The 115,343-nt window shown below is 57.9% G+C and carries 98 protein-coding genes and 1 other RNA gene (1 of these 99 running past the window's edge); 51 read left to right on the top strand and 48 right to left on the bottom strand.

What is annotated here, in order from left to right; all coding sequences use genetic code 11:
• The 6 genes from CKW31_RS05360 to dapA all read right to left on the bottom strand — a co-directional run.
• A protein-coding gene (locus CKW31_RS05360; protein WP_095093371.1) for an exo-alpha-sialidase crosses the window boundary here: on the bottom strand, positions 1-51 show its 5' end (the start). It extends 1,074 nt beyond the left edge of the window; only the first 51 of its 1,125 coding nucleotides appear in the window; its start codon is at positions 49-51; the stop codon falls past the left edge of the window.
• A complete protein-coding gene (locus CKW31_RS05355; protein ID WP_095093370.1) occupies positions 38-1,468 on the bottom strand; it encodes a sodium:solute symporter family protein in 1,431 nt (476 codons plus the stop codon). The genes CKW31_RS05360 and CKW31_RS05355 overlap by 14 nt, the downstream gene beginning before the upstream one ends.
• Before the next feature lie 63 nt (positions 1,469-1,531).
• Complete coding sequence (gene pdxA / locus CKW31_RS05350) at positions 1,532-2,554, bottom strand: 4-hydroxythreonine-4-phosphate dehydrogenase PdxA (protein WP_095093369.1); 1,023 nt, start codon at positions 2,552-2,554, stop codon at positions 1,532-1,534.
• Positions 2,547-3,809, bottom strand: a complete 1,263-nt coding sequence (locus CKW31_RS05345) for a four-carbon acid sugar kinase family protein (protein ID WP_095093368.1) — start codon at positions 3,807-3,809, stop codon at positions 2,547-2,549. Before CKW31_RS05345 ends, pdxA begins: the two co-directional genes overlap by 8 nt.
• Positions 3,806-4,975 (bottom strand): iron-containing alcohol dehydrogenase, encoded by a 1,170-nt coding sequence (locus tag CKW31_RS05340; RefSeq protein WP_095093618.1) that lies wholly within the window; start codon positions 4,973-4,975, stop codon positions 3,806-3,808. The genes CKW31_RS05345 and CKW31_RS05340 overlap by 4 nt, the downstream gene beginning before the upstream one ends.
• A gap of 16 nt (positions 4,976-4,991) precedes the next feature.
• Positions 4,992-5,864 (bottom strand): 4-hydroxy-tetrahydrodipicolinate synthase, encoded by an 873-nt coding sequence (dapA, locus tag CKW31_RS05335; protein WP_095093367.1) that lies wholly within the window; start codon positions 5,862-5,864, stop codon positions 4,992-4,994.
• 261 nt (positions 5,865-6,125) lie between these two features.
• Here dapA and CKW31_RS05330 point away from each other — a divergent pair, with 261 nt between their 5' ends.
• A complete protein-coding gene (locus tag CKW31_RS05330; RefSeq protein WP_095093366.1) occupies positions 6,126-6,911 on the top strand; it encodes a DUF2242 domain-containing protein in 786 nt (261 codons plus the stop codon).
• Positions 6,912-7,545: 634 nt separating this feature from the next.
• Here the strand turns inward: CKW31_RS05330 and ilvA are convergent.
• The 3 genes from ilvA to CKW31_RS05310 form a co-directional block, all read right to left on the bottom strand.
• On the bottom strand, positions 7,546-9,069 hold the full coding sequence (ilvA, locus tag CKW31_RS05320; RefSeq protein WP_095093364.1) for a threonine ammonia-lyase, biosynthetic: 1,524 nt from the start codon (positions 9,067-9,069) through the stop codon (positions 7,546-7,548).
• A gap of 725 nt (positions 9,070-9,794) precedes the next feature.
• Positions 9,795-10,835, bottom strand: a complete 1,041-nt coding sequence (locus CKW31_RS05315) for an AraC family transcriptional regulator (RefSeq protein ID WP_095093363.1) — start codon at positions 10,833-10,835, stop codon at positions 9,795-9,797.
• A gap of 2 nt (positions 10,836-10,837) precedes the next feature.
• Positions 10,838-11,977 (bottom strand): carbon-nitrogen hydrolase family protein, encoded by a 1,140-nt coding sequence (locus CKW31_RS05310; RefSeq protein WP_095093362.1) that lies wholly within the window; start codon positions 11,975-11,977, stop codon positions 10,838-10,840.
• A gap of 249 nt (positions 11,978-12,226) precedes the next feature.
• Between CKW31_RS05310 and CKW31_RS05305 the strand changes: the two genes are divergently transcribed.
• Entirely contained in the window at positions 12,227-13,099 is an 873-nt protein-coding gene (locus CKW31_RS05305) for an HDOD domain-containing protein (RefSeq protein WP_095093361.1), read from the top strand.
• A gap of 134 nt (positions 13,100-13,233) precedes the next feature.
• On the opposite strand, the gene dctA is transcribed toward CKW31_RS05305, so the two are convergent.
• Together dctA and CKW31_RS05295 are read right to left on the bottom strand one after the other, a co-directional pair.
• Positions 13,234-14,535, bottom strand: a complete 1,302-nt coding sequence (gene dctA, locus CKW31_RS05300) for a C4-dicarboxylate transporter DctA (protein WP_095093360.1) — start codon at positions 14,533-14,535, stop codon at positions 13,234-13,236.
• A gap of 78 nt (positions 14,536-14,613) precedes the next feature.
• On the bottom strand, positions 14,614-15,969 hold the full coding sequence (locus CKW31_RS05295) for an adenylosuccinate lyase family protein (RefSeq protein WP_095093359.1): 1,356 nt from the start codon (positions 15,967-15,969) through the stop codon (positions 14,614-14,616).
• 116 nt (positions 15,970-16,085) lie between these two features.
• On the opposite strand from CKW31_RS05295, the gene CKW31_RS05290 reads away from it, so the two are divergent.
• On the top strand, positions 16,086-16,823 hold the full coding sequence (locus CKW31_RS05290) for a GntR family transcriptional regulator (protein ID WP_095093358.1): 738 nt from the start codon (positions 16,086-16,088) through the stop codon (positions 16,821-16,823).
• A 326-nt stretch (positions 16,824-17,149) separates the two neighbouring features.
• On the opposite strand, the gene CKW31_RS05285 is transcribed toward CKW31_RS05290, so the two are convergent.
• From CKW31_RS05285 to xylA, 4 genes are all read right to left on the bottom strand, one after another.
• Positions 17,150-18,286 (bottom strand): sugar ABC transporter permease, encoded by a 1,137-nt coding sequence (locus CKW31_RS05285; RefSeq protein WP_095093357.1) that lies wholly within the window; start codon positions 18,284-18,286, stop codon positions 17,150-17,152.
• Positions 18,287-19,846, bottom strand: a complete 1,560-nt coding sequence (gene xylG / locus CKW31_RS05280) for a D-xylose ABC transporter ATP-binding protein (protein ID WP_095093356.1) — start codon at positions 19,844-19,846, stop codon at positions 18,287-18,289.
• 178 nt (positions 19,847-20,024) lie between these two features.
• The gene (gene xylF / locus CKW31_RS05275) at positions 20,025-21,026 is read right to left on the bottom strand and encodes a D-xylose ABC transporter substrate-binding protein (protein WP_095093355.1); all 1,002 of its coding nucleotides are present in this window, start codon (positions 21,024-21,026) and stop codon (positions 20,025-20,027) included.
• Between the two features lie 162 nt (positions 21,027-21,188).
• A complete protein-coding gene (gene xylA / locus CKW31_RS05270) occupies positions 21,189-22,505 on the bottom strand; it encodes a xylose isomerase (RefSeq protein ID WP_095093354.1) in 1,317 nt (438 codons plus the stop codon).
• Positions 22,506-22,695: 190 nt separating this feature from the next.
• Between xylA and CKW31_RS05265 the strand changes: the two genes are divergently transcribed.
• Entirely contained in the window at positions 22,696-23,874 is a 1,179-nt protein-coding gene (locus tag CKW31_RS05265) for a XylR family transcriptional regulator (RefSeq protein ID WP_095093353.1), read from the top strand.
• 263 nt (positions 23,875-24,137) lie between these two features.
• Here CKW31_RS05265 and CKW31_RS05260 read toward each other — a convergent pair whose 3' ends face one another.
• Entirely contained in the window at positions 24,138-25,079 is a 942-nt protein-coding gene (locus CKW31_RS05260; protein WP_095093352.1) for an ADP-ribose pyrophosphatase, read from the bottom strand.
• Positions 25,080-25,350: 271 nt separating this feature from the next.
• Between CKW31_RS05260 and CKW31_RS05255 the strand changes: the two genes are divergently transcribed.
• On the top strand, positions 25,351-26,001 hold the full coding sequence (locus tag CKW31_RS05255) for a TetR/AcrR family transcriptional regulator (protein WP_095093351.1): 651 nt from the start codon (positions 25,351-25,353) through the stop codon (positions 25,999-26,001).
• A 57-nt stretch (positions 26,002-26,058) separates the two neighbouring features.
• Here CKW31_RS05255 and CKW31_RS05250 read toward each other — a convergent pair whose 3' ends face one another.
• Together CKW31_RS05250 and CKW31_RS05245 are read right to left on the bottom strand one after the other, a co-directional pair.
• The gene (locus CKW31_RS05250) at positions 26,059-28,761 is read right to left on the bottom strand and encodes a glycoside hydrolase family 3 protein (protein WP_095093617.1); all 2,703 of its coding nucleotides are present in this window, start codon (positions 28,759-28,761) and stop codon (positions 26,059-26,061) included.
• Positions 28,762-28,821: 60 nt separating this feature from the next.
• Positions 28,822-29,058, bottom strand: a complete 237-nt coding sequence (locus tag CKW31_RS05245) for a hypothetical protein (RefSeq protein WP_371856689.1) — start codon at positions 29,056-29,058, stop codon at positions 28,822-28,824.
• 610 nt (positions 29,059-29,668) lie between these two features.
• Between CKW31_RS05245 and CKW31_RS05240 the strand changes: the two genes are divergently transcribed.
• The gene (locus CKW31_RS05240) at positions 29,669-29,893 is read left to right on the top strand and encodes a hypothetical protein (RefSeq protein WP_246475612.1); all 225 of its coding nucleotides are present in this window, start codon (positions 29,669-29,671) and stop codon (positions 29,891-29,893) included.
• A gap of 32 nt (positions 29,894-29,925) precedes the next feature.
• On the opposite strand, the gene CKW31_RS05235 is transcribed toward CKW31_RS05240, so the two are convergent.
• Positions 29,926-30,798 carry a glycoside hydrolase family protein gene (locus tag CKW31_RS05235; protein ID WP_095093349.1) on the bottom strand — a complete coding sequence of 291 codons (873 nt, stop codon included), beginning with the start codon at positions 30,796-30,798 and terminating at the stop codon, positions 29,926-29,928.
• 298 nt (positions 30,799-31,096) lie between these two features.
• On the opposite strand from CKW31_RS05235, the gene CKW31_RS05230 reads away from it, so the two are divergent.
• The 4 genes from CKW31_RS05230 to CKW31_RS05215 all read left to right on the top strand — a co-directional run bounded on the left by CKW31_RS05230 (position 31,097) and on the right by CKW31_RS05215 (position 37,355).
• Positions 31,097-33,133 carry an NADPH-dependent 2,4-dienoyl-CoA reductase gene (locus tag CKW31_RS05230; RefSeq protein ID WP_095093348.1) on the top strand — a complete coding sequence of 679 codons (2,037 nt, stop codon included), beginning with the start codon at positions 31,097-31,099 and terminating at the stop codon, positions 33,131-33,133.
• A gap of 219 nt (positions 33,134-33,352) precedes the next feature.
• Positions 33,353-34,375 carry a 1-aminocyclopropane-1-carboxylate deaminase/D-cysteine desulfhydrase gene (locus tag CKW31_RS05225; RefSeq protein WP_176469789.1) on the top strand — a complete coding sequence of 341 codons (1,023 nt, stop codon included), beginning with the start codon at positions 33,353-33,355 and terminating at the stop codon, positions 34,373-34,375.
• Between the two features lie 148 nt (positions 34,376-34,523).
• Entirely contained in the window at positions 34,524-35,861 is a 1,338-nt protein-coding gene (locus tag CKW31_RS05220; RefSeq protein ID WP_095093347.1) for an MFS transporter, read from the top strand.
• Positions 35,862-36,125: 264 nt separating this feature from the next.
• Positions 36,126-37,355, top strand: a complete 1,230-nt coding sequence (locus CKW31_RS05215; protein WP_095093346.1) for an MFS transporter — start codon at positions 36,126-36,128, stop codon at positions 37,353-37,355.
• Between the two features lie 3 nt (positions 37,356-37,358).
• Here CKW31_RS05215 and CKW31_RS05210 read toward each other — a convergent pair whose 3' ends face one another.
• Positions 37,359-38,354 carry a DUF1853 family protein gene (locus tag CKW31_RS05210; protein ID WP_095093345.1) on the bottom strand — a complete coding sequence of 332 codons (996 nt, stop codon included), beginning with the start codon at positions 38,352-38,354 and terminating at the stop codon, positions 37,359-37,361.
• 326 nt (positions 38,355-38,680) lie between these two features.
• On the opposite strand from CKW31_RS05210, the gene CKW31_RS05200 reads away from it, so the two are divergent.
• From CKW31_RS05200 to CKW31_RS05165, 8 genes are all read left to right on the top strand, one after another.
• Entirely contained in the window at positions 38,681-39,571 is an 891-nt protein-coding gene (locus CKW31_RS05200) for an NAD(+) kinase (RefSeq protein ID WP_095093343.1), read from the top strand.
• A complete protein-coding gene (locus CKW31_RS05195; RefSeq protein ID WP_095093342.1) occupies positions 39,571-40,539 on the top strand; it encodes a metallophosphoesterase in 969 nt (322 codons plus the stop codon). Before CKW31_RS05200 ends, CKW31_RS05195 begins: the two co-directional genes overlap by 1 nt.
• Positions 40,539-41,411 (top strand): rhomboid family intramembrane serine protease, encoded by an 873-nt coding sequence (locus tag CKW31_RS05190; protein ID WP_095093341.1) that lies wholly within the window; start codon positions 40,539-40,541, stop codon positions 41,409-41,411. The genes CKW31_RS05195 and CKW31_RS05190 overlap by 1 nt, the downstream gene beginning before the upstream one ends.
• A 37-nt stretch (positions 41,412-41,448) precedes the next feature.
• Positions 41,449-41,709, top strand: coding sequence for a YeaC family protein (locus CKW31_RS05185; protein WP_095093340.1), 261 nt, complete (start codon positions 41,449-41,451; stop codon positions 41,707-41,709).
• On the top strand, positions 41,706-42,536 hold the full coding sequence (locus CKW31_RS05180; RefSeq protein ID WP_176469788.1) for a DUF2797 domain-containing protein: 831 nt from the start codon (positions 41,706-41,708) through the stop codon (positions 42,534-42,536). The genes CKW31_RS05185 and CKW31_RS05180 overlap by 4 nt, the downstream gene beginning before the upstream one ends.
• 11 nt (positions 42,537-42,547) lie before the next feature.
• Positions 42,548-45,214, top strand: a complete 2,667-nt coding sequence (pepN, locus tag CKW31_RS05175) for an aminopeptidase N (RefSeq protein WP_095093339.1) — start codon at positions 42,548-42,550, stop codon at positions 45,212-45,214.
• 690 nt (positions 45,215-45,904) lie between these two features.
• Positions 45,905-47,011 (top strand): YCF48-related protein, encoded by a 1,107-nt coding sequence (locus CKW31_RS05170; protein WP_256582487.1) that lies wholly within the window; start codon positions 45,905-45,907, stop codon positions 47,009-47,011.
• Positions 47,012-47,047: 36 nt separating this feature from the next.
• Positions 47,048-49,432, top strand: coding sequence for an RND family transporter (locus CKW31_RS05165; protein WP_371856699.1), 2,385 nt, complete (start codon positions 47,048-47,050; stop codon positions 49,430-49,432).
• Positions 49,433-49,613: 181 nt separating this feature from the next.
• On the opposite strand, the gene CKW31_RS05160 is transcribed toward CKW31_RS05165, so the two are convergent.
• Positions 49,614-50,336, bottom strand: a complete 723-nt coding sequence (locus CKW31_RS05160; protein WP_095093336.1) for a FadR/GntR family transcriptional regulator — start codon at positions 50,334-50,336, stop codon at positions 49,614-49,616.
• Between the two features lie 190 nt (positions 50,337-50,526).
• Entirely contained in the window at positions 50,527-52,272 is a 1,746-nt protein-coding gene (locus CKW31_RS05155; protein WP_095093335.1) for an IlvD/Edd family dehydratase, read from the bottom strand.
• A 202-nt stretch (positions 52,273-52,474) separates the two neighbouring features.
• Here CKW31_RS05155 and CKW31_RS05150 point away from each other — a divergent pair, with 202 nt between their 5' ends.
• From CKW31_RS05150 to CKW31_RS05120, 8 genes are all read left to right on the top strand, one after another.
• On the top strand, positions 52,475-53,794 hold the full coding sequence (locus CKW31_RS05150; RefSeq protein ID WP_095093334.1) for an MFS transporter: 1,320 nt from the start codon (positions 52,475-52,477) through the stop codon (positions 53,792-53,794).
• A 149-nt stretch (positions 53,795-53,943) separates the two neighbouring features.
• Positions 53,944-54,936 (top strand): AraD1 family protein, encoded by a 993-nt coding sequence (araD1, locus tag CKW31_RS05145; RefSeq protein WP_095093333.1) that lies wholly within the window; start codon positions 53,944-53,946, stop codon positions 54,934-54,936.
• 187 nt (positions 54,937-55,123) lie between these two features.
• A complete protein-coding gene (locus CKW31_RS05140; RefSeq protein ID WP_095093332.1) occupies positions 55,124-56,482 on the top strand; it encodes an MFS transporter in 1,359 nt (452 codons plus the stop codon).
• Between the two features lie 69 nt (positions 56,483-56,551).
• Positions 56,552-56,842, top strand: a complete 291-nt coding sequence (locus tag CKW31_RS05135; protein ID WP_095093331.1) for a DUF5629 family protein — start codon at positions 56,552-56,554, stop codon at positions 56,840-56,842.
• Between the two features lie 94 nt (positions 56,843-56,936).
• The gene (locus CKW31_RS05130) at positions 56,937-58,106 is read left to right on the top strand and encodes a lactonase family protein (protein ID WP_095093330.1); all 1,170 of its coding nucleotides are present in this window, start codon (positions 56,937-56,939) and stop codon (positions 58,104-58,106) included.
• 178 nt (positions 58,107-58,284) lie between these two features.
• The gene (locus tag CKW31_RS05125; protein WP_095093329.1) at positions 58,285-58,467 is read left to right on the top strand and encodes a hypothetical protein; all 183 of its coding nucleotides are present in this window, start codon (positions 58,285-58,287) and stop codon (positions 58,465-58,467) included.
• Between the two features lie 506 nt (positions 58,468-58,973).
• A complete protein-coding gene (locus CKW31_RS29755) occupies positions 58,974-59,147 on the top strand; it encodes a hypothetical protein (protein WP_176469787.1) in 174 nt (57 codons plus the stop codon).
• Positions 59,144-59,347, top strand: coding sequence for a hypothetical protein (locus CKW31_RS05120; protein WP_049826970.1), 204 nt, complete (start codon positions 59,144-59,146; stop codon positions 59,345-59,347). The genes CKW31_RS29755 and CKW31_RS05120 overlap by 4 nt, the downstream gene beginning before the upstream one ends.
• A gap of 139 nt (positions 59,348-59,486) precedes the next feature.
• Here the strand turns inward: CKW31_RS05120 and CKW31_RS05115 are convergent, their stop codons facing one another.
• The 10 genes from CKW31_RS05115 to CKW31_RS05070 all read right to left on the bottom strand — a co-directional run bounded on the left by CKW31_RS05115 (position 59,487) and on the right by CKW31_RS05070 (position 73,389).
• Positions 59,487-60,089 carry a glutathione S-transferase gene (locus CKW31_RS05115; protein ID WP_176469801.1) on the bottom strand — a complete coding sequence of 201 codons (603 nt, stop codon included), beginning with the start codon at positions 60,087-60,089 and terminating at the stop codon, positions 59,487-59,489.
• Entirely contained in the window at positions 60,086-63,730 is a 3,645-nt protein-coding gene (locus CKW31_RS05110) for an AAA family ATPase (protein WP_095093327.1), read from the bottom strand. The genes CKW31_RS05115 and CKW31_RS05110 overlap by 4 nt, the downstream gene beginning before the upstream one ends.
• Positions 63,727-64,971 (bottom strand): exonuclease SbcCD subunit D C-terminal domain-containing protein, encoded by a 1,245-nt coding sequence (locus tag CKW31_RS05105; protein ID WP_095093326.1) that lies wholly within the window; start codon positions 64,969-64,971, stop codon positions 63,727-63,729. Before CKW31_RS05105 ends, CKW31_RS05110 begins: the two co-directional genes overlap by 4 nt.
• Positions 64,972-65,190: 219 nt before the next feature.
• Positions 65,191-66,852: a BatD family protein gene (locus CKW31_RS05100; RefSeq protein ID WP_095093325.1), complete on the bottom strand. Its 1,662-nt coding sequence runs from the start codon at positions 66,850-66,852 to the stop codon at positions 65,191-65,193.
• Positions 66,849-68,588: a VWA domain-containing protein gene (locus CKW31_RS05095; RefSeq protein WP_095093324.1), complete on the bottom strand. Its 1,740-nt coding sequence runs from the start codon at positions 68,586-68,588 to the stop codon at positions 66,849-66,851. The genes CKW31_RS05100 and CKW31_RS05095 overlap by 4 nt, the downstream gene beginning before the upstream one ends.
• Positions 68,585-69,655: a VWA domain-containing protein gene (locus CKW31_RS05090; protein ID WP_095093323.1), complete on the bottom strand. Its 1,071-nt coding sequence runs from the start codon at positions 69,653-69,655 to the stop codon at positions 68,585-68,587. Before CKW31_RS05090 ends, CKW31_RS05095 begins: the two co-directional genes overlap by 4 nt.
• Positions 69,648-70,142, bottom strand: coding sequence for a DUF4381 domain-containing protein (locus tag CKW31_RS05085; RefSeq protein ID WP_095093322.1), 495 nt, complete (start codon positions 70,140-70,142; stop codon positions 69,648-69,650). The genes CKW31_RS05090 and CKW31_RS05085 overlap by 8 nt, the downstream gene beginning before the upstream one ends.
• Positions 70,139-71,083, bottom strand: a complete 945-nt coding sequence (locus CKW31_RS05080) for a DUF58 domain-containing protein (protein WP_095093613.1) — start codon at positions 71,081-71,083, stop codon at positions 70,139-70,141. Before CKW31_RS05080 ends, CKW31_RS05085 begins: the two co-directional genes overlap by 4 nt.
• 4 nt (positions 71,084-71,087) lie before the next feature.
• Complete coding sequence (locus CKW31_RS05075) at positions 71,088-72,047, bottom strand: MoxR family ATPase (RefSeq protein WP_095093321.1); 960 nt, start codon at positions 72,045-72,047, stop codon at positions 71,088-71,090.
• Between the two features lie 976 nt (positions 72,048-73,023).
• The gene (locus CKW31_RS05070; protein WP_095093320.1) at positions 73,024-73,389 is read right to left on the bottom strand and encodes a hypothetical protein; all 366 of its coding nucleotides are present in this window, start codon (positions 73,387-73,389) and stop codon (positions 73,024-73,026) included.
• A gap of 345 nt (positions 73,390-73,734) precedes the next feature.
• On the opposite strand from CKW31_RS05070, the gene CKW31_RS05065 reads away from it, so the two are divergent.
• A complete protein-coding gene (locus tag CKW31_RS05065; protein ID WP_095093319.1) occupies positions 73,735-78,591 on the top strand; it encodes an NAD-glutamate dehydrogenase in 4,857 nt (1,618 codons plus the stop codon).
• 267 nt (positions 78,592-78,858) lie between these two features.
• On the opposite strand, the gene acnB is transcribed toward CKW31_RS05065, so the two are convergent.
• Positions 78,859-81,468, bottom strand: coding sequence for a bifunctional aconitate hydratase 2/2-methylisocitrate dehydratase (gene acnB / locus CKW31_RS05060; RefSeq protein ID WP_095093318.1), 2,610 nt, complete (start codon positions 81,466-81,468; stop codon positions 78,859-78,861).
• Positions 81,469-81,863: 395 nt separating this feature from the next.
• Here acnB and CKW31_RS05055 point away from each other — a divergent pair, with 395 nt between their 5' ends.
• From CKW31_RS05055 to pdxB, 3 genes are all read left to right on the top strand, one after another.
• Positions 81,864-82,334, top strand: coding sequence for a DUF1289 domain-containing protein (locus CKW31_RS05055; RefSeq protein WP_095093317.1), 471 nt, complete (start codon positions 81,864-81,866; stop codon positions 82,332-82,334).
• A gap of 49 nt (positions 82,335-82,383) precedes the next feature.
• A complete protein-coding gene (gene tusA / locus CKW31_RS05050) occupies positions 82,384-82,638 on the top strand; it encodes a sulfurtransferase TusA (protein WP_027898617.1) in 255 nt (84 codons plus the stop codon).
• A gap of 239 nt (positions 82,639-82,877) precedes the next feature.
• Positions 82,878-84,026, top strand: coding sequence for a 4-phosphoerythronate dehydrogenase PdxB (gene pdxB / locus CKW31_RS05045; RefSeq protein WP_095093316.1), 1,149 nt, complete (start codon positions 82,878-82,880; stop codon positions 84,024-84,026).
• Between the two features lie 70 nt (positions 84,027-84,096).
• Here pdxB and CKW31_RS29750 read toward each other — a convergent pair whose 3' ends face one another.
• Positions 84,097-84,273 (bottom strand): PA1571 family protein, encoded by a 177-nt coding sequence (locus CKW31_RS29750; protein WP_164581703.1) that lies wholly within the window; start codon positions 84,271-84,273, stop codon positions 84,097-84,099.
• 286 nt (positions 84,274-84,559) lie between these two features.
• Between CKW31_RS29750 and CKW31_RS05040 the strand changes: the two genes are divergently transcribed.
• Entirely contained in the window at positions 84,560-86,338 is a 1,779-nt protein-coding gene (locus CKW31_RS05040; protein WP_095093315.1) for an ABC transporter transmembrane domain-containing protein, read from the top strand.
• A gap of 551 nt (positions 86,339-86,889) precedes the next feature.
• On the opposite strand, the gene CKW31_RS05035 is transcribed toward CKW31_RS05040, so the two are convergent.
• Together CKW31_RS05035 and CKW31_RS05030 are read right to left on the bottom strand one after the other, a co-directional pair.
• Positions 86,890-87,171 carry a pyrimidine/purine nucleoside phosphorylase gene (locus CKW31_RS05035; protein ID WP_095093314.1) on the bottom strand — a complete coding sequence of 94 codons (282 nt, stop codon included), beginning with the start codon at positions 87,169-87,171 and terminating at the stop codon, positions 86,890-86,892.
• Between the two features lie 89 nt (positions 87,172-87,260).
• Complete coding sequence (locus CKW31_RS05030; protein WP_095093612.1) at positions 87,261-87,803, bottom strand: exonuclease domain-containing protein; 543 nt, start codon at positions 87,801-87,803, stop codon at positions 87,261-87,263.
• A 467-nt stretch (positions 87,804-88,270) separates the two neighbouring features.
• Here CKW31_RS05030 and CKW31_RS05025 point away from each other — a divergent pair, with 467 nt between their 5' ends.
• Together CKW31_RS05025 and CKW31_RS05020 are read left to right on the top strand one after the other, a co-directional pair.
• The gene (locus CKW31_RS05025; protein WP_095093313.1) at positions 88,271-88,894 is read left to right on the top strand and encodes a TetR/AcrR family transcriptional regulator; all 624 of its coding nucleotides are present in this window, start codon (positions 88,271-88,273) and stop codon (positions 88,892-88,894) included.
• 77 nt (positions 88,895-88,971) lie between these two features.
• Positions 88,972-89,805 carry an ABC transporter substrate-binding protein gene (locus tag CKW31_RS05020; protein WP_256582486.1) on the top strand — a complete coding sequence of 278 codons (834 nt, stop codon included), beginning with the start codon at positions 88,972-88,974 and terminating at the stop codon, positions 89,803-89,805.
• Positions 89,806-89,840: 35 nt separating this feature from the next.
• Here CKW31_RS05020 and CKW31_RS05015 read toward each other — a convergent pair whose 3' ends face one another.
• A complete protein-coding gene (locus CKW31_RS05015) occupies positions 89,841-90,008 on the bottom strand; it encodes a DUF2897 family protein (protein ID WP_095093312.1) in 168 nt (55 codons plus the stop codon).
• An 86-nt stretch (positions 90,009-90,094) separates the two neighbouring features.
• The gene (eat, locus tag CKW31_RS05010) at positions 90,095-91,459 is read right to left on the bottom strand and encodes an ethanolamine permease (protein WP_095093311.1); all 1,365 of its coding nucleotides are present in this window, start codon (positions 91,457-91,459) and stop codon (positions 90,095-90,097) included.
• A 281-nt stretch (positions 91,460-91,740) separates the two neighbouring features.
• On the opposite strand from eat, the gene pyrF reads away from it, so the two are divergent.
• Entirely contained in the window at positions 91,741-92,442 is a 702-nt protein-coding gene (pyrF, locus tag CKW31_RS05005; protein WP_176469786.1) for an orotidine-5'-phosphate decarboxylase, read from the top strand.
• A gap of 457 nt (positions 92,443-92,899) precedes the next feature.
• Here the strand turns inward: pyrF and CKW31_RS05000 are convergent, their stop codons facing one another.
• A complete protein-coding gene (locus CKW31_RS05000; protein ID WP_095093309.1) occupies positions 92,900-93,385 on the bottom strand; it encodes a GNAT family N-acetyltransferase in 486 nt (161 codons plus the stop codon).
• 52 nt (positions 93,386-93,437) lie between these two features.
• Positions 93,438-93,713 (bottom strand): hypothetical protein, encoded by a 276-nt coding sequence (locus CKW31_RS04995; RefSeq protein WP_095093308.1) that lies wholly within the window; start codon positions 93,711-93,713, stop codon positions 93,438-93,440.
• Positions 93,714-94,167: 454 nt separating this feature from the next.
• On the opposite strand from CKW31_RS04995, the gene ffs reads away from it, so the two are divergent.
• Positions 94,168-94,264: signal recognition particle sRNA small type (gene ffs, locus CKW31_RS04990), an RNA gene on the top strand.
• A 129-nt stretch (positions 94,265-94,393) separates the two neighbouring features.
• Here the strand turns inward: ffs and CKW31_RS04985 are convergent.
• Positions 94,394-95,185, bottom strand: coding sequence for an N-acetylmuramoyl-L-alanine amidase (locus CKW31_RS04985; protein ID WP_095093307.1), 792 nt, complete (start codon positions 95,183-95,185; stop codon positions 94,394-94,396).
• 320 nt (positions 95,186-95,505) lie between these two features.
• Between CKW31_RS04985 and CKW31_RS04980 the strand changes: the two genes are divergently transcribed.
• Positions 95,506-95,802: a type II toxin-antitoxin system Phd/YefM family antitoxin gene (locus CKW31_RS04980; protein ID WP_371856688.1), complete on the top strand. Its 297-nt coding sequence runs from the start codon at positions 95,506-95,508 to the stop codon at positions 95,800-95,802.
• A 46-nt stretch (positions 95,803-95,848) separates the two neighbouring features.
• Here the strand turns inward: CKW31_RS04980 and CKW31_RS04975 are convergent, their stop codons facing one another.
• Entirely contained in the window at positions 95,849-96,439 is a 591-nt protein-coding gene (locus CKW31_RS04975; protein ID WP_095093306.1) for an NADPH-dependent FMN reductase, read from the bottom strand.
• A 401-nt stretch (positions 96,440-96,840) separates the two neighbouring features.
• On the bottom strand, positions 96,841-97,752 hold the full coding sequence (locus tag CKW31_RS04970) for a LysR substrate-binding domain-containing protein (RefSeq protein WP_095093305.1): 912 nt from the start codon (positions 97,750-97,752) through the stop codon (positions 96,841-96,843).
• A 306-nt stretch (positions 97,753-98,058) separates the two neighbouring features.
• Between CKW31_RS04970 and CKW31_RS04965 the strand changes: the two genes are divergently transcribed.
• The 9 genes from CKW31_RS04965 (at position 98,059) to CKW31_RS04925 (ending at position 107,943) form a co-directional block, all read left to right on the top strand.
• Entirely contained in the window at positions 98,059-98,940 is an 882-nt protein-coding gene (locus CKW31_RS04965; protein WP_095093609.1) for an alpha/beta fold hydrolase, read from the top strand.
• Between the two features lie 605 nt (positions 98,941-99,545).
• The gene (locus CKW31_RS04960; RefSeq protein ID WP_095093304.1) at positions 99,546-99,974 is read left to right on the top strand and encodes a response regulator; all 429 of its coding nucleotides are present in this window, start codon (positions 99,546-99,548) and stop codon (positions 99,972-99,974) included.
• Positions 99,975-99,976: 2 nt separating this feature from the next.
• Entirely contained in the window at positions 99,977-100,969 is a 993-nt protein-coding gene (locus tag CKW31_RS04955) for a sensor histidine kinase (RefSeq protein ID WP_095093303.1), read from the top strand.
• 175 nt (positions 100,970-101,144) lie between these two features.
• Positions 101,145-102,062, top strand: coding sequence for a LysR family transcriptional regulator (locus CKW31_RS04950; protein WP_095093302.1), 918 nt, complete (start codon positions 101,145-101,147; stop codon positions 102,060-102,062).
• Between the two features lie 604 nt (positions 102,063-102,666).
• Positions 102,667-103,641: a hydroxyacid dehydrogenase gene (locus CKW31_RS04945; protein ID WP_095093301.1), complete on the top strand. Its 975-nt coding sequence runs from the start codon at positions 102,667-102,669 to the stop codon at positions 103,639-103,641.
• 13 nt (positions 103,642-103,654) lie between these two features.
• Complete coding sequence (locus CKW31_RS04940) at positions 103,655-104,353, top strand: RraA family protein (RefSeq protein WP_095093300.1); 699 nt, start codon at positions 103,655-103,657, stop codon at positions 104,351-104,353.
• A 112-nt stretch (positions 104,354-104,465) separates the two neighbouring features.
• Entirely contained in the window at positions 104,466-105,752 is a 1,287-nt protein-coding gene (locus tag CKW31_RS04935; RefSeq protein WP_095093299.1) for a CitMHS family transporter, read from the top strand.
• A 50-nt stretch (positions 105,753-105,802) separates the two neighbouring features.
• Positions 105,803-106,744: a hydroxymethylglutaryl-CoA lyase gene (locus CKW31_RS04930; protein WP_095093298.1), complete on the top strand. Its 942-nt coding sequence runs from the start codon at positions 105,803-105,805 to the stop codon at positions 106,742-106,744.
• A gap of 2 nt (positions 106,745-106,746) precedes the next feature.
• Complete coding sequence (locus tag CKW31_RS04925; protein WP_095093608.1) at positions 106,747-107,943, top strand: CaiB/BaiF CoA-transferase family protein; 1,197 nt, start codon at positions 106,747-106,749, stop codon at positions 107,941-107,943.
• Between the two features lie 334 nt (positions 107,944-108,277).
• Here the strand turns inward: CKW31_RS04925 and CKW31_RS04920 are convergent, their stop codons facing one another.
• Entirely contained in the window at positions 108,278-108,661 is a 384-nt protein-coding gene (locus CKW31_RS04920; protein ID WP_095093297.1) for a hypothetical protein, read from the bottom strand.
• Between the two features lie 74 nt (positions 108,662-108,735).
• Here CKW31_RS04920 and CKW31_RS04915 point away from each other — a divergent pair, with 74 nt between their 5' ends.
• The 4 genes from CKW31_RS04915 (at position 108,736) to CKW31_RS04900 (ending at position 110,827) form a co-directional block, all read left to right on the top strand.
• Positions 108,736-109,380: a hypothetical protein gene (locus tag CKW31_RS04915; protein WP_095093296.1), complete on the top strand. Its 645-nt coding sequence runs from the start codon at positions 108,736-108,738 to the stop codon at positions 109,378-109,380.
• 115 nt (positions 109,381-109,495) lie between these two features.
• The gene (locus CKW31_RS04910) at positions 109,496-110,041 is read left to right on the top strand and encodes a hypothetical protein (RefSeq protein WP_095093295.1); all 546 of its coding nucleotides are present in this window, start codon (positions 109,496-109,498) and stop codon (positions 110,039-110,041) included.
• 69 nt (positions 110,042-110,110) lie between these two features.
• Entirely contained in the window at positions 110,111-110,317 is a 207-nt protein-coding gene (locus CKW31_RS04905) for a hypothetical protein (protein ID WP_095093607.1), read from the top strand.
• Between the two features lie 39 nt (positions 110,318-110,356).
• Positions 110,357-110,827 (top strand): N-acetyltransferase family protein, encoded by a 471-nt coding sequence (locus CKW31_RS04900; protein WP_371856687.1) that lies wholly within the window; start codon positions 110,357-110,359, stop codon positions 110,825-110,827.
• A gap of 28 nt (positions 110,828-110,855) precedes the next feature.
• On the opposite strand, the gene CKW31_RS04895 is transcribed toward CKW31_RS04900, so the two are convergent.
• From CKW31_RS04895 to CKW31_RS04885, 3 genes are read right to left on the bottom strand one after another with little or no spacing between them, the layout of a single operon-like run.
• Positions 110,856-111,614, bottom strand: a complete 759-nt coding sequence (locus tag CKW31_RS04895; protein WP_095093294.1) for a carbon-nitrogen hydrolase family protein — start codon at positions 111,612-111,614, stop codon at positions 110,856-110,858.
• 25 nt (positions 111,615-111,639) lie between these two features.
• Positions 111,640-112,074 carry a GFA family protein gene (locus CKW31_RS04890; RefSeq protein WP_095093293.1) on the bottom strand — a complete coding sequence of 145 codons (435 nt, stop codon included), beginning with the start codon at positions 112,072-112,074 and terminating at the stop codon, positions 111,640-111,642.
• Between the two features lie 29 nt (positions 112,075-112,103).
• Positions 112,104-112,631 (bottom strand): AAA family ATPase, encoded by a 528-nt coding sequence (locus CKW31_RS04885; protein WP_095093292.1) that lies wholly within the window; start codon positions 112,629-112,631, stop codon positions 112,104-112,106.
• A 163-nt stretch (positions 112,632-112,794) separates the two neighbouring features.
• Here CKW31_RS04885 and CKW31_RS04880 point away from each other — a divergent pair, with 163 nt between their 5' ends.
• On the top strand, positions 112,795-113,430 hold the full coding sequence (locus CKW31_RS04880; protein ID WP_095093291.1) for a LysE family translocator: 636 nt from the start codon (positions 112,795-112,797) through the stop codon (positions 113,428-113,430).
• A 321-nt stretch (positions 113,431-113,751) separates the two neighbouring features.
• On the opposite strand, the gene CKW31_RS04875 is transcribed toward CKW31_RS04880, so the two are convergent.
• Positions 113,752-114,015 (bottom strand): DUF2798 domain-containing protein, encoded by a 264-nt coding sequence (locus tag CKW31_RS04875; RefSeq protein ID WP_095093290.1) that lies wholly within the window; start codon positions 114,013-114,015, stop codon positions 113,752-113,754.
• A gap of 127 nt (positions 114,016-114,142) precedes the next feature.
• Here CKW31_RS04875 and CKW31_RS04870 point away from each other — a divergent pair, with 127 nt between their 5' ends.
• Complete coding sequence (locus CKW31_RS04870; RefSeq protein WP_095093289.1) at positions 114,143-115,069, top strand: LysR family transcriptional regulator; 927 nt, start codon at positions 114,143-114,145, stop codon at positions 115,067-115,069.
• The last annotated feature ends 274 nt before the right edge of the window (positions 115,070-115,343 follow it).

Raw genomic sequence — 115,343 nt, 5'->3', positions numbered from 1 at the left:
CGCATAAGGCGTTGGCAGAAAGGCGTCCTGACGTTGCTCACTGATTGGCATGGGAAATCCCTTGTTTGTCGTTGCCGGATTTATCCTGATTGCGAGCGATCGCTTGCGGGAACAGACGCTCCACGGCAATGACGATGGCCGGGGTGATCAGGGCGATGTACATGTTATCGATGCCGTATGGGTTATCCAGCAGGTACCAGACGCTGGTGGTGATGGACGAGGCGATCAGGCCCAGTGTCGCGCCACGGCCCGAGCCGAAGAACGGCAGATAAATGGCGATCATGGCCACGACGGCGATGGACAGGCGTAGCGCACGGGTGAAGAACGACAGGTTGAGGATTTCAGGCACGAAGAACACAAAGAACAGCGGTACAAAGCCGATGATCAGCGCGATAAAACGTGTGGCCTTGAGTTCGCGATCCACCGATGGCTTGCGCATCGGCACGTAGAAGTCCCGCACTACCAGCGAAGCAATGGCCAGGGCGACGGTGCTGACACTGACGAAGATCGAGGCGACCAGAGAAATGGTCACTACGCCCGCGAGAACCGGACTCATTGACTGCAGGAAAACAGGCAGGGCGTACAGGCTGCCCATGTCCGGATGCAGGTATTTGGACGCGACACCAATGAAGCCCAGGGCCAGCGCAATCGGGATGCACAGCAGCGAGGCGTAGAACGTCGAGCGTTGTGCTGCTTTCGAGTTCGGCGTCGAAGAAATCGCCTGAATGATGAACTGGGTGGAGAAGATCGCGCCGACAGTGCCGATGATCCACGCCATGATTTTCGAGCCGCCGATGGCGCCGTCCCAGGTGAAGTAGTGTTCAGGCATGTTCTGGATCACCGGGGTGAATCCGCCCGTCAAATTCAGGGCCACATACAGCACGATCATCACGCCGATGTACTTCACGCCAGTGTGCAGAATGCTCATATAGGCCACGCTTTTCAGGCCACCGAACACGTAATACAGGGTGCTGATGACTGCGGTGATAAACGCGGCAGTAGGCAGGTTGATCTTCATTACTGTAGCAATCGCTGCTGCGCCACTGACGTAGTTACCGACGTTCACCAGCAACAGGGCGTAGATCATGATGATCGACACGGCCAGCTTGGTGGAATTGCCATACTTCTTGGCGATGAACCCGGAAATGGTGAACTCGCCCGAGTTGTAGAGCTTGCGGGCCATGAGCAGGCCGAACAGCGGAAAGCCAATGGCAGCGGCGATCACTGACCACGAGGCGGCGAAGCCACTTTCGAACGCAGCCTGAGCCGTACCGACCGTGGATTTGGCACCGATGAATTCCGACATCATCAGAATACCGACGACGAAGGCGGGCATGGTTCGTGCGGCGACCATGTATTGCTCACTGGTTTTGCTGCGCAGTCGCAGACTCATCCAGGTGGTAATGACGATGTAAACGACGACCATGCCGATGATGATCGCAGTGTCCTGCGAGTTGAAGGTTTCCATCATTTCGCTCCATTGTTGTTTTTGTGGCGCGTTGTTTCAGAGGACTTCAGGGATTGTGCTGTTTTAAACAGCTACGGACTGGCGCGTCTCCCGCTTGCGGGTTGCCAGCTCAACGGCCTGGCGCAAGGCTTCGATCAGGCTGCGTTCGTCGGCGATGCCTTTACCGGCGATGTCGAACGCCGTGCCATGGTCGACCGAGGTGCGGATCACGGGCAGGCCGACGGTGACGTTGACCCCGGCTTCCAGCCCCATGACTTTCACCGGGCCGTGGCCCTGGTCGTGATACATGGCAACCACTGCATCGAAATCGCCGCGTCCGGCGCGGAAGAACAACGTGTCGGCAGGCAGCGGACCTTCCACACGCCAGCCCCGGGCGCGCAGTTCATCGATGGCTGGCTGGATTTTGGTTTCTTCTTCGCCATAACCGAACAGGCCGTTTTCACCGGCGTGCGGGTTGATGCCGCAGACTGCGATCAGCGGATTTTCGATACCAGCGCGTGTCAGGGTTTCCCGGCAGCGCTCGATGGTTCGCTTGACCAGGCCCGGCTCGATTTTGGCGATGGCATCGATGATGCCCATGTGGGTGGTGACGTGAATGACGCGCAAGGTCGGCGTCATCAGCATCATCGAGACTTCCTCGATGCCCAGCAGGTGCGCGAGCATTTCCGTGTGTCCGGGGAAAATATGCCCGCCTGCATGCAACGCTTCCTTGTTCAGTGGCGCGGTGCAGATCGCGTCCAGCTCGCCGCTTTCAGTCAATTGCACAGTGCGCTCGATGTAGCGAAACGCGGCGTTGCCCGCCACGGCCGACAGCTTGCCGTAGGGCATGTCCGCCGGGATCAGGCCCAGATCGATGCAGTCCACGGTGCCCAGCTCAAAACGCGCATTGGCCGGGGAGGCGATGCTGTTGACGCGCAAGCTGCCACCGACAATCCGGTTGGCGTCTTCGAGACGTTTGGCATCCCCGATCACCAGCGGCCGACAGCTGTCGTACACCGACTGATGAGCCAGGGTTTTCATGATGATTTCCGGACCCACACCGGCGGCATCGCCCATGGTGATCCCGATCACGGGACGTTCAGACATGATGGATTTCCTTTTTAATGTGGGGCGCGACCGTACTGGAAGTGCCGCGGCCATGAAGCTGTTGCCAGGCGATTGAGAGGGTGTCCGGTTGGCCGAAAGCGCCGGCTTTGGTCACCACGTTCAAGCCGGTTTCGGTTCGGGAAAGCACAACGCCGGGGGCCAGTTCGCCTTGAACCTCAAGGCGATCGATGCCCGCAGCCGTGAGAATGGCCCGGGCGGTTTCGCCGCCGGTGGCGATCAGCGAGCCCGTCACGGCAATGACAGGTTTCAACCATTCGGCAAGGGCATTGCTGAGGGGGGCCGCGACGGATGGATCACGTTCTTCCTGACTCAGGGTCAGCAAGCTGTCCTCACCATTGGCCAGCCGCAGATAGAGCAGGGTGATCAGCTGTTCACGCTGCTCATGCCGAGCGGGATCGAGCAACGTGGCGGCGTTTATTTCCAGGCAGAAACAGCCACTGTGCTCTGCCAGTGTCCGGGCCTGTTGCTGCGAGTGCTGAGACATGCTGCCGACCACGGTCAGCACTGGTGCACGGCCTTGTACGTTCATGTCGCCAGAAGCGGGCAGACCCAAAGCCTCTGGCAGATGATGGGCCAGACCTGCGGAACCGACCCAGAACAACTGGCGATACAGCGGCGCCGTTGCGCGGGCCAGACGTTGCAGGTCTGTGTCGGTCAGGGCATCACAAATCAGTGCCTGCACCTTGTTGTGCAGCGCTTGATCCAGTGCGTTGCTCAGTGCTGTTTCGTCGCGCAGGGTGTCGAGATTGATCGCTGCGCAACGCAAGCCTTCTGCACTGAGGCTTTCCAGCAGGTTGCCGGTACCGAGCAGATGTTCATTGCGCCATACATCGCTCAAGGCCACTGAGATACCGTTGACCAACTGCACCGAGTCTTGCGTGGTGCGGCCCATGGCCGGGAAGGCCGGGGCGACGATGGCCAGGCCCCGATGTACCTGTAGCGCAGCGATTTCGCTGGCGACATTACCGCGCAACGTCGAGTCGATTTTCTTGTACAGCGCTCTGTTGGCGTACTGACGCTGCTGCAATACCGCGCTATTGGCTTTCGCCGCTGCGCCCGGATCAAGTCGTCGCGAATCCACGTCTACAGCAACCACCGCGGCGCTTGATGGGAGAGTGTGTGCGTCGAACACAATCTCGGTCGCCAGTCGCCGGGCGAAACCTGCTGCGCAATCGGCGGCGCCAGACAAGTCGTCGGCAATGATCAACAAGCCCGACAGGTTGGCGGCGCTCATGGCAGCAGGCACCGGTAAAGCGTTTCGATGTCGGTCAGGCTCAGGGCCTTGGGGTTGTTGGCCATCAAGCGAGTGACTTTTGATGCGGCTACCGCCATGTCAGCCAGGTGCTCCTCGCCGACGCCAAACTCGCGCAGGTCCTGAGGGATGTTCAGGGTGGCGGTCCATTCACGGATTTGCTGAATCAGCTTTTGCGCGGCGACTTCATCGCTGTCCTGCGCTTCTGCCACCCCGCAGACGCAGGCGGCGCGTTTCAAACGTTCCGCGCAACTGTCCAGATTGAAGGCCATCACGTGTGGCAACAACATGGCGTTGGCCACGCCGTGGGTGACATGAAACTTGCCGCCCAGCGGATAGGCCATGGCATGCACGGCCGCGGTGCCTGCCGCGGTCAGGGCCAGGCCGCCGTACATCGAACCGAGCAACATGTCGCCCCGTGCGCGGACCGAATCCGGTTGCTGGTAGGCCTCAACGATGCTGCCTGCAATCAACCGCATGGATTCCAGCGCGAAGGCATCACTGATCGGGTTAGCCTTGGTCGAGATGAACGACTCCAGCGAATGCACGAAGGCGTCCATACCCGTTGCAGCAGTGATGCTGCGCGGGAGGCTGATTGTTAGCAATGGATCGAGGATCACAAGAGTGGGCAGCAAGTGACGGCTCACCACGCCAATTTTCAGCTCTTCATCGGGCAGGGTGACGATGGCGTTGGGCGTCACTTCCGAGCCGGTGCCCGAAGTGGTCGGCACCAGCACCATGGGTTTGCCGGGATGGCTGACTTTATCGACACCGAGTAAATCGCGCAGCGGCGTGTCATTGGTCAGCATCACCGAAAACAGCTTGGCGGCATCCAGCACGCTACCGCCGCCAATGGCGATCAATGCATCGGGTGCGTGAGGTGCAACGTCCTCACGAAAGACCCGCTCGATGTTTTCCAGCGTCGGTTCGATTTCGACGTTGTCGATCATATGCACGGCGATACCGGCGGCTGTCAGCTGGGCGCTGACTTTTTCGGTCACGCCCAGGTTGTGCATGGCGTTTTGCGTGACCAGTACGACGTTGCGCAGTGGTGTATCGAGCAGCGGCAGTTTTTCACTCAGTTGATCAAGGCTACCAGGGCCGTGAATGACGTGTTTGACGGTTTGGAAATGATAAGTCGACATCAGCGCGTCTCCTGGCGAGTCAGCGGTAAACCGCGAGCAGGGTTTCCAGTTTTTGCACGGCGGCAGCATCCAGTGGCTGCACGGGGGCGCGACATGGTCCAACCGGGAGGTTGAGCAATTCGGTGGCTTTTTTCAGCACCACAGGCATGGTGCCCATGGCGAAGGCGTCGCGCAGTGGGCGCAAGGCTTCCTGGGCAACCCGCGCAGCGTCGTGGTTGCCCGCCTGAAAGTGGTTCCAGATCGACATGACCAGATCAGGCACCGCGTTGGCGGTCGCGGCAATTGCGCCATCGCCACCGGCCAGCAGGTTCCAGTAGATCAGCGAGTCAGTACCGGCAAAGACCGCGAAGTCGTCGCTGCGGTATTTCATCATTTGCACCAGCGCATCGAAGTTACCGGCGCTGTCCTTGATGCCTTTGATCATCGGGTGTTGATGCAGGGCCGCAACGGCGCCAATGCCAATGGACATGCCGGTCTTGGCCGGAATGTTGTACATCATCAAAGGCAGGCTCGATGCATCAGCGATGGTTTCATAGTGCCTGATCAGCTCATTCTGGCTGATGGCATTGAAATAGGGCGTGATGACGGAGAGGGCGTCTGCGCCTATATCCGTCACTTTTTTGTTCATTTCAATCACTTCACGGGTGGCGAAGGCACCAGTGCCGATCACCACCGGCACTCGACCCGCCGCCGCCTCAACGGTTACGCGGGCGATTTCCAGCTTTTCAGCTTCTGAAAGAGTGAAGAACTCACCATTGGTGCCGAGCACGAAAAGCCCGTGCACCCCTGCTTGAATGAGGTTTTCGACGAGAGCGCGGAGGGCGTGGTGGTCAACCTGCTGATCAGCGGTAAAAGGCGTAACCAGGGCTGGAATAATGCCGCGAAATTGCATGGTGGGATTCTCGTTTTATTATTAGTGAGGTCCACAATGATTAAAACGATCACAAAAGGCAAGTAATTTTGATCGTTTCATTCATTTGTGATTGGAACGATCATTTATTTGGCCTCTTGCCACTATCTCGAAAGGCCGTGACGTGGCGGTTTGTAACAAGATCCTTTCCATCTGCGCGTTGATCCTGCGCGTGCCTTGTTGCAGACTTACCGACGTTTTCCAGTCCGCCGTCTTGCGGACCGTTTCTACCCAGGATCCTTGATGCCTAACTTAGTTAACTTTCGTACCGCATGCTGCGCTGTTGCCTTGTTGGCGATCGCGGGCTGTTCCTCGAAAAAAACCGCAGTCTACGAGCACGAGAATTTTGACGACGCGGGGACGTTTTCGAGGACTTACCCGGTCAGTGATTCAGCCTCCTGCGAAGCAGCCCGTCGCGCCTTGCTGAGCCAGGGTTACATCATCACCAGCAGTGACCCGAAGATGATCAGCGGCAACAAGAGCTTCCAGCAAACTGGCGAGACTCACATGCAGATCAGCTTCAACGTGGTGTGCGCTGCTGATGACACCACTGACAAAAGCTCGACCGTATTTGCCAACGCCCTTCAGGATCGCTACGCCCTGAAGAAGACCAACAATTCTGCCAGCCTGGGTGTTGGCGTGCTGGGTTCGGTGTCGATGCCGATCGGCTCCACCGATGATTCGATGGTCAAGGTGGCCAGCGAAACTGTTGCGTCGGACAAGTTCTACGATCGCTTCTTTACGCTGGTGGACAACTTCATGCCGCCTGAAGCGAAAAAAGCCGCCAATATCAAGGAGACCCCAAAGGCAGCCTTGGGCGTGCCCGAGCAAACAGTGCCTGCGCCAAAACCGGCGGCATTAGTTGAGCCGGCACCGGCGGCCGCTCCTGCACCGGCAGCAGAGACGACATCCGCGCCGGCCGTTGAATCCAGCCAGCCAGTGCCTGCACCGGCAGCGCCGACAGAGTCGATCCAGGCTGAACCCATGCCTGCCGAGGAAACCCCGGTTGAAGCTGCTCCGGCACAATAGTCCAGAGACGCACCGCCCTCACCGGTAGGAGCGAACTTGTTCGCGAGATGATGGACCTGTTTAAGCAGGCCTGCCGCCTCGCGAACAAGTTCGCTCCTACCGGGATCACCGTATTAGCCCAGAAACAGCTTATACGCCGGGCAGCAAATTCCCGACCATCCGCCGCACCCTACAACCCAGAAGTGCACCGCCTCGCCGGTAGGAGCGAACTTGTTCGCGAGATGATGCATCTGTGTACGCAGGCCTGCCGCCTCGCGAACAAGTTCGCTCCTACCGGGATCACCGTATTAGCCCAGAAACAGCTTATAGGCCGGGCAGCAATTTCCCGATCATCCGCCGCACCCTATAACCCAGCAGTGCACCGCCTCACCGGTAGGAGCGAACTTGTTCGCGAGACGATGGACCTGTTTAAGCAGGCCTGCCGCCTCGCGAACGAGTTCGCTCCTACCGGGATCATTTTATTAGCCATAAACAGCTTATACGCCGGGCAGCAAAGTCCCGGCCATCCGCCGCACCCTATAACCCAGAAGTGCACCGCCTCACCGGTAGGAGCGAACTTGTTCGCGAGGTGATGCACCTGCGTACGCAGGCCTGCCGCCTCGCGAACAAGTTCGCTCCTACCAGGATAATTGCATTAGCCCAAAAACAGCTTATACGCCGGGTTCTTGCTCTCATCCCAATACGGGTAGCCAATCTCGGCCAACGCCGCCGGAACCAGGTGCCGCTCGTCCTCAGGCACCACCAGCCCTGCGACCACACGGCCATCCGCAGCGCCATGGTTGCGGTAGTGGAACATCGAAATGGTCCACTGGCCGCCCAGCTTGTTGAGAAAGTTGAACAACGCACCCGGGCGCTCCGGGAACTCAAAGCGGAACACCACTTCGTCACTGACCCGCTCGGCATGCCCACCGACCATGTGCCGAATATGCAGCTTGGCCAGTTCATTATCGGTCAGGTCGATGACCGGGAAACCCTGCTCGGTGAGGCTTGTGATCAGATCTTTACGTGGGTCGGTATAGGGATGCGTCTGCACGCCAACAAAAATGTGCGCTTCGCGGTCGGTGTGATAACGGTAGTTGAATTCGGTGATCTGGCGCTTGCCAATCGCTTCGCAGAACGCTTTGAAGCTGCCTGGCTGCTCGGGGATGGTCACGGCGATGATGGCTTCGCGACCTTCACCCAGCTCGGCGCGCTCGGCCACGTGACGCAAGCGGTCAAAGTTGACGTTGGCCCCTGAGTCGATGGCGACGAATGTCTGGCCGCTGACTTCTTCCTGCTCGACATACTTTTTGATCCCGGCCACAGCCAGGGCACCTGACGGCTCGGTGATCGAGCGGGTGTCATCGTAAATGTCCTTGATCGCGGCACAGATTTCATCAGTGCTGACCGTGATCACTTCGTCGACGTAATGCCTGCAGATGTCGAAGGTGTACTCACCAATTTGCGCCACAGCCACGCCGTCCGCAAACAGGCCGACCTGCTGCAGCACAACCCGCTCGCCGTAGGCCATGGCCTGTTGCAGGCAGTTGGAATCATCCGGCTCAACGCCAATGACCTTGATGTCCGGCCGCAGGTATTTCACGTAAGCCGCGATACCGGCGATCAAACCGCCGCCGCCCACCGGGACGAAAATTGCATCCAGCGGCCCCTGATGCTGGCGCAGAATCTCCATGGCCACGGTGCCTTGCCCGGCAATCGTGTCTGGGTCGTCATAGGGATGGATGTAAACGAAGCCCATTTCTTCGACGAGTTTCAGCGAATGGGCCAGCGCCTCAGGGAAGGAATCGCCATGCAGCACCACTTTACCGCCCCGGGAACGCACGCCTTCGACCTTGATTTCCGGCGTGGTCTTGGGCATCACGATAGTAGCTTCCACGCCCAGGGTTTTCGCCGCCAACGCCAGACCTTGCGCGTGGTTGCCTGCCGAGGCAGTGACGACACCCCGGGCCAGCTCTTCCGGGCTGAGCTGCGCCAGCTTGTTGTACGCGCCACGAATCTTGAACGAGAACACGGGCTGCAAGTCTTCGCGCTTGAGCAGCACCTGATTGCCAAGCCTTTCGGACAACTGACGAGCGCCCTGCAACGGGGTTTCCACGGCCACGTCGTAGACGCGAGAGTTGAGGATTTTGCGGGCGTAGTGATTGAGCAGGTCGGTCATCGCGTCGGCCCCGTTTCATGGGTAACGATTTGCTGAGCCTTAGAAGCGAAGAGGGCGGTTTTAATAATGATCATGTCTGACTCCTGGTTCACTTTTTAGCCCAGGAGACAAGAAAAACCCGCCTCTTGGGCGGGTTGGGTGCACGCGTCGGCTAACCCGCCATGACTGGAATGGCGGTAATAATAATCTGGCCGACGAAATGCTTGGTTACGTTCATGGCTTGAAGACTATTGCGGATGCTTCGATCAAGTCAAGGCCTGCAATATCTGTCGTAGGACCGGCTTCAGCCGGGAGGAGGCCCGTAAAGTCACTACATCCTCATTGTTATAAATACCGCTTTACCGGCTAAAGCCGGTTCTGCGGGAGTGCCTGCGTATTCTAAATTACGTTTGCCGAGCCTCGTATGTTTAATGATCAAGTCATTTTTCCTTCACCTTGGCACTTTATGGTGAAGGCAGTGGTCAGTGAATGACGTCATTTAAAGAACAGCCAAGAGGGCACGCGTTATGGACGACTATCAAGAAGAATTGCTGGAATACAAAGCATTTGAACTGGACCCGCCAGAGCCAGCGGATGATGCGACTGAGTTGTGAGCGCGGCAAAGATTAGCCTGTAGGAGCTCACGAGCAACGCGAGGCAGCGATGGCGGAGTGTCAGGCAAGCCGCCATCGCTGCCTCGCGTTGCTCGTGAGCTCCTACGGAAAGCGCAACCGAATTTAGATAATTCAACCCTGCCCACGCTGGCTACGCCGAAACTCCCCGGGCGTCTGGCTCGTCCAGCGCTTGAAGGCCCGTTGAAACGCTTCAGCAGACGCGAAACCCAACAGGTAGGCAATCTCCCCGAATGCCAGATCGGTGTCGCGTATATACGTCATCGCCAGATCACGCCGTGTGTCGTTGAGGATATTGCGAAAGCCTGTACCTTCCTCGGCCAGTTTGCGCCGCAAAGTCCAGGCCGGCAGTTTCAGTCTGGCAGCAATTTCCTCCAGATCCGGTTCCCTTCCCCCATTGAGTAAAGGCCCGAGCAGACGAGTGATGCGCTCTCGCAAGCTGCGGGTGCGGGTCAGTTGCTCAAGTTCTTTTTCACACAGCTGCAGCAGATGGGTCCAGGTACTGGGGCAATGCTGCGGGTTGCGCAGGCTCAACATGTGCTGGTTCAGACGCAGCTGATTGGTGGCGGCGGCAAAGGTAATGGGCTGGACGCTCAGGTCGGCATAATCGGTGGCATAGTCGGGAGCCTCGAACTCAATCTCGATCTTTTCCGCACGCACTTCAGTTTCGCTGAGGCTGGAAAGTTGCTGCAGCCAACTGGCGATAATCGAGTCCACCACGAAGCGGTTATAGCTGTTGTACGGGCTGATCGAATAGAACCTCAACCAGGCACCTTCGGCGTCCTCGTGAAAACTCGACTGGCCGCGATAATTGGAACCGTACAGCGCTTCAAAGCGGATCAGCGTACGCGCGGCCTCGCGAACGGTAGGGGCTTGCGCCGCGGTCACACCTGCAAGACCGCACTGGCTGATGTGGCTCAAACGACCCATGCGCAAACCAAGGCCAGGCTGCCCGGTGAGTTGAATCGCGGCATGACCCAGGCGCATGTAACGCGGAATGGACAAACGCGCCTCGGCTTCGGCCAGTCTTGCCTGATCCAGACCATATTGCTCCAGCAATGGTTGCGGATCCTGCCCGAAACTGCGCACCGCATTGGCCAGGCTGTGAACAAACCCCACCGACAGATCACCAAGACGGGCGGGCGATGGGGTCATGTTCATAACCAGATATTGATCAGGCGCGCGCCCAGGTGGGCCTTGTCATCCGGCGATGGCTCGACGATGTGCTGGCCGTCGCGACTGGCGAAACTGTGTCCCGAGCTGCCTTGATCCCACAACTGGCCACGCATGAACACACTGACCCCTGCTCTCGCGGTGCTGAGTGGCGCGTGGCTGGTCAGGGTCAGACGTTGCCACGCTTCACCCTCGGTGATATTGCCAGTGTTCAGCCCTGTTGCGCCGATCAGGTCCGGCGTGCGATAGCCGCGCCACGGGCTGGCCCAGTGGCCGGTGCCAATGACAAAGGCGGGCACCGCAATCAGCTCGACGCCCAGTTTATTGAGAGTGGCGTAATTGCCGGGGTACCAGCTGTCGCTGCCAATCAATATGCCCAGTTTTCCCGCAGGAGTGTCGAACACATTCAGGTCAGTGGCCGGGTGGACATAGCGGCGTTGATAAGCCATTGGAAACAGCTGCCGTTGCGGCTGGCCGATGGGTTGGCCGTCGCTGCCGAATGTCACGCTGCTGTTATAGAGCGGGCCGCTGCCGAGCTTCAGTTTCCCGTTGTCGATGGCCGGTTCAGGCAGCACGATGGAGCCCGCAACCAGCGTGATGCCGAACTCTTTGGCCAGACCACCGAACAGCGTCTGATACTGCTCGGCCATACCGGTGGCTTTCATGCGCAGGTGTGCGTCGTCGAGCCGGTTGTCACCTTTGGCGCTGAGCACTGCCCCGAGGAATTTCAGCGGGTTGCTGAGGGATATCCAGGTCAGCGCCTCATCCATGCTGGCGGCCTGATAAACCTGATTTTTCTCGCCGCTGGCAACCAGCCAGGTGCCCACATGTTCGGGCAGCACGACGATGGTTCGGCTGTTGATCAAACCCTGCTCGCGAGCCTGTTGCAGATAGGCTGCAAGCTTGCGATGCAGGCGCTGGATACTTTGATAATCGGCGGGGAACAGTTCCGGCTGAATGCCGAGCAAATTGCCGCGCTCACCTGGCTGGCCTTCATCGACCACCAGTTTGATTCGCAGGTCGGACAAGTAATGTCCCACAGGGCGCTGCTCGGTCCAGAAGCCGTAGCCGACAAGCGCAGCCGTGAGTACGAAGCCAATGGCAATAGTGAAAAATGTACGCATAGGTAAATTGAAGTGCTGACAATCCCGAGTGGTGGCTGTGTAAGGTTATGTGTGCCGAGACTACGGGAAAACAACGGCTTAACGAACTTTTTTCCATCAATGCAGGGGTTTTCGTCGACGGGTATCAGTTCCATCACCACCGTAAGCAGCGCGCGGCATTGTCAATCGGGCAATACCCCATCGCAAATGTCTTTTCTATTCGCTAGAGTCGGGCCATATCACGTATTGGGCGAGTGTTCAGGGAAGCGTATGTCATCAGAGACCGAGTTTACCGACGAGAAAGTCAAACAGGCCTTGCAGGGCATCATCGTGCCGCCGCAACCCCAGATTCTGGTGGACCTGCAGATCGAGCAGTACATGCCGGACCCCGATCTGGCCGAGATTGCCCGCTTGATCTCTCAAGACCCCGGTATCGCAGGGGCGCTGCTCAAGATCGTCAACTCCAGCTACTTCGGTTTGAGCAACCGGATTTCGTCGATTCAGCGTGCTGTGAATCTGTTGGGCAGTCGTTCGGTGATCAACATCGTCAACGGCTTGTCCATTCGGGGTGGCATGAACGATGAGTCCATCGTGACCCTCAACCGTTTCTGGGACACCGCGCAGGACATCGCCATGACGTGCCTGGCGCTTGCCAAACGGCTTGGCTCTCAGGCCGTCGATGAAGCTTACGCCCTGGGCTTGTTCCATGATTGCGGCGTGCCGCTGATGTACAAGAAATTTCCGGGCTACATGACGGTGCTGGAGCAGGGGTACGCAGGTGCCAGTGATCAGCAACGCATCGTCGACGTGGAAAACAAAGCCTTCAATACCAATCACGCCGTAGTGGGTTACTACACCGCCAAGGCCTGGCGGTTGCCGGAACACATGTCAACGACCATCGCCCGGCATCACAATGCCTACGCAGTATTCAGTGATGACTCGGGGCAGCACAGTCAGGTCAAGAATCTGCTGTCGATTCTGAAAATGGCCGAACACATCTGCGAGTCCTACCGGATATTGGGCAAGGAAAGCGCCGATCACGAGTGGAACTCCATCAGCCACCTGGTACTCGATTATGTCGGCTTGTCCGAGTATGACTTTCAGGAGTTGAAGGCGAATATTCGGGAGTTGGGGGCGCGTTGAATAAACATCTTCGTGCTGCCTCTTCAGCGTGTCGCGTCAACTGATTCGTCTTGTAACGAGTGGAATAAACAGGCGCCGGGGCGAAAGCGTGCCCCGGCAAAAGAAGCATAAGTTTTGAAGGCATTCAGGCTTATCTAAAGTGCTGCCTGGGGACTGCGTCCCAGCACTCGCGTGTATTCCGCTTTCGCCGTCTGTTCGGTGAACTCCCCCGACCACTTCGACACCACGACCGTAGCAACGCTGTTACCGATGGTGTTGCAAGTGGCGATGGCCATGGACATGAAGCGGTATACCCCGAACAGCAGCGCCAGACCTTCGGCAGGTAACACGCCAATGGCGGTGACGGTGGCCGCAAACACTACGAAACTACCGCCCGATACCGCTGCTGCGCCCTTGGACGTCACCAGCATGATCGCGATCATCCCCAACTGTTGTTCCCAGCTCAGAGGCACCCCGTAAGCATTCGCGATAAACAGCACACACAGCGACATGTAGATCGACGTACCGTCCAGGTTGAACGCATAGCCAGTGGGCAATACCAGGCCAACGCTTTGTTTGGAACAACCGAATTTCTCCAGTTTTTGCAGCAGACGTGGCAGCGCGCTTTCCGAGGAAGCCGTACCCAGCACGATGAAGACCTCGTCCTTGATGTACTTGAGGAAGCGCCACAGGCTGAAGCCGGCAATCCGGCACACAATGCCCAATACCACAAAGATGAAGAAGGCGATGGCGACGTAGAACATCAAAACGAGGTTAGCCAACGACATGAGTACCGCAGTGCCGTTGCTGCCTACTGCATAGGCCACCGAACCAAACGCACCCAGTGGCGCGAACTTCATGATCAGGTTGATGAATTCGAAGAAGCATTCAGAGATACGGCTCAGGCCTTCTTCGATCACTTCACGACGTTCAGGCTTGAGGGCCAGCAAAGCAAAGCCGAACAGCACCGAAATCACCAGCACTTGCAGCAGTTGTCCGCCCGCGAATGCGCCGACGAAGTTGTCCGGGAAAATACCGTAGATGAAATCCATGGTCGAAGTCGGGCCATGGCCCTTGGCGACAGCGGCGCTGGCGGCGGCTGCGGTGGCGCTGCTTGGGTGCGCGTCATGCATGCCGGAGCCAATCTGCAGCAGGTTGCCCCAGATCAGGCCAATGGCCAACGCGAGGGTGGACACCACTTCAAAATAGATCAGTGCCCGCAAACCCACCTTGCCGACCCGTTTGATATCACCGGCCGAAGCAATGCCGTGGACCACGGTGAAAAACACCAGCGGCGCAACAGCGGTCTTGATCAGCTTGAGGAATATATCGCCCAGAATCTTGAACTTCGCTGCCAGCTCCGGTGCCAGAAAGCCGAACGCGATGCCCAGCACCATGGCAGCAATAACCTGAAACGTCAGGTCCCGGTAGAACGGTTTTTTTGTAGTCGTGGACATGTCTGCAATCTCGTTGTTTTTATTAGCGAGTAATGGGCAGCGGGGCGTGACACAAGGTGAGCCCCGTCCTGATTGGGTTCAGCGTTTGACGGCTCCCTGACGGGCGAGGGCGATATCGACCATTTGTGGTGCCAGGCCCAGGTAGTTGGCGGGGTCGGTGAGGCGCTTCAATTCTTCAACATCCAGTTGCGCTGTCGCTTCACCTTGCGCCAGCAGGGCTTCGAGCAGGCTGGTGCCCTGATCGTTGGCCATGCGGCAAGCGGCATACACCACGTCGTGAGCAACCTGACGGCCCAGCGCCGGGGCGAGGCCCATCATCACGGCTTCGGCAACTATCAGGCCCTGAGTCATGTCGAGGTTCTGGCGCATGCGTTCGGTGCGAACTTCCAGACCGGCCAACATGAATTTGGCCTGGCCCAAAGACGCAGCGCTCAGGGCGAAGGCTTCCGGAATTGCGATCCACTCGGCCTGCCACGGGCCGGTGGAACGCTCGAAATCCTGAATCATTGCATCGAGCATCAACCCGGCGTGCTGGCGAACGCCTTTGGCCGCGGCATACATCAACTCGCAGGATATCGGGTTGCGCTTTTGCGGCATGGTGCTGCTGGCGCCACGACCTTTGACGAATGGTTCGTACACTTCGCCCAGCTCGCTGGTCATCATCATCATGACGTCCAGCGCCACCTTGCCCAGTGAGCCTGTGACCAGACCGAGGAAGTTCAGGGTTTCCGCCAGGCCATCACGGGCAACATGCCAAGTGGCCTGAGGCACGCCAAGACCCAACTCGTCCATCAACGCTTCCTGCACATCCAGGCCCTTGTCGCCCAGTGAGGCGAGGGTGCCTGCTGCGCCAGCGAACTGGCCGATTTCCACTCGCGGACGCAGCTCGACCAGACGCTCGGCGTGGCGATCAAACATGCTCAGCCACACCGCGCACTTGTAGCCGAAGGTAATGGGCAGCGCGTGTTGCAAGTGAGTACGGCCAGCCATCGGCGTATCACGGTAGCGTTTCGCGAGGTCAGCGAGTAAACCACGTACGGCCTGAATGTCGCGCTCGACAATGGCCAGGGCCGCACGCACCTGCAGGACCACGGCGGTGTCCATGATGTCCTGGGTTGTCGCACCCCAATGCACATAGCGACCGGCTTCGCCGCAGGTTTTCGACAGTTGTTCAACCAGCGGAAGAATCGGATAACCAACGATTTCGGTTTCGTGCTGCATCAACGCGAGGTCGAGGGATTCGTAGGTGGCGAGTTCGGCGATCTGCTCGGCGGCCTGCCCAGGAATCACGCCGCAGCGAGCTTCGGCACGTGCCAATGCCACTTCTACTTCGATGTAGCGTTCGATCAAAGCCTTGTCGGAAAACACGCCGCGCATTTCAGCGGTGCCGAACATGTCGCGGAAAAGAGCGGAATCGAAGACGGTACTAGACATGAAAGCATTCCTATTATGTTGTTATTGGCCGTACATATTTAATATGTTCGTACATAATTCTTACGCTTGCGCTGATACACTGTCAACACTGTGAAAAGCCGGGACTGATCGAAGGTATGAGCCAGACACGCTATGCCGTTGTTGCAAAGGACCTGATCGAGGGAATTGCCAGCGGTCGTTATCCCGTCGGCACGCTACTGCCGACTGAATTCGAGCTCTGCGAGTTGTATGAGGTCAGCCGCCACACCGTGCGTGCTGCTATCACGCAACTGCAAAATCAGGGACTTGTTTCGCGCCGCAAACGAGTGGGCACTCGCGTCGAAGCGGCGACGCCAAGAGGGGGGTATTCACAGTCCCTGGCGTCGGTCGCCGACCTGGCGCATCTGGCTGAAACCCAGGTTCGTAGCATTCAGGATGTGAGTCATTTTGTGGCCGACATTGCACAGGCCCGACGCCTCGGCCTGGAGCCCGGCGAGCATTACTTTTGCGTCTCAAGTATCCGGGTTGATCAGGAGAACTTGCGCGCGCCACTTTGCTGGACTGATGTTTATGCCCTAGACATCTATGCAGAGGTCATCGAACTGGCGAAACAGCATCCGGATGAGCTGATTGCAGCGTTGATTGAACAGCATTTCGGTCGGCACATCGATGTGGTTGATCAGCAAGTACGAGCGGTATTGTTGACACCTGAAATCGCCAAAAATCTGAATGCTGAAACGGGGGCGCCCGGTCTGAAAATCCTGCGCCAGTACCGTGATGAGGAAGGCAAGGTGATGGTGGTTTCCGAAACCGTTCACCCCGATGACCGCTTCACGCTGGTGACCCAGATGAAGCGTGAGAAGGCGGGTTTTTAGGGGACTAGGCAAAGCGCTCGACCGGTAAGAATTGAAGCGCGATCCCTGTGTGGGAGATTCTATGTTCCCCGCAAGCTGATATGCGACGTGGGACCGGCTTTAGCCGGGAAAGCGGTATTTCAGACGACCCATTTTCAGCGCCTGTACCGGCCTCCTCTCGGCTAAAGCCGGTCCTACGACATTGCGCAGAACCTGTGGGAGCGGTGCTTGACCGCGATAAGTCTGAATGCAATAGACCTGATATCTGCGGTGCTCTTATCGCGGGCAAGCACCGCTCCCACAGGATCCGCGCAATTCCAATATTCGAGACAGGCTCTGCTCTCCAATCAACGCCGCCCCGTCCGGGTACTGACATCCACCCAAACCGCCAGCACCAGAATGCTGCCCTTGACGATCATCTGCCAGTAGCTGTCCACGTCGAGCATGGACATGCCGTTGTCCAGACTGGTGATCACCAGTGCACCGAGAAGTGCTCCGTAGACGGTGCCGGAGCCACCGCGCATTGAGGTGCCGCCGATGAAGCAGGCGGCGATGGCGTCGAGTTCGCCCATGCTTCCGGCAGAAGGCGAACCGGCCGCCAGGCGTGCGGTGTTGACCATGCCGGCGAGGGCGCACATCACGCCCATGATGCCGAATATCCACAGTTTCACGGCCTGCACGTTGATGCCGGACAGTCGCGTCGCTTCCATGTTGCTGCCCACTGAATAGACCCGTCGGCCGAAGACTGTCTGGGTGGTGACGTAGCTGAATACACCCAGCAAAACTAGCAACAGCAGCACCGGCACGGGGATGCCGTCGTAGCTGTTGAGGGTCTGGACGAATCCGGCCAGCACCGCGCCGATCAACACCACGCGCAAGACGTCTCGCACCAGTGAATGCGCAGCGAGACCGTGGACGGCGCGATTGCGGCGTTGCTTCCAGGTCAGATACAGCGTGAGTGCGAACAGCACGATGCCCAGCCCGGTGCCAACTGAATGCGGCAGATAGCCTTGCCCGACGTACACCAGTTCCGGCGATACCGGGGCGATGGTCGTGCCGCCGGTGATGCCCAGCAGAATGCCGCGAAACGCCAACATGCCGCCCAGTCCGACGATGAAAGACGGGATGCGCAGGTAAGCGGTCATGTAGCCATTGGCGAGGCCGATCATCAGCCCGCACAACGCGACAAGGCTGAGGTTTGCCAGCAGGGGGATGTGATAGACCACGTCAAGAATGGCCGCCAGTCCACCGAGCAGCCCAAGTAACGAGCCCACGGACAAATCGATCTCGCCACTGATGATCACCAGCACCATGCCGCAGGCAAGAATCCCGGTGATCGACATCTGCCGCAGTAAGTTGGACAGGTTGCGCGGGGTCAGAAATCCACCGTCGGTCTGCCAACTGAAGAACAGCCAGATGACCGCCACGGCGATGACCAGCGCAAGCATTTTGTAGCGTGTGAAGAGCTGTTTGACCTGATTCATCTACGCGGACTTCCGATCATTATTGTTGTTAGGGTCGGCGGTTTGACTGAGTGCGGCGGCGAGTAGCTGCTCCTGAGTGAGGTCGTGGTTGATGAAGTCTCCGCGCAGTTGACCTTCGCCAATGACCAGCACCCGGTCGGAGACACCGAGCACTTCAGCCAGCTCCGAAGACACCATGATGATCGACACGCCCGCAGCCGCCAGCGCTCCCATCAATTTGTAGATTTCGTACTTGGCGCCCACATCCACGCCACGGGTGGGCTCATCGAGAATCAGCACGCGGGGTTTGGTCAGCAGCATTTTTGCCAGAACGGCTTTTTGCTGATTGCCGCCCGACAGGCTGGTGATCGGCAGGAACGGGCTCGCGGTCTTGAGGTGCATGCGCGAGATCTCCTTGTCGATGCTGTCCAGCTCGGCTTCGGCGTCAATGCGGGTCAGCCTGGAGTAAGCGTCCAGCACGGCCAGGGTAATGTTCTGGCCGACTCCCAGATCGGGAATGATGCCTTGGCGCTTGCGGTCTTCGGGGACCATGCACAGGCCGGCGCGAATGGATTTCAGCGGCGTGCGCGTGTCGATCAGTTTGCCGTCCAGCCAGACTTCGCCCTCGTGGCGGCCGGGATAGGCGCCAAACAACGCCGAGACCAGCTCCGTGCGACCGGCGCCGACCAGCCCGGCTATACCGAGTATCTCGCCACGCTTGAGGGCGAACGAAATGTCGTCGACCCGTTTGCGTTTCGGGTTGTCGACGTCGTAGCAGGTGATATGGCGCGCCTCGAAAATCACTTCACCAATGTCATGGGGTTCGGTGGGATACAGGTTGCTCATTTCCCGCCCGACCATCTGGGTAATGATCCGGGTAATGTCCATGTCTGCCATCGCAGTGGTGGCGATGTGTTTGCCGTCACGGATCACTGAAATGGTGTCGCACACAGCCGCGACTTCATCGAGCTTGTGGGAGATATAGACGCATGCAACGCCCTTGGACTTGAGGTCGCGGATGATATCCAGCAGGACCTCGATTTCCGAGCGGGTCAGCGCTGATGAGGGCTCATCGAGGATCAACAGTCGCGCCTGCTTGTTCAGCGCCTTGGCGATTTCCACCAGTTGCTGATAGCCACCGCCGTATTGGGAAACCGGCAATGAGACGTTCATGTCCGGGACTTTCAGTTCGCGCATCAGGGCTTCGGCGCGGCGGGTCATGGCGGGGTAGTTCATACGCCCGCCGAACAATGTCAGCTCATGGCCCATGAAGATGTTCTCGGTCACTGACAGGTCCGGCACCAGGGTCAGTTCCTGGTGAATAATGACGATCCCGGCAGCTTCGGTTTCGCTGATCGACTGCGCCTTGAGCGGCTGGCCGTCCCAGAGGATTTCGCCTTCCCAGGTACCGAACGGATAGACCGCCGACAGCACTTTCATCAGCGTGGATTTTCCCGCGCCATTCTCGCCACACAGCCCGACACATTCCCCGGGCCTGACCTTGATATCAATGCCATTGAGGGCTTTTACCCCGTCGAACGTTTTGACGATGCCATTCATTTGCAGCAGATATTCGGACATGGCGAGTGCTCAAAATAAGCGGGTGCGGACTGCAGCCATTAACCTGTAGGAGCGCACGAGCACCGCGAGGCCGCGATGGCGTTCTGCCTGATACACCGCCATCGCGGCCTCGCGGTGCTCGTGCGCTCCTACAGGTCTAACGTTTAGCGTCCAAAGGACTTAGTTCTGCGCGTCCGGATCACTTCCCGTCAATCTGCGCCTTGGTGTAAAACCCGTCCTTTTCCAGCAGATCGATGTTGTCCTTGGTCAACGGGGTCGGCGTGAGCAGGATTGTGTCGACTTTCTTGCTGCCGTTGTCGTACTGAGAGCTGTAGGTGGGTTTCTCGTTGCGCGCCAGTTGCACCGAGAGCTTGGCGGCCTCGGAGGCAATGAGTTTCAGCGGCTTGTAGACGGTCATGGTCTGCGTGCCATCGATCACACGTTTGACCGCTGCGAGGTCAGCGTCCTGACCCGAGATCGGCACCTTGCCCGCCAGCTTCTGCGCGGCCAGTGCCTGGATGGCACCGCCTGCGGTGGCGTCGTTGGAGGCAACGATGCCGTCGATCTTGTTGTCGTTACGGGTCAGGGCGTTTTCGACAATGCTCAGGGCCTCAGTCGGGTTCCACTCTTTCACCCACTGCTGACCGACGATTTTGATATCACCCTTGTCGATTGCCGGCTGTAGCACCTTCATCTGGCCTTCGCGCAGCACCTTTGCATTGTTGTCCGTCGGAGCGCCACCGAGCAAAAAGTAATTGCCCTTGGGCGCCGCTTTCAGCACGCCACTTGCCTGCATCTCACCGACCTTTTCGTTATCGAAGGAGATGTAAGCGTCGATGTCAGCATTGAGAATCAACCGGTCATAGGACACGACCTTGATACCGGCTTTCTTCGCTTCGGCAACCGCGTTGGTCAGCACGGTGGCGTTGAAAGGCACGATCACAATGACATCTACCCCACGAGAAATGAGGTTCTCGATCTGTGAAATCTGCTTTTGCTCATTGGCGTCGGCGGATTGTACAAAGACCTTGGCGTCCATTTTTTCCGCTGCGGCGACAAAGTAATCGCGGTCGCGGGACCAGCGCTCCAGGCGCAGGTCATCAATGGAGAAACCGATTTTCGGATGGGCAGGGTCGGCCATGGCCGGAATTGAAAGCAGCGCCAAAGCGCCAACCAACAGCGTGCGTTTAAAACTGTTCATGATGGTGCGTCCTTTTATTGTTGTTCGAAGACACTTTTTTGAAGCCACTGCCTGACGATAGATATCGTGCTGGTAGAACTGTAGAGACTCGCAAGGCGCCACGAGCACAGATTTGTCGCGCGAATGTAACCGGGTTGCTGCGCCTGTGGCCCTTGATTGCAGTCAGCGATAGATGAACTGATTGACGACGTTTTCGAGCATTTCCTGCCTTCCGCTCACGGCTTGCGGATTCAGTTCCTGGGTGAACGCATGTTCAGCCAGAGACTGGAGGGTGAACTCGCCCGCTAACACTCCCTGGCCTAATGGCTGCTGCCAGCCCGCGTAGCGTTGGTCCTTGAATTGCTGGAGCCGGTCGTTCTGCAGCATGGCCGCAGCGCGTTCGAGGGACAGAGCGAGGACATCCATCGCCGCAACATGACCGTGGAACAGATCGATTTCGTCGAGGCTTTGCCGGCGGACCTTGGAATCAAAGTTGAAGCCGCCGTTCTTGAATCCGCCTGCTTTGAGGATTTCGTAAGTGGCGAGGGTCATTTCCTCGACGCTGTTGGGGAACTGGTCAGTGTCCCAGCCGTTTTGCGGGTCACCGCGGTTGGCGTCGATACTGCCGAAAATCCCTAAAGAGGCGGCCGTCGCGATTTCGTGATGGAAGCTATGACCGGCCAGGGTCGCGTGGTTGGCCTCAATGTTGACCTTGATCTCGTTTTCCAGGCCGAACTGCTGCAGAAAGCCAAACACGGTGGCGCAGTCGTAATCGTATTGATGCTTGGTGGGTTCCTGCGGCTTGGGCTCGATCAACAGATCGCCTTTGAAATTGATCTTGTGCTTGTGCTCAACCACCATGCGCATAAAGCGCCCCAGCTGATCGCGTTCGCGTTTCAAGTCGGTATTGAGCAGGGTTTCATAACCCTCGCGACCACCCCACAACACGTAGTTGGCGCCGCCGAGTCGCTGGGTTGCGTTCATGGCGCTGAACACCTGCGCAGCGGCACAGGCGAAGACTTCCGGATCAGGGTTGCTCGCAGCGCCAGCGGCAAAGCGTGGGTTGCTGAAGCAGTTGGCGGTTCCCCACAGCAGCTTGATGCCGCTTTGCTGCTGATGGCGCTCCAGATGATCGACCATCTGCGCAAAATTATTGCGGTATTCCTTAAGCGAGCTGCCTTCCGGGGCGACATCGGTGTCGTGAAAGCAGTAATAGTCGATGCCCAGCTTGGTGAAGAATTCGAACGCTGCCTCGGCCTTGCCCATCGCCACTTCCAGCGGGTCGCCGGGGCGCTGCCATGGGCGTTTGAAGGTGCCTGCGCCGAACACATCGGAGCCCGGCCAGACGAAGGTGTGCCAGTAGCAGGCCGCCATGCGCAGGTGCTCGCGCATCGGTTTGCCCAGGATGATTTTGTTCGCATCATAGTGGCGAAAGGCGAGGGGGGAATCGCTGTCAGGGCCTTCGTAGCGAATTCGGTCTATATCGGGGAAATATGGCATTCGCAATGTCCTTGTTGTTTTTATCGGTTGCTCTAATCGATCGTTCTTTTCGGTGCCTCGATACTAGCAACGGCCCTGTTGCTGCCGATTATGAAAAACGTCAACCCGGAGTGCGATTTTGCGTATTGAGATTCTGCGTCCGCGCGCCTAGTCTGTTTCGATAACCGCTGGCTGGCCCAGGACAATAACAATGAAAACTGTACCGCCTGTTCACCGCGTTGCACTGTTGTTCAACGGCGGCAAGATCTACGACCGCGGCATCATCAGCGGTATCGGCAACTACCTGAGCAGTACCCGCGCCTCCTGGGATTTGTTTCTGGAAGAAGATTTTCTCTGCCGCTTGAGAGGTATCGAGCGCTGGCAGGGCGACGGGATCATTGCCGACTTCGATGACCCTATGATCGGCGAGGCGCTGGCCGGGATCAGGTTGCCGGTGGTGGCGGTCGGCGGCTCTTATCAAAACGAGGGGGACTATCCGCGAGGCATCCCTTACGTCGCCACCGATAATCAGGCGTTGATGACGCTGGCGTACGAGCACCTTATTGAAGCGGGGCTGACTCGTTTTGCCTGCTTCAGCCTGCCCGAAGCGCAAGCCAATCGCTGGGCTCAGGAGCGAGAGAAAGCCTTTCGCATACTGATGCAGCGCGATGGGCTGCAGGGGGAGATCTATCGCGGCATGGGCACCAGTGCGCCGCTCTGGAACAGCGCTGTCGAACAGCAGATCGCCTGGCTGCAAAGCTTGCCCAAACCCATCGGAATTATTGCCGTCAGTGACGCCCGCGCGCGTCAATTACTGCAGGCTTGCCTGACCGCCGGGATTCCCGTTCCGGAGCAGGTGGCGCTAATCGGTATCGATAACGATCCTCTCACTCGCAGCCTGACCCGCGTGCCGCTGAGCTCTGTTAGCCAAGGCACCGAAACCATGGGGCGCACCGCAGCGCAGTTGCTGCATCAGATGCTGCACGGCATGCCAGCCAAGGGCACGCACATTCTGATTCCGCCGGATTCGATCAACGTCCAGGTATCGAGCCTGCATCAACCGTTGGGTGATCCCTACGTGATGCAGGCGCTGCTGTTCATCCGCCAATACGCTTGCCAAGGCATCAAGACCGCACAAGTCGCGGCTTATGTAGGTGTGTCGCGCTCATCGCTGGAATCGCACTTTCGCCAGGCTCGGGGCTGCAGCGTGCATGACGAAATCCTGCGCTTCAAACTCGATGCAGCGGCCAGCGGGCTGAAGAACACCGATTCGACCATTGCAGACACGGCACGCAGTTGCGGTTTCAAATCCGCGCAGTACCTGCACACCGTATTCCGTCGTGAGTTTGGCTGTACGCCGCTTGAGTATCGGCAGGAGGTGATTGTTTAGGAACATCGCCCGGCCGGTTCTGCGGATTGCGCCGGTTCTGTGGGAGCGGTGCTTGCCCGCGATAAGAACACCGCGTTGTATCCTTTCAGACCGCGTCGCCTTTATCGCGGGCAAGCACCGCTCCCACAAAAAACGCATTTTATTTATGTAGTTATATTTTTGACAGGAGCTGCCGAAGGCTGCGACAGCGGTGTGTCAGACACGCCGCAATAGCTGGCCTCGTAACTTCCGTGAGCTCCTACAGGCCCGATGTTTTCAGCCCTTTATTGAATATCTGGAACCTCATCAAGGCTGCGATACACCGCCAGCCCTTGCTGCTGGGCCAGCTCAACCATCAGGTCCGCGCCCTCTGACGATCCACCGATGCGCAATACGCCGTCACAGCGTTGCAGAAGCTTTTTCGCGTATTCATGAAAATGCTTCTGGAACACTTCGTCACCGATGCTTCTGCAGCCTGCCATTTGCACCAAAGGTAACGCCACCCATTCGGCCACCACCGGGAAGTGCCCGGCACTCAGTAGTTCTGCAGCGGCTGCTTGCATGGCCTGCACATTGGCTGCCAGCAAAGCGGGATCATCACCGGTGCCCGAGCGGTAGGGGCCTGCCACCAGAATCATCAGGCCGGAAGAGGGGGGCATGAGTTGCTTGATGTACTGCAGGAGGATGATGGTCTTACCGTCCATGATCCGGCCGTCGTCGACCATCTCCAGCGCCCGATCGAACGGCAGCTCCAGCACTTCGATGTCCTCACCTTCTTCGGCCAGTCCACCACCGTCATTGATGCGATCTTCCGGCTGGTATTCGCCGACAAAGAAATGCAGGCGTTCAGTCACTGAGCCCGGGCTCATGAACGCGTCATAGATCTTGCGCACCGATTTGACCCTATAGCCGGTTTCCTCTTCGGCTTCCAGGCGGATTCGCTCTTCAGGACTCGCGTTATCCAGCAGGCCTGCAGCCGCTTCGATCAAGTAACCGTCATGCCCGTTGACGAAGGCCGGGATGCGAAATTGCCGGGTAAGAATGACAGTCCGTTTTGCCAGGTTGTAGAGGCCGATCGTGGCGCCGTTGCCCCTGTCGTACACTTCCCGGGTCAGTGCCTGCCAACTGCCGTCCCGGCGTTGCATTTCGAATTCGATATTTTTCAGCAGATACCAGTTATCCGACAGAAGATGTTCGCCTGTGATTCGAACCTTGGGTGTATCCATGGATGGCAGTCCTTTGTGGTCATGTATCGCGAACGTGGGTTATTTGTCAGCTTCAAAGGCACATGGTATGTTCCGCCGCCGACATGATCTACATGCAGTTGCCGAGGCTTTTACCCGTGCAGCCCTGGCGTAGAGTTGAATTCATTGATGCATCGCTGATCAGGTTTCGGAAAATTCTCTATGGGCACTGCTTGGCCTGTAAGTGAACGCTTCAGCGCAAAACCCACACGCTGACAAGTTTCATATTTGCGCAACGGACAGTGCTATTCAAATGCCAAAAAATACTTCCCTACCTGACCCTGCCGCGCCTCCCAAGCGTCGCCATATCCCCAAGGGGGATATACGCAAACTGGAAATTATCCAGGCCGCCATGGTTATTTTTGCCAGGGATGGATTTGCGGGCGCAACGCTGACTAACGTTGCCAAGGTCGCGGGCATATCGCAAGTTGGGTTGCTTCATCACTTTCCCAATAAGCTCGCCCTGTTGCACGCCGTGCTGCAGCATCGGGATCAATACGTCGCCAGCCGCTTGCAGGAAGCTGATGAGGTGGCGTCACTGGACGGGTTTTTAGCGTTTCTGAAGTTCATCATGAGGTTCAGCACCGAGGACGCCGCCGTCAGTCAGGCTTTGATGATCATCAATACAGAAAGTCTGTCCGTTACTCACCCGGCCAATCGGTGGTTCAGCGAGCGCTTTGAGATTGTGCACGGCCATATTCAAGCTCATCTCAATCTGCTGATCGAGGCGGGCGAAATTCATTCGGACACGGATGTGAAGCAGGTCAGTCTCGAGATTGCTTCGATGATGGACGGGATGCAGATCCAATGGCTACGCGCACCGGATTACGTACCGATTGAGCGTGCCTTCGCCAGGTACCTTGAGCGTCTGGCTTCGGATCTCAAGCCGGCCGGACTCGACTGAGTACGGCCGTTTGATAGTCGGTGATCGGTGGCTGTAGAAGCCACCGATCAAGCCTCCTCAGTAAGCCTGTTCTGGCTTGACCTGAACTGCGTTGCGCAGCGGAATCGGGAGAGGGTTGGATTCACGCGTCGACAATTTCTCGCCATACAAAGCAACCACGGTGCGGTTGAGCGCCAGGTCTTCCGAGTCTTTGCCCACCAGAACCTTGAACTTGCCCGGGTCTACGATCCAGCTGACAGCGTCAGGCGAATAGTAGGCGAACGAGCGGGAGTCCAGCGGGATCGTCACGGTTTTGCTTTCGCCCGGCTTCAGATAGACCTTGGAGAAACCCTTCAGCTCTTTTTCCGGACGATCAACTTGTGGCTTTGAAGGCTGCACGTACAACTGAGCCACTTCGAAACCAGGCTTGTCGCCCGTGTTGGTCACGGTGAAAGTGGCCTTGATGGTTGCGCCGGGAGCAAGAACGTTGCTCGACAGCTTCAGATCGCTGTACTGATAGGTCGTGTAAGACAAGCCGAAACCGAATGGGTAGAGCGGCTTCGCGTGGTTCTTGTCATAACCGCGATAGCCGAGGTACAGGCCTTCGCTGTAGGTCATTTCAGTCGGCGGGTTAGGGCTGCTGAAGTAGTACGGTGCGGGGTCGGAGTACGAGGCGAAGCTCGGGTTATCCTGCACTTTCTTGTCCAGCGTGATGGGCAGCTTGCCTGACGGGTTGACCTTGCCGTACAGGATTTCTGCCAGCGCCTGACCGCCTTGTTGGCCCGGGAACCAGGCATGCAGGGAAGCCGCGACCTTGGTTGCCCACGGCTGCATGTCCATACCGCCACCGCCGTGCATCACGACGATGGTTTTCGGGTTGGCTCTCTGCACGAAGCTGATCAGCTCGGACTGAAATTGCGGCAGTTCAAACGGATGATCAAGGGACTCACCTTCGTATTCGAAGTTGCTGCCCGCCGCCACCACGACTGCGTCATAGTCAGCCAGATTGGTCGGCGGACGCAGCGATGCCCAGCTCAGTTGCACGCCGTTCATGCCACCCAGTACCGGGGTGTAATTGCCTTTGAGGCGACGATATTCCAGGCGCACGTTGTACTCGGTGCCGGCTTTCAGCGCGACAGTCTTGACGGTACGTGGCACCACAGGAATCAGGTCGAATGAAACCTGCTTGTCTTCATCCTCAACCACCAGCTCGTCGTTGATCCAAAGCTTGTAGGCGCCATCGGCACGGACTTTGAAGACGTGCGGGCCGGTGATGGTGGGTTTGATCTTGCTGGTGAAGCGAGCCGAGAATGCACCCGCTGCCGGGTTGTAGCCGGTTACCGCGCTGGTGCCGCTGTCGGTGACGTTGGTGTTGGTGATCCAGCTCAGGTTGAGGCCCGGTTCGATACGGGTCGCAACAGGGTCACCGGACAGCGTGGTGTTGGCGTAGTACTCGGCTTTCACGCCTGTGTTGCTGATGGCCTCCTTACCTTTGCCTTTACCGCTGCTCGGCTTATACCAGACCGACGACTTCGGATCGAGGCTCATTTGCGGCAGGTAATCGACATTGCTGGTGCTCGACGCCAGCTGCTTGAGGCCGCTGAGTTCGGTCACATAGCTGGCAGGCGCTGAGTAAGCGGTGCCGAATGGCGCAGTCGGTGCCTGCATCGCCAGGTCGCCAATGACAGCGATCTTTGCCGTTTTCGGCAACGGCAGCAGGGGCTTCTGTCCGTCTACAGGTTCGTTGCGCAGGAGCACAATCGACTCCCTCGCCACGTTCAGCGCAGCCAGTTGACCGTACTCGCGGTGCTCAAGAGGCTGAGCCTTGTTGATGCCTTTATCAAAGCCGTAGCTGACCAGTGCCCTGAGATTCCGGCGGACTTTGTCGTCGATGACGCTCTGATGCAACTGGCCGTTCCAGACATAGGGCAGCAGCTTGGCTTCAGTGAATTGCAGGCCGCTTGGCATGTCGATATCGGTGCCTGCCCAAGCGCCTTTGAACGCGTCCTGCACCGAGTTGAAGTCACTCATCACGTTGCCCTGAAAGCCCCATTGGCCTTTCAGGATGTCAGTGATCAGGTGATGGTTCTCACAGGCATATTCGCCGTTGATCTTGTTGTAACCGCACATGATCGAGGCAATGTTCGAGTTCTTGACCAGCGACTCGAAGCCGGGCAGATACAGCTCCTGCATCGCTCGCTCGTCAATTTTGACGTCCAGATAGTGCCGGTTCGCCTCTTGCTCATTCATCAGGTAGTGCTTGGCGGCAGACTGGACGCCCTGCACCTGAATACCGTTGGTAACGGCCGGAGCCAGCACTGCGCCGAGGAATGGATCTTCGCCACTCATGTACTCAGCGGAGCGCCCGTTGAACGGGGTGCGATAGAGGTTGATGGCCGGAGACAGCATTTGCTGACCGCCAGCGATCCGGGTTTCATAGCCAATCGCGAGACCGAATTCCTTGGCCCGGTTGATGCTCCACGTTGCGGCCAGTGCCGACGGTGACGGGTACTGCGCACCAAAGGTCTTGCCGCCTACCAGCACGCCCATCGCCGAGTCATAGGCGACGGTGCCTTGCAGGTTGAATTTGTCCAGCTTGGGAATCATGCGTCCGTCATCGACGCGCGAGAAGTTGATTTTTTCCGACTGGGTCATGTTGTCGAGCATCGCGCCAACCCGCGCTTCGACCTCATTGCCCGTCATCGGGGTGACAGCCATTACGGTGCCTGCCTGAGCAATGCTCAACGCAAGCAGACTCAGGCCTAAGCCTTGTTTGATCATGGACATGGAGCTACTCCTGAATTCGTTCGATAGGGGGTGTGCTGCGTATCAAACGAAGACTCATTTCTCGTCATCGGTCGCAGGGGCATCGTCGGTGACGACTGGGGCATCCAGCACGCGTTGGGCACCGGTTGACTGGCTTTTCGTGGCGCTTTCGGCTCCGGTGATCTGCTCGCGTTTGGCCTCGACTTCCACGCGCACATCGCTCGATGTCGAGGGCAGGGGATTTTTGTTTTCGGCGGCTGATACAGAAAGTGTGGTGAAGCCCATCAGAAAAATGGCAGCAAGAGGCAGCAAGCTTCTAGCCATCGGGAGAATCTCCAAATAGAGGTAGGTAACGAGGAAGTGTCAGCGCGTGGAGGTTTACTACAGGCTGCGACAGTAAGTCCGCAGTGTGAGCTTAAAGTTCTATGGCGGCAAAATATTGCAGTTATATATTTAAATATATCGATCTAATGGTTTTTAAAAAAATAGATTTTGTTGGTGTTTTTTGATTATTTTATTAGAAATAACGGTTTTAAAATCTGTATTTTATAATTTTTTAGCTACAAAAAATCTTTTATCAAAACAGAGCTTAAGCTCTGTTTTGAGCGGTGTTAAAGTGGTCGGGTCATAAGGGAATCCCTTCATGTCGCGTTGGCACATAGGGTGTGCATGCCACGTTGCTCATTCCAGCAGGCGAGAAAACCCACGGTGTGAACAAGGGCGGGTTTTCAGGCTAATGGTATTCAGAGGTTTATCTGTGACATCCCGAGCGAGTTCCTTTCTGTCTCATGAGGCCGGGTTAATCCCGGAGCTCACAGACCCTGTCGCGTTAGATCTGGCGATTTTAAAAGCGGTCTGGCTGCTCAGTGAGGGAAAGTCTGGCGAGAGCAAGCCACGAAAGCTGACGTGTGGGCAGATCTACATGCAGTTGGTGCGCCGTCAACCAAGCGTTCCATCCATCGTGCGCTGTGTGTTGGCGATCGATGTGCTCGTGAACGAAGGGCTGTTGGTGTCGGAGCGGGTGCTGGATGCAGATCCTGCTTTTCCCTACACCCAGCACATCATCAGCGGGCTGACCGAGATCGGTGCAGCGTCCCTGATGGTCAAGGACGCGATGAACACCACCCGACATCCAGTGCGGTTCTGATTGGCCTGGCTATGCATCAAGTCCCGATGGCGTTACTGATTGAAGGGCAGTGAAATATAGTGCTGACCCAGTTCTGTCAGCCTTCCTTCTTCGTTCAACAGGCTTGAAAAGTGCGGGTCCTCATTCATCCGACCCGTAAACCAGGCATACCGAAACACATCCGCGCGGTTCTCGCAGACCGCCACCATCTCTGTCATTTGCTGTTTTTGCTTTTCAAGCGTGTCGATCTGGACCCCATCAATCGGTGAGTGCCAGTTGGCGAACTCAGTGACCCAAAATGGTTTTCCATACTTGGACAGCCTGTCGAGCATGCCTGACAGCCCATAGTCGTACCAATGAAACGCCAGGTAGTCGATCTTCGGATCACGATTCTGATTTTGCGCACGATACGCAGCGTAGAAGGCATCAAGCCACACAACCGGGTCGCCATAACCGGACATCGTTCCCCAGTTCATTGCGGGGCCCACCAGCTTTACCCCGGTCTGCGCGGATATCTGTTCCAGTCTTGGCCAGAATTGCGCGGCGGCCTCGGGTGTCATGTTGGCCTGATCGACGAGATTGGGTTCGTTGATCACCAGCAAATAGCGGATATCCGGGTGGGCCTGCAGGTAGAGTTTCAGTTGCCCATCATCGACATTGGCATTCCAGACCATGGGGATGAAGTCGACCCCGTAGGTGGACGAATAGTTATAGGCGGCGAGCCGGTCGTGGGGCTTTGGGCTCCAGTTGTACCACCAGCTAATTCCCGAGGACAAAGCACTCAAGTCCGCAGGTGAGGCTATGTCGTAGGCGATGCCGCGCTTTGCACTTTTGGTGGCTGACCAGGCCGGCGTGGAGACTGTGGCGAGGGCAAGGCTGAACGCTGTGAGCAGGGTGAATATTCGCAGGTAGTTACGAAACTGCATGATTCGATCCTCCGTGAAATTGTCTTGCTGGAATGGCTGTGGCGTTCATTTGCTTGCAGTTCAGATGCCATCGCTTATCAATCTACTGAAAAGCCATGCCGCCAGGAGAGCTCAAGGGGGCGATTCAACGATAGTTCGGACCATGGCTGCACGTTTAAATCATCAACTTGTCACTTACGGTCATTGAGCAGGCCGCGAAGCTCGTCTTTACTGTTGCGCAATGAACAGGCCACCAAGGTCTGAATAATTGACGGCTGCCTCAGGCGGTCGCATCCCGTGACAGTTCGATGGAGTTTCTATGGCCGCCGCTCATTACCCGCACCTGCTTGCCCCGCTGGACCTGGGCTTTACCACGTTGCGCAACCGCACCCTGATGGGCTCGATGCACACCGGCCTGGAAGAGAAGCCGGGCGGTTTTGAACGCATGGCGGTGTATTTTGCCGAGCGGGCGACGGGCGGTGTGGGGTTGATGGTCACGGGCGGTATTGCCCCCAATGAAGAGGGCGGTGTTTACACCGGTGCGGCCAAGCTGACCACGGTTGAAGAGGCTGAGCAGCATCGCGTGGTCACTCAGGCGGTGCATGCAGCGGGCGGCAAGATTTGTCTGCAAATCCTTCATGCCGGACGTTATGCCTACAGCAAGAATCAGGTTGCCCCGAGCGCCATTCAGGCGCCGATCAATCCTTTCAAACCTCGCGAGCTGGACGAAGCGGGGATCGAAAAGCAGATCGCCGATTTCGTCACCTGCTCGACGCTGGCCCAAAGCGCCGGGTATGACGGCGTGGAGGTCATGGGTTCCGAAGGCTACTTCATCAATCAGTTTCTGGCGGCCCACACCAACCACCGCACAGATCGCTGGGGCGGCAGCTACGAAAACCGCATGCGTTTGCCGGTGGAAATCGTTCGCCGAGTTCGCGAAGCCGTGGGTGCCGAGTTCATCATTATCTTTCGTTTGTCGATGCTGGATCTGGTGGAAGGCGGCAGCACATGGGAAGAGATCGTGCAATTGGCTCAAGCCATTGAGCAGGCCGGTGCGACCATCATCAATACCGGTATCGGCTGGCACGAAGCACGTATCCCGACCATTGCGACCAAGGTGCCGCGCGCGGCTTTCAGTAAAGTCACTGCCAAGCTGCGTGGTTCGGTGGGCATTCCACTGATCACTACCAACCGCATCAACACGCCGGAAGTCGCCGAGCAGATTCTCAGCGAAGGCGACGCCGACATGGTCTCCATGGCGCGCCCTTTTCTGGCGGATCCAGAGTTCGTCAACAAGGCCGCGGCGGGGCGTGCTGATGAAATCAACACCTGTATCGGCTGCAACCAGGCCTGTCTGGACCATACCTTTGGCGGCAAGCTGACCAGTTGCCTGGTCAACCCGCGTGCCTGTCATGAGACCGAACTGAATTACATCCCGACGCACCAAAGCAAGAAAATCGCTGTGATTGGTGCCGGTCCTGCGGGCCTTGCGGCATCTACAGTGGCTGCCGAGCGTGGTCATCACGTGACCTTGTTCGATTCCGCAGCCGAGATCGGCGGCCAGTTCAACATCGCCAAGCGGGTGCCGGGCAAGGAAGAGTTTTACGAAACCTTGCGTTACTTCGCGCGCAAGCTGCAAACCACGGGCGTTGATGTGCGGCTCAATACGCGTGTCGCCGTTGAGGACTTGCTGGGCGCCGGTTACGACGAGGTGATCCTGGCCACTGGTATTGCGCCACGCACCCCGGCGATTCCGGGCATCGATCATCCCAAGGTGTTGAGTTATCTCGACGTGATCCTGCAACGCAAACCGGTAGGACAGAGCGTTGCGGTGATTGGTGCGGGCGGTATCGGCTTCGATGTGTCGGAGTTCCTGGTGCATCAGGGCATTTCCACCAGTCTGGACCGAACCGCGTTCTGGAAAGAATGGGGCATCGATACCCATCTTGAAGCGCGCGGTGGCGTGGCGGGGATCAAACCGGAGCTGCATGCCCCGGCGCGTCAGGTGTTCCTGTTGCAGCGCAAGGCGTCCAAGGTCGGCGACGGACTGGGCAAAACCACCGGCTGGATTCACCGTACCGGCCTGAAGAACAAACAGGTGCAGATGCTCAACAGTGTCGAATACCTGCGCATTGACGACGCCGGTCTGCACATCCGTATCGGCGAAGGTGAAGAGAAAGTGTTGCCGGTGGACAACATCGTAATCTGCGCCGGGCAGGACCCATTGCGTGAGCTTTACGACGGGCTGGTTGCGGCGGGGCAAGCCGTGCACCTTATCGGAGGCGCAGATGTCGCGGTGGAGCTGGATGCCAAGCGGGCCATTGATCAGGGTTCAAGGTTGGCGGCGGGGTTGTAGGGCTTCACTCGGTCTCACTTTAAAAAAGCAATCAAGCTCCGCTCACAGAATTCACTGATGACGTGGGACCGGCTTTAGCCGGGAAGAGGCCGGGACAGACGTTGAATTTCCATCAGCAGAAATACCGCCTTCCCGGCTAAAGCCGGTCCCACGTCGTCAACCAGCTTGCGGGCGCACATAGAATCTACAGATTGACACAAGGCTGAATTTATCGAGGCAATGCTAAACTCCCGCACTTCGTTCAGCGGCCCCATCCTCGTGTCTATCAGCCCCATCCACTGGCAACCCAACGCGCCGCTCCAACGGCTCAATCTGCCTTGGCTCGTCAGTGCCGGTGTCGAGGTTGCGGTACTGCGCCTGGACCTCATCGATCCGCTGATCAGTGGCAACAAGTGGTTCAAGCTTGCCCATCACCTGGCGGCCGCCAGTGAGGTGACTGCGAAAGGCGTTATCAGTCTGGGCGGCGCGCATTCCAATCATCTGCATGCGTTGGCCGCTGCGGGCAAGCGGTTTGGTTTTGCCACGGTCGGTCTGTTGCGTGGTCATGCTGTGGAGACGCCAACCACCATTGATCTACAGGCGTTCGGCATGCAGCTGCACTGGCTTGGCTACGCCGGTTATCGCGCACGGCATGAACCTGACTTCTGGTCGTCGTGGCTGACGCAATACCCTGATTTCTACCCGATCCCGGAAGGCGGCGGAGGTTTGCCCGGCGCGCTGGGTTGTGCCGGGTTGCTGAAGAGGGTGCGCGAGCAACTGAGCGACCTGGGATGGAGTGATTATCACGGTTGGTGGCTGGCTGCCGGGACGGGTACAACGCTGGCGGGTCTGGTCCTGGCCGAGGAGGGCGCGCATCCGGTGCATGGTGCCATGGCGGTGCCGGATGATCATGGGGTTGAGCAGAATGTCGCGGCAATTCTGGAGCATCGCAAAACCGGTAGGAGCGAACTTGTTCGCGAAGCGTCTAGCCTGACACACCGCCTCGCGAACAAGTTCGCTCGTACCGATGGCTACATTCTCATCAGCGCCTCCCGTGGCGGCTTTGCCAAAACCGATCAGCACCTGCTGGATTTCATCGCTACCAGTGAATCCCAAAGCGGCATCCCCCTCGAACCGCTGTACACCGGCAAGGCGCTGATGGCCCTGCACGATGAGGTAGTCGCCGGGCGTTTTCAGGCGGGCACGCGGCTGATTTTCGTCCACACCGGCGGCCTGCAAGGGCGACGCGCGATGGGCTTGTAATCATTGATCCAAAGCCTCTGGCATGAATCATGCGCTATCGAACAGCGGTGGGGTCGGTCCTGACTACGCGGATGACACTTTCAGAGTGAGCCGTCCCAGTGACTGTCCCGATAATCGATAGCTTCCTGATGAAATGTCGAGGTCCAGCATGACAAGCGCCGCTACAGAGCAAGTCAGCCCGAAAACGCTGAGAAAAGTGATTGTCGCCGCCGCCATCGGCAATTTCGTCGAATGGTTCGACTTCGCTGTTTATGGTTTTCTCGCCACGGCTATCGCCCAGCAGTTCTTTCCCAGCGGCGACGCCAGTGCAGCGCTGCTGAAAACGTTCGCAGTATTCGCAGTGGCCTTTGCATTCCGGCCTTTGGGCGGGATCTTCTTCGGCATGCTTGGCGACCGGATCGGCCGTAAACGCACCCTGGCAATGACCATTCTATTGATGGCCGCAGCCACGACATTGATTGGCCTATTGCCCACTTACGCGGCAATTGGCGTGATGGCGCCGATTCTGTTGACGGTCATCCGTTGTGCGCAGGGTTTTTCAGCGGGCGGCGAATACGCCGGTGCCTGCGCCTATCTCATGGAGCATGCGCCCAGCGACAAACGCGCCTGGTACGGCAGCTTTGTCCCGGTCTCGACCTTTTCCGCGTTCGCCGCAGCAGCGGTAGTCGCTTACGCCCTTGAAGCGTCACTGACGCCGGAAGCCATGGGCAGTTGGGGCTGGCGATTGCCTTTCCTGATTGCTGCACCCTTGGGGCTGGTCGGTCTGTATCTGCGCTGGAAGCTGGACGAGACGCCGGCATTCCAGGCCGTGACACAGGAGCATGACGTCGCCCATTCGCCCCTCAAGGAAACCCTGCGCAACCACGGCGCGGCAATCTGCTGCCTGGGCGCATTCGTGTCGCTGACGGCGTTGTCGTTCTATATGTTCACCACCTACTTCGCCACTTATCTGCAAGTGGCGGGTGGTCTGAGCCGTGCGGCGGCGTTGCTGGTGTCGTTGATCGCGTTGCTCTTCGCCGCCGCTATTTGCCCGCTGGCCGGGTTGTATTCCGACAAGGTCGGGCGCCGCGTGACGGTCATGAGCGCTTGTGCGCTGTTGATCGTGGTGGTCTTTCCGTCATTCCTGATGGCCAGTTCCGGCTCGTTCGCGGCGTCTATCGTGGGTGTGATGCTGCTGGCAGTCGGCGCGGTACTGTGTGGCGTGGTGACGGCCGCGCTGCTCTCGGAAACCTTTCCGACCCGCACGCGCTATACCGCTTCGGCGATCACCTACAACATGGCGTACACCATCTTTGGCGGCACCGCGCCGTTGATGGCGACGTGGCTGATCACGACCACTGGAAGCAACTTGTCCCCTGCGTTCTACCTGATCGCGGTTGCGTTGCTGGCACTAGCGGGCGGCCTGGCCTTGCCGGAGACCTCGCGAATATCGCTGCACGATGTGCCGACGGGGGAGAAGGGCGTGTCTGTTGGGGCTACGGCTTGACTGGCTCCTGCAAAAGGAAATACAGCGACTGAATTGAAATGCATTTTCTGTAGGAGCTGCCGAAGGCTGCGATTGAGGTGTGTCGGGATGAATGCTTCGCAGCCTTCGGCAGCTCCTACCGAATCAGGCATGCAAAACCAGATTTCCCGCAACAAAATGTAGCGGCCATGCCCCAAAAAATGGCACATTGGCGGACCTTGTGCCGCTGACATATCTTGCAATAACCGGGTCGTGGCACATCCAATAGCTTCGCGGATGAACTCCATGGACGTAAGCAACGCCTCCACCAGCGCAATTCCCGCTGCAACTCCCCCGACAACCAGCACCAGCAGCCCGTTGGTCATGCGCATCATCGGTGCTGTGGCACTGGCGCATCTGGTCAACGACTTGATTCAGGCGGTGCTGCCGTCGATCTACCCGCTGCTCAAGGAAAGCTACGGCCTGACCTTTACGCAGATCGGCCTGATTACCCTGACGTTCCAGATCACTGCATCGCTGTTGCAGCCGTGGGTGGGTTACTACACCGACCGCCATCCTAACCCGCTGGTATTGCCAGTCGGTTCGCTGTGTACCTTGATCGGCATTCTGATGCTGTCCGTGGTGGGCAGCTTCCCGATGATTCTGCTGGCGTCGGCCTTGATTGGTATCGGCTCTTCGACCTTTCACCCCGAAGCCTCACGCATCGCGCGGCTGGCGTCGGGGGGACGGTTTGGGCTGGCGCAGTCAACCTTTCAGGTGGGCGGCAACACCGGTTCAGCGCTTGGCCCTTTGCTGGCGGCGGCGATCATTATTCCGTTCGGTCAGGGTCATGTGGCCTGGTTCGGCCTGATCGCATTGTTTTCCGTAGGCTTGCTGTACGGCATCAGCCGCTGGTATCGCACGCACTTGAACCTGTTCAAGCTCAAGCAAGGCCAGGCTGCGAGTCATGGCCTGTCGAAAGGTCGTGTCACTGGCGCGCTGGTTGTCCTGGCATTTCTGATTTTCTCCAAGTTCTTCTACATGTCGAGCATCACCAGTTACTTCACCTTTTACCTGATCGAGAAGTTCGACCTGTCGGTGGCTAACTCCCAGCTGTACCTGTTCCTGTTCCTCGGAGCGGTGGCCGCAGGTACGTTCTTCGGCGGTCCGATTGGTGACCGGATTGGCCGTAAAGCGGTGATATGGTTCTCGATTCTCGGCGCTGCGCCGTTCACCCTCGCGCTGCCCTATGCCGATCTGTTCTGGACCAGCGTGTTGAGCGTGATCATCGGCTTCATTCTGGCTTCGGCGTTTTCTGCCATCGTGGTCTACGCCCAGGAACTGGTGCCGGGTAATGTCGGCATGATCGCCGGGATCTTCTTCGGCCTGATGTTCGGCTTTGGCGGGATCGGTGCGGCCTTGCTGGGTTATCTGGCTGACAGCCACGGCATCCTGTTCGTCTACAACCTGTGTTCGTACCTGCCGCTGCTGGGGATCATGGCGATTCTGCTGCCGCGCACTAAAAAGGCCGCCTGACGATCAGACGGGCGAAGCGGGTAACGCGATTGGCTGATCCTCAAGCTGAACCGTGTTGCTCGTATCGCCCAGCCGAGGCCAGATGTCCGAAACCAGAAACACCCGTTCGGCCTCCTCCCATTCGCCCTCGCCATTTTCTGTCAGCCGTACCAGCAGTTGCGCCGGCGCCAGCGGATCAAGCTGCTCCAGCCATTGCTGCAGTTGTGGTTCGGTCCAGGCTTCGGCGTAATGGGCAGGGGCCAGCCAGGCGTGTCGGGGCAGCAACTGCCAGCGACCTTCGGGGCGTTGCGCGGTAAACGCCTGCCAGTCCTTTTGATGCAGCCAACTGCCACGCAAGTGCTGGTCATGTGCACCACGCGGGGAGTCTGTCTGGCCGGGCCACGGATAAAGCAGATAGCCGCCCAGCCATAATTGGGCATCGAACCTGTCGACCCCCAGCGTCGCGAGCAATTCACGGCTTTCCGGGCGCGCTGAGATCGGTAGTTGATGTTGGCTCAGATGGGCAAGTTTGAGGTCAAGCCGATCACGGCAACCCGGGCCCAGCCACTGCGCAGGATCGCTGCCGTCGCCTTGCTGCGGCCCCAGATAGAGTTTTATCGCCAACTCCACGTGGTGCACGCCGTCGGCATCGCGCAGCAACATGTCCAGCTCACCCAGGGTTTGCCCGCCCAGGCGGATCGGCAGGTTCGCGGCGATCATTTCGACACCAGGAGCGTGCGCCACTGCAAATTGCCACAAGCGCTCGTAGTACAAACCCAGCCGCCGTGTCGCGGCTTGTGCCAACCAGTGGAGCAGGGCGCTGCTGTCCTGATCCAGCCTGAATAGAAAATCTGCCAATAGCTGCGGTTGTTGCACCCAGTCGCTGGCCGTCAACGGATGACGCTGCGGCCACGGCGTTTCGCCCAGCATCTGCGGCGCAAGAATCACCCAGGCCAGGTCTCGCACTTGCGGCGTGCGTAACTGGCGGGGCAGGTGGGTGAGGCTGGGGAAGAGAGTCATGAGCGGAGAGTAGCGGAAATGGGCGTGGATGCTGATGTGGAGTGATAAATGATGGAGCAGTATGGCTTCTGGCCGCGTCTCATGTATCGTCGGAATGCCGCCCAGACCAAGCACCGCTCCCACAGGATCACATTCCAGAATGAAATATCATTGATTTGGAACGCGGTCTTGTGGGAGCGGTGCTTGCCCGCGATACATGAGACAAGGCCAGAAGCCATACCCATTTATCTTTTATCACCCAAGTAAATCACAGCCAGTTTGCCGCTACCCCGGCCTTTCGCCCATAATCCCTGTCTTTAAGCCGCATCGAACCCCGCAGGAGCCCCATGGAGCAATTTCGTAATATCGGCATCATCGGCCGCCTGGGCAGTGTTCAGGTGCTTGATACCGTGCGCCGACTCAAGAAATTCCTGCTGGAAAGGCACCTGCACGTCATTCTGGAAGACACCATTGCCGAAGCGTTGCCCGGCCACAGCCTGCAAACCTCGTCGCGCAAGATGCTCGGTGAAGTCTGCGACCTGGTGATTGTGGTCGGTGGCGACGGCAGCCTGCTGGGCGCAGCCCGTGCGCTGGCCAAACACAATACGCCGGTGCTGGGCATCAACCGCGGCAGCCTGGGCTTCCTCACCGATATTCGTCCCGACGAGCTGGAAGTCAAAGTCGCCGAAGTGCTCGACGGCCACTATCTGGTGGAAAACCGCTTCCTGTTGCAGGCCGAGGTCCGCCGCCACGGCGAAGCCATCGGTCAGGGCGACGCGCTCAACGATGTGGTGCTGCACCCCGGCAAGTCGACGCGGATGATCGAATTCGAGATCTACATCGACGGCCAGTTCGTCTGCAGCCAGAAGGCCGACGGCCTGATCGTCGCCACGCCTACCGGTTCGACCGCTTACGCGCTGTCCGCTGGCGGGCCGATCATGCATCCCAAGCTGGATGCCATCGTGATTGTGCCGATGTACCCGCACACCTTGTCCGGCCGGCCGATTGTGGTGGACGGCAACAGTGAGCTGAAAATCGTGGTCTCAAAGGACATGACGATTTATCCGCAAGTCTCCTGCGACGGCCAGAACCACTTCACCTGCGCGCCGGGCGACACCATCACGGTCAGCAAGAAGCCGCAGAAACTGCGCCTGATCCACCCACTGGATCACAACTATTACGAAGTCTGTCGCACCAAGCTTGGCTGGGGTAGCCGACTTGGTGGTGGAGGCGACTGATGCTCGATCCCGCGCGTAGCTACGATTTGATCGGTGACGTGCATGGATGTGCCCATACGCTGCAAAAACTGCTCAGCGTGTTGGGTTATCGCTTTCAGGCGGGCGTGTGGCGCCATCCTGAACGCATCGCGTTATTCCTCGGCGACATCATCGACCGCGGTCCACTGATTCGCGAGTCGCTGCATATCGTCCGTGACATGGTGCTGGCCGGTCACGCGCTGTGCATCATGGGCAACCACGAGTTCAACGCGTTGGGCTGGCACACACCTGCCCCGCCGGAGAGCGGCAAGCAGTTCGTCCGGGAACACTCGCTTCGCCACAGTCGGCTGATGGGCGAGACGCTGACGCAGTTCGAAGCCTATCCGGATGAGTGGAAAGAATTCGTCGACTGGTTCTACGAATTGCCGCTGTTCATGGATGCCGGACGTTTCCGCGTGGTGCACGCTTGCTGGGATGCCAGCCTGATCACACCGTTGATCACCATGCATGGCGGTGGCTGCATCAATCAGGAGTTCGTCCAGGCCTCGGCGGTGCAGGGCAGTTTTGCCTGCGCAGTGTTCGATCGCTTGTTGCGCGGCACTGACATGCGCTTGCCCCACGGCATCACCCTGACCGGTGGCGATGGCCTGACCCGTGAGTTTTTCCGCACCAAGTTCTGGGAAGACGACCCGCAAACCTACGGCGACGTGGTGTTTCAGCCGGATGCGTTGCCGGAAGGCGTCGCCAAGACGCCACTTTCTACGACTGAAAAGAACGCCTTGCTGCGCTATGGCGCTGACGAGCCGATGCTGTTCGTTGGCCATTACTGGCGCAGCGGTATTCCCGCACCCATCCGGCCGAACCTCGCCTGCCTGGATTACAGCGCCGTGCTCTACGGCAAACTGGTCGCCTATCGGCTGGACCAGGAAACCTGCATCGATCCGGACAAGTTTGTCTGGGTTGATGTTGAACGTCCCGAGGCTGTTTGATGAGTCCTGTTGCTGTATTGCGTCTGCCATTGACCACTGACCTGAGTGGTTTTATCAGCCTGCTGAACCGTCTGCGCGTGCCCCACCGGGTGAGTGAGGAAACCGGGGAGCAAGTTCTTTGGGTGCCGGACACGCCGCAACTGGCGGACGATATTCGGGCGCTTTATCAGCAGTACCCGGAGGGCGATGAGCACTATCAACTGCCAGCGGGTGAGCAGAGCACCAGTGCGCCGCGTCCCGGTTTCGTTCAGCAACTGCGCGACAGCCCGGTGACCACGCTGGTGCTGCTGGCCTGTTTGATCGTAGGCGCCATTACCCTGCTGGGGGAAAACCTCGATGCAGTGCGTTGGCTGACCTTTCTCGATTTCCGTGTGCAGGGTGAATACGCGACGTTCCTGCCGCTGGGCGACAGTCTGGCAGCCGGTCAGTGGTGGCGGATCGTCACACCGATGTTGATTCACTTCGGCATCCTGCATCTGGCCATGAACGCCATGTGGTACTGGGAGCTGGGGCGTCGTATCGAGTGGCGTCAAGGCAGTTTGCATCTGCTGGGTCTGACGCTGTTGTTCAGCGCTGTATCCAATACCGTTCAATACCAGTTCAGCGGTGCCAGCCTGTTTGGCGGGTTGTCCGGGGTGCTGTATGGCCTGCTGGGTCACTGCTGGATCTTTCAATTGCTCGCGCCCAACCCCATCTATCGTTTGCCGCGCGGTGTGCTGGTGATGATGCTGGTCTGGTTGGTGCTGTGTCTGTCAGGGTTGGTCGGCATGCTGGGCTTTGGCGAAATCGCCAACGGTGCCCATGTCGGCGGGCTGATCATCGGTTGTGTCACAGGTCTGATTGGCGGGGCAATTGCCCGGATCAGGGCCTGATGTTGAATGCTGTTTAATGAAGAGTCAGGAGTGCGCTATGTCCTCTTTTGCCGAAATGATTGAAAACATCACCCCCGATATCTACGAAAGCCTGAAGCTGGCGGTAGAAATCGGGAAATGGTCCGATGGCCGCAAGTTGACTCAGGAACAGCGCGAGCTGTCCTTGCAGGCGTTGATCGCCTGGGAAATGCAGAACTTGCCGGAAGACCAGCGCACCGGTTACATGGGCCCGCAGGAATGTGCGTCCAAGTCCACCACTGTGCCGAATATCCTGTTCAAGTCGGATGCCATCCATTGATTGAGATTGGTCGTGGAGCAGTCAACAAAATGTCGGCGCGGCTTAATGCCTCGCAGGTTGAATATGCGTTTCGTCTGGGCGATACCGAGATTCCGGTCAACCCGCTGATTGGCAAAACGGTGCGTCTGGAGTTCCTGGGTGCGATTCATTGCAGCCATTGCGGGCGCAGGACCAAGTCCAGCTACAGCCAGGGTTACTGCTACCCGTGCATGCTCAAGCTGGCGCAGTGTGACATCTGCATCATGAGCCCGGAAAAATGCCACCACGAGCACGGCACGTGTCGTGATCCGGCGTGGGGCGAGCAATTCTGCATGACCGATCACGTGGTGTATCTGGCCAACTCGTCGGGCGTCAAAGTCGGTATTACCCGTGCCACCCAGTTGCCGACCCGCTGGCTGGATCAGGGCGCCAGTCAGGCGCTGCCAATCATGCGCGTTGCGACCCGCCAGCAATCCGGTTTCGTCGAGGATCTGCTGCGCAGCCAGGTGGCCGACCGCACCAACTGGCGCGCGCTGCTTAAAGGCGATGCCCAGCCGGTGGACCTGGCCGCCATTCGCCAGCAACTGTTCGACAGTTGCGCTGAAGGTCTGGCCGGACTGCAAGAACGATTCGGCTTGCAGGCCATCCAAATGCTGCATGACGTCGAACCGATCGAAATCCGTTACCCCGTTGAGGCGTACCCGACCAAGATCGTCAGCTTCAATCTGGACAAGAACCCGATCGCCGAAGGCACATTGTTGGGCATCAAGGGCCAGTACCTGATCTTCGATACCGGCGTGATCAATATTCGTAAATACACGGCTTATCAGCTCGCCGTGCATCAGTAAGAGGACTCATCATGCGCACCGAACAACCGCAAATGATCTACCTGAAGGACTATCAGGCTCCTGAGTACCTCATCGACGAAACGCACCTGACGTTCGAGCTGTTCGATGACCACTCGCTGGTTCACGCGCAATTGGTGATGCGCCGCAACCCAGAGCGCGGCGCGGGCTTGCCGCCGCTGGTGCTGGACGGTCAGTTGCTGGAGCTGCTGTCGGTCAAGCTGGGCGACGTCGAGTTGAGCGCCGCTGATTACCAGTTGACCCCGGACCACCTGACCCTGCATCCCACCGCTGAGTCGTTCACGGTCGACACCAGCGTGCGCATTCACCCGGAAACCAACACCGCACTGGAAGGACTGTACAAATCCAGCGGCATGTTCTGTACCCAGTGCGAGGCCGAAGGCTTCCGCAAGATCACCTATTACCTCGACCGCCCGGACGTGATGAGCAAGTTCACCACGACCCTGAGCGCCGATAAGCATAACTTCCCGGTCTTGCTGTCCAACGGCAATCCGATTGCCAGCGGGCCGGAAGATGACGGTCGGCACTGGGCCACCTGGGAAGACCCGTTCATGAAACCGGCGTACCTGTTTGCGCTGGTGGCCGGTGATCTGTGGTGCGTCGAAGACAAGTTCACTACCGTGAGCGAGCGCGAAGTGACTCTGCGCATTTACGTCGAGCCGGAAAACATCGACAAATGCCAGCACGCCATGACCAGCCTGAAGAAGTCCATGCGTTGGGATGAAGAAGCCTACGGCCGTGAGTACGACCTGGATATCTTCATGATCGTCGCCGTGAACGACTTCAACATGGGCGCCATGGAGAACAAAGGTCTCAACATCTTCAACTCCAGCGCCGTGCTGGCCCGCGCCGAAACCGCCACCGATGCCGCGCACCAGCGGGTCGAGGCCATCGTCGCCCACGAATACTTTCATAACTGGTCGGGCAACCGTGTCACCTGCCGCGACTGGTTTCAACTGTCCCTGAAAGAAGGCTTCACTGTTTATCGTGATTCCGGGTTCTCAGCAGACATGAACTCGGCCACGGTCAAGCGTATTCAGGACGTGGCCTATCTGCGTACTCACCAGTTCGCCGAAGATGCCGGCCCGATGGCCCACGCTGTGCGCCCGGACAGCTTTATCGAGATTTCCAACTTCTACACCCTGACCGTGTACGAAAAAGGCTCGGAAGTCGTCGGCATGCTTCACACGCTGCTGGGAGCACAAGGCTTCCGCAAAGGCAGTGACCTGTACTTTGAGCGCCATGACGGCCAGGCAGTGACCTGTGATGACTTCATCAAGGCCATGGAAGATGCCAATGGCGTCGACCTGACCCAGTTCAAACGCTGGTACAGCCAGGCTGGTACGCCGCGTCTGGCGGTCAGCGAGTCTTATGACAGCGCTGCGAAAACCTACAGCCTGACCTTCCGTCAGAGCTGCCCGACTACACCGGGTCAGCCGGGCGAGAGCAAAAAACCTTTCGTGATTCCGGTAGAGCTGGGCTTGCTGGACAAGCAGGGCGGCGAAATTCCATTGCGCCTGCAAGGCGAAGACGTTGCTGCTGGCAACACGCGGGTGATTTCCGTCACCGAAGCCGAACAGACCTTCACCTTCGTTGATGTCGCTGAACAGCCTTTGCCATCGTTGCTACGCGGTTTCTCGGCACCGGTGAAACTCAGCTTCCCGTACAACCGCGACCAGTTGATGTTCCTCATGCAGCATGACAGCGACGGCTTCAACCGCTGGGATGCGGGCCAGCAACTGTCCGTGCAGGTGCTGCAGGAATTGATCGGCCAACATCAGAAAGGCCAGCCGCTGGTGCTGGATCAGCGTCTGATTACCGCATTGGGCACCGTTCTGGCGGATACCTCGCTGGATCAGGCGATGATTGCTGAAATGCTTTCGTTGCCGGGCGAAGCCTACCTGACCGAAATCAGCGAAGTGGCGGACGTCGATGCCATCCACGCTGCCCGGGAGTTTGTTCGCAAGCAGCTTGCCGACAGTCTGTTCGACGGTCTGTGGGCGCGCTACACAGCTAATCGCAAGGTGTCGAAAGCCACCGAATACGTGGCTGAAGCCGAGCACTTTGCCCGGCGCGCTCTGCAAAACATCAGCCTTTCGTACCTGATGCTCAGCCAGAAACCGGAAGTGCTGGCCGCCACCATTGAACAGTTCGACACCAGTGACAACATGACAGAACGGTTGACGGCCCTTGCAGTACTGGTCAACTCGCCGTTCACTGCCGAGAAAGACAAGGCGCTGGCGGTGTTTGCCGAGAACTTCAAAGACAATCCGCTGGTCATGGACCAATGGTTTAGCGTTCAGGCAGGCAGCCCGCTGCCGGGTGGCCTGGAACGGGTCAAGGCGTTGATGCAGCACCCGGCGTTCAACATCAAGAACCCGAACAAGGTCCGTGCGCTGATCGGCGCTTTTGCTGGCCAGAACCTGATCAATTTCCACGCGGCGGACGGCTCTGGCTATCGCTTCCTGGCCGATCTGGTGATCCAGCTCAACGGCTTCAACCCACAGATCGCCTCCCGCCAATTGGCGCCCCTGACCCGCTGGCGCAAATACGACAGCAAACGTCAGGCGCTGATGAAAGCCGAACTGGTACGCATCCGTGATTCGGGCGAGCTGTCCAGTGACGTGTACGAGGTAGTGAGCAAAAGCCTCGCTGAATAACGGCAGCAGCAACTGTTGCTATAGGGGCCTTCCGTGCAAGTGGCGGGCCCTTTTTTATCGGGTTAATCCGGTCCCACTGGGCTGGCAAGCTCTGCGCTCAGATGGGGTTAGCTGATGACGTGGGACCGGCTTCAGCCGGGAAAGGGCCAGTACAATCGCTGCATCTTTATCGTCAGGTATTCAGCATTCCCGGCTAAAGCCGGTCCCACTTTCAGGATCAGCGTGAATCTCAGGCATATACGTAGGGGATTTCCAACACTCTACGTGGATGTTTCACACGTCGAGCAATGCATCCGACTGGCAGAGACGTCCTGCAAACTCGCCCATCCTTTCGACCCCGTGTTGCGTGAGCTATGGCTAATCAGTTCTGACCTTGGCAGGCCGGAGCGTCAAACCCTGCCTACACTGGGATGGCCCCATTTCCTGTAGGAGCTGCCGAAGGCTGCGAACGCGTCAGTTCAGATAAATCGCTTTCGCAGCCTTCGGCAGCTCCTACAGAGGCGAGTATTGCCTGCATCACCCCAACTGATAACCCACCAATCACACAAGAGACCTCGACCAAAGATAGCCATATGTCGATTGTCATGAGTTTCCAAAGCTGGATAGGATAGGTCGGCTTCCAGAAGCCTAAGGCTAGAGCGCTTGGCCTCGGCTAACCTAATAAAAATAAAATGGGAAAGGGGACGCTTCATGAGTGAGCCTGTAAATCGGCGCACGCAGTCCGGTGGGCATACGGCCGTCGGTCGGCCATTGGCATTAAGGATAGGCAAACCCCTGGCGGCACTCTGTTCGCTGCTTGCTGCGTTGACTTTGTCGAGTGCACCCACGTTATCGATGGCGGCCACTGAAAGCGCGCCTGAAAAGGCTGACCCAGCTCAAACCACGCTGTACTCCATCGAATCCGCACGAGCCTCTCGCAGTCTGCTGCTGGACGTCGCCCATGCCGGTGCGCGTCTGGTCGTAGTGGGCGAGCGCGGACATATTCTGTATTCCGACGACCAGGGCAAGACCTGGATTCAGGCCAAAGTACCCACCCGTCAGCTCCTGACGGCGGTGTATTTCGTCGATGACAAACACGGCTGGGCCGTCGGTCATGATGCGCAGATTCTCGCCAGCAACGATGGCGGTGTGAGTTGGGTCAAGCAATTCGAAGACCTGTCCCGTGAAGCGCCGTTGCTGGATGTCTGGTTCAAGGACGCTTCAACCGGTTTTGCAGTGGGGGCCTACGGTATGTTGCTGACCACGCTGGATGGCGGCCAACACTGGGAAGACGTCAGCGACCGCCTCGACAATGAAGATCAGTACCACCTCAATGGCATCACACAGGTTGCGGGCAGCGGCTTGTTCGTTGTGGGCGAGGCGGGCGCCATGTTCCGTTCGGGTGACGATGGCGAATCCTGGGAAAAGCTTGAAGGGCCTTATCAAGGGTCGCTGTTCGGCGCCATGGGTACCGGTCAGCCCGGCACGCTGCTGGTTTACGGGTTGCGCGGCAATCTCTATCGCTCCACCGACTTCGGCGATACCTGGGAACCCATTGAACTGAAAGCTGCCCGCGGGCCGCTGGAATTCGGGCTAGCCAACGCGACCTTGCTGGACGACGGTTCGCTGGTGCTGGTGGGTAATGGCGGCAGCGTGATGCGCAGCACCGACAATGGCCTGAGCTTTCAGGTGTTCAACCGTCCCGACCGGATTTCGCTGTCCGGAGTGACGGCCGATGCGCAGGGCAATCTGATTCTGGTTGGACAGGGAGGCGTACGCGTCACCTCGCCGACGGGCGCCGAGTCTAGCCAACAATAAGAACGATCAGGGCGGGGAAAATCCGGCATGAGTAATCTGCACGACACTCAGCAGCACAGCGACGACAAGGCAACCTTTCTCGAACGCTTGATCTTCAATAATCGGCCTGCAGTCATTGTCATCTGCCTGCTGGTCAGCATTCTGTTGTTCTGGCAGGCAACACTGGTTCGGCCATCGACCAGTTTTGAAAAAATGATCCCGCTGGATCATCCGTTTATCCAGAACATGATGAAGCACCGCAACGACCTAGCCAATCTGGGCAACACGGTACGCATCTCGGTCGAAGCGCTGGATGGCGACATCTTCTCAAGGCAATACATGGAGACCCTGCGGGAAATCAACGACGAGGTGTTCTACATTCCCGGTGTTGACCGTTCAGGCCTGAAATCCCTGTGGAGTCCCAGCGTGCGCTGGACGGAAGTGACGGAGGAGGGCTTTGCCGGTGGTGAGGTCATCCCGCAGAGCTACGACGGTTCCGACGATAGCCTCGATCAGTTGCGTAACAACGTGCTCAAGTCCGGGCAGGTCGGGCGTCTGGTGGCCAACGACTTCAAGTCGAGCATCGTGGATGTGCCCTTGCTGGAGTCCTACCCGGACCCTGCAGATCAGGGCAAGCTGCTCAAGCTGGACTACCAGCAGTTCTCTCATCAACTGGAAGAGAAAATTCGCGACAAGTATCAGGCGCAGAACCCGAACATCAAGATCCATATCGTCGGCTTCGCCAAGAAGGTCGGCGACCTGATCGACGGCCTGGTGATGGTGGTGCTGTTCTTTGGTGTCGCCTTTGTCATTACGTTGGTGTTGCTGATCTGGTTTACGCGCTGTATTCGCAGCACCGTCGCCGTATTGAGTACCACACTGATTGCGGTGGTCTGGCAACTGGGGTTGATGCATGTGGTGGGGTTCGGTCTGGACCCGTATTCGATGCTGGTGCCGTTTCTGATCTTCGCCATCGGCATTTCCCACGGCGTGCAGAAAATCAACGGTATTGCGCTGCAATCCAGTGACGCCGAGAACGCCCTGACCGCAGCGCGGCGCACGTTTCGCCAATTGTTCCTGCCGGGCATGATCGCGATTCTGGCAGACGCGGTGGGTTTCATCACCTTGCTGATCATCGACATCGGAGTGATTCGCGAGCTGGCCATTGGCGCATCGATTGGTGTGGCGGTCATCGTGTTCACCAACCTGATTCTGTTGCCGGTCGCCATTTCCTACGCGGGTATCAGTAAGAGGGCAGTGAGCCGCAGCAAGCAAGATGCCGTCTCCGAACATCCGTTCTGGCGTTTACTCTCCGGATTTGCCAGCGCCAAAGTCGCTCCGGTATCCATCGTATTGGCACTGCTAGCCTTCGGTGGCGGGCTTTGGTACAGCCAGAACCTGAAAATCGGCGACCTCGATCAGGGGGCGCCGGAACTGCGTCCCGACTCGCGCTACAACCAGGACAACAGCTTCATCATCAACCACTATTCCACCAGCTCCGATGTGCTGGTGGTGATGGTCAAAACGCCTCGCGAAGGGTGCTCGGCTTACCCGACCATGTCCGCCATCAACGAACTGACCTGGAAGATGGAGAACACGCCGGGCGTGCAGTCGGCGATTTCCCTGGTGACGGTTTCCAAGCAGGTCATCAAGGGCATGAACGAGGGCAACCTGAAATGGGAAGCGCTATCGCGCAACAAGGACGTACTCAACAGCTCCATTGCGCGAGCGGACGGCTTGTACAACAACGATTGTTCGTTGGCACCGCTGCTGGTTTTTCTGAATGATCACAAGGCTGAAACCCTGGACCGCGCCGTGCACGCGGTGCAGGAGTTCGCTGCCGAGAATAATCGTGAAGGGCTGGAGTTCCTGCTCGCAGCAGGCAACGCCGGGATCGAAGCGGCCACTAACGAAGTGATCAAGCGCTCCGAGTTGGTCATCCTGATTCTGGTCTACATCTGCGTGGCGGTGATGTGCATGATCACCTTCCGCTCATGGGCGGCGACCCTGTGTATCGTGTTGCCGCTGGTGCTGACCTCGGTGCTGGGCAACGCGCTGATGGCGTTCATGGGCATCGGCGTCAAAGTCGCGACCTTGCCGGTGGTGGCGCTAGGGGTAGGGATTGGTGTCGATTACGGCATCTACATCTATAGCCGTCTGGAAAGCTTTCTGCGCGCAGGTTTGCCGTTGCAAGAGGCGTATTACGAAACCCTGAAGTCCACGGGGAAAGCGGTGCTGTTCACCGGGTTGTGTCTGGCGATTGGCGTGTGTACCTGGATCTTCTCGGCGATCAAGTTCCAGGCCGACATGGGCCTGATGCTGACCTTCATGCTGCTGTGGAACATGTTCGGTGCACTGTGGCTGCTGCCAGCGCTGGCGCGGTTCCTGATCAAACCGGAGAAGATGGCGGGCAAGGTGGGGAATTCGTTGTTTTCACATTAGTGGAGTGGAAGCCCGGCTCCCACAAGCACACTGATGACGTGGGACCGGCTTCAGCCGGGAAGAGGCCAGTACATTCAGTACATCGTCATCGTCAGAAATACCGCCTTCCCGGCTAAAGCCGGTCCCACGTCGGATTGCGGGTAAACATAGAATCTCCCAAAATTTTATGCAATTAACAGGGTTACAACCCCAACTCCCGCCCCAGCACGACGCTCAACGCATTCCTCGCATCATCAAGTTGCACCAGCGTTGCGTGCCGTGCGCCCAGTGCGTCTCGGTTTTCGATGGCGGTGAGAATTGCCTTGTGCCGCGGCAATGCCAGCTCATGCAGGTTAGGCCGCTTGTTGGAATGCTTGAGCGCTTCGCGTAATGCCAGCGAGAGCATGTTGCACAGGTGTGCGAGCAAGTCGTTGTGAGTCGCGTCGGCTATCCGGCTGTGGAAGTCCAGGTCGGGTTGCAACAGTGCTTCAGGATTTGGCGCAGCTTCCATGCGTTGATACGCCTCGCCAATAGACGCGATCTCTTCATCGGTGGCGTGTTGCGCAGCAAGGGCGGCGACAGCAGGTTCGATGACCGCACGGACGCTGGTCAGTAAATTGAAGAATTCATTTTGTGGCGTGCACTGCATGATCCAGTGCAAAACATCCGGGTCGAGCAGGTGCCATTCACGACGGGCTTTTACCACCGTGCCAACGCGCGGCCGGGAGTACACCAACCCCTTGGCCACCAGCACCCGTGTGGCTTCACGCAACACCGGTCGGCTGACGGCGTACTCCTCGCAGAGCAACGCTTCGGCAGGCAGCTTTTCATCAGGCTTGAAACGTCCGGAGACGATCTGCATGCCCAGCTCCTGAACGATGCGGGCGTGCATGCTTTTACGGTCGGAAGGCTTTCGGTAATCCATGGGGACGCAAGTCGATCCTGAGCGATGAGTGCGGGGCATCATAGCATCGGCGTTAGGCCGCGTGAGACTGCACAATCACCGTGGGACCGGCTTTAGCCGGGAAAGCGGCATTTCTGACACTGAAGATGCCGCGGCTATAAGTGCCTCTTCCCGGCTAAAGCCGGTCCCACGTCGTGAACTTAGACTGGCATCAATGAGAGTGCCGTGGCACCTCAGCCCCACGCATGCCCACCAGGAAGTCAAAGTCGCAACCCTGATCGGCCTGCAGCACATGCTTCACATACAGCTCGCGATAGCCGCCTACCAACAGTTGCTGTTGTTGCGGTGGCTGCCAGTCGGCCAGGCGGGCGGCGAGTTCGGCGTCGGGAATGTCCAGATGCAAACGGCCGCTGTCGCAGTCGAGTTCGATCCAGTCACCTTCCTGCACCACCGCCAACGGGCCACCGGCGGCCGCTTCGGGTGCCACGTGCAAAACCACAGTGCCGTAGGCCGTGCCGCTCATGCGCGCATCGGAAATCCGCACCATGTCAGTCACGCCTTGGGCCAGCAGTTTGGCAGGCAAGCCCATGTTGCCCACTTCGGCCATGCCCGGATAACCCTTTGGGCCGCAGTTTTTCATGACCATGATCGAGTTGGCGTCGATGTCCAGATCCGGATCGTTGATCCGGGCTTTGTACATGTCGAAGTTCTCGAACACCACCGCGCGGCCACGGTGTTTCATCAATGAAGCGGTAGCAGCCGAAGGCTTGAGCACTGCACCCAGTGGCGCCAGGTTGCCGCGCAATACGCAGATGCCGCCGTCAGCGCGGATCGGATTGTCCAGCGCGCGGATCACTTCGTCTTCGCCGTAGATCGGCGCGTTCTGAGTATTCTCGCGAATGGATTTGCCATTGACGGTCAGCGCGTCGGGATTGGGCAGCAGATTGGCTTCGTCCATCCGTCGCAGCACAGCGGGCAGGCCACCGGCGTAGTAGAACTCTTCCATCAGGAAACGCCCGGATGGCTGCAGGTCGACGATGGTCGGCATGCCGCGACCCATGCGGGTCCAGTCATCCAGCTCCAGGTCGACACCGATGCGACCGGCGATGGCTTTCAAATGGATCACCGCGTTGGTTGAGCCGCCAATCGCCGCGTTGACCCGAATCGCGTTTTCGAACGCCGCCTTGGTCAGAATCTTCGACAGCCGCAGGTCTTCTTTGACCATTTCCACGGCGCGCATGCCCGACATATGGGCGAGCACATAACGTCGTGAATCCACGGCCGGAATCGCCGCGTTATGGGGCAGGGAAGTACCCAGTGCTTCGGCCATGCACGCCATGGTAGAGGCGGTGCCCATGGTGTTACAGGTGCCCGCCGAACGCGACATATCGCCTTCTGCCGCGAGGAAATCGTCAAGGGTGATTTGCCCGCCTTTATAAGCCTCGTGCATTTGCCAGACCACGGTGCCGGAGCCGATGTCCTTGCCTTTGTGTTTGCCGTTGAGCATCGGCCCGCCGGTGACCACGATGGCGGGAACGTCGCAACTGGCCGCGCCCATCAGCAGGGCCGGTGTGGTTTTGTCACAACCGGTGAGCAGCACTACGCCGTCGATGGGGTTGCCGCGAATCGCTTCTTCGACATCCATGCTGGTCAGGTTGCGGGTAAACATCGCCGTGGGGCGCAGATTGGATTCACCGTTGGAGAACACCGGGAATTCCACGGGCCAGCCGCCTGCTTCAATCACACCGCGTTTGACATGCTCGGCGATTTGCCGGAAGTGGGCGTTGCAAGGGGTGAGTTCCGACCATGTGTTGCAGATGCCGATGATGGGCTTGCCCTGAAACTGGTGATCGGCGATGCCCTGATTCTTCATCCAGCTGCGGTACATGAAGCCGTTCTTGTCGGCAGTACCAAACCATTGGGCAGAACGCAGGGGTTTTTTTTCGGAATCAGACATGATCAGCTCTCTTATTGTAAGACTTAATGGCTTTTCTGCTGGTTAAGTTAAGCGCAAATTCGCCTTATTGGAAGTGTTGTTAGCTAAATAGTAATACTATATAGTTGATTTCAAGTGAGGGACGACCGTGGCTGCTGCATCCATATGCTTCAGGCCAGAGGCGATCTCCACTCCATAACAAGAACAATTGGAGATCGCACACATGAGCCAGGAACTGAGGCTTATTCGCCGCATCACCCTGAAATTGATTCCCTTCCTGATCCTGCTGTACCTGATCGCTTATGTGGACCGCTCTGCCGTGGGCTTCGCCAAGTTGCACATGGGCGCGGACATCGGTATCGGCGACGCAGCCTATGGGCTGGGCGCAGGGTTGTTTTTCATCGGCTATTTCCTGTTTGAAATCCCCAGCAACCTGATGCTTGAACGCTTCGGCGCCCGCCGTTGGTTCGCGCGAATCATGATTACCTGGGGCGCGATCACCATCGGTATGGCCTTCGTGCAGGGTCCGCACAGCTTTTACGTGATGCGTTTTCTGCTGGGAGCGGCCGAGGCGGGCTTCTTTCCGGGCGTGCTGTACTACATTACGCAGTGGTTTCCGGTTCGCCACCGCGGCAAGATCCTTGGTCTGTTCATCCTTTCCCAACCAATTGCCATGATGATCACCGGTCCAGTGTCCGGTGGTTTGCTGGGCATGGACGGCGTGCTGGGTCTGCACGGTTGGCAGTGGCTGTTTATTGTCATCGGCACCCCGGCCATCCTGCTGACCTGGCCGGTGCTGCGCTGGCTGCCGGACGGTCCACACCAGGTTAAATGGATGAATGAGACCGAGAAAAACTGGCTCACCGGTGAATTGAAAAAGGACCTGGAAGAGTACGGCCAGACGCGTCACGGCAATCCATTGCATGCCTTGAAGGACAAACGCGTCCTGCTGTTGGCGCTGTTTTACCTGCCCGTGACGTTGAGCATTTATGGTCTAGGCCTGTGGCTGCCGACGCTGATCAAACAGTTCGGTGGGACGGATCTGGTCACCGGTTTCGTGTCCTCGGTGCCTTACATCTTCGGCATCATCGGTTTGCTGATTGTGCCCCGCAGTTCCGACCGACTGAACGACCGCTACGGACATCTCGCCGTGCTTTACGTGCTGGGTGCCATCGGCCTTTTCCTGAGTGCCTGGCTGACACTGCCGGTCGCGCAATTGGCGGCGCTGTGTCTGGTGGCGTTCGCGCTGTTCTCCTGCACTGCCGTGTTCTGGACCTTGCCCGGTCGTTTCTTTGCGGGCGCCAGTGCGGCGGCCGGGATCGCCCTGATCAACTCGGTGGGCAATCTCGGTGGCTACATCGGCCCGTTCGTGATCGGCGCACTCAAGGAATACACCGGCAACCTGGCTTCGGGTTTGTACTTCCTGTCCGGGGTGATGGTCTTCGGGCTGCTCTTGACCGGCGTTGTGTACCACCTGCTGGAACGCAAACATGTACTGCCCGCCAGCGACTTCGCCGCCAGCGCCCGCGGCCGTCAGGCCTGACGCTTAATGGCGCGGAACCTGTGGGAGCGGTGCTTGCCCGCGATAAGGTCCACGCGACCTAAAGTGAATTGCGTCCAGCCTTATCGCGGGCAAGCACCGCTCCCACAGGGTAAATGCCTCGCCTGCAATGAATCTGAAAGGAGATCCCAATGAACCTAGTGCAATTCGAACTCAGCAATGGCCAGCGTCGTGTCGGTCTGGTAGACGGCGATCTGATCCGTGAAGTGCAGGGCGCGCACAGTGTGCGTGATCTGGCGTTATCCGCTATCGACGCAGGTATTGGTCTGGCGCAGCAGGTCGATAAACAGGGCTTCGGCGAAAGCCATGATTACGCGCAACTGTTGCAGGATCTGCGCATTCTGCCGCCGCTGGACCATCCCGACCCTTCGCATGTGCTGGTCAGCGGCACCGGCCTGACTCACCTGGGCAGCGCCTCTGCTCGGGACAAGATGCACCAGCAGGCGGGTGACGAAGCGGCGATGACCGACACCATGCGCATCTTCAAATGGGGCGTGGAGGGCGGCAAGCCTGAAGCCGGGCAGGCAGGCGTGCAGCCTGAATGGTTTTACAAGGGTGACGGCAGCATCGTCGTGCGTCCCGGCGCGAACTTCTCGCTGCCGCCGTTCGCCGAAGATGGCGGCGAAGAACCCGAACTCAGCGGCCTTTATGTAATTGGCAACGACGGCAAACCCTATCGGCTGGGTTTCGCCATCGGCAACGAGTATTCCGACCACATTATGGAGCGCCGTAATTACCTTTACCTGGCGCACTCGAAACTGCGTGCCTGTTCTTTTGGTCCGGAACTGCGAACTGGTGAGCTACCGCAGAATCTGGCCGGGACCAGCCGTGTGCTGCGCGACGGCGAGGTGCTATGGGAAAAGGAATTCCTCAGTGGCGAAGCGAACATGTGCCACAGCCTGGAAAACCTCGAATACCACCACTTCAAATACAGCCAGTTCCTGCGTCCGGGTGATGTGCATGTGCACTTCTTCGGCACCGCTACACTTTCTTTTGCCGATGGCGTGCGCACTCAGCCGGGAGATCAGTTCCAGATCAGCCAGGCGGAGTTCGGCAAGCCGCTGGTAAACGGGATCGAGAAGACCGAAGCCGCGTTTTTGCCGGGCGGGATTGGGCAATTGTGAGGGGCTTGACCCGTTGGAATGCGATTTAACCTGTGGGAGCGGTGCTTGCCCGCGATAAGAGCACCGCAGATATCAGGTCAAATCGCGTCCAGCCTTATCGCGGGCAAGCACCGCTCCCACAGGTTCTGCGCAATCCATTGGCACCAGCGTTAGAACGGATACCCAATAACAACAAGGAGGTGCGCACATGACCACCCACACTGCGCCAATTGAAGCGTTCGACGAGGACGCTTTCGAGGACAAGATCTATCGCAAGGTGAACTGGCGGATCATTCCGTTGTTTATCCTCTGCTTCCTGTTTGCCTATCTGGATCGGGTCAATATCAGTTTCGCCAAGCTGCAGATGCAGAGCGATCTGGGTTTCAGCGAGACGGTCTATGGCCTCGGTGCCAGTCTGTTTTTTGTCGGTTACTTTCTGTTCGAAGTCCCCAGCAACATGCTCCTGCACAAGATCGGCGCCCGGGTATGGATTGCTCGGATCATGGTCACCTGGGGCATCACGTCGGCATGCATGATGTTTGTGCAGACCGAGTTCTGGTTCTACACCCTGCGTTTTCTGATCGGGGTCATGGAGGCCGGATTCGTACCTGGCGTGTTGTACTTCTTTACCCAGTGGTACCCGAGCAATCGTCGTGCCCGGGTCAATTCCTATTTCAAAAGCTCGATCTGCCTGTGCGGCATTGTCGGCGGGCCCATCGCCGGTTTGATCCTCGGTCACTTCGACGGCGTGCTGGGCATGCCCGGCTGGCGTTGGCTATTTCTGCTTGAAGGCCTGCCTTCTGTTTTGCTCGGCATCGTGGTGTTCTGGTTCGTCTGCGATCGAATCGAAGACGCCAAGTGGCTGAACGACGCCGAGAAGAAAGTGGTGCTGGCGCGTATGGCGCGTGAGGTCCAGCCGCAGACACCGCAAACCTTCAAGGACATCTGGAAGCACCCGACCACCTACGTGATGTCGGTGATTTACCTGTGTCTGGTCATGGCCCTGACAGGCTTGCTGTTCTGGATGCCGCAGTTGATCAAAAGCGCCGGTGTTGCTGACACCATGACCATCGGCTGGCTGACGGTGATTCCCTACGTGGGCGCAGTGGTCGGCAATTTGCTGATCGGTGCGAGCTCCGACCGACGCGGTGAGCGCCGTTGGCACATGGCGGGCTGTGCGTTATTCACGGCGGCGGGGTATCTGGTGTGTGCCGTCTTCCCCGGTCAATTGCTGCCCTTGATGATCGGCATGACCATGATCATGACCGGCATCATCGCCTGGATGCCGATTTTCTGGACCATCCCGCCACGTTTTCTCAGCGGGCTCGCGGCAGCGGCAGGTATTGCGCTGATCAACTCCATCGGACAGCTTGGCGGGATCATCGCGCCGTTCATGGTCGGACGCGTGAAGGATCTGACGGGCGCGGCGACTCCAGCCTTGTACGTGCTGTGCGCAGTCTGCGTGCTGGCCATGGCGCTTATTATCTGGGGGATTCCGAACCGTTATTACGTGCGCGAAACCACCCATGACAAACCTTCGGCGGGTGCAGTTGAAGCGACTGCCTGATTGTGACGGTGGTTCTGTCCAAGGTGGTTTTGGCCTATCATTCGCGCTTTTACACAGACGAAGACTGCCATGACCACCAATCCGACGACGATGAGCGCAGCCCTGAAAGACGCCACGATGCTGGAAATTGACGGGCTGCATGCCTGGGATTTCTTCCTGGGTGACTTTCTGACCCTCGAGTGCATGGATGGTCGCGAGCGCAAGACCTGGCGTTTCACGATGGAGCAGGTCAATGCTGCGACCTTCGATGAAGCTCAGGACTGCTGGCTGATCACCGACGGTACCCATGATTACCGCATGAAATGCCTTGAAGCGTTCACCCCGACCAAGGATGACGAGGACGACGCGCAAGAGGACTGACCTCCGGATAAAACCAATCAGCGGCAAGCCTGTCTTAACGTTGTTCGCGCGTCGATGGCGCCCAATAACAACCTGAAAAAAGAAGGCTCTGCCCATGACTCGTACATTTCTGCCTTGGCTGGCACTGGCCGGCGCAATGAGCGCTTTTCCTATACAGGCGCAAAGCATGACTGAATACGACGTACTGATTGGCTCTTACACCCAGGCTTCCAGCGAAGGGATTTACCGGTACCGCTTCAATAGCCAGACCGGCCAGCTCGATGCCAAACCCCTGCAAGTAATCAAGACTGACAACCCTTCCTGGCTGACCCTTTCCAAAGATCAGCGCCACCTGTTCGTGGTCAACGAGAACGGTCCCGGCGGCAAGGATGTTGTGGGCAAGGTCAGCAGTTTTGCCATTGATGCCAAGACCCATCAGATCACCCCGATCAATCAGGTGAAGAGCCAGGGTGACGAGCCGACGCATTCCAGCCTCAGCCCGGACCAGCGTTTCCTGTTCGTCTCCAACTATGCCGTGCAACCCGATCCGGGTGGTGCGCTGGCGGTGATTCCGGTGGGCAAGGATGGCAAGTTGTCCGAAGTGGTTCAGGTCAGCAACGATCATGGCGCGAGCAAGGTCAATCCTGAGCGTCAAGCCTCTTCCCACGTCCACTCGGCGATCCCGACGCCGGATGACAAGTATGTGGTGACCAGTGATCTTGGCGCCGACAAGATGCTGGTGTTCAGCTATGACGGCGATCGCGCCAAGCCTTTGCAACCGGCCAAAACGCCGACCGTGCAATTGCCAGCTGGTAGTGGCCCGCGTCACTTGCTGTTCAGCGAGGACGGCAAGCACGCCTGGCTGACCCTGGAAATGGTCGCTCAGGTTGCTGTCTTTGATTATCACGATGGCGTGTTCAAGCAGACTCAACTGGTGGACCTGAAGAACAAGGATGCGCAGCAGAAAGTCGGCGCGGGTGGCTTGCACACCTCGCCGGACGGTAAATTCCTTTACGTGGCCAACCGCGGTGAAGCCAACCAGGTGCTGGTATTTGCCATCGATGCCAAAGGGCAGCTCAAGGAAGTGCAGCGTCGTTCCGTTGAAGGTGTGGAGCCCCGTGAGTTCCGTATCGACCCGAGCGGGCAGTTCATGTTGATCGCCAATCAGAAGAGCAATCAGATCGTCACGGTGAAAGTCGATCCGAAAACCGGGCTGCTGGGTGACACGGTGCAAAAGCTCGACTTCGATTCGCCTTCGGACTTCCGATTCCTGACCGGCAAGTGATCCTGACAGAACCTCAAACCCGCGTTTCGCGTGGGTTCTGAGGTTCTATCAATTCAAGTGATATGAGCTAGTGCTACAAAACATTTCGGCTGAGCCGCCCTCGGGGGTAAGTTTGAGTCACGGCCAAGACGGTCAAGACTTGAAACGTAGTTCAATAGAACATCCGAGGGTTAATGCCATGAACTTCAATATCTTCTCCATCATTGCCGCGTCTGCCATTTCCGCCACTGTTGCATTGCCTGCTCATGCCAGTGTTGATGTGTCCGACAAAAAGCCTCACGCCACTCAGACTTACACCCCTAAATACTTGCAGCAAAGTGCTAATTTCTACGCAGCACTGGATCACAAGACTCAACAATGAACAAGCGATTGAATCCATTCCCGGTTAACGAATGTATCGCTACCCGGGAATGGATTCGCAAAAAACACTGTTGTTGATAATTGTTTGTTAATAGATCACGCCGCTTTCGCGAGCATGTTCGCTTACCCAGGTTTTTGCGACCGTCTGATCATCGCGTATCAGAGCCATGCAAATTCTGCCAGTGAGCCTGCTCGCGAAAGCGCCGGATGAATCCCCTCTTGGCCCGCATCTCTCATAGGATGCGGGCTTTTTTTATGCGAATTTTTTGTGGCGTTTATATGTGGGAGCGGTGCTTGCCCGCGATTCGGTTCTAACTCTATCGCGGGCAAGCACCGCTCCTACAAAGGATTGGGTTCCGAGGCTGGATGTTTAATAGGGCTAATTAAGGCGCTCAATAATCAAGCCCACTGATATTCGCTATCTCCAGCCATCGTTTTTCAATACTCCGGTTTTCCACGATCCTGTCGGCCTGGCAACACAACACTGGAACTTACGGAGTTACACCCATGGCCACTGCCATTCTTCACTCAATCAAACAAGGCGCTTATATCGCCATTTCACTTTATGTGGTTTTTACTGCAGTGGTTACTGTTACCAGTATGAACCCGCAACTGACAGCCCCGTCGACCCAACCCCTTGTTGACCGCGCAGCGCTGAATACTCAGGAGCGTGCATCGTGAGTGGCGGCAAAATGTGGGTAACTGCGGGGCTTGCCGTCATGATCAACGGCAGTACGTTGCTGGGGATCGGCCAGAACTCGGTTGGCGGGGTGGCTCGCAATATCGAATGCCGGTATGAAATCGCTCAGGCCATCGAGCTATCCCGGGCGCAGAAAGTGCTGGCGGGGAACCGGCCGGAGAAGGTTGGGGTGGTTGTGTAATGCGGCGGGCAATGCGCTTTCCTGTGGGAGCGGTGCTTGCCCGCGATAAGGCTGGACGCAATTCTGGGATAGACCGAGTTGTACCTATCGCGGGCAAGCACCGCTCCCACAAAAGATTGCGGTTACCGGTAGGCCATGGTCACTTCACCATCACCGCTCGAAACAATGCTGACTGAGTGAACCGATCCAGCCAGCCACGCAACTTCGGATACGGGCTTGTGGCGAACCAATCCGGATCCACCGCGCTGAATTGTCGTATGAACGGCGCGACCGCGATATCTGCCAGACTCAACCGGTCCGTTACCAGAAAATCCCGGTGCTGCAAGCGCGCTTCCAGTTTCTGCAAGAACACCTCGCCCAGTTGCCGGTAATGTTCCTGGGGATATTCCGGGTGGCGCACGAAGTATTTGTAGCGATCCAGATGCTGCTTGAACACGTGATCGTTCTCTTCGATCAGTGCCTGAATGTCTCGGCGGCCGTCGCCGTCGTCGATCAATAGCCAGTTGTCCGGGTCATTCTGGGCCAGCGCCCAATGCATGATGTCCAGACTCTGCTCCAGCACCTGACCTTCAAGCACCAGTACCGGCACCGTACCTTTTGGCGAGCGCTCAAGCATTTCCGGCGGTTTGGCCTTGAGGCTGACTTCATGGATCTGCACGACGTAGCCTGAGTAGCGCAGCGCCATGCGGGCGCGCATGGCGTAAGGGCAGCGGCGGAATGAGTAAAGCACGGCTGCCATCAGTGACTGACCTCTACCGTACTCAAACCATTTCCCTGACGTCGCACCTGAATCTGCACCGGGATCCGTTCGTGCATTTCCTGCACGTGAGAGATCACCCCGACCTTACGGCCTTGAGCCTGCAAGCCATCCAGCGCATCCATGGCCAGTTGCAGGGATTCCGGATCGAGGCTGCCGAAGCCTTCGTCAATGAACAACGATTCGATTTTCAACGTGCTCGACGCCATGGAGGCCAGCCCGAGAGCCAGTGCCAGTGACACCAGAAAGGTTTCGCCGCCGGACAGCGAATGCACGGAGCGCAGCTCGTCGCCCATTTCCGTGTCCATGACCAGCAAACCAAGCATGCTGCCACCGCGCTTGAGGCGATAGCGCCGCACCAGTTGCTTGAGCTGGGCGTTGGCATGATGCACCAGCAAATCGAGGTTGTAGGCCTGGGCGATCTTGCGGAACCGGTCGCCTTCAGCCGAGCCGATCAACGCCGCCAGTCTTGCCCAGCGCAGGTATTCGCTATGGGCGTTGGTGATCTGCTCCTGCAATTCGCGGCTGGCGTTGTTACGGCGCTCGTCTTCGCTCAGTTGGGCGCGCAGATCAGCACATTGCTGTTCCTGTTCAGCGCACAGCTTTTGCGCCTCCAGCAAGGCGGCGGTCAATTGTTCGGCATCGGTCACATCGCTGTGATGGGCCTGATGCTGTTGCAGTTGTTTGTCCCGTTCCTGAAGCAGGATGCGGGTTTGCTCCAGGGTCTTTTCGCTCTGCTGCAATTGTTGGCGCAGCTGGCTGACACCTTCATCGCTGTAGCCGAGCAGCACTTCCAGGGCGGCATCATCCAGTTCGCGATGGGCGCTGCGCCATTGACTGATCTGCTGATCCAGCTCCCCCAGCTCTTGCTGCAATGCCTGCAAGCGCGACTGTTCGCTTTCCAGCCCGGTGGCCAGTTTGATCAACTCGCTACGTGCCTGTTGCAATTCTTCGCTGACGGCAGCTTGTGCCTGACGGGCCTGCTCCAGCGAGGTCTCAAGTTGTTGCTGCCAGTGCTCGGCACTGGCATGACCACCCAGCATTTCAGTCAGGCGTTGCTGGCTGGCCAGTTGCTGGGCTTGGAGGTCGGCGAGGCGTTGTTGCTGCTTCACACGCTCCTGTTCCAGATTGTGCTGGCTGTCCTGTTCCCGTTCGATCCGGCGTGCGCGCTCGGTGTGTTCCTGTTGCTCTTCCTGCTGGCGGTCCAGTTGTTCCAGACGCTGCGCGATATCGTTGTCCAGTTGCATGAAACTGTCGGTGGCCGCTTCACGCCAGCGTGACAGGCTTTCGGCGGGCAGCAGCGGTTCGAATTCTTGCAGTGCAGCTTCAAAGGCCTGATTGTCCAGCGCAATATTGCGTTGTTGATCGTCGAGCATTTTCATCGCGTGCTGGCTGGCATCACGGGCACTTTGTACGTTTTGCTGCAACTGCTCGGCATCTTGCTGCACTTTGAGCAACAGTCGCTGGCGCTGTTCGCTGGTGGCGATTTCTTCAGTAAGCGCATGCAGCCGCTCGCTCAGCCAGTCGCTGCGTAGCTGCTCGGGTTGTTCCAGTAAGCGCGCATAAAGCGGATGCGATTCAAGTTCAGGTGCGAGCTTTTGCAGCTGCTCAGTGAGCTGTTCCAGTTGCGGCCGGGCCTGTTTGAGGCGGGCATTGAGTTCGGTAACTTCGGCACGCAACTCGGCGAGTTTTTCGCTGAGCTGACTGACCTTCAACCGCGCACTGTTTTCTTCGCTGTCGTCATGGCCGGACAGGGCCTGGAGCAGGGCGTCGGACTGATGATAAGGATGATCTTCGCTGCCACACACCGGGCACGGTTGCTGATCGACCAGTTGCGCACGCAGCTCTTCAACGCTGGCGCTGCGGGCCAGACGCTGACGTTGCAGCAACTCGACGGTGACTTTCAGCGCCTGCTCGGCGGCTTCGTGTTCAGTTTTCAGTTGCAGTCCGCTGGCAATACTTTTATTGCGCTGCTCGTTGGCCTGCTGTTGCTGCAACTCGACATCCTGCAGACGCTTTTCGATGTCCTGGTGGCGTTGCCAGATGCGCTCCAGTGAATCAATGGCGCTGTGTTGCTGACGATTGTCGTGGAGCAATTGACCCAGACGCTGGATTTCGGCATTGACCGCTTCGGCCTTGACCTGCGCCTCGCTGTACAGCGCTTGCAGGGCGTTGCGTCGGTCAGTCAGTTCCTGCTCGGCACGGGTTGAGTTATTTTCCAGCTCCGGCAGTTCTTCACGGCCTTTATTCAGCCGCGCGCTGAGTTTCACGGCTTCCTGCAAACGCGGCCGATAGGCCGTCCACGCTTTACTCAACGGGGCGAGTACGGCGCTTTTCTCCAGTTGCTCGGCAATGGTTTGCAGGCGTTCATCCAGCAAGCGCTGTTGATCGAGCAATTGATTCAACGCCGCCTGACTCTCGGCCTTTGTCCGCTCGGCCGCTTCGGCGTGGAGCGTTGCGTCCTGCACTTCTTTGTTCAGGTGAGTGAGGTTGCCTTGCTGCTCGAACGCCTGACCAATGATCGGTGCGGCGGTTTTTTTCTGTTGTTCGGCCTGTTCGAGGGCGCTATTGGCGGCGAGCAGCTTTTCTTCAAGGCCGGTTTGGCGCGCTTGCAGGTCATTCTGGCGTTGCGCGTGTTCAGCGATTTGCGCACTGAGCGGGCTCAACTGGGCGTCGAGTCTATGGCGCTGGGCGAACAGGTGTCGCTGCGGTGCAAGGCGTTCCAGTTGGCTGAGCAACTGACGCTGGCTGTGCTGGTTTTCCCAGTCTTGCTGGGCGCTGGCCAATTGTTCACTGGCGCTCAGGTGTTCGTCACGCAGGCGAAGCAGTTCGTTCAACCACTGCTGTTTGAGTTCCAGCTGACGCTGTTGCGCCTGGTGGGCTTTGAGCTGTTGCTGCGCTTCGCTGAAGTGTTGCTCCAGTTCTGCGCGCTGCTCTGGCGGCATGGGCGCGATGCCCGTCGCCATTAGTTTGAGGTCGTCGTAGAGCTTTTCTGCCTCTTTGCTCTTGCTGAAAGCCCTGCGGCCCAACTGGCTGTAGATCGCCGTATCAGTGAGCTTTTCCAGCAGTTCGCTGCGCTCTTTGTCATCCGCTTTAAGGAAGGCGCTGAATTCGCTCTGAGCGAGCATGACTGCCCGGGTGAACTGCTCGAAGTTCAGGCCCAGACGGGCTTCGAGCATGGTTTTGTATTCTGATTTGTTCTGCGTGCTGAGGATCTGCTCGCTGTCCAGATCGGTCAGAGTCTGGCGGCTGGCCTGGAGTTTTTTTGCGGCGTTGTCCCGTGCGCGGTTGGTTTCCCAGCGAGCACGGTAGCGGCGTTTGTCGATGCCGACGAAATCCACTTCGGCATAACCGCTCCCGGTGCCACGCCGTAACAAGGTGCGCGGGTCGTTAGTGCTGATGTCGCCGTCGATTTCCGGGACCCGTGACTGGCCGATGTTGCTCAGGCGTGGAATGGCCCCAAACAATGCCAGACACAACGCGTCGAGCAAGGTACTTTTGCCCGCGCCAGTCGGGCCAGTGATCGCGAACAAGCCAGCGCTGGCCAGGGGCTCTGCGGTGAAATCCAATTCAAACGGGCCAGCCAGTGAGGCAAGGTTTTTCAGGCGGATGGCGAGAATTTTCATGGTTGTTCGCTCTCCAGCTGTACTTCCTGCAGCAGCGTGGCGAAGTCACTCAGGGTTTGTTCGTCGACCTCGCTGCCGTAGTTATCCAGCCATGCACGGCTGAACAGTTCCTGCGGACTGAGCTGATCCAGTTCGATCAGGCCCTCGTCGCTGTCGCCACCGTCACTGCTGCCTTTACCCGCGTACTCGGCACCGATCCGTACCAGGCGGACGGCTTTGCCTTGCAGGGCCTCTTCGATCTGGTTACGCAGATCCGGCTGCGGTTCGTCCAGGCGGACCCGAACTTCCAGCCATGGCTGGCGATCAACGTCGGCCAGCAGGTCGATGTCCGGCAAATCCTTAAGCTGCAACAGCAACTCGGCCAGCGGTGCCGGGCCAATCCGTTGCAGGTTGACGGCGCGGGGGATCAGCAGGGTTTCGACGCTACGCAGTTGTTCGCCGTCGCAGTCGATTTCGAGAATCTGGTGCTGATAGCCAATCTCCGAAAATGACAGAGGGATCGGCGAGCCGCTGTAACGGATGCGCTCCTCGCCATTGACCCGCTGCGGCTTGTGCAAATGGCCGAGGGCGACGTAAGTGATGCTCGGGCCGAACAGGCTGGCGGGCAGGGCCTCGGCGTTACCGATGATAAGGCTGCGTTCGGAGTCTTCCGACACCGATCCACCGGCCATGTGGGCGTGGCTGATGGCGATCAGGGCCTGACCCGGCTGGCGTTTCAGATTAGCCGCCTCGATCAACAGCTCGTGCACGCGGCCAATGCCACGCAAGTAATCGTCGCCCAGGGTTGCGCCGGTGACTTCAGCGGGGCGCAGGAAAGGCAGAGCCAGGCACCATGCGCCGATTTCACCTTTGGCGTCGGGCAGTGGCAGCAACAGGCGTTCGACATCCAGGGTGCCGTCATCGAGCCACAGCACTCGGCCCAGGGCATGGGTGCGCAAGCGGCGCATCAACGGCGCGGGCAATTCGATGCGCGAACCGGAGTCGTGGTTGCCAGCAATCATCACGATAGTCAGTAACGGTTGCTGCTCGTGGGCATTGACGATGAAGTCGTACAGCCGCTCCTGGGATTTGACCGGCGGGTTGACGGTGTCAAAAATGTCGCCAGCGATCAGCAGCACATCGGGCTGACGCTCTTTCAGTCGGGCCAGCAGCCAGGTCAGAAAGCTGGCGTGTTCGAAGTCCCGCTCCTGGCCATGAAGGTTCTGGCCGAGGTGCCAGTCGGAGGTGTGGAACAGTCGCATGGGTAATCTCAATCCTGAAATGGTGACTTGGCCGGGTGATTGCGGTTATGAACCTGTGCAATTTTTATGTGGGAGCGTTGCTTGCCCGCGATAAGGCTGGACGCGATCTGAAGTGAACCGCGTCCAGCCTTATCGCGGGCAAGCACCGCTCCCACAGGAGTTGGGTTTGCAGGCCGATATAGAGTTTCCTACAGGGCATACGCTTGCGACCAAGGCTTTCTATTTTGGATACAACGGCGGCAGGCTCTGCTCGGCCGTCGGGTCCTGAATATTTTCGGCGGCGGGCAGGGTGCGTACTGCTCGCCATAGTTGTTCGCCCAGCCACAGCTGGCCGGTTTCGCTGTACAGCGCGCCATTGAGGCCGTCCAGTGCGTCGGACAGCGGCACGAAGCGGGCGGCCATGTCGGCCAGGGTTTCCGGTTGCTGCCGCGCCCAGGCGTCCAGTGCCTGTCGAGTCGCTTGCGGGTCGTTGGCGAGGCAAGCTCGCTTGAGGTCATCCAGCACCGTACGCGGGCTGGGGCCGGTTTGCACGGCGCGGGCGACGGCGGGCTGACTGCGGGCACGCCACCAGAGTACAAAACCGATCAGCGTCGTGAAGGCAAAAAACAGTGTGCTCATCTGCCACGGCCACACGGGCGGGCCGATCACCGTAACGCCGTTCAAATCACTGCTGACCGGTGTGTCCACTGCCAGACTCGGGTTGATACTGATTTGCAAGGTTCGGGCGGGCAGGCTGGTGTGTTCCAGATGGTCTTCCAGGGTGTTCCACCAGACCACGTCCACGCTCGGTAAATCAATGGCGCCCGGGCGAGTCGGCACCAGTGCCTCACGTTCTTCACGGGTGCCGATCAGGCCGCGATCGCTGGTTACGTTGGCCAGTTTGGGCTGGTCCGGATAACGTCGCAGGGCGCTGACTTCAGTGGCGGGCAAGGGCGGCAGTTGCGCGCCGGACAAGCCTTCGACTTTGACGGTCATGGTGCGGGTCAGGGAATCGCCCACCTGACTGTGGCCGGGTTCCGGGCTCCAGCTTTCACTGAGGTTGACACTGCGCGCGGGCAACCACGGCGCGTCGGCCGGGTAGTTGGCGGGCTTGGGCTTGACCGTCAAAGGCAGCTTTGCAGAACTGACGCGCATGACCTTGCCCGGCTGCGGCCCGAAAGGCGTCCCTGGCTCGTTGTTCGGCGGGCCGTCACTGTTGGGTTGGACCAAGGTGGCGCTGAATGTCTGCGGCGGGATCACCAGCGTGCCGCTCTGTTGCGGATAAATGGCGTAGCGCATCTCGATCACGCCATGACGGATGCCGTTGATGAGCTTTTCATAGGTGCGCGAATCGCCGAGTTTTTCGACTCGCGCTTCCGGCACTTCCAGCGGGCTCAGGTTGCTGTCATCGAACAGCGACACCGAGTGATAGACGCGCAGGGTCAATACAGCCTGGGCCTGGACATAAACGTTGTCTTTATCCAGGGTTGCTTCAACGAACACCGGAGCCTGTTGACTGGCGTGATCCGGGTTGTCGCTTTGCATGACTTGCAGGGTGATCGGCTGGCTTTTCAACGCGCCCAGTTGCAGGGAAGGCACCTCCACCGAGCCGGTCTGTTTCGGCAGCAGCGTGATGATCCAGCGCGTGGTTGCCTGATTGCCGCCATCCAGCGTGTTGAGTCGGTTGATCTGGCGAGTGCCGCCGACATCAAAGCTACCCTCCAGGGCGCTCAGATCAGGTTTGCCGAACTGGGTGACGTCGCTGGTTTCCAGGGTCAGCTCCACCGTTTCCCCGGAATTGAGTCGCGTGCGGTCGACGCTCGCCACCAGTTCCGCAGCCTGGTTGGGCAGCGCAACGAGGCTGAGCATCAAGCCGAACAATAGGGTGGAGACGCGACTCATTGGGTTTTTTCCTGACGCTGTTGCTGTTCGTACCAGAATTTACGCCGTAGCAGCTCGCCGGGATCATCCGGGATCTGCCGCAGCCATTGCTCCAGCGCCTGACGTCTTTCGCCATTGATGTTTCCGTCGGCGGGCCGGATCGGTGGCCGGGTGGTTTCCTCGTCATCCATGGGTGAGCCCGATTGCGGATTGCCTTTGGTCTGGGCAGACGACTCACCGGGTGATGGTTCACCGTCGGCACTGTTTGCTTCGGCAGACTCGGTTGCTTGCTGGTTCTCGGAGCGTTGACTGGCAGCGGCCTGATTCTGCGGGTTTTCGCCGTCATTATCGTCGTCGCGGGTTTGAGCCTGATCAGCGTCATCAGGTTCCGCGGCCTTCTTCTGTTCCAGTGCTTCCTCCACCAGCGCCTTGTTTTGCAGCGCAGCCCGCAAGTCTGGCTGACTTTCCAGCGCCTGCTCATAAGCGTCCAGCGCTGCCTCCAGATCGCCGTTGCGCGCCAGCGCATTACCGCGATTGTAATGGTCGGCGGCGCTGCTGCCCTCGGCAAAACGCTGGGCGGCGCTGGCGTAGTCTCCGGCCTGGTAGAGGGCGATGCCTTTCCACTGTGGATTTTCGAAGTGTTGTGCGGCTTCGGCAGGGCGTTGCTGTTCAAGCAGTTGCTGGCCTTGTTGATCGGGACGTAACCACAGATCGGCAAAGTCGAAGGCGTAGCTGTTTTGCGGCAGCACCAGCAGCAGTGGCAGGCACAGCAACCAGCCACGACGCCCGGCGCAGGCGGCCAACAGCAACAATGGCAGCAGGAACCAGTAACCCTGATCGGTCCAGCTGTCGAGCTGGATCATTTGCCCGTCGCTTTGCACCTGTTTCGGGCTGTCCAGCAAACCCAGCTCCCGTAGATCGTGATCGTCCATGCGCAACTGTCGGTACTGGCCGCCGACTTGCCCGGCGAAGTCCGTGAGGCTGGCGCTGTCCAGACGCGGCAGTAGAATCGCCCCTTGGTCGTCTTTGAGCAGACCGCCTTTTTCCTGCTCGACCGGTGCGCCTTCCGCCGTGCCGACACCGAGAATCAGCAGTGGCGGGGATTGGCCAGCCAAAGCCTGGCGGATCCCCTGACGCTCCTGCTCGCTCAATGATGAACCGATCAACAGCAAACGCCCGCGCCCCAGTTCGCCTTGCTTGAGCAGGGCCAGCGCTTTATGTACGGCCAGATCGGCACGATGTCCGGCCTGGGGCATGATCGACGGTTTGACTGCGTCCAGCAGGTTGCGAATCGTGATCTGGTCGTCGGAGAGCGGCACTAGCGTGTGGGCGCTGCCGGAGTAGACGATAATCGCCGTTTGCGAGTCGCTGCGCGCCTGCAACAAGTCCAGCAGCTTGCGCCGGGCTTGTTCCAGCCGGGTTGGCGGGGCGTCGGTGGCGAGCATTTCCGGAGTCAACTCCAGCAGCACCACCAATGGATCAACCGGCTTCTGGCTCAGTTGTTCAACCCGCTGCCAGCCGGGGCCGAGCAATGCGAGCAGCGCCAGCAGCCAGGCAACGCCGAGCACAACCCATGGTTTTTTACTGTCGCGACCACGGCCGCCGCTGAGCAGCACCGAATGAAAAGCCGCGGGCAGAATCATTTGCCAGCGCCCGGCACGTTTCTGTCGGTGCCAGAGTTGCCAAAGCAGCCAGCCCAGCAACGGCAGAAGCAGTAACCACCAAGGGCGAAACCAGTGCGGCCAGAGCGCAATCATCGGCGACGCCCCAGACGCTGGACGCGTTGCCGCCAGTGCTGAGCGTCGCGGATGAAACGCTGGCGATTGAGCAGTCGATGCAGGGGGTTGTTCGGCCAGCGCTCATGCACTACCAGCAATATGCTGAACAGCATCGCCAACGCCAGCGGCCATTGATAAAGCGCGTGAGCCGGGCGAGCCTGAGTCTGTTGCTGGGCTACGGGCTCCAGCGCATCAAGGGTCTGGCGAATCTTTTCCAACTGATCGCCATCCCGTGCGCGGAAGTACTGGCCGCCGGTCAACTGAGCGATTTCCTTGAGGGTTGGCTCATCCAGGTCCAGGCTGGGGTTCATCCCGAGCATACTCAGCGAACCCTCTTTATTCGGGTCCGAGCCGATGCCGATGGTGTAAATCTTCACTTGCTGCTCAGCTGCAAGCCGCGCAGCGGTCACCGGATCAATCTGCCCGCCGTTATTGGCGCCGTCGGTGACCAGCACCAGAACGCGACTCTGGGCCGGGCGCAGCCGCAGGCGTTTCAGAGCGAGGCCAATGGCGTCGCCAATCGCTGTGTTTTTTCCAGCGATGCCGATTCGTGCTTCATCCAGCCACACGCGCACGGTGTGGCGGTCGAACGTCAGTGGAGCTTGCACGAATGCCTGGCTGCCAAACAGGATCAGCCCGACGCGATCACCCTTACGGCCTTGCAGAAAATCGCCCAGCAGATGCTGAACCAGCACCAGACGGCTGACATCGTCGTTCTTCCACTCCATGTCCGGATAATCCATGGAGCCGGAAACATCCACCGCCACCAGCAGATCGCGTCCGCTCGACGGCAAAGGCAACGGTTCTCCGAGCCATTGCGGGCGGGCAGCAGCCACCAGCAGCAACAGCCAGATCAGAATGAACGGCAATTGCTGACGCCAGCCGGGCAGGGCGACCTTGGCCCTTCGTCCGACCAGCTCTTCGAGATCACCGAGGAAGCTGACCTTGAGCGCCGCTTCGCCACTGTCGGCGGTCGGCAGCAGCAAGCGCATCAGCCACGGCAAGGGCAGCAGGACGAAAATCCAGGGCCAGGCGAACTCAAACATGTTTGCGAATCCAGGTTTCAACGGATTGCGTCAGGCCATTGATGGCCTTGTCGTCGAGTTTGCATTCGGGTTTGTATGCGCCTTCCACCAATACCATCCAGCGAGTCAGGCCCGCGGCAGGGCAGCGGTTGTCGAGGAAAGCCAGCCATTTGCGGCCATTCAGCGTATGGCTCTGGCTGTACGGATAATGGTTGCGACACAGTCTTTTCAGCAGGCCGTTGATTTGCTGCAGCCATGCGCCTGCGGGAGCCCCGTCGTACGGTTTTGGCATGTTGGCCAGTTCGGTCAGCGCCGCAACGCGCACCGGGTCCAGTGGCTGTTCTGCGCGGCGAACCCGGGTCTTCACCGGCAACATATGCCGCATCCGCCACAATCCCCAACCGGCCAGGGGAATCAACAGCAGCAGTAACCACCAGCCCGGTGCCAGCGGCCATAAGCCCACGGCGGGCGGCGCAATCAGCGGTTGCAGTTGATCCAGCGGGTTCATTTGCGTTTCACCGGGCGCTGGGCGCTGAGGTATTCACGCAGTTGCTCGACCATTTCCTGCTGTGTGTTCAGCGGCATCAGCAGCACGCGCAATTTCTTCGCAAGCATTTCCCAGCGGTCTTTACGTGCTTCACCCTGAGCGCGGTAGGCCTGACGCAGCTCAGGGTTCAAGGTGTCCATTTCAAGCTGCGCGCCGCGCTCGGCAAAGCGCAGCAGGCCGGAAGCGGGCAGGGCGTGATCCAGCGGATCGGACAGCGGCAACAGCAGCAGATCGCAATGCCGGGACAGCAGGCTCAGTTGCTGTTCGGCGGCATCAGACAATGCGCGCTCGTCACACAGCACGATCACCAGACTGCCCGGCCGCAGCACTTCCCGAGCGCGGCGCAAGGCAATGCCGAACGCATCGCGGTCGGCAGCGGTTTCAGTGTGCAGCGACTGGTTGACCCGCACCAAGCGGTTGAGCAACTGCAGCAGGCTTTGCTTGCTGCGCCGTGGTTTGATTTCGTAATGCTCGTTGTCGCCAAACACCAGGCCACCCACCCGGTCGTTGTGGATCAACGCCGCCCAGCCGATCAACGCCGCAGCCTGGGCGGCGAGCACTGATTTGAACATTAGGCCCGAGCCGAAAAACAGCCTGCGGCTTTGCTCGACCAGGATAAAAATCGGTCGTTCGCGTTCTTCGTGGAACAGCTTGGTGTGCGGCTCCTGAGTGCGGGCCGTCACTCGCCAGTCAATGCTGCGGACGTCATCCCCCGCCTGATAAACCCGCACCTGATCGAAATCCACACCCCGACCGCGCAGCTTGGAATGGTGCAGGCCAATCAACGGGCTGCGCTGGCTCGGGGTGGAGAACAGCTGGACTTCGCGGACGCGATGACGCATCTCGATCAGCTCTGTGAGGCTGACGCGAATACCCGGCTGGGTGATCAGGTTGGGTTGCATGGCTTTACGCAACAGCCACGACATCAAGAATGCGCTGGATCACCCGATCCTGATCGATCCCTGCGGCTTCCGCCTCGAACGACAGGATTATCCGGTGGCGCAATACGTCGAACAGGACTGCCTGAATATCTTCCGGGCTGACAAAATCCCGCCCGGCCAGCCAGGCGTGGGCCCGCGCACAGCGATCCAGAGCAATAGAGCCACGGGGGCTGGCCCCATAAGAAATCCACTCGGCCATTTCCGCGTCGAACTTGGCCGGGTTGCGGGTCGCCATGACCAGTTGCACCAGGTATTCCTCCACCGCATCGGCCATGTATAGCCCAAGGATTTCCTTGCGCGCGGCGAAAATCGCCTGCTGGCTGACCCGGCGTTCTGGTTTGGTCTCACCATTCAGCGCTTCGCCACGGGCCTGGGCCAGAATCTTGCGCTCCACCGAAGCGTCCGGGAAACCGATCTTGACGTGCATCAGGAAACGGTCGAGCTGGGCTTCAGGCAGCGGATAGGTGCCTTCCTGCTCGATGGGGTTCTGGGTGGCCATGACCAGGAACAGCGGCGACAGGTCGTATGTACTCCGTCCCACGCTGACCTGACGCTCGGCCATGGCTTCAAGCAGTGCTGACTGGACCTTGGCGGGCGCACGGTTGATTTCGTCCGCCAGTACCAGATTGTGGAAGATCGGACCCTGTTGGAAGACGAAACTGCCGGTTTCCGGACGATAAATCTCGGTGCCGGTGATGTCGGCAGGCAGCAGGTCGGGGGTGAACTGGATGCGGTGAAATTGTGCTTCGATGCCTTCTGCCAGTTCCTTGATCGCTTTGGTCTTGGCCAGACCGGGGGCCCCTTCGACGAGCATGTGGCCGTCGGCGAGCAGGGCGATCAGGAGACGTTCGATCAGTTTTTCCTGACCGAGGATCTGCGTGGAAAGAAAGGTTCGCAGCGCTATCAGCGCTTCACGATGTTCCATCGGTGACTGTTCCTGGCAGGTAATCAGCGGCGTCAATCAACGCCGAAGCTGGGGGCGATACTTTAATCCATAGAGGGGCCTGGCGACTAACGGCTCTGGGGTTTTTTGTGTGGTTTTGAGGATAACGCTACAAAGCTTGAGGATTTTTCCTACAGAATTGGGGGTGTAGGGCTTGGCGGTGCTTCTTAATGTTGTGTACATATCCGTTGGCGGGGTAGCGGCTGGTATTGGTTGCGCTTTTACAGCGCCTCACTTTTGAAAGCGCAAAAGTAAGCAAAACGCTCTTGCCCCATCACTCGGTCCCTCGCCTAGGCTCGGGATGCCCGCCCGCAGATCTGAAACCGTGGGCCGCCGCAATGGGCCATCCATGGCCCGGTGCGGCTAACCCGGCGTCCTGCCGGGTTGCCCACGGTTCAGAATCTGCGGGCGGCCAGCGTGGTTTAACGGGGCGCCTGAGATCAAAATCAAAAGCGCGGCGGCCTGACAGCCGACCTGGTTTGTGAATTTGCCGGGCTTCTGTAGGAGCTGCCGAAGGCTGCGAGGCGGTGTGTCAGATGACGTATGCATTGGCTGTGCGGACGTCTCGCGAACAAGTTCGCTCCTACCAGTCCGAGGCGCTACCGCCGTTTTCGCTCTGCTTTTGATCTGCTTTTGATTTTGATCTTAAGCGCCCCGTTAAACCACGCCGGCCGGAATTCGATATTGCTGTGTGGGGGCTCTTGTTAAAGGAAGGGGCGGCAGGGATGCCGGTTTAGCCGCCTCAGGCCATGGATGGCCGGTGGCGGCGGCCCCACGCAGTAATGTCGGATTACGGGTATGCCGAGCGACAGCGAGGGACCCAGTGGTGGGGCAAGAGCGTTTTGGTTACTTTTGTCTGGGCCGACTTCCGGATGTTCAAAAGTGAGGCGCTGTAAAAGCGCAACCAATATCAGCCGTTACCCCAAAAAACGGATATGTACGCAAAAAATACTGCCGATCAAGACCCCGCCAGCTCACTCACATAAACCCCAACACCCTCAAGAATAATCACCAGCGTCTCTTCAACCTCCTTCAGCTCATCCGCCGCCATGCCATGGCTGATTTCATACAGATGATGCCCATCCAGCGCCTTACCATCCGCCGGATCAAGCTCAACCAGCAGACGCTCGGCACTGAGCGTCACCTTAAGCTGCGAAACCGCAAGCACCTTGTCATCGCGCACGGTGATCTCGACTTCCTGCTCGTCCGGGAAGCGCGTCAGCGAAAACAGATCGCCGGTTTCACCGTGGCAGCACAGCAGCGCCATGTCGTCGTACTCGTCATCACAGGGGTTGACGATAAAGCTGGCAGTCTTGATTTTCATGAACGTTCCTGGCTTAAAAGCGGACAAGGGGCAATTTTGCCAGCGATTGGCAAGCAATGCCCAAGAGTTTCCTGCAACCAGATGACCGAATATGTCGCAGCACGACAAGTAACTGCCTGTCAGCTCTCGTTAAGCTGGGTGGCGGATGAACGGTAGAGGAGAAATCCTACCCTGCGTGTTGTTTTTTCCGGCACCGGCTACAGAAAGCAAATGTGACGAGTCGTTCGCGGCAAGCGTTAGTTCTTTGGCTTATGCTGTGCCTCTGCCGTTTCATCCAGGCACAGCATGTGCAGGCAACACTTCCTTCAAGCTTCCTTCTAAAAAAGCACAAGCGGAGTACCTCAGATGGCGTTCTTCACCGCAGCCAGCAAGTCTGACTTTCAGCATCAACTGCAAGCAGCACTGGCGCAGCACATCAGTGAACAGGCACTGCCACAAGTGGCGCTGTTCGCCGAGCAATTTTTTGGCATCATTTCCCTCGACGAACTCACCCAGCGTCGGTTGTCCGATCTGGCGGGCTGCACCTTGTCAGCCTGGCGTCTGCTTGAACGTTTTGAACATGCCACCCCGCAGGTCCGCGTTTACAACCCCGATTACGAACGTCACGGCTGGCAATCCACGCACACCGCCGTTGAAGTATTGCACCACGATCTACCCTTTCTGGTGGACTCGGTCCGCACCGAGCTGAACCGTCGCGGTTACAGCATCCATACGCTGCAAACCACCGTGTTGAGCGTACGTCGCGACAGCAAGGGCGAACTGCTGGAATTGCTGCCTAAAGGCACCAGCGGCGAAGACGTGCTGCAAGAATCCCTGATGTACCTGGAAATCGACCGCTGTGCCAACGCCAGCGAGTTGAATGTGCTGGCCCGTGAACTGGAGCAAGTGCTCGGCGAAGTACGGGTGGCCGTAGAAGATTTCGAACCGATGAAGGCCAAGCTGAATGAGCTGCTGGCAGGCATCGATTCTGTGCAGTACGCCGTCGATGAGGGCGAGAAGTCCGAGGTCAAGGCGTTCCTGCACTGGCTGGTGGATAACCATTTCACCTTCCTGGGGTACGAAGAGTTTCAAGTCAGCAACGAAGGCGATGGCGGCCAGTTGGTGTACGACGAATCGTCTTTCCTCGGCCTGACCAAGCGTCTGCGTGCTGGCCTGACTCACGAAGACCTGCACATCGAAGATTACGCCGTGAGCTACCTGCACGAGCCGATGCTGCTGTCGTTCGCCAAGGCCGCGCACCCGAGTCGTGTACATCGCCCGGCGTATCCTGATTATGTGTCGATCCGCCAGATCGACGCCTCGGGCAAGGTCATCAAGGAATGCCGCTTCATGGGCCTCTACACCTCCTCGGTGTATGGTGAAAGCGTTCGCGAGATTCCGTACATCCGTCGCAAGGTGGCTGAGATCGAGCACCGCTCCGGCTTCCATCCCAAGGCTCACCTGGGTAAAGAGCTGGCGCAAGTCGTGGAGGTTCTGCCTCGCGATGATCTGTTCCAGACCCCGGTGGACGAGCTGTTCAACACCGTGATGTCCATTGTGCAGATCCAGGAGCGCAACAAGATTCGCGTGTTCCTGCGCAAAGACCCTTACGGTCGTTTCTGCTATTGCCTGGCCTACGTGCCGCGTGACATCTATTCCACAGAAGTCCGCCAGAAGATCCAGCAAGTCCTGATGGAACGCCTCAAGGCCAGCGACTGCGAGTTCTGGACTTTCTTCTCCGAGTCGGTTCTGGCTCGCGTTCAGTTGATTCTGCGGGTGGACCCGAAGGTTAATCTGAACATTGACCCGGTTCAGCTTGAAAACGAAGTGATTCAGGCTTGCCGTTCGTGGAAAGACGATTACGCCAGTCTGGTGGTGGAAAGCTTCGGCGAAGCCCACGGCACCAACGTGCTGGCGGATTTCCCGAAAGGCTTCCCGGCGGGTTATCGCGAGCGTTTCGCTGCGCATTCGGCTGTGGTCGACATGCAGCACCTGCTCAACCTGAGCGAAGCCAAACCACTGGTGATGAGCTTCTATCAGCCGCTGTCCGGCGACAAGGCGCAGTTGCATTGCAAGCTGTACCACGCTGATACGCCGCTGGCCCTGTCCGACGTACTGCCGATTCTGGAAAATCTGGGCCTGCGTGTACTGGGTGAATTCCCGTATCGCCTGCGCCACACCAACGGTCGCGAGTTCTGGATTCACGACTTCGCGTTCACGGCGGCTGAAGGCCTGGAAATCGACATCCAGCAACTCAACGACACTCTGCAGGATGCGTTCGTCCACATCGTGCGCGGCGATGCCGAGAACGACGCGTTCAACCGTCTTGTTCTGACTGCCGGTCTGCCGTGGCGAGATGTGGCACTGCTGCGTGCCTACGCCCGTTACCTGAAACAGATTCGTCTAGGCTTCGACCTGGGTTACATCGCCAGCACCCTGAACAACCACACGGACATTGCCCGTGAGCTGACCCGGTTGTTCAAAACCCGCTTCTATCTGGCGCGCAAACTGACCACTGACGATCTGGACGACAAGCAATTGCGTCTGGAGCAGGCGATTCTTTCCGCGCTGGACAATGTTCAGGTACTCAACGAAGACCGCATCCTGCGTCGTTATCTGGACCTGATCAAAGCCACCCAGCGCACCAACTTCTATCAGCCTGATGCCAACGGTCAGAACAAGAGCTACTTCAGCTTCAAGTTCAACCCGCGTCTGATTCCCGAGCTGCCAAAGCCGGTGCCCAAGTTTGAAATCTTCGTCTACTCGCCGCGTGTCGAAGGCGTGCATCTGCGCTTCGGTAACGTGGCCCGTGGCGGCCTGCGCTGGTCGGATCGCGAAGAAGACTTCCGTACTGAAGTCCTCGGTCTGGTGAAAGCCCAGCACGTGAAGAACTCGGTGATCGTGCCGGTGGGTGCCAAAGGTGGATTCCTGCCGCGTCGCCTGCCTCTGGGTGGCAGCCGTGATGATATTCAGGCTGAAGGTATCGCCTGCTATCGCATCTTCATTTCCGGCTTGCTGGACATCACTGACAACCTGAAAGAGGGCGGGCTGGTTCCTCCAGCCAACGTCGTGCGTCATGACGACGATGATCCGTACCTGGTTGTCGCGGCGGACAAAGGCACTGCGACCTTCTCCGACATCGCCAACGGCATCGCCATCGATTACGGCTTCTGGCTGGGCGACGCGTTTGCTTCCGGTGGTTCGGCCGGTTATGACCATAAGAAAATGGGCATCACCGCGAAAGGCGCGTGGGTCGGTGTGCAGCGTCACTTCCGTGAGCGTGACATCAACGTTCAGCAGGACAGCATCAGCGTCATCGGTATTGGTGACATGGCTGGTGACGTTTTCGGCAATGGCTTGCTGATGTCCGACAAGCTGCAACTGGTGGCCGCATTCAACCACCTGCACATCTTCATTGATCCAAACCCGGACCCGGCCAGCAGCTTCATCGAGCGCAAGCGTCTGTACGACCTGCCGCGTTCGGCCTGGACCGATTACGACACCAGCATCATGTCGGCAGGCGGCGGGATCTTCCCGCGCAGTGCGAAAAGCATCGCCATCACGCCGCAAATGAAAGAACGCTTCGACATCAAGGCTGACAAGCTGACCCCGACCGAACTGCTGAACGCGCTGCTCAAGGCGCCGGTTGATCTGTTGTGGAACGGCGGCATCGGGACTTACGTCAAGTCCAGCGAAGAAAGCCATGCCGATGTGGGCGACAAGGCCAACGACGCGCACCGGGTCAACGGTGACGAGTTGCGCTGCAAGGTGGTGGGCGAGGGCGGTAACCTGGGCATGACCCAACTGGGCCGTGTCGAGTTCGCGCTCAATGGTGGCAGCTCCAACACGGACTTCATCGACAACGCGGCTGGCGTGGATTGCTCCGACCACGAAGTGAACATCAAGATCCTGCTCAATGAAGTGGTGCAGGCCGGTGACATGACTGAAAAGCAGCGTAATCAGCTGCTGGAGAGCATGACCGACGAAGTTGGCAATCTGGTGTTGGGCAACAACTACAAGCAAACCCAGGCTCTGTCCCTGGCCACGCGTCGTGCTTACGAGCGGATTGCCGAGTACAAGCGCCTGATGGCGGATCTGGAAGCCCGTGGCAAGCTGGACCGCGCCATTGAGTTCCTGCCTGCTGAAGAGCAGATCAGCGAGCGCGTAGCGGCCGGTCATGGCCTGACGCGTCCGGAGCTGTCGGTATTGATCTCCTACAGCAAGATCGATCTGAACGAAGCGCTGCTGGAATCCCGTGTACCGGATGATGACTATCTGGCGCGCGACATGGAAACCGCGTTCCCGCCGTCGTTGGGTGCCAAATACTCCGGCGCCATGCGTCAGCATCGTCTCAAGCGCGAAATCGTCAGCACCCAGATCGCCAACGATCTGGTCAACCACATGGGCATCACCTTCGTCCAGCGACTCAAAGAGTCCACCGGCATGAGTGCGGCCAATGTGGCGGGCGCTTACGTGATCGTGCGTGATATCTTCCACCTCCCACACTGGTTCCGTCAGATCGAGGCGCTGGACTACAAGGTGCCTGCCGAGATTCAGCTGGCATTGATGGACGAGTTGATGCGTTTGGGCCGCCGCGCAACGCGCTGGTTCCTGCGCAGCCGTCGCAACGAGCTGGACGCGGCGCGTGATGTTGCGCACTTCGGTCCGCACCTCGCTGCGCTGGGGCTGAAACTCGACGAACTGCTGGAAGGCCCGACTCGCGAAGTCTGGCAGACCCGCTATCAGGCCTATGTCGAAGCAGGCGTGCCGGAGCTATTGGCGCGCATGGTCGCAGGCACTAGCCACCTGTACACGTTGCTGCCGATCATCGAAGCGTCTGACGTCACCGGGCAGAATGCTGCCGATGTGGCCAAGGCTTATTTCGCCGTGGGCAGCGCGCTGGACGTTACCTGGTATCTGCAACAGATCAGCAGCCTGCCGGTGGAAAACAACTGGCAAGCCCTGGCCCGCGAAGCGTTCCGTGATGACATCGACTGGCAGCAACGGGCGATCACCATCTCGGTTCTGCAGATGGCCGATGGTCCTGCTGACATTGAAGAGCGCCTGAACCTGTGGCTTGAACAGCACAGCGCCATGGTCGACCGCTGGCGCGCCATGCTGGTGGACATCCGCGCAGCAAGCGGTACGGACTACGCGATGTACGCCGTGGCCAACCGTGAGTTGCTGGACCTGGCCATGAGCGGACAGACCCTCGCGGTTTGATGGTTTAGTTCGGTTGTAACGAGAAGCCCTGCATCGTGAGATGTGGGGCTTTTTTATGGGCGCTGTGCCATAGGAGAAACGCGATCGCACATATTGGCGCGATTTCGTGGGACCGGCTTTAGCCGGGAAGAGGTCGGTACAGTCACTGAAAATTGGACGTCAGAAACATCGCTTTCCCGGCTAAAGCCGGTCCCACGTCAGGATGGTTTGAAGCTAATAAAAAACCCCGTCACATGGACGGGGTTCTCTTAACGCTGTGTTGCGCTTTTACGCTTGAACAACCGGGATCTTGGCGTTCGCGGCGACTTCACGGAACTCGGCGATCTGGTCGAAGCTCAGGTAGCGGTATACGTCCGCCGCCATGGTATCGATCTGTTTCGCGTATTCCATGTACTCCTCGACGGTCGGCAGGCGACCCAGGATCGAAGCAACGGAAGCCAGCTCGGCCGAGGCCAGGTAGACGTTCGCGCCGTCGCCCAGACGGTTCGGGAAGTTACGGGTCGATGTCGACACAACAGTCGAGTTCGGCTCTACACGTGCCTGGTTACCCATGCACAGCGAGCAGCCTGGCATTTCCATGCGCGCGCCAGCTTTGCCGTAGATGCCGTAGTAGCCTTCTTCCGTCAGCTGGTGAGCATCCATCTTGGTCGGCGGCGACAGCCACAGACGCGTTGGCAACTGACCCTTGACCTTGTCCAGCAACTTGCCCGCAGCGCGGAAGTGGCCGATGTTGGTCATGCACGAACCGATGAACACTTCGTCGATCTTCTCGCCAGCAACGCTGGACAGCAGACGGGCGTCGTCCGGATCATTCGGTGCGCAGAGCACTGGCTCGTTGATGTCGTTCAGGTCGATTTCGATGATTTCAGCGTATTCCGCGTCAGCATCGGCAACCATCAGCTCAGGATTGGCAACCCAGGCTTCCATCGCTTGAGCACGACGTTCCAGCGTACGAACATCGCCGTAACCTTCGCCAATCATCCAGCGCAGCAGGGTGATGTTGGAGTTCAGGTACTCGGTGATCGACTCTTTCGACAGCTTGATGGTGCAACCGGCGGCAGAGCGTTCGGCCGAGGCGTCGGACAGTTCGAAAGCCTGTTCGATGCTCAGGTCATCAAGGCCTTCGATCTCCAGGATGCGGCCGGAGAAGGCGTTCTTCTTGCCTTTCTTCTCAACAGTCAGCAAACCCGACTGAATGGCGAAGTAAGGAATGGCGTGAACCAGGTCGCGCAGGGTGATGCCAGGCTTCATCTTGCCTTTGAAGCGCACCAGAATCGATTCCGGCATGTCCAGTGGCATAACGCCGGTGGCTGCAGCAAACGCAACCAGACCGGAACCGGCCGGGAACGAGATGCCCATCGGGAAACGGGTGTGGGAGTCACCACCGGTACCGACGGTATCCGGCAGCAGCATACGGTTCAGCCAGCTGTGGATGATGCCGTCGCCCGGACGCAGGGAAACGCCGCCACGGGTCATGATGAAGTCAGGCAGCGTGTGGTGCGTGGTGACGTCGATCGGCTTTGGATAAGCAGCGGTGTGGCAGAAGGACTGCATGACCAGGTCAGCGGAGAAGCCCAGGCACGCCAGGTCTTTTAGCTCGTCGCGGGTCATCGGGCCCGTGGTGTCTTGCGAACCCACGGTAGTCATCTTCGGCTCGCAATACGTGCCTGGACGAACGCCTTTGCCTTCCGGCAGGCCGCACGCCTTGCCAACCATCTTCTGCGCCAGGGTGTAGCCCTTGCCAGTGTCGACTGGTGCTTCCGGCAGTTTGAACAGATCGGTAGGGCCCAGGCCCAGTTCGGCGCGAGCCTTGTCAGTCAGGCCACGGCCGATGATCAGCGGGATACGACCGCCAGCACGTACTTCGTCCAACAGAACCGGCGTCTTCATTTCGAAGGTGGTCAGGACTTCGTCGGTGCCGTGTTTGCAGACTTTGCCAGCATGCGGATACAGGTCGATCACATCGCCCATGTTCATGTTGCTGACGTCGAATTCGATTGGCAGTGCGCCGGCATCTTCCATGGTGTTGTAGAAGATCGGAGCGATTTTGCTGCCGAAGCAGAAACCGCCAGCGCGCTTGTTCGGCACGTAAGGAACGTCGTCGCCGAAGAACCACAGCACCGAGTTGGTAGCGGATTTACGCGAAGAACCGGTGCCGACCACGTCGCCAACATAGGCAATCGGGAAATCCTGACCGCGCATTTCTTCGATCTGCTTCATCGGACCGATGGAGCCTTGTACGTCCGGCACGATGCCTTCACGGGCCATTTTCAGCATGGCCAGGGCGTGCAGCGGGATATCAGGACGCGACCAGGCGTCAGGCGCCGGGGAGAGGTCGTCGGTGTTGGTTTCGCCAGTCACCTTGAACACACGCAGGCTGATTTTGTCTGCCAGCGTCGGGCGCTTCTTGAACCATTCGCCGTCAGCCCAGGACTGCATGACAGCCTTGGCGTGAGTGTTGCCGTTTTTGGCTTTTTCGGCCACGTCGTGGAAGGCATCGAACATCAGCAGCGTGTGCTTGAGTTCCTGAGCGGCCACCGGGGCCAGCTCTGCGTCATCCAGCAGGTCAACCAGCGTGACGATGTTGTAGCCGCCCTGCATGGTGCCGAGCAGTTCAACGGCGCGCTTCTTGTCGATCAGGGGAGAAGTGGCTTCGCCCTTGGCCAGGGCAGACAGGAAACCGGCTTTGACGTAGGCAGCTTCGTCAACGCCAGGCGGAATACGATTGGTGATCAGGTCGACAAGGAAAGTTTCTTCACCAGCCGGGGGATTCTTCAGCAGTTCGATCAAGCCGGCAGTTTGTTCGGCGTTAAGCGGCTGGGGCACGATACCCTGGGCGGCACGCTCTTCGATGTGTTTACGGTAGGCTTCAAGCACAGTATTACCCTCATCAGTGGTCCCAAATGGGTGTCCGGGACGCTCATCCAGGAATTGCCCGAAAAACCTGCACGACGAAACTTTTTGAGTTCCTTGGCCAGGGTTTTCGGCAATTCCTTACAGAAGCTGTTTTCAAAGTTTTACGCCTGCAGGACGGCTGATGAGTGTTGACGAGGGCTTGAATCCTGCGTCAACACCGGACTGCTGGGTTACTTTGACTGTGCTCGTGACGCTTTGAAAACAGCTTCCAACGGACATTGGCGCCTTAAAAGGCTCGCTGATTCTACGGCAAATCTTCTGTAAAGGTAAGTTAGCCCTACACGTTCGGGGGTGATCGTTGTTAGACAAAGGGCTAATATGCGGGCTCGTTCTCGCCTGTCGTTGCCCTGCCTGCCATGCCCAATCAAATCATCAAAACGCCCTGTGTCGGCCTTTGTTCCACTGTTTACGGGGACCTGGTGTGCCGTGGCTGCAAGCGTTTCCACCATGAAGTGATCCACTGGAACGGTTACGACGAAGACCAGAAGCGGGCAGTGTGGCTGCGGCTCGAACAGCTGCTGGTTCAGGTGATGACCGCCAAGCTGGAAGTATTTGATGCGGGCAAGCTGCGTGCGCAACTGGAACTGCGCAAAATCCGCTTCGTGCCTGCCCAGTCAGAGTATTGCTGGGCTTACCAGCTGATTGCACGGGGCGCGCGGGTCATTACCAATATTGAAGCGTACGGTATGGTGCTGATGCCGGAGTTCCGCGACTGGGCTTTGCCTGACTTGCGCGATGCCATTGATCGGGAATTTTTCCTGCTGTCCGAAGCGCACTACGAACGCTACATTGCACCGGGTTTCCTGAAGGATGCGTTTGGCAGCTAGCGACCTGCCCGGATACGCGGGATAATGCCCGCCAGTTTCTGGAGTGCTTATGTCTGAACCCATCCAAAGTCAGCCCGTCGACGCCATTCTCGACGCCACCGGCCTCAATTGCCCTGAGCCAGTGATGATGCTGCATCAGAAAGTCCGCGACCTGCCTGCTGGCGGCCTGCTCAAGGTCATCGCCACCGACCCGTCCACGCGCCGCGACATCCCCAAGTTCTGTGTTTTCCTGGGCCATGACCTAGTGGATCAAGAGGCTGCGGATGGCACCTTCCTGTACTGGATTCGCAAGAAGCTGGATTGATCGGTCCGGAGTATTTCTGACGTGGGACCGGCTTTAGCCGGGAAGGGGCCAGTACAGCCGACAAATTTGTGCTGTCAGATATGCCGCCTTCCCGGCTAAAGCCGGTCCCACGACAAATGAAGCGCTGCTGAAAAGGCTGCAGGCAGAGGGTCTCCTGCTTGAGAGTCAGCCAGCTCGAACACACCTTCCTATCCGCAACGATCAATGCCTACACTGCCGCCGACCTCTGGGAGTACACCATGCGAATTGTTGCTGACGAAAATATTCCGTTGCTCGACGCGTTCTTTGCCGGTTTTGGCGAGATCCAGCGTTTGCCCGGCCGTTCCATTGACCGGGTTGCAGTGGCGGAAGCGGACATTCTGTTGGTGCGCTCGGTGACGCCGGTGACCCGCGAATTGCTCGGAGGCAGCCCGGTCCGTTTTGTTGGCACCTGCACCATTGGCACCGATCACCTTGATCTGGATTACTTCCAGCAGGCCGGTATTCAGTGGTCCAGCGCGCCGGGTTGTAATGCCCGTGGCGTCGTGGATTATGTCCTCGGCAGTCTGCTGACTCTGGCGGAAATCGAAGGCGTGGATCTGGCGCAGCGCACCTATGGCGTAGTCGGCGCGGGGCAGGTGGGCGGGCGGTTGATCAAGGTGCTAAAGGCGTTGGGCTGGAATGTGCTGGTCTGCGATCCTCCCCGGCAAGCCGTTGAAGGCGGTGACTTCGTCAGCCTTGAGGAAATCCTCCAGCGCTGTGACGTGATCAGCTTGCACACCCCGCTGGACAAGGGGGGCGAACATCCGACCTGGCATCTGCTCGACCAATCACGTTTGCAGCAACTCAAACACGGCAGTTGGCTGATCAACGCCAGCCGTGGCGCAGTGGTTGATAACGCGGCCTTGCATGACACGCTGCTGGAGCGCGAAGACCTGCAGGCCGTGCTGGATGTCTGGGAAGGCGAGCCCAACGTGAATATTGAACTGGCCGACCTGTGCGTGATCGGTACGCCACATATTGCGGGTTACAGCCTCGACGGGCGGCAGCGAGGCACTGCGCAGATTTATCAGGCCTTGTGTGGGTTTCTTGAGCAGGAAGCGCAGATCAGTCTTGCCGATCTGTTGCCCCGGCCTTGGCTCGCGGAAGTCACCCTGGATGAGCGCACCGATCCGGTCTGGGCGCTGAACACGCTGTGCCGCGGCGTCTACGACCCGCGCCGTGATGACGCCGATTTTCGCCGGAGCCTGGTGGGCTCGGTAAGCCAGCCTGTAGCGTTCGATCTGCTGCGCAAAAACTATCCGCCGCGTCGCGAGATCGAAGGTTTAAATGTGAAAATCAATGGCCAATCGGCTGCGTTGCAGGCGTTGGTGACGGCGCTGGGCGCGGTGGTTGTCCCGGTAGCCTGAGCCTGCCAGATCAAATCCCGGACAGAAAAAACCCGACACGGACGTCGGGTTCTAAATGTTGGGGCTTTGCTCAATCTTGTTTTTCAGGTGTAACCCAGTTTTTGTCGCATTCCTGACAAGCGGCCTGAACCATCTCTTCAGTGATCACGACTTCGCGCCCGTCCTTGTCCAGGATTGCGCCGCCCACGGGCAGCTGCGGGTTGGCTCGTACGACTGGCACTTCATTGCTGTTTGCTTGCAAGCTCATGGCCTGTCTCCTTCATCAGGTGTTGTGCTTAGACTAACCGCGTTCAATGACTCTGCCGTGACATCCCTAGGCACATCAAACGCGCGTCAAGTCCACCAGAAACTGCACATAACCGCCAGCGTTCGCTTAGATCAATCCTGTCTAGCAATGGGTCATGACGGTCATAATGATGCGACTAAGGCTAATCGCCATAGTTCATCAGCACCTGCCGGGTGGTAATAGCAGAGAAATGCCCGTCGGACCGGTGTAGGCTCTGGCTTCAGCCTTTCATGCGGGTCCAGCTTTCATGGCTTCATTGCTTTCCAGTCGTCAGCGTCAGGCCATTCGCCTGGCGGCGCAGTTCATGGCTCCTTATCGCTGGCAAACGGTTGGCGCGCTGATCGCGCTCATCGTCACGGCCGGGATCACCCTGTCGATCGGGCAGGGAATCAAAATGCTGGTGGATCAGGGGTTCGTCACGCGCTCACCGCACCTGCTCAATCAATCCATCGGCCTGTTCATGCTCCTGGTCATGGGCCTGGCGGCTGGCACCTTTGTCCGTTTCTATCTGGTGTCCTGGATTGGTGAACGAGTCGTGGCGGACTTGCGCAAGAAGGTCTTTGATCACCTGATCAACCTGCATCCGGGGTTCTACGAAAATAATCGCAGTTCCGAGATCCAGTCACGCCTGACCGCCGATACCACGTTGCTGCAATCGGTAATCGGTTCGTCGCTGTCGATGTTCCTGCGCAATGCCTTGATGGTGATTGGCGGGATTATTCTGTTGTTCATCACCAACCCGAAACTCACCAGCATTGTCGTCGTAGCACTGCCGCTGGTGGTGGCGCCGATCCTGATCTTTGGCCGCCGCGTGCGCAGCCTGTCCCGGGAAAGCCAGGACCGTGTCGCCGACGTCGGCAGTTACGTGTCCGAAGCGCTGGGGCAGATCAAGACGGTTCAGGCCTACAACCATCAGCAGCAGGACAAGGCGCGTTTCGCGAAGACTGCCGAGGATGCTTTCCAGACCGCTCGCAAGCGCATCCTGCAACGCTCGTGGCTGATCACGCTGGTAATTGTCCTGGTGCTGGGGGCGGTGGCCGTGATGTTGTGGGTCGGCGGCATGGATGTCATCGAGGGCACCATTTCCAGCGGTGAACTGGCTGCGTTCGTGTTTTACGCACTGATCGTCGGCAGCGCCTTCGGCACCCTGAGTGAGGTGATTGGCGAGTTGCAACGGGCGGCGGGTGCGGCCGAGCGAATTTCCGAACTGCTGCGGGCCAAAAGCGAAATCACGCCGCCGAGCAGCGATCTGTTGCAATTGCCGGAGCGGATCAGCGGTCGTCTGGAATTGGAGGCCGTGAGCTTCAGCTATCCGTCACGCCCTGAGCACAAGGCCGTGGATAACCTGACCCTGACCATTGAACCGGGGGAAACCCTTGCGTTGGTTGGTCCTTCAGGGGCGGGTAAATCGACATTGTTTGATTTGCTGCTGCGTTTCTACGATCCGCAGTCGGGGCGGATTCTTGTCGAAGGGTTGCCGATTACGCAGCTCGATCCGCAAGACTTGCGCCGTCACTTTGCGCTGGTCTCGCAGACACCCGCGCTGTTTTTCGGCAGCGTTGAAGACAATATTCGTTATGGCAATGCCAGCGCCAGCACTGAACAGGTTGAAGCAGCTGCGCGTATCGCCCACGCCCATGAGTTCATCCTGCAAATGGCCAACGGATACCAGACCCATCTGGGTGACGGCGGGCTTGGTTTGTCGGGTGGGCAGCGTCAACGCCTGGCCATCGCTCGGGCATTGCTGGTGGACGCTCCGATTCTGCTGCTGGACGAAGCAACCAGCGCGCTGGATGCCCAGAGTGAACACCTGATTCAGGAAGCGTTACCGGGTCTGATGAAAGGCCGCACGACATTGGTCATTGCCCATCGACTGGCCACGGTGCAAAACGCCGACCGGATTGCCGTTATCGATCAAGGAAAACTGGTCGCCGTAGGCACGCATCAGCAATTGATTGTCAGCAATCCGCTGTATGCAAGGTTGGCGGCATTGCAGTTCAATGCGCGGGGAGAGGAGGTGGTTTGACGTTGACCCGAGACGAACTGCAGGGACGAACTTTTTCGCGAGGCGGTGTGCCTGAGTAACCGCGTCAGGCCCTCTCGGCAACAAGTTGCCTCCTACCTTCGAACGCGGCAAGCCTGAGCCTCCGCGGCCGGGTAGGAGCGAACTTGTTCGCGAGGCGGTGTGCCTGAATATCCGCGTCAGCCCCTCTCGCCAACAAGTTGCCTCCTACCTTCGAACGCGGCAAGCCTGAGCCTCCGCGGCCGGGTAGGAGCGAACTTGTTCGCGAGGTGGTGTGCCTGAATAACCGCGTCAGCCCTCTCGCCAACAAGTTGGCTCCTACCTTTGAACGCGGTGAACCTGAGGCTCCGCGCTGCCCGGTAGGAGCGAACTTGTTCGCGAGGTGGTGTGCCTGAATAACCGCGTCAGGCCCTCTCGGCAACAAGTTGCCTCCTACCTTCGAACGCGGTGAACCTGAGGCTGCCCGGTAGGAGCGAACTTGTTCGCGAGGCGGTGTGCTTGAATAACCGCGTCAGCTCCAAATTGCCTCTTACAGCTGCCGCATTGGTCTGGCCTTAGCGGTATTCACAAAGGTAAGCAGTATCCACAGCCACTTTCAGCTGGAACTTGCTATTGGCAGGGACGTTGAACTGGCTGCCGGTGGCGAAGGTTTCCCAGTCGGTGCTGTCTGGCAGTTTCACGCTCAGGCTGCCGGAAATGACGTGCATGATTTCCCGCTGCGCAGTACCGAACTCGTATTCACCCGCGGCCATCACGCCAATCGTGGCTTGCCCTTCAGCTTGAGCGAAGGCAATGGATTTAACGGTGCCGTCGAAGTACTCGTTGACTTTGAACATGGCGATTCCTCGATAAGGGCTAGAAAATTGGGCGGCCAGTATGCCGAAGCCTATTCAACCCGTCACTCGCTTTAGAACGCGAGTGCCAATCAATTGGGAAGAATCAGCGGCAGCAGGCGAGCGGTGTTCCGGGCGTCAACCAGCGCCCGGTGTTGCTGACCGTTGAATTGCATGCCCGCCAGTTGCAGGGCCCCGTTCAGTCCCATGGGCCGCTGCAGTTGGCGCTCCTTGGCGAAGCGTTGCTTGAGGTTCACGTGGGGCACAGTGCTCAGAAAACTCGTAAGGTTATGCTGCCGCCATTCCTGCTCCAACTGCTGGCGATCATAGTCACCCCAGCTCGCCCAGCCCACGACCCGCGCCTGATGGTGGCTGATCCAGCGCTCGAACGCGGGCCATACGGTGGTCAGCGGCGCGGCGCTGTCGATGTTGCTTTGGCTGATGTGGGTCAGCTCCCTGCAGAAGTTCGTCAGCAGAGGCCGACGCACCGGGCGTACGAAACGCTCGAAATGATCCAGTTCGCGCCCGTCCTGATTGACCAGCGTCGCCCCGATTTCGATGATCTCCATTTCTGCTACCGGCCAGCCGCCTTCTTCGGTCGTGGCTTCCAGATCAATCACCAACCAGTGCGGCATCTGAAGCTCCTGTCCAAAGTCGTTGATCCATTTCAGACCAAGCGTAGCCACATTCAACTGCATACGTCTATCGACGTGACTTCCAGCAACATTCGTCATCGGCCAATGAGCGTGGCCGACGTGACTCATAGATCGACAACTGATCCGCCAATCGGTGCCATGAGCCTTCGCGAGCGGATGGCACGCAATGCGTATCGGGACGGTATTTATTTCTCGCCCGAGTGCTTGCCTGGTTGCGCGGGCGAGCATAGATTGCTGTGCGTGCGGGCAGATTCCAGCGCAGGGTCCCAAGTGTGATGTGATCTCGATATTGGCGTGATGTCGTGGGACCGGCTTTAGCCGGGAAGAGGCCAGTACCTCCAATACGGCTGTATCGTCAAGAATAACGCCTTCCCGGCTAAAGCCGGCCCCACGAATCGCGTAGTCGTTCAGATGGTTGAGTGTCGTTTTGAAGTAGAGGAAAAACCGTGAACGAGCAGCAAGCGCTATCGGTCATGCACGAACTGATCGATGCGGGGCAACTCACTGATCCGCACAGTGCTCGGGGCAAGTTGCTGCAGGTCTCCGCGCATCTGTTCCGCAACAAGGGCTATGAACGTACCACTGTGCGTGATCTGGCCAGTGCGGTGGGCATTCAGTCCGGCAGCATCTTCCATCACTTCAAAAGCAAGGACGACATCCTGCGCGCAGTGATGGAAGAAACCATCGTCTACAACACTGCATTGATGCGCGCCGCGTTGACCGAGGCCAGCACCGTTCGCGAGCGCGTGCTGGCGCTGATTCGCTGCGAGTTGCGGTCAATCATGGGGGGCAGCGGCGAGGCCATGGCCGTGCTGGTTTACGAGTGGCGCTCACTGTCAGCGCAAGGGCAGGCGAGCGTCCTGGCGTTGCGTGATCGCTATGAACAGCTGTGGCTGCAAGTGCTGGGCGAGGCGAAAGAGGCGGGTCTGGTCAAAGGCAACGTGTTCGTCACCCGGCGTTTTCTGATGGGCGCTCTGTCCTGGACCACGACATGGTTCAAGCCAGAAGGCAGTATGACGCTGGACCAATTGGCCGATGAAGCTTTAATGATGGCACTTAGCGATAATTAACACTGTGTTGGACTATTTGCTCATTGTTTTAACAATAAAAAACACCTAGGGTTGATCAATTTCAGGGGTGCGCAGTCTTGGAGTTTTTGTCTGTGCGGTTAGCGTCGCGAGCCTTGTTAGTGGCCGTGGCAACACTGCTGGCTATGCCGGTGAGTGCTGCGCAAGTAGTAAAAATCGGTGCTGCGCATTTTCCGCCCTACACCATCCGGCCTGAAAAAGGCGCAGACACCGGCTTGCTGCCTGAACTCGTGGCTGCCCTGAATGCTGTCCAGCATGACTATGAGTTCGTGCTGGTGCCGACTTCAATTCCGCGTCGTTTTCGTGATTTCGAGCAGGGCCGCGTTGATATGGCGATCTTTGAAAATCCTGAATGGGATTGGCAGACGATCCCCCACCAAGCCGTCGATATGAAACTCGAAGACGCGGAAATCTTTGTCGCACGCAAGGTGACAGGTCGCGACCAAAGCTATTTCGATGATTTGCATGGCAAGCGTCTGGCCTTGTTCAGCGGCTATCACTATGCATTTGCGCAGTTCAACGCCGACCCGAAATACCTGAGCGAACACTTCGAGACCACGCTGACCTATTCCCACGACAGTAACTTGCTGATGGTGATGCGCGACCGTGCCGACATTGCGCTGGTGACGCGTTCGTACCTGAGTGATTTCATGGCGCGTAACCGAGCGGAAGCATCGCAGTTGCTGGTTTCGGAGCGGGTCGACCAGACGTATAAGCATTTTGCCTTGCTGCGTCCCAAAGCACCCATCAGCGGCGCGCAGTTCGAACAGTTGCTGCAAGCGTTGAGGGACAACGGGCAGATGCTGAAGATTTTCCAGCCGTATCGAATTGCCGTCCTCCCGCTGATCAGCCACCGGGCGGTGGCAGATGAGCAGAGTCGTGTAGCACGCTAAATGAAAAGACGATGCTCAAGGCACCGTCTTTGTTCTTAGCGATCCTTGGCCTCTTTGGCATCCATCTCGGCGTTGCGCTCGTGGACACGCTTGAGCTGCTCGTCGCTCAGTGGCAGCTTTTGCGCGGACTGGCGCAAAACCATCAAACCGCCCACGATCGAACCAATTGCTACCAGCAGAATTAACCAGGCATACCAGGGCATAGGGCTCTCCTTTTTATGTAACCGTTTGAGCAGCAGCGCTGCTCAATGGTTCAAGTCTAGTCCCGCGCCCTGTTATGTGCCGCTATTTAAAGCCCGGTCAGCATCGCATCGGCTGGCGCGTCAGCACGTGATTGCGCCGTCAGGCTGAAATAGATGAAGCCCACGATCATGAAACCGAGGAAGATCAGGCCGATCAGCGCGTTGAACCACGCCATCGCAATCAGGCATACCACCGCCAGCGCCAAGGCGATGCCCGGCACGACTGGATAGCCCGGCGCACGGAAGGTGCGCTCCAGCGACGGTTCGGTTTTACGCAGTTTGAACAGGCTGAGCATGCTCATGATGTACATCACGATGGCACCGAATACTGCCATAGTGATCATCGCTGCCGTCAGACTCATGCCGCCGAGGTTGATCAGGCCGTCGCTGTAAATCGCAGCAATACCGATGACGCCACCGGCAATGATGGCGCGGTGTGGCGTCTGGAAGCGCGACAGTTTGGCCAGCGAGGAGGGCAGGTAACCGGCGCGAGCCAGTGCGAAGAACTGCCGCGAGTACCCCATGATGATGCCGTGGAAGCTCGCCACCAGACCAAACAGACCGATCCACACCAGCATGTGCAACCAGCTGGAGTTTTCCCCGACCACAGTTTTCATCGCCTGTGGCAGCGGATCGTTGATGTTTGACAGGGTGCGCCAATCGCCCACGCCGCCAGCGAACAGCATCACGCCCATGGCCAGAAATACCAGGGTCAGAATGCCGCTGACATACGCTTTTGGAATGGTGCGCTTCGGGTCTTTGGCTTCTTCAGCTGCCATGGCCGCGCCTTCGATGGCCAGGAAGAACCAGATCGCGAACGGAATGGCCGCGAACATACCGGCAATGGCCGGAGCACCAAAGGTGTCGGAGCCGGCCCAACCATTAAGCGCAAAATTGCTGAAGCTGAACGCTGGAGCAACCACGCCCATGAACACCAGCAACTCAGCCACGGCCAGGATGCAGACTACCAGTTCAAAGGTCGCCGCCAGTTTCACACCCAGGATATTCAGGGTCATGAACACGATGTAAGCACCGACTGCCGCCAGCTTCGGATCAAGCCCCGGAAACTGCACGTTCAGATACGCACCAATGGCCATCGCAATCGCCGGTGGCGCAAACACGAATTCGATCAAGGTTGCGAGCCCTGCAACCAGTCCGCCTTTTTCCCCGAAAGCCCGACGGCTGTAGGCAAATGGTCCGCCCGCGTGTGGGATGGCAGTGGTCAGTTCGGTGAAGCTGAAGATGAAGCAGGTGTACATCAATGCGACCATCAGCGAAGTCACCAGGAAGCCTAAAGTCCCGGCAACACCCCAGCCATAACTCCAGCCGAAGTATTCACCGGAGATCACCAGCCCGACCGCGATCCCCCATAAATGGAGTGTGCCCAGCGTGGGCTTGAGTTGAGTGTTCATGCATTGCTCCCTGAAGTCTGTAGAATCATCGAAACATCCTGTTGCAGTCGCCATGCCACTCACTGAACCATAGTCGTATTGGTCCCAAACGCGTCGTTTGCAGAACGGTTCTCGTTTGCGCGCTCCAAGAGGGTGCAGCTTTGGTGCGGGGCGTGCAGGGTGATGTCCGCTTTAGGGCGTATTCATTGGGGAGAATCGATTCAGTTGGGCGGTTCGATTACCGTCTGCGGTAAGGTTCGGATACAATGCGCGCCGATTTCGACCTACCAGAGAACCCGCTCATGTCCGTCTGCCAGACTCCTGTCATCGTCGCCCTGGATTTCCCGACCCGTGACGCCGCTTTGAAACTGGCTGATCAGCTGGACCCCAAGCTGTGCCGCGTCAAAGTCGGCAAAGAGCTGTTTACCAGTTGCGCTTCGGACATCGTCGAAACCCTGCGCGACAAGGGTTTTGAAGTATTCCTGGACCTCAAATTCCACGACATCCCCAACACCACCGCCATGGCCGTCAAAGCAGCGGCCGAGATGGGCGTGTGGATGGTCAACGTGCATTGCTCGGGTGGCCTGCGCATGATGGCGGCCTGCCGTGAAGTGCTCGACCAGCGCACCGGCCCGCAACCGCTGCTGATCGGCGTGACCGTACTGACCAGCATGGAGCGCGAAGACCTGGCCGGTATCGGCCTGGACGTCGACCCGCAGGTACAAGTGCTGCGTCTGGCTGCACTGGCTGAAAAGGCTGGCATGGACGGTCTGGTGTGTTCAGCACTGGAAGCCCAGGCGCTGAAATCTGCGCATCCGGCGCTGCAATTGGTCACCCCGGGCATCCGCCCGAGCGGCAGTGCCCAGGACGACCAACGCCGCATCCTGACCCCTCGCCAGGCGCTGGACGCAGGTTCCGACTACCTCGTCATCGGCCGCCCGATCAGCCAGGCGGCAGACCCGGCCAAGGCCCTGGAAGCGGTTGTGGCTGAGTTGGGGCTCTAAGAACCTCATTGACCTATAGGGTTCTTTTAAATCCTATAGGTCTGACGGCGCAGTGGTACTGGCTGTACGCCTGTTCTGTGTGGGAGATTCTATGTTCACCTGCAAGCATGATCTTGTAGGACCGGCTTTAGCCGGGAGAGCGGTATTTCTACCGAAGGGTATTTAGCGAATGTCCCGACGTCCTCCCGGCTAAAGCCGGTCCTACGGAATAGCGCGGTATATGTGAGCGAATTCATTCGCGAAGGGGCCCGGCCAGAATTACACCGATATCTGACACGCCGCTTTCGCGAATGAATTCTCTCCCATAGGAATCACTGATGACGTGGGACCGGCTTTAGCCGGGAAGGGGCCTGTAAATTCAATACATCTTCATCGTCAGAAATACAGCCTTCCCGGCTAAAGCCGGTCCCACGTCGGCTTGCGGGCGAATATAGAATCTCCCACAGGTGACCTATGTCTACAGGTCCAGCACCAACCGCCGCTCATACCCGATCCGACCTTTATACGCCTCGCCGGTATCCACCCAGCCCTGGCCGACATACAGATTCCGAGCCGCCAGATTATCCGCATCCACCGACAACATCAGCTGTCCGATATCCGGCCACGTCGCGCGCGCCACTTCCGGCAATCCCTGCAAAAACACTTTGCCCAGGCCCTTGCCCTGAACCCGGTGATCAATCTGCAGCGCATGCAGCGTCGCTGAACCTTCCACCGCCCAGTGCGGCAGAAACTCCCCACGCTTGAGCAGTAAGAAACCCACCGGCTTCTCATCCATCAACAGCGCCACCCCTTGAATATCCGGGGTCGGGCGGACCAGCAACGTGTTCAGCGCACAATAAATATCTCCGGAAAACGGCAGCTGCTCCGGCAGAATCTCCAGCGCATCCAGCTGTTGGCGCTGTGTTTCGTTGAGGGTTTCGTAGCTCACAACTTGCGTATTCATCACTGCTAAATCGCACCGTCTGACAAGGAAAGTAGGCGGTGCGCAGTATGGCTCAGTGTCTGACAGAAGTGCATGGAGAGGGCGGGCTAAATATCTGCTTCTCGACAACCGTGAGTGCATCGCAACCATCGCTCAGCAACATCAGCGCGGCATTGGCGATGCAACGCACATCGCACTCATCGGCACCGTCCAGCGTTTCCAGCAGATAGCGCGCCATGCGAATACGCCGGTCAGCACTGGCAAACAGAAAATCCAGTGGTGCGTGGCTGTCGATGTGCATCACCGGGCTGTCGGTGTTGTTGCTTTTGAGCGGAACGAAGCGATTCATGCTGCACCTCCGGGAACGGATGGGGCAGGGGGATTTGGCGTTATTTTGAACATGTTTGAAGCTCCTATGCGAATGGGAGCCGCCAAATACTCACTTCCACATGAGTGGGTGGCAGCTGTGCGCGGGTGTGGAAGACCGGTCATAGGAACCCGGCGCACCCGAAAGTGCCCCAGCGCACAGCCGCCATAACACAACAGTCGCAGACAGTACTGTCTCCGATTGCTGGTATGAGCTTTGCGTTCCTATAACCAATCCGGGCTTCCACACCCGATCGCTGATTTACAGCGACGGCGCGACTATAAGCCCCGATCCCAAGCGCTGCAACCCATCCAACCCCCGTCACACAAGTGCTTGAGCCCTATCGAATTTTTATCCGGCATTACGGGTTGTAACTTCGCTCAAGACCGGTACAATGGCGCGGCTCGCCGACAGGTGAGTGTCGTTATGGTGACCCCATCGGTCCCCCCGCAACGATTACCCGTGAACCTGGTCAGATCCGGAAGGAAGCAGCCACAGCGGGAACATTGTGTGCCGGGGTGTGGCTGGTGGGGTTACCACCTATCTTTTAACTCGTCAGCTCTGGCGGGTATCTGTAAAAAAAACCCGGTTTTTGATCAGCGTTCAGGGTTTCCTGAATATCGTGCTGCGTCGTCTGCGAATCTGTTTAAACCTCAATCGCTTCAGACATACATCTGCTTCGTCACCTTCTTCGGAAAATACCTGTCCACCAACGCATACAGCGCCGCCGCCGTTTCAGCATCAACCACGCCGTCATATTTTTGCGGGCGGAAATGCAGCTGGAATGCACGGATCAGGTTCTTGTACCCGCTGTCTGTCATCGCAGCGGTTGGGTCATACCCGTAACGGCCTAGTTTCGCGATCATTTCGGCTTTGGCTGGCAGGGCGGTGCTGAACTGTGCCTGATAGTTCTGTTTGGTTGCTTCGTCATACCACGCGCCGATACCGGCATCGTGAAGTGCTTTCCAGGGGAAGGCGGCACCGGGATCGCTTTTACGGCCGATGGAGATATCGCTGTGGCCGACGACGTTAACCGGCGTGATATCGGGGTAACGCTGGAGAATGTTCTTTGCCAGCTCTTTGACTGCGTCTATTTGCGTGGGGTTATAGGGCGGGAAGGTGAAAACGCCTTTGTCTTCGGTAGCCAAATAAACGATTTCTACCCCAATGGCTGTGTCGTTCAGGTTGTAACGCTTCGCCCATCCGCTGACGCCTGCATGCCAGGCGCGTTCGCTTTCATCGACGAGGTTGAAGATGCGCATGTCGGAGAAGCCCGCGTCGGTGTAGGTTTTATCGCTCGGGTCGGGGACGAGATAGTGCGAGCTGACCGAAGGGCCGGTGAGCGCGGCGACTGATTGTTGGAAGTTACAGGCCGTGTAGTGCATCACCAGAAAACGGGTGCGGTGATTGAAGCTTTTGGTGGATCTGTAACTGTTGTAATCGATAGGGTACATCGGTGAATCCTGACTAGCGTGAATGAGGAATCACGCTAGCATCGGGCGTTTTTTGGATGGCTTTAGATATGTACTGCATGTTGGTTTTTTTGGTGTTTAACCTAGGCTCACTTTCATCAAATAACCTATTACTCACTGAATAAACTCGGTTTTTTGTGTGGTGCTTGCGCGCTATAAGAATACCTCGGTGTACTCTTCAGACCGCGTCGCCTTTATCGCGGGCAAGCACCGCTCCCACATGAACCGAGTTTGCTGCGCGACAGCGCTGTATCAGGGGCACGGGGCGTGTTCCTACAGAGATTAATTTCAAGTTAGATTTTATGAATTCAGGGCTGTACTTACGCATGCGGTTTGAAACCATCAGCTCTCTGAGGAAAAACGCGGCGACGCTGGACGTTTCCGAGCCAATCGTAGTGACGAAACATGGCATTCCAGTCTATGTGATTGAGTCCTGCGCAGCGCGTAAGCACCGAGATGAAGCCATCGCGTTGGTCAAGCTCATGGCCTTGGCATCTCGGGACAAGGAACAAGGCAAGCTCATCTCGGGTGATACCCTTATGCTTCGGCTAGCCCAGTTTTGCCATCAGCTATCTGAGGAAAACGATAGCGAAGTTTAAGATCCACTGCGATTCAACCGCACGATCCCTCCCAATAGACGCACTTTCAATACGGCGTCCCCTTCGCCCGTTGATTCTTCAACGCCCGCGCATACCATTCGAACTCGTCGAGAAACCGGTTCATCTGTTTCAGCGTGCGGGGCTCCGTAGGCTGTCCGTTATCTGCCAGGGCATCGCCGATGCGGGGGATGGAAAACAGGCTGGGGATGCTCGGCATACCCAGTTCTCCCACGATCATGCGCAGTTGCATCGCCGCCCGCACGCCGCCAAAACCTCCTGCTGAGTAACAGGTGATCGCCGACGGCCGCCAGAAGTACTCCTCCAGAAAATGGTCGAGCAGGTTTTTCAATGCTGGTGGGACGCCGTGGTTGTATTCGGCGCTGACCAGCAGAAATCCATCGGCGCGGCGATAGAGAGTGGCGAGTTGTTCCAGTTCTGCTGGCGCTTGCCCGGCTGGATATTCCTTGTACATGCGGTCCAGCAGGGGGAGGCGCGTCACCATGGGGTCGACGAGTACCGCTTCGTGGCCGCGCTCCTCAAGGGCGTTCAAGAGCAGGCGAGCGGCTTTGATGCCTTGGCGGTCACTGCGCACGGAGCCCAGTAATACAGCGATGGTCAGGGGTTGGGTGTCGGTCATGATCAGTGCTCCAGGATAGCGTTACGAAACGACCTCTAGAAAAAAGGACATTGTGGTTTCGTCTAGCCTAGTCGCTGGGTCGGCGTAGCCTCAGAAGAAGTGACCGGTACAGCCATGATATTTTCATCGCCAGGCATTCCGCCTTCCCGAATGAATCCGGTCCCACTGGCCATCTGTTTGTCAAAGTCGCACGACTGATCAGTCGGCCCATGAAAATCGCTTGTTCGCTAAAAACATAATTAAATGAGTTGAGGCGCAACTGTAGGAGCTCACCGAGGTTACGAGGCCAGCGATGGCGGAGTGTCAGATAAACTGCCATCGCTGGCCTCGTAACCTCGGTGAGCTCCTACAGGCAATGCATTTGAGGGTCATGACTGATTTGATGTTTGAAAGCGTCACCTTCAAGCAATCCCCGCCTCAAACCGCAGATCCTTTCTCAATCCTTCCACACAGAAATCCACAAACGAACGTACCTTCGAGGAACCACGACGGCCCTCCAGATACACCACATGTACCGGCTCGGGCTCGATCTCGAACCCTTGCAGCACGCACTTGAGTCTCTCGTCCCGCAGGTGTTCGCGTATCTGGTAATACGGCACTTGAGTCAGCCCCCAATCCTGCAAGGCCGCGCCGATTGCAGCCTGGAACGATGTCAGGCTGAGCCGCGAAGCGACATCTACGGTGTAGTCTCGCCCGTCGACCCGGAAGGCCCATTGAGGTGGGCGTTCTGAGGCGGATGTCGAGATGGTCGAGTGTTGGCGTAAATCGTCCGGGTGCTGCGGGGTGCCGTGTTCTGCCAGGTAGGCGGGGGAGGCGCAGACCATGCGGCGTACGCTGCCCACCGGGATTGCCGTCAATGTTGAGTCGGGCAGGGCACCGATGCGCACGGCAACGTCAATGCCTTCATCCAGCATGGACACCACCCGATCAACCAGAATTGCGCGGATCTCCACAGACGGGTACTGGCTGAGAAAACGGGTCAGCAGCGGTGTAACGTGCAGCGCACCGAACATCTGAGGCGCTGTCACCGTCAGCAATCCGCCGGGAAGGGTATGCAGGCCACCCGCAGCGTTTTCAGCCTCATCCAGGTCGGCGAGTAAACGTCGGCAATCAATGGCAAAGCGTTGCCCGGCTTCAGTTAGACGCATGTTTCGCGTAGTGCGCACCACCAGCAGAATCCCCAGCCGCGTCTCCAGGCTGGCCACGGCCCGCGTGACTGTCGCGGTGGACAAACCAAAGTGTCGGGCAACCCCGGCGAAGCTGGTTTGCTCGGCCAGTGCGGCGAAGAGCGTCATTTCCTGAATTCGATCCATGTTTCACTCGTAGCATGAGGTAGCGTGTCTGGAATGCTAGCAGCATTGCAGGAATAGAAATGGTGAATTGAGTTAGATGGTAATTCTCTGCAGAAGAAGCAACGAATAGCATGGCTACCTGTTCATTCAAACCGGGTTCTTACCATGAGCAAGTCCGATCCATTCGCCGAAGCCCGTGATGCAAATGGCGTCAGTCGGCGCAAGGTCTTACAGGCATCTGCTGTCGGCGCTGCCGCGGCGCTGGGCGCGTCATTCGCGAGCGCTGCCCCTTCCTCCTCCAAGGCACCTGCAACCAAGGAAAACGTTATGGCACTCGATGATGCATTCCGCGTTACGTTTCATACCCAGAAGGTCGGCGAGGTGGAGGTCTTCTATCGCGAAGTCGGTCCCAAGGACGCCCCGGTACTTTTGCTGTTGCACGGCTTCCCGAGCGCCAGCCACATGTTCCGCGACCTGATGCCCTTGCTGGCAAACCAGTACCGCCTCATCGCCCCGGATTTACCGGGTTTCGGTAACACCAAAGCGCCGCCGCGCGGGCAGTTCGATTACACCTTTGAAAACTTATACAAGGTGGTCGAGGGTTTCACCGAGGCGCTGGGCCTGAAGAGATACGCGCTGTACATCTTCGACTACGGCGCGCCAACCGGCTTGCGTCTTGCCGCCGCAAACCCGGAGAAGGTGACCGCAATCATCAGCCAGAACGGCAATGCCTATCTGGAAGGTTTCAGCGATCAGTGGGATCCGTGGCAAGCCTACTGGCGTGATCCTTCCGCGGCCAATCGCGAAGCCTGCCGTCCTTCGTTGTCGCCGGAGACGATTCGTGACTGGCAATACGGCACCGGAGCCGATCCGCAGAAGCTTTCGCCGGACGGCTACAACCTCGACATTCTGTACATGGCGCGGCCTGGTGCAGAAGAAATCCAGCTGGACCTGATTCTTGACTACCGCACTAATGTGGCCGCTTACCCGGCATTTCAGGCGTATTTGCGCAAACACCAACCGCCGTTGCTGGCCGTATGGGGCAAGCACGACCCTGCATTCATTCCGCCGGGGGCCGAGGCGTACCGTAAAGATATCCCGGATGCAGAAGTGCATTTGCTGGATGCTGGCCATTTCACGCTGGAAACCCATGCGCCAGAAGTGGCCGGCTACATTCGTGAATTTCTATCGCGCAAGTTGAAGAAGTAAGTATCAGGGCAGCCGACATGGCTTGCGCGTCGCAGGCTGCAGCGCGCAATTCATGATCGGTGTTCGAGCCCGGTTAAAAGAGGGCGTTTCACATCCCGGCGTCGCGCAGCAAACAGAGACCCGCAGGAGCGGCTTTGGCCGGAAGGACATCAATTCCGGAGAAGGATAACTGGCAAATGTATTGGCCCTCCGGCCAACGCCAATCGTCCAGAAAGCCGTCTATCCAGTTACTTTCGTTTTTTCAGATAGAGCGTCATTCAGTAACGCTGCCAGGACACGCCGTGTTGAAGGCCATGAAGCGCTTGGATAAATAATGGTGAAGATAATCGTTTGAGTGTAATTGATGTCGATACCTATGCTTTTGGATGTTTCGAGCATATGAATATAAGTAAAATTTTCCGCCTTTCTCAGTCTCCCTGCGCATTTAGCGCCGCCATTCTTCCATCGCCCGATATATAAACTGCCACCGTGGTAAAGTCCCCAGATCCTCAACCCTGAGCTAATCCGTGAACGCCGGTGATACTCAATGAAACTGTCTATTTTCATAGGGGTCACTTAGTTAACGAGGTGTATTTCATTCACCTGTTAGCGTTTTCAGGAAAACTATGCGGATTTTGATTGTTGAGGATGACCCCATACTGGCGTTGCTGAACGCTGAAGCGCTTGAAGAAGAGGGTCATGAGATCGTTGGACCCGCTTATGACGAAATCGAAGCGTTGAGGCTTGCCAAGGATTTCCCTGTAGACGTTGCTTTTGTTGATATCAATCTCTCCGGAAACGAAGAGGGCATTGATGTCGCTAATTTTTTACGTATACAGCACGGCATTTTTTCTCTTTTTGTGACCGGACAGATTGTCGCCGCCAGCGAGCGGGGGGCTGAGTCAATTGGCGTTTTAAGTAAGCCCTACAGTCTTGATGATCTGACCAATGCTGCGTTGATTGCCGGGTTTTGGCTGGCAGGCAAGCCCTCGAATATCCCGAATCCTGGTGCTTTGAAAATCTTCCATGAGCGCCCCGGGCCTCTGAAGGCTTAGCGATGAATGATGAATCTCCAGAGCTCGCCGGAATTGATTTCGAAGAACTGGCAGACAACGCGCCTGTAATGATCTGGCGCTCTAAAACTGATCAGCTATGTGACTGGTTTAACAAGCCATGGCGTGAATTCAGTGGAAGAAGTCTGGAGGAACTCTACGGCTCAGGATGGCTTCAGGATGTTCATCCTGAGGATCAAGCACTCTGCCAACTTGTGTTCACCAATGCTTTCGCGGTGCGTGAGGTTTTCAGCATGCGTTACCGAATGCGCCGCCATGATGGTGTTTATCGCTGGTTCCTGAATAACGGCAGGCCGTATTTTCGCGAGGGCGAGTTTTCAGGTTTTTTCGGAACCTGCATCGACATTACCGATGAAAAGGAAATGGAGGCGTACCAGAAGGTGCTTCTCGCAGAACTGAATCATCGGGTTAAAAATAATCTGCAGCTGATTATTTCTTTTATGCAGTTATCCCTTCTAAAAGCCGAGGGCGAGGAAGCAAAGGCGCTGATGCGGGACGCCATGAATCGTGTGCAAGGCGTTGGTGTTATTCAGGCTGAATTGCATAAGGCTGTGACGGGGAAAATTGATCTGGCTGTTTATCTGCCGAATCTGGCACGCGCCGCGTTGACGGCGGAAACAGGCGACGCAACGGCTTTGGAGGTCGATGTGAAGTCAGTGCATGTGACGATGCAATTCGCTTCTGACATTGGCCTGATCGTAAACGAGCTGATGACCAATACCGTAAAACACGGGTCTTCTCGTACCTCACCTGTCGAACTCTCGATTCGCAAAGAGGCAGATCGCGAGGTGGAGATTGTCATTGCCGATCACGGGGTTGGCTTCGAGCAACGCCAGGTGGGAAATCAACCCACAAAGGGGTCACGCTTGCGTGGGTTAGGGCTGGTCGATGCGCTCGCGTCCCGGTGTAAGGCAACTGTCACTCGTGAGAACAGCAACGGTGCCTTGACTAGAATAAGGTTCTCTCTGCCCGACTGAGCGGCAGGCGCTTTATATCCCATCCGGCCTGGCAGCTCTACAGCCCAGACAGACGAAGGCCGATTGGGATTTCGCACCGACTCAACTCGGGTTGGGAATTCACATCGCATCGGCCATCATGACGAGATGTGCAATCTTGGCAGAGCAATAGCCAACGTCATGTGGATGTGTACGAATGGATTTACGCGACCTTTATTACTTCGAAACCATCGCTGATCAAGGCAATCTGGGGCGCGCGGGTGAAAAGCTGCATCGCACCCAGCCTGCACTGTCAAAAAGCATTCAACGACTGGAAGAGACACTCGGCACGGCGTTGTTTTTTCGTGAGGGACGGCGCATGCGCCTCACACCCGCAGGTGAACTGCTGCTGATGCGTGCGCGTCATCTGCGTCAGGGCGTTCAGGAAACCCGTCGGGAAATTCAGGACTTCGCCAAAGGTACCGTGGGAAATGTTCGTCTGGGCTGTGGGCCCACAGCGGCTGAATACCTGCTGCCAAGTCTGGTGTCGTTATTGCTGGAAACGGCCCCGGACTTGACCCTGGAGCTGGTCACCGGCCAGAACGATATCCTGCTGAACTCGCTGCGGACGGGGCAGCTGGATTTGCTGATTTGCCCGTTGTCGGCGGTCGATGTTTCGCAATTCGAAACCTTTGCCCTGTTGCAGGATGAAGTTGTGGTGGTCGCCAGCGCGGACCATGTGTTGTTCGAGGGGCCGATCACCATGGCCGGTCTGTGTGACTGGCGCTGGGTGCTGGCGGCACCCACGGTGGCTACGCGGCGTTGGCTGGACAATGCTTTTTTCAACCATCAATTGGATACGCCGCAGATTCAGATACAGACCAACTCCATCAACATGATGCCGCGGCTGATCGCTCACACGCCTCTGTTGAGCTTCATTTCCAGGCACAACCTGGGCGTGGGCAAGATTGGCGCTACCTTGCGTGAGGTACAATTGCCGGAAACCACCATGAAGCGCAGCTTCGGTCTGGTTATGCGCCGCGAAGCCTATATCTCGCCACCCACCGCTTACGTCGTCGACCTGCTTAAGCGCGAAGGCTCAGGCCTTTTCACCGATCATTCCGATCTGACCTGACCCTTCTACTATCAAACAAAAATGCAATGACCTGATCTGGGATGCTTTTCTGTAGAAGCTCACGAGCATCGCGAGGCAGCGATGGCGTGTTGTCTGATGCACCGCTATCGCGGCCTCGCGGTGCTCGTGCGCTCCTACAGGGATAGTGTTTGCTGTGCGATAGCGTCTTGTCTGATGCACCGCTATCGCGGCCTCGCGTTGCTCGTGCGCTCCTACAGAAACAGTGTTTGCTGTGCGATAGCGTGTTGTCTGATGCACCGCTATCGCGGCCTCGCGGTGCTCGTGCGCTCCTACAAGGGATAGTGTTTGCTGCGCGATGGCGCGTTGTCTGATGCACGGCTCGCGGCCTCGCGATGCTCGTGCGCTCCTACAGGGATAGTGTTTGCTGCGTGACTGCGCTGTGTCAGGACACAGTGTCTCCCGAGTGTTACCCATCGCCCCAGCAAGGGCGGGCTGTGGGTGATTGCATCAATTAAATTCATAGTTGAATAAAAAAGCGGAAATAGATTTATACGAAGAAAAGGTTAAACATGGATGCCATAAGCGGTAGATATCGTCCGTCGATGTCTGATCCGATGCCAATAATTAAAACAAGGCGTCCTTTATGACTTACTCCATTCTTGTCACCGCCGAACGCCTGGCTCCGGCTGGACTGGATATCCTCACGCAGCGCGGCTGCCGGGTGTTGTTTGTTCGCGCCGGGCAGGAAGTCGCTGACATCGAGCGGTTGATGGCCAGCGAGCCGATCGACGCGGTGATCTCCCGGACTTTCGAGCTGAGCGAGCAGGCGATTACCGCTTGCCCGACCCTGAAAGTCATCTCCAAACACGGTGTTGGCGTCAGCAATATCCATGTCTCTGCGGCGAGCGCCCGGGGCGTTCCGGTTTACGTCACTCCCGGTGCCAACGCGCAGTCGGTGTGTGAAATGACCCTGGGCCTGATGTTCGCTGCGGCACGTAAAGTCAGCTGGATGGACAGCGAGATTCGCGCCGGGCGCTGGTCTCGTGCGCAAGACGGGCTGGAGTTGAGCGGGCGCACGCTGGGCCTGGTGGGTTTTGGTCAGGTGGCGCGCAAAGTCTCGACGGTGTGTCAGGCGCTCGGTATGCGGGTGCGGGTCTACGATCCGTTTCTCAACGCCGACAGTGATCTGCAGGGTGCTGTGGCAGTGCAATCGTTGGCCGCGTTGCTCAGTGAAAGCCACGTCCTGAGCCTGCACGTGCCGCTCACTGCACAGACCCGAAACCTGATTGGCGCAACCGAATTGGCAATGCTTCCCGAAGGCGCGGTGTTGATCAACACCGCTCGCGGCGAAGTGGTGGATGAAGCCGCTCTGGTTGATGCGCTACGCAGCGGCCAATTGTACTCGGCAGGTCTGGACACCATGGCCATCGAACCTCTGCCGTCCAACAGTCCCTTATTGCATCTGGATAACGTCGTGCTGACCCCGCATGTGGGCGGTTCGACCCACGCTGCATTGGCTGCAATGGCTCGGGACGCGGCCAACAACGTTCTGGATTTTCTCGACGGCAAGCCTGTGCCGCGTACGTCGTGCGTCAACGCTGACCTGCTTTCCCTTTGACTGGAGATTTACCATGACCGTTTCTGCTCTCAATGACTGGCCAACCGGCTACCGCATCAATCCGCGTAACGGCGATCTCGATGCTGAATTGATCGAAGCCTTCCGAAGCGTTCCGGTGGCGGTGGCTGGGGATTGCCTGGGGCGCGGCATCGGCGCCAGGGGCCTGCACGTTTATCACGGCGATCTGTCACTCAAATTGTGTGGCCCGGCTTTTACCCTGCGCGTTCGGCCGGGTGACAACCTGATGGTTCATAAGGCACTAATGATGGTGCAGCCCGGCGATGTATTAGTCATCGACGGCGCGGGCGATGTCAGCCAGGCGGTGATCGGTGGCCTGGTTCGTACGACGGCCTTGCGGGTCAAGCTTGGCGGCATCGTTATCGACGGGGCGGTCCGTGATCTCGAGGAGTTGGCTGAAGGCATCCTGCCGGTGTTTGCAGCAGGGCATACCCATCGTGGCCCAAGCAAGGATGGCCCCGGCGAAATCAATGTGCCGATTGCCTGCGCCGGACTGTGCGTCATGCCCGGCGATTTGATCCTCGGTGATGCGGACGGTGTGCTGGCAGTCCCTCAGGCCGATGTCGCGGCGCTGCTGCCGAAGGCCATCGCGCACCTGGAGCGAGAGGCGTCTATTCGCGAAACCAATCGTCTTGGAACCGCTGATCCAGAGCGCTTCGACACACTACTGCGCGCCAAAGGTCTGCCGGTCTGAATACGTTGCACTGATGCTTGCCTGACCATAGCCCTCGGCAATCGACGGCGGGGGGCGGCGCTTCAAATTCGTCAAAAGTCACCCAGATAAAACTAAAAACAAGAGGGAAACCATGCTGACGATCCTCAGCTATACGATGATCATTTGCTTCATGTACCTGGTCATGAGCCGCCGTCTTTCGCCCTTGGTGGCATTGATGCTGGTACCGGTGGTATTCGCCTGCATCGGCGGCTTCGCGGCGGGTCTGGGCCCGATGATGATCGACGGGGTGAAGATGCTTGCCCCCACCGGCATCATGCTGACTTTTGCGATCCTGTACTTTTCGATGATGACCGACGCCGGGCTATTCAACCCGCTGGTCAAAGTGATCCTGAAAGTGGTTCAGGGCGACCCGCAGAAAATCGTGATTGGCAGCGCCATTCTCGGTATCTGTGTCGGCCTGGATGGCGACGGCGCGACGACTTACATCATCACCACGGCCGCATTGCTGCCGCTGTACCGACGCACAGGCATTCGCCTGCAAGTCATGGCGACCGTTTTGTTGCTCAGCAACGGCGTGATGAACATGCTGCCCTGGGCCGGGCCTTTTTCGCGTGCCGCCAGTGCCATGCACGTGGACGTCGCCGATTTGTTCATGGAAATGCTGCCGATGATGCTGGCCGCGCTGGCCTGGGTGGTGTTTGTCGCGTTTCTGCTCGGGCGCATGGAGAAGCGTCGTTTGGGCGTTATCGAGCTGCGAGAAGGTGAGGGCATGGATCACTTCCAGGAGTCCGCACCGGGGGACTGGCGCTTCGCATTCAACGCCGTGCTGACGATTGCCCTGATTGCCTGCATGGTCATGAGCGTGTTGCCGCTGCCTATTCTGTTCATGCTGGCCTTCGGTATCGGTGCGGTGGTCAACTTCCCGAAAATCGAAGACCAGAAGGCCCTGATCTCCCGTCATGCGGGCAATGTGATGCTGGTCTCGCTGCTGATTTTTGCGGCCGGGATCTTCGTCGGCATCATGACCGGCACCGGCATGATCAAGGCCATCTCAGAGAGCCTGATCTACGTCATCCCGCAGTGGGCCGGGCAGTACATGTCGTTGATCACCGCGTTCATCAGTATGCCGGGCACCTACGTACTCACTAACGATGCGTTTTACTTCGGCATCCTGCCGATCCTCGCAGACACCGCCAGTCACTATGGCATCGGGCCTATGGAAATGGCTGTTGCCGGGCTGATCGGGCAACCGGTGCATGTGTTGAGCCCTCTGGTTGCATCGACTTACCTGCTGTGCGGTTTGCTGGATGTCGATTACGCAAACAACCAGCGTATTTCTTTCAAATGGTCGGTGGGCACCGTGGGCGTCATGTTTGTGATGTCGCTGCTGATCGGCGCGCTTTCCATCCTGCACTAAAGCAGTGGCCATCGGCCTTGTGCCGATGGCCTGTATCCGAGGTCATTTTCATGCACAACAATCACGACATTGATATTTTGATCAGTGAAGTCGGCCCTCGTGACGGGCTGCAAAGCGTCAAGGCGAGCATGCCTACCCAGCTCAAGATCGAGTGGCTAACAGCACTCGCGGCGTCCGGTTTACGTGAGATTGAAATCGGGTCGTTCGTATCGCCCAAGCTGCTGCCACAGATGGCTGACGCCGCACAGCTGGTCGCTCATGCGCGAACCTTGCCGGGACTATTCGTCACCGCTTTAGTGCCCAATCTCAAAGGTGCGCAGGCCGCATTTGACGCCGGGGTACAGAAAATCACCCTGCCTGTTTCGGTCAGCGAACCTCATTCACTGGCAAACATTCGCAAGACCCATGCGCAGGTTATTGAAGAAGTCCGCACTGTCGTTGCGCTACGCGATCAGCAGTACCCACACGTACAGATCGAGGCGGGACTTTCAACCGTATTCGGCTGCACGTTGCAGGGCGTGGTTCCCGCTGATGATGTCATTCGTATGGCCGTGACTATGGCCGGGCTTGGGGTGGACGAGGTGGGGCTGGCCGACACGGTGGGCTATGCCAATCCGACTCAGGTCCGCCAGTTATTCACCCGTTTGCGCCATGAGCTGGGGGCGGTCGCGGGCAGCGCTCATTTTCACAACACCCGAGGGCAGGGGCTGGCCAACGTTGTGGCCGCGCTCGATGCCGGAGTGACCACGATTGACGCTTCTCAAGGCGGATTGGGCGGCTGCCCTTACGCGCCTGGCGCCTCGGGGAACATCGTGACCGAGGACCTGGTTTACCTGCTCGAATCCATGGGCCTGCGCACCGGCGTCGATATCGATCGTCTGGTCGCTGCGCGTGAATGGCTGCATAAGGGCCTGCCCGGCGAACCGCTTTATGGGTTCATTCCTGATGCCGGAGTCGGCAAGAATTTTCGTTACGCAAGCAAGGGTCAATGAACATGCAATCGACGACTGAAAAGGTTCTGCCGTTGGCAGGCATTCGTGTGATCGAGTTTGTGCACATGGTCATGGGGCCGACCTGCGGTCTGGTGCTGGCTGATCTGGGCGCAGAGGTAATCAAGGTGGAGCCGGCACCCGCCGGGGACAATACGCGGCGCTTGCGTGGTTCCGGCGCAGGTTACTGGATGACCTACAACCGCAATAAAAAAAGCTTCGCCGTCGACATGAAAACCGAAGAAGGGATGGTGGCGGTTCGTAAGCTCATCGCCAGTGCGGACGTCGTCACCGAAAACTTTCGCCCCGGAGCCATGGAAAAACTGGCGCTGGGATACGAGCAGGTCAAAGCGATCAAACCCTCCATCATCTACAGCTCAATGAAAGGATTCTTGCCCGGACCTTACGATCAACGACCGGCCCTCGATGAAGTGGTGCAGATGATGACCGGGCTTGCCTACATGACCGGGCCCGTCGGTCGGCCTTTGCGGGCCGGAGCTTCGGTGAACGATGTAATGGGCGGCATGTTCAGTGCCATTTCAATCCTGGCTGCTCTGCATCAGCGCAATTCCACAGGCCTGGGGCAGTTCGTGCAGACCGGTCTGTTCGAAAACTCAGCCTTCCTCGTTGCGCAACACATGATGCAGAAAGTCGTCACGGGCAAGGCCGCTGCGCCGATGCCTAATCGGGTCTCGGCCTGGGCGATTTATGACGTATTCACCACCGCCGACAATGAACAGGTTTTTCTCGGGGTCGTCAGCGACGGCCAGTGGCAAAGTTTCTGCAAAGCCTTTGGTTTCAAAGAATGGGCCGTGGACCCCACGCTTGTTCTGAACAACCAGCGGGTACAAGCGCGTGACGACATTTTGCCGCGAGTGCGCGAGTGTCTGGGCGACATGAGCAAGGTTGAAGTCATGGCACGTTGCGAAGCGGCAGGTTTGCCGTTCTCGCCTATTCAGCGTCCCGAAGACCTGTTTGAGGATCATCACCTGAATGCATCGGGCGGCATGGCGGCGCTGACGACCCCCGACGGCGCTGATGTGAAAGTACCAATGTTGCCGTTCGAAATGGATGGCCAACGTTTCGGTACGAGGTTAAACGTGCCTGAGCTTGGTAGTCATTCCGCTGAACTGCTTGGCGAATTAGGCTATTGCGACGAGGATATACAGGCGTTGCAGGCTGCTGGTGTGGTTCAAGGTTAGTGGGGGTGACCGTAAATGAATCAGGTCAATACTTCACGGCGCGTGAAGCGACCTGCTATTGCCACCCTGGAGGATGATCAAGTGGCTCTGGGTCCATTCGCTAAAGCCGGTCCTGTCAAACAAAATGCAATCACCTGATTTGGAATGCTTTTCTGTAGGAGCTTACGAGCGCCGCGAGGCAGCGATAGCGGTCTGTCTGATGCACCGCTATCGCGGCCTCGCGGTGCTCGTGCGCTCCTACAGGTCAAATGTTTACAGCGAGACAGCGGTGTGTCAGGAACGCTGGGCGATCTGCTACGTTTCAAAGGCGCAGCAAGGTTGCAGGCCAGGCTTGCTACACCGCGAAATCAACGATTAGCCCTGGATCAAGCGCCCGCACTCTGCTTTCAGAGTGATAGGCGCCGTCGTCGTTGTAGCGCAGATAAAGTCGGCCGCATTTCAAACACTCCCATACCTCGCAACGATTGTAAGGGTAGTAACGCGGCGCGATTGGCGCGTCCAGTGACCAGAATGAAGTGCCATTCGGGTGGTATTCGTCGATGGTGCTTTCTTCCTTGGTTTCCTCGATGAGGGAGCCAACCTTTTGGAATTGGTCTTCGCGCAGTGAAGCAGGCCAGCCTTCCCAGCCTGCCAGGCTCTTCGTGGTGCAGTTACAGGCATCCTCGACTGCCGCTGAGCGCACAGCCATTTCCTGTAACGATGCAAAACTCAACGCCATAACGTTCTCCTCCATGCTCCGATGATGGCTACAATCCCAACGATCCTATAACTTTTTAATTTCTGGAATTGAATGTGCGTAACATTATTCCGTTCGCCCCCCTATTACTTCCTGACATCGCAACTGTTCGACTAAAGGCTAAAGCACTGGCGATGCTTGAAGCTATCGTCTCACCCGACTGGGAGTACAGGTATTACAGCTTCGATGCGCATTGGGGTGATGGTGAGGAGATGGCCTCGATGCGCAACGGATCAGGCGACGATTGTTTTTTGCTCTTCGGATCATTCGGTGCCGCGATAAAAGGGTTTGCTCACGACGCATCGGATGCTTGCAATAACGACCTTGCAGCCGCCGTGAGGATTCAACTTCCCCAGGCTTTTGCATCATTTCTGAATGAGCCCGCGTTCAGCATGCACAGCGTGAGCTACTGCTATTGGAGTCGCACTGAGGACCCAGGCTGGCATAAAGTGGCGTGTGCAAATTGCGTGTCGACTGGGGTTGATGACGGCTCGTCTAAACTCGCAGTCTTGTGCGAACCCGCAGCTTCTTATGTCGCTTTTGCCAATGAGTATTATGAAATCGAGCTTCCACTTTCTTCAGTACAACGCATCTACGAACACGGCCTGTTGACCGAGGAACTGGTGAAGGCCCTCAATCCGGGTCTGGATTTTGCCGAGGCCCGGAAGTTCGCCGCAGAGATTGGCTATCCCTGTGTTTGAGACTTGATGAGTGCTGCGACTGTTTTATCTGGATAAAGCGTGCGCGGGTTTGGCAGCGTCAGAATTATCGAAAAGACTTCCAATCCATTTGCGGACGTTGGTCAAGGAGTTGTACATGGCAAATCGAGTTTACTTGATGAATCACAGCCAATCCGAACCCGCCCTGGCTGCCGAACTGGAGGATGCCTGTTTGTTGGCTGCCAGTTATCAGTTACCAATTTTGTGGTTGGCGTTGTTCGATTCGGATGACTTGGTCAACGTTCTTGTACATTGCGAAAACGATGCGGGTGAGCTGGATAGCGAGCTGGTTTTGACTTGTTTTGCGTCCACCGGGAAAGCACTGAAGACTTACACCTCAAGAAGGCAGGACCTTCAGGCAGCATTGGGTGCCGACATCGCACCCAGTCTGGCTGAGTGGGAGGCGTTCATTGCCAGCCAGTTGCAAGGCTCAGTGGTTCAGATCGATCTGACTGAACTCTGGATGATGCATGGCGATGCGGATGCGCTGGATGCCCAGGTCAGCGAGTGGCTGGCGGGGCTCGATGACACCGCGAGTGAGGCATGGCTATCTTTCTGTCGTCAGGCAAACCTGGATGACGCTGACACACGGCGCTACGGTGTTCGTGGCTATCCGTGGAATGCGAAGCCGGGATGGCAGTGAGGCGGAGTTTGATAATCAACCCACACATCGCCATCGCAGGTTGATCAAGTCATTCAAGGCGCGTCGATGATGATGGAAATATTGGCTGAGGTCTTTTTTCGTACCATTTGCTACCCCATAGGCTGGCCAGTGGTAAAGATTTTCACATTGGGAAAGTACCCTGTTAAAGGGTCCTGGTTTGCCCAAACCATTCAGTCCGAATGGACGTCTGCGATTGGGCTGGCCGTACTGGTGATTGCAATGATGGCGGCACTGAAGCAGTTCGTGATTACGTAGAAAATCTTATATATCTCCCGCCATGAAAGAGGCGTGCAAATGATGCTCGCTACAACTGACCACCGTCCCAAGGTAACTTTGGCCCCCGCCCAACAAACCGACCTTGATGATCTCGTCGCCATCCGGATTGAAGCCATGCGCGAAAGTCTGGAGCGGGTAGGGCGCTTTGATCCAGTGCGTGCTCGTGAGCGGTTTGCCAACAGTTTTGATGCAAGGGATACGCGCTATATCGAAATGGCTGGAGAGCGCGTGGGTTTTGTCGTGGTCAAGCGGCACGATGATGAACTGGTGCTTGATCACCTGTACCTGAAGCTGGCTGCGCAAGGTTTGGGCGTAGGCTCTGCTGTTCTGTCGCTGATATTCGAAGAGGCGGATGCTTTGGGGCTGCCGATTAAAGTCGGAGCGCTTAAAGAGAGCGCCTCGAATCGGTTTTACACGCGCCATGGGTTTCAGTTTTTAGAAAGCGGCGAGTTTGATCATTACTATATTCGTCGGCGTGTTACAGGCTGAAAATGTGCCGTCAAAAGTGCGCAGGGACTCAATCAGAACACTCGACCGCAGTTTCGAAGCCCTGCCAGCCATGCAAATGCTTGGAAACGACCAGCAGGCGATTTCCCACGCCAGACGTCGAGGCAACGCAGACACCTTTTTCATCCCAGAACGCGCTTCGCCCAGCCGCTGCCCAGCCACCTGTAGGGCCGCCATGATTGGCCATGAGGACGGCCATTCCATGCAGCTGCGAGTAACCTTGCAACAGTGCGCTGTCTTTTGGATACCCGGTTTCACCAATCAGCACGCTTGAGGCGTAAACCCGAGCGCCTTGTCTGGCGGCTGCCGATGGATGTTCTGGATGGCTGAAATCAGCGCACACCGACAGCGCTGTGGGCACGCCAGCGATGTTTATCAAATCGCCGCCGTTACCTGCACTGAAATACTGTTCTTCGCCGGGATGTAAATGCTGTTTGGTATAGACCCCGACCGAGCCATCGCCATGGAGTATGAAGGCCGCGATCAAGGGTTTTTCATGGCCTGGCATGCTCAGCGGTAAACCCACGACTGTGGTCATGGAGGTTTCCTGCGCGAGTTGGCGCAAGGGGAGCAGAACCGGACTGTCCACATCTTGCGTCAGCGCTTCGGCCAAAGTGGGTTCATATCCCGTGAGCGATAACTCGGGAAAGACCAGAAGGTGCACCCCGTGTTCATGGGCGTGCTGCATGAACTCGCTGTGCAGCTTCACGTTCGCATTGATATCGCCTGCATGAACGGCGCATTGGGCGGCTGCTAAAACAGGTGACATGAAAGTTTTCCAATAAAGAGCGTTATCAATATCCAACACGCAGAGCGGCAAGCAGCGATTCCAAAGATTCTGGAGACTTATCAAACGTGGTTTCAGACTTCAATGTATCCCATTGCATGGCGTCACTCAGGCAGTAATCACCGATACACTTCATGGACTGTGCTTGCGAATCCAGAAGGCCGAGGGGAATCCACATATACGGCTTGCCACGCAAGGCATTGGGAACGGTCGAGCCACAGTGTTTGCAGAAATCATTCCGGTAGCCGCTGGGTTTGAGCCATGTGTTGATTTCAGACTGTCCCGCCTCCCACTGAAAGCCGGATTCAGGAACGATCGTCGCGCAGTTATAACCGGTGCCTGTTTGTTTGCGGCAAAGGGAGCAGTGGCATCGGTAGAAATACAGCGGCTCTGCCTTGAGGGAAAAAACCACGGTTGCGCACAGACATTGTCCTGTCAGCATTTAAAACTCCTTATTGAAGTGCCTGTTGATTAGCTGTTGTCCGGTTCATTGCTCAGGCCTGATGAAAGTCTTTCGGTGATGATTGCGATTGCCTCCACTGGGGACATCAATGCCGTGTCCACAGTAAACGGCGCTTCATTCCACGCTTCGTATTCATGATCGAGCACAGACTTCCAGGTGGGCGGGGTCAATCCCGGTACATCACTTTTTCTGCTCTCAACCCGACGCTGGTGCTCTCGTTTGTCCGAGCAAACCACCTGAATGTCGACTAACTGAACGCCAGCCCGTGCGGCAATTTCGCTCCAGGCTTTCCGGCTTTCCATGACCGGGTTAACGCAATCAACAATAACCGAATTGCCCAGTTGCAGGTTGCTCAGCGCAAGTTCGTTCGCAGCCATGTACCCGCAACGACCGATATCCTGAGCAAGCTCACCAGAGTTTCGGATCGCTTGCTCAATCGTATCTATCCGTAGATAAACCGCACGCATCTGGCTGGCAAGTTCACGGGCGATGGTTGTTTTACCGGTACCGGGAAGACCGCTGAAGACAATGAGCATTGGGTGTCCTGAGGTTGAAGTGAGAGGAATCGCTCCAGTTGGCTCATCTTAAATTGTTCAGATACTTCGTGTCTGTGTATGCCGTTTTGTTTTTGAATCTGTGTCTAACGTCTTTGCTTTACGCGGATTAATCTTGCTCCGAACATTCTCAAGGAGCGACACCATGCCCGAACTGTCCACCGTGGTTGCCTATGGTTTGATTTCACTTGGCATGGTGTTAACACCCGGCCCGAATATGATTTACCTGATTTCGCGGTCGATCTGCCAAGGCCGGGTCGCAGGTTTGATTTCACTGTGCGGCGTTGCATTGGGCTTTGTCGTTTATATGGTGTTTGCCGCGTTGGGTATTACCGCATTGGTCATGGCCGTTCCTTATGCGTATGACGCCCTGCGAGTCGGCGGCGCGTTGTATCTGCTGTATCTGGCGTGGCAGGCAGTCAAGCCGGGTGGTCGCTCTCCCTTTCAGGTCAAAGATCTGCCCAAGGATGGCCCGCGCAAGTTGTTCATGATGGGCTTCATCACTAACCTGCTGAATCCTAAAGTGGCGGTGATGTATTTGTCGTTATTGCCGCAGTTCATTGATCCTGCTGGTCACGGCAGTGTGCTGGTGCAGTCTTTGGTACTGGGCTTTACGCAGATTTTTATCAGCGTGACTGTCAACGCGGCCATTGCAATCATGGCCGGTTCAATTGCGGCGTTTTTCATTGGCCGGCCTTTCTGGCAGGTCGTACAGCGCTGGCTGATGGGCACCGTGCTGGCGGGGCTGGCGGTGCGGATGTTGATTGAAGGGCGACGGTAGATCGTAACCGTTCTGCCCCTCTAGCTGCGCTGCGATCCAGCTAAACAGAACCCTGGGGCAGGTTTCATGTTCGCCTCGTAGGACCGGCTTTAGCCGGGAGGGCGGGATTTCTGTCGAAGGATATTTAGCGAATGTCCCGACGTTCTCCCGGCTAAAGCCGGTCCTACGGATTTGCGTGGCTTCTGTGGGCATTCATTCGCGAAGGAGCAGTACATTCGCAGCCTGAGGGGCGCCGGAAATTCCCGGCTAAAGCCGGTCCCACGTCAGTTTGCAGGCCAACATGTAATCTCTCGCAGGTATCGATGCAATCCTGCAACCCCATCAATGCCCATGAACTGTCCACGCCACCAGCCGGGCAACCATCGGCCTGACCACTAGCACGCAGATGAATGCAGATGGCATCGCCACTCGATACGCATTCATCACATTCTTCATGTAGTGTTCGTCGAAGCCAAATTCCGCCAGGGTGATCACCAGGCACATCAGAAAGGCCATGATGGTCGCCATGTAGAGCGCAAAAATGTAAGGCGTCGCCCGTTTTGGAAAGCGCAGGCGCAAGGTATTCTGGTTGGTTCCAGCAGTCATCGGTTAACCTCTTCAGCGATGGGTGTCACAAGAGCCGCCAAACTAGCAAGCTGGCGAGGATGCCGGTAGCGGCTTAATACTTGAATCACTGTTAAGTAAAATCAACGAATCAGGCGTCGGGAATGCGATGGATATTCTGGGTTTGATCAACACATTTATCCGCGTGGCAGAAGCGGGCAGCATCGCTGCGGCGGCCCGTGCTCAGGGCATGAGTGCAGCGGCGGTCAGTCAAAGCATCAGCCGACTGGAAAAGCATCTCGGCACACGGTTGCTTTCGCGCACCACCCGCAGGATGGCGCTGACTGAAAGCGGTACGCGCTATTACGAAAAGGTGCGGCACATCCCGCGTGACATCGAACTCGCCTCGCAAGCCGCTGCTGTCGCCACCGACCCTCAAGGTCCGCTGTGCATTGCGACCACCGCGGCGTTTGGACGTCACGTATTGGCGCCGCTCATGCCAGCCTTCAAGGCGGCTTACCCGCGCATTGACGTCGAGCTGATCAGTGCAGACCGGCGTGTTGATCATCGGCTGGAAGGCGTGGACGTCAGCATTCGTATCGAGGCCCAACTGAGTGATCAGTTGGTGGCGCGACGTATTGCTTCGCTTCCATTCGTGTTTTGCGCTTCGCCTGGATACCTTGATCGGGCTGGCGTGCCTACTTCGCCCGACGAGCTGAAAGCGCATGCCTGCCTGGTGTTTCGTTACCCCACCGACGGGCGTTTTCTGCCGTGGAATTTCATACTCGACGGCAAGCGTTTCGAGGCTAAGGTCAATCCCGGTTTTGTCTGCGATGACATCGACATGCTCACGCAGATCGCCCTGAACGGCGGCGGCATTGCCCGGCTGGCCAGCTTTATCGCGCAGCCGCTTATCGACAGCGGCCGTTTGCTGCCGTTGTTCGACTCAGGCAACCGCGGCGCTGCAGCGGCGGAATCTGAACCGATGGATATTTATGCGTGTGTCACAGAACGGTCGGCATTGAATGCGAAAGTACGTGCGTTTATCGAGTTTCTGGAAGGTTCGCTGCAGGTCGGTTCGACTGAGCATAAATGAATGTTGGGCAATCAGAACTCGCACCCCACATGACGTTCTACTGAAGGCTACCGTGCCTTAGACATTTGACCTGTAGGAGCGCACGAGCACCGCGAGGCCGCGATAGCGTTTTGTCTGACACGCCGCCGTCGCTGCCTCGCGTCGCTCGTGAGCTCCTTGTATCTCGACTCTAGCGCCTCACCGCGCCATAGTTCTCGACTGATCATCGAGGGAGAGCAGGAAGCTGTTGAGCTCCTAAGGCCAAGAGCCTCTATTGTAGATAGTGCTCCTGCCC

Source organism: Pseudomonas sp. Irchel 3A5, assembly GCF_900187575.1.
Classification (GTDB): Bacteria; Pseudomonadota; Gammaproteobacteria; order Pseudomonadales; family Pseudomonadaceae; genus Aquipseudomonas; species Aquipseudomonas folii.
This window is presented reverse-complemented; position numbering and strand designations above follow the sequence as displayed.

Excerpts from the sequence above, each read along its gene's own strand:
- CKW31_RS05265 (WP_095093353.1), top strand. The coding sequence starts at position 22,696 with ATGAAAACTGTACCGCCTGTTCACCGCGTTGCACTGTTGTTCAACGGC.
- pdxB (WP_095093316.1), top strand. The coding sequence starts at position 82,878 with ATGCGAATTGTTGCTGACGAAAATATTCCGTTGCTCGACGCGTTCTTT.
- CKW31_RS05125 (WP_095093329.1), top strand. The coding sequence starts at position 58,285 with ATGAACTTCAATATCTTCTCCATCATTGCCGCGTCTGCCATTTCCGCC.
- CKW31_RS05290 (WP_095093358.1), top strand. The coding sequence starts at position 16,086 with ATGAGCCAGACACGCTATGCCGTTGTTGCAAAGGACCTGATCGAGGGA.
- CKW31_RS05140 (WP_095093332.1), top strand. The coding sequence starts at position 55,124 with ATGACCACCCACACTGCGCCAATTGAAGCGTTCGACGAGGACGCTTTC.
- CKW31_RS05090 (WP_095093323.1), bottom strand. The coding sequence starts at position 69,655 with ATGTTTGAGTTCGCCTGGCCCTGGATTTTCGTCCTGCTGCCCTTGCCG.
- CKW31_RS04900 (WP_371856687.1), top strand. The coding sequence starts at position 110,357 with ATGATGCTCGCTACAACTGACCACCGTCCCAAGGTAACTTTGGCCCCC.
- CKW31_RS04870 (WP_095093289.1), top strand. The coding sequence starts at position 114,143 with ATGGATATTCTGGGTTTGATCAACACATTTATCCGCGTGGCAGAAGCG.
- CKW31_RS04905 (WP_095093607.1), top strand. The coding sequence starts at position 110,111 with ATGATGGAAATATTGGCTGAGGTCTTTTTTCGTACCATTTGCTACCCC.
- CKW31_RS05295 (WP_095093359.1), bottom strand. The coding sequence starts at position 15,969 with ATGTCTAGTACCGTCTTCGATTCCGCTCTTTTCCGCGACATGTTCGGC.
- CKW31_RS05035 (WP_095093314.1), bottom strand. The coding sequence starts at position 87,171 with ATGTTCAAAGTCAACGAGTACTTCGACGGCACCGTTAAATCCATTGCC.
- CKW31_RS05330 (WP_095093366.1), top strand. The coding sequence starts at position 6,126 with ATGCCTAACTTAGTTAACTTTCGTACCGCATGCTGCGCTGTTGCCTTG.
- CKW31_RS04985 (WP_095093307.1), bottom strand. The coding sequence starts at position 95,185 with ATGTACCCTATCGATTACAACAGTTACAGATCCACCAAAAGCTTCAAT.
- CKW31_RS05075 (WP_095093321.1), bottom strand. The coding sequence starts at position 72,047 with ATGGAACATCGTGAAGCGCTGATAGCGCTGCGAACCTTTCTTTCCACG.
- CKW31_RS05345 (WP_095093368.1), bottom strand. The coding sequence starts at position 3,809 with ATGAGCGCCGCCAACCTGTCGGGCTTGTTGATCATTGCCGACGACTTG.
- CKW31_RS05310 (WP_095093362.1), bottom strand. The coding sequence starts at position 11,977 with ATGCGTACATTTTTCACTATTGCCATTGGCTTCGTACTCACGGCTGCG.
- CKW31_RS05240 (WP_246475612.1), top strand. The coding sequence starts at position 29,669 with ATGCAGTTGGTGCGCCGTCAACCAAGCGTTCCATCCATCGTGCGCTGT.
- CKW31_RS05160 (WP_095093336.1), bottom strand. The coding sequence starts at position 50,336 with ATGGATTACCGAAAGCCTTCCGACCGTAAAAGCATGCACGCCCGCATC.
- CKW31_RS05220 (WP_095093347.1), top strand. The coding sequence starts at position 34,524 with ATGACAAGCGCCGCTACAGAGCAAGTCAGCCCGAAAACGCTGAGAAAA.
- CKW31_RS05170 (WP_256582487.1), top strand. The coding sequence starts at position 45,905 with ATGAGTGAGCCTGTAAATCGGCGCACGCAGTCCGGTGGGCATACGGCC.
- CKW31_RS04975 (WP_095093306.1), bottom strand. The coding sequence starts at position 96,439 with ATGACCGACACCCAACCCCTGACCATCGCTGTATTACTGGGCTCCGTG.
- CKW31_RS05030 (WP_095093612.1), bottom strand. The coding sequence starts at position 87,803 with ATGCCGCACTGGTTGGTGATTGATCTGGAAGCCACGACCGAAGAAGGC.
- CKW31_RS05195 (WP_095093342.1), top strand. The coding sequence starts at position 39,571 with ATGCTCGATCCCGCGCGTAGCTACGATTTGATCGGTGACGTGCATGGA.
- CKW31_RS05080 (WP_095093613.1), bottom strand. The coding sequence starts at position 71,083 with ATGCAACCCAACCTGATCACCCAGCCGGGTATTCGCGTCAGCCTCACA.
- CKW31_RS04925 (WP_095093608.1), top strand. The coding sequence starts at position 106,747 with ATGCAATCGACGACTGAAAAGGTTCTGCCGTTGGCAGGCATTCGTGTG.
- CKW31_RS05315 (WP_095093363.1), bottom strand. The coding sequence starts at position 10,835 with ATGACCCCATCGCCCGCCCGTCTTGGTGATCTGTCGGTGGGGTTTGTT.
- CKW31_RS05355 (WP_095093370.1), bottom strand. The coding sequence starts at position 1,468 with ATGGAAACCTTCAACTCGCAGGACACTGCGATCATCATCGGCATGGTC.
- pepN (WP_095093339.1), top strand. The coding sequence starts at position 42,548 with ATGCGCACCGAACAACCGCAAATGATCTACCTGAAGGACTATCAGGCT.
- CKW31_RS04875 (WP_095093290.1), bottom strand. The coding sequence starts at position 114,015 with ATGACTGCTGGAACCAACCAGAATACCTTGCGCCTGCGCTTTCCAAAA.
- CKW31_RS05100 (WP_095093325.1), bottom strand. The coding sequence starts at position 66,852 with ATGAGTCGCGTCTCCACCCTATTGTTCGGCTTGATGCTCAGCCTCGTT.
- ilvA (WP_095093364.1), bottom strand. The coding sequence starts at position 9,069 with ATGACCGACCTGCTCAATCACTACGCCCGCAAAATCCTCAACTCTCGC.
- dctA (WP_095093360.1), bottom strand. The coding sequence starts at position 14,535 with ATGTCCACGACTACAAAAAAACCGTTCTACCGGGACCTGACGTTTCAG.
- xylF (WP_095093355.1), bottom strand. The coding sequence starts at position 21,026 with ATGAACAGTTTTAAACGCACGCTGTTGGTTGGCGCTTTGGCGCTGCTT.
- araD1 (WP_095093333.1), top strand. The coding sequence starts at position 53,944 with ATGAACCTAGTGCAATTCGAACTCAGCAATGGCCAGCGTCGTGTCGGT.
- CKW31_RS05040 (WP_095093315.1), top strand. The coding sequence starts at position 84,560 with ATGGCTTCATTGCTTTCCAGTCGTCAGCGTCAGGCCATTCGCCTGGCG.
- CKW31_RS04895 (WP_095093294.1), bottom strand. The coding sequence starts at position 111,614 with ATGTCACCTGTTTTAGCAGCCGCCCAATGCGCCGTTCATGCAGGCGAT.
- CKW31_RS04965 (WP_095093609.1), top strand. The coding sequence starts at position 98,059 with ATGGCACTCGATGATGCATTCCGCGTTACGTTTCATACCCAGAAGGTC.
- CKW31_RS04930 (WP_095093298.1), top strand. The coding sequence starts at position 105,803 with ATGCACAACAATCACGACATTGATATTTTGATCAGTGAAGTCGGCCCT.
- CKW31_RS05190 (WP_095093341.1), top strand. The coding sequence starts at position 40,539 with ATGAGTCCTGTTGCTGTATTGCGTCTGCCATTGACCACTGACCTGAGT.
- pyrF (WP_176469786.1), top strand. The coding sequence starts at position 91,741 with ATGTCCGTCTGCCAGACTCCTGTCATCGTCGCCCTGGATTTCCCGACC.
- CKW31_RS05285 (WP_095093357.1), bottom strand. The coding sequence starts at position 18,286 with ATGAATCAGGTCAAACAGCTCTTCACACGCTACAAAATGCTTGCGCTG.
- pdxA (WP_095093369.1), bottom strand. The coding sequence starts at position 2,554 with ATGTCTGAACGTCCCGTGATCGGGATCACCATGGGCGATGCCGCCGGT.
- CKW31_RS05235 (WP_095093349.1), bottom strand. The coding sequence starts at position 30,798 with ATGCAGTTTCGTAACTACCTGCGAATATTCACCCTGCTCACAGCGTTC.
- CKW31_RS05200 (WP_095093343.1), top strand. The coding sequence starts at position 38,681 with ATGGAGCAATTTCGTAATATCGGCATCATCGGCCGCCTGGGCAGTGTT.
- CKW31_RS05015 (WP_095093312.1), bottom strand. The coding sequence starts at position 90,008 with ATGCCCTGGTATGCCTGGTTAATTCTGCTGGTAGCAATTGGTTCGATC.
- CKW31_RS05000 (WP_095093309.1), bottom strand. The coding sequence starts at position 93,385 with ATGAATACGCAAGTTGTGAGCTACGAAACCCTCAACGAAACACAGCGC.
- CKW31_RS05055 (WP_095093317.1), top strand. The coding sequence starts at position 81,864 with ATGCCCAATCAAATCATCAAAACGCCCTGTGTCGGCCTTTGTTCCACT.
- CKW31_RS05065 (WP_095093319.1), top strand. The coding sequence starts at position 73,735 with ATGGCGTTCTTCACCGCAGCCAGCAAGTCTGACTTTCAGCATCAACTG.
- CKW31_RS04970 (WP_095093305.1), bottom strand. The coding sequence starts at position 97,752 with ATGGATCGAATTCAGGAAATGACGCTCTTCGCCGCACTGGCCGAGCAA.
- CKW31_RS04945 (WP_095093301.1), top strand. The coding sequence starts at position 102,667 with ATGACTTACTCCATTCTTGTCACCGCCGAACGCCTGGCTCCGGCTGGA.
- CKW31_RS04920 (WP_095093297.1), bottom strand. The coding sequence starts at position 108,661 with ATGGCGTTGAGTTTTGCATCGTTACAGGAAATGGCTGTGCGCTCAGCG.
- CKW31_RS04935 (WP_095093299.1), top strand. The coding sequence starts at position 104,466 with ATGCTGACGATCCTCAGCTATACGATGATCATTTGCTTCATGTACCTG.
- CKW31_RS05260 (WP_095093352.1), bottom strand. The coding sequence starts at position 25,079 with ATGGATACACCCAAGGTTCGAATCACAGGCGAACATCTTCTGTCGGAT.
- CKW31_RS04995 (WP_095093308.1), bottom strand. The coding sequence starts at position 93,713 with ATGAATCGCTTCGTTCCGCTCAAAAGCAACAACACCGACAGCCCGGTG.
- xylG (WP_095093356.1), bottom strand. The coding sequence starts at position 19,846 with ATGTCCGAATATCTGCTGCAAATGAATGGCATCGTCAAAACGTTCGAC.
- CKW31_RS29750 (WP_164581703.1), bottom strand. The coding sequence starts at position 84,273 with ATGAGCTTGCAAGCAAACAGCAATGAAGTGCCAGTCGTACGAGCCAAC.
- CKW31_RS04910 (WP_095093295.1), top strand. The coding sequence starts at position 109,496 with ATGGCAAATCGAGTTTACTTGATGAATCACAGCCAATCCGAACCCGCC.
- CKW31_RS04885 (WP_095093292.1), bottom strand. The coding sequence starts at position 112,631 with ATGCTCATTGTCTTCAGCGGTCTTCCCGGTACCGGTAAAACAACCATC.
- CKW31_RS05185 (WP_095093340.1), top strand. The coding sequence starts at position 41,449 with ATGTCCTCTTTTGCCGAAATGATTGAAAACATCACCCCCGATATCTAC.
- CKW31_RS04980 (WP_371856688.1), top strand. The coding sequence starts at position 95,506 with ATGAATTCAGGGCTGTACTTACGCATGCGGTTTGAAACCATCAGCTCT.
- CKW31_RS05130 (WP_095093330.1), top strand. The coding sequence starts at position 56,937 with ATGACTCGTACATTTCTGCCTTGGCTGGCACTGGCCGGCGCAATGAGC.
- CKW31_RS05305 (WP_095093361.1), top strand. The coding sequence starts at position 12,227 with ATGTCATCAGAGACCGAGTTTACCGACGAGAAAGTCAAACAGGCCTTG.
- CKW31_RS05110 (WP_095093327.1), bottom strand. The coding sequence starts at position 63,730 with ATGAAAATTCTCGCCATCCGCCTGAAAAACCTTGCCTCACTGGCTGGC.
- tusA (WP_027898617.1), top strand. The coding sequence starts at position 82,384 with ATGTCTGAACCCATCCAAAGTCAGCCCGTCGACGCCATTCTCGACGCC.
- xylA (WP_095093354.1), bottom strand. The coding sequence starts at position 22,505 with ATGCCATATTTCCCCGATATAGACCGAATTCGCTACGAAGGCCCTGAC.
- CKW31_RS04880 (WP_095093291.1), top strand. The coding sequence starts at position 112,795 with ATGCCCGAACTGTCCACCGTGGTTGCCTATGGTTTGATTTCACTTGGC.
- CKW31_RS05255 (WP_095093351.1), top strand. The coding sequence starts at position 25,351 with ATGCCAAAAAATACTTCCCTACCTGACCCTGCCGCGCCTCCCAAGCGT.
- CKW31_RS05150 (WP_095093334.1), top strand. The coding sequence starts at position 52,475 with ATGAGCCAGGAACTGAGGCTTATTCGCCGCATCACCCTGAAATTGATT.
- CKW31_RS04950 (WP_095093302.1), top strand. The coding sequence starts at position 101,145 with ATGGATTTACGCGACCTTTATTACTTCGAAACCATCGCTGATCAAGGC.
- CKW31_RS05210 (WP_095093345.1), bottom strand. The coding sequence starts at position 38,354 with ATGACTCTCTTCCCCAGCCTCACCCACCTGCCCCGCCAGTTACGCACG.
- CKW31_RS05135 (WP_095093331.1), top strand. The coding sequence starts at position 56,552 with ATGACCACCAATCCGACGACGATGAGCGCAGCCCTGAAAGACGCCACG.
- CKW31_RS05250 (WP_095093617.1), bottom strand. The coding sequence starts at position 28,761 with ATGATCAAACAAGGCTTAGGCCTGAGTCTGCTTGCGTTGAGCATTGCT.
- CKW31_RS05230 (WP_095093348.1), top strand. The coding sequence starts at position 31,097 with ATGGCCGCCGCTCATTACCCGCACCTGCTTGCCCCGCTGGACCTGGGC.
- eat (WP_095093311.1), bottom strand. The coding sequence starts at position 91,459 with ATGAACACTCAACTCAAGCCCACGCTGGGCACACTCCATTTATGGGGG.
- CKW31_RS05225 (WP_176469789.1), top strand. The coding sequence starts at position 33,353 with ATGCTAAACTCCCGCACTTCGTTCAGCGGCCCCATCCTCGTGTCTATC.
- CKW31_RS05105 (WP_095093326.1), bottom strand. The coding sequence starts at position 64,971 with ATGCGACTGTTCCACACCTCCGACTGGCACCTCGGCCAGAACCTTCAT.
- CKW31_RS05085 (WP_095093322.1), bottom strand. The coding sequence starts at position 70,142 with ATGAACCCGCTGGATCAACTGCAACCGCTGATTGCGCCGCCCGCCGTG.
- dapA (WP_095093367.1), bottom strand. The coding sequence starts at position 5,864 with ATGCAATTTCGCGGCATTATTCCAGCCCTGGTTACGCCTTTTACCGCT.
- CKW31_RS04955 (WP_095093303.1), top strand. The coding sequence starts at position 99,977 with ATGAATGATGAATCTCCAGAGCTCGCCGGAATTGATTTCGAAGAACTG.
- CKW31_RS05215 (WP_095093346.1), top strand. The coding sequence starts at position 36,126 with ATGGACGTAAGCAACGCCTCCACCAGCGCAATTCCCGCTGCAACTCCC.
- CKW31_RS04890 (WP_095093293.1), bottom strand. The coding sequence starts at position 112,074 with ATGCTGACAGGACAATGTCTGTGCGCAACCGTGGTTTTTTCCCTCAAG.
- CKW31_RS05070 (WP_095093320.1), bottom strand. The coding sequence starts at position 73,389 with ATGAAAATCAAGACTGCCAGCTTTATCGTCAACCCCTGTGATGACGAG.
- CKW31_RS05155 (WP_095093335.1), bottom strand. The coding sequence starts at position 52,272 with ATGTCTGATTCCGAAAAAAAACCCCTGCGTTCTGCCCAATGGTTTGGT.
- CKW31_RS05095 (WP_095093324.1), bottom strand. The coding sequence starts at position 68,588 with ATGATTGCGCTCTGGCCGCACTGGTTTCGCCCTTGGTGGTTACTGCTT.
- CKW31_RS29755 (WP_176469787.1), top strand. The coding sequence starts at position 58,974 with ATGGCCACTGCCATTCTTCACTCAATCAAACAAGGCGCTTATATCGCC.
- CKW31_RS04960 (WP_095093304.1), top strand. The coding sequence starts at position 99,546 with ATGCGGATTTTGATTGTTGAGGATGACCCCATACTGGCGTTGCTGAAC.
- CKW31_RS04940 (WP_095093300.1), top strand. The coding sequence starts at position 103,655 with ATGACCGTTTCTGCTCTCAATGACTGGCCAACCGGCTACCGCATCAAT.